Below are 111,465 nucleotides of genomic sequence, written 5' to 3' on the forward strand. Positions count from 1 at the left end.
CGGTCCCTATCTGCCGTGGACGTTTGAGATTTGAGAGGGGCTGCTCCTAGTACGAGAGGACCGGAGTGGACGAACCTCTGGTGTTCCGGTTGTCACGCCAGTGGCATTGCCGGGTAGCTATGTTCGGGAAAGATAACCGCTGAAAGCATCTAAGCGGGAAACTTGCCTCAAGATGAGATCTCACTGGAACCTTGAGTTCCCTGAAGGGCCGTCGAAGACTACGACGTTGATAGGTTGGGTGTGTAAGCGCTGTGAGGCGTTGAGCTAACCAATACTAATTGCCCGTGAGGCTTGACCATATAACACCCAAGCAATCTGAATGCTCGAAAGAGACCAGATTGCGGTGTGTGAAGACGCAATGAACCGAAAGTTCGCGATGCTCACAAACACCTGTATCACATACCCGATTTGCTGAAGCGAGGCCAACGTGCCACGAGTCAGTACCCGAATTTCTTGACGACCATAGAGCGTTGGAACCACCTGATCCCATCCCGAACTCAGAAGTGAAACGATGCATCGCCGATGGTAGTGTGGGGTTTCCCCATGTGAGAGTAGGTCATCGTCAAGATTAAATTCCGAAACCCCAATTGCGAAAGCAGTTGGGGTTTTGTTTTGCCTGCAGGAAAGTATTTTTACTTAGGCAACGAACAATTTTGCACAGTTATTTTCGAATCAGAACACTAGAATAGCCCCATCTTTTTCGGAGCCAGAGCCTTTATGTCAAATCCGGTTGACGCCCAGGGGCTGTCAGATTTACCGCTGGAAGACTTGGTGGCCTGTCATGAGTGCGACCTGCTGATGCGCAAGCCCAAGCTTGCCCATGGCGAGAAAGCACTCTGCCCGCGCTGCGGTTACGAGTTGTACGCGCATCGCCATAATGTGGTGCAGCGCAGCCTTGCCTTGGTGATCGCAGCATTATTGCTGTATATCCCGGCAAACTTTTTACCCATCATGCAACTCAATATCCTCGGACAATCTTCGCAGGATACGGTCTGGAGCGGCGTGCTCGGCTTGTTCAATACGGACATGCAGGGCGTTTCGATCGTTGTATTTCTGTGCAGTATGGCTATTCCGTTGCTGAAGTTGCTGTGCCAGTTATTCGTTTTGCTGACGATTCGATTCAACGTCGGACGCAGTTACGGCTTATTGCTCTACCGCATTTATCACCACCTCAAAGACTGGGGCATGCTTGAGGTCTACCTCATGGGGGTCCTTGTGGCGATCGTCAAACTGGCGGACATGGCGGCCATCACCGTCGGCCTCGGTCTGGCATGTTTCATTGGTTTGTTGTTGGTTCAGGTCTGGCTGGAAGTGGTGATGTCACCGCATCAGATCTGGCAGGCGTTATCAGGAGAGGATGCCCATGCGGGCGATTGATGCGGGCATTCTGATCTGTACCGAATGCCATGAGTTGAACAGGCAGGATACGGACACCGATGTGCAAACCTGCACCCGCTGCGGTGCGCTGGTTCACGCTCGTCGCCCGAACAGTCTGGCCCGAACCTGGGCGCTGCTGATCACGGCCGCGATCATCTACATACCGGCCAATGTGTTGCCGATCATGACGGTCAGCTCGCTGGGGCAGGGCGATCCCAGCACCATCATGTCCGGCGTGATCCAGTTGGTGCAGCACGGCATGATCCCGATTGCCGCCGTGGTGTTCATCGCCAGTATTCTGGTGCCGACCTTCAAACTGGTCGGCATCGCACTGCTGCTGTTTTCGGTGCAGCGGCGTCAGCCGTTGTCCGCGCGGCAGCGGATCTGGATGTACCGCTTCATCGAGTTCATCGGTCGTTGGTCGATGCTCGACATATTTGTGATCGCCATTCTGGTGGCGGTCGTCAACTTCGGCCGGCTTGCCAGTGTCGAAGCCAACCTTGGCGCCATCGCCTTCGCCAGTGTGGTGATTCTGACGATGCTTGCCGCAGTAACTTTCGATCCCCGACTGATTTGGGATAACACGGAGTCGGACGACGACCATGACTGATTTGCCTGTAGCGAAAACCCGACCGGCCTCCAACTGGTCTGCCATTTGGGTACTGCCTCTGATTGCCCTGATCATTGGCGGCTGGCTCGGCTGGCGTGCCTATAACGAAACCGGCATCGAGATTCAGGTGCGTTTCGAAAGCGGTGAAGGCATCCAGGCCAACAAGACCGAAGTGGTCTACAAGGGCATGCCGGTGGGTAAGGTGAAGACGCTCAAACTTGATGACGAGGGCAACTCCAAAGGGGTGATTGCCACTGTCGAGATGAACAAGGACGTCGAGCAATACCTCAAGACCAGCACGCGTTTCTGGCTGGTGAAACCGAGCGTGACATTGGCCGGTATCACCGGTTTGGAAACCCTGGTTTCAGGTAACTACGTGGCCATCAGTCCCGGTGAAGGTGAACCGACCCGCAAGTTCAAGGCGCTGGCCGAGGAGCCGCCGCTGTCGGACTCCAAGCCTGGCCTGCACCTGACCATCAAGGCCGATCGCCTCGGCTCGCTTAACCGCGGCAGTCCGGTGTTCTACAAGCAGATCAAAGTCGGTCAGATCAAAAGCTACGTGCTGTCTGAAGACCAGAGCACCGTGGAGCTCAAAGTGTTCATCGAGCCGACCTACGCCAAACTGGTGCGCAAACACACACGTTTCTGGAATGCCAGCGGCATCAGCATCGACGCCAACCTGTCCGGGGTGAAAGTACGCAGCGAGTCTCTGGCAAGCATCGTCGCCGGCGGTATTGCCTTCGCTACTCCGGAGAATCGCAAGGACAGTCCGCCTACCGATCCAAGCCTGCCGTTCCGTCTCTATGAAGACTTCGACGCTGCCGCTGCCGGCATTCGGGTCAAAGTCAAACTCAGTGACTTCGAAGGCCTGCAGGCCGGTCGTACGCCGGTGATGTACAAGGGTATTCAAGTCGGCAACATGAAAGCGTTGAAAATCGATCCGGATCTGAACAGCGCCACGGCCGAGCTGACGCTGGATCCTCTGGCGGAAGACTATCTGGTGGAGGGCACGCAGTTCTGGGTGGTCAAGCCGTCGATTTCCCTGGCCGGTATCACCGGGCTCGAAGCGTTGGTGAAAGGTAACTACATCGCTGTGCGTCCGGGCGACAAAGGTGCCGCACCGAAACGCGAATTCGAGGCGCGGCCAAAAGCGCCGCCGTTGGACCTGCGCGCACCGGGTCTGCACCTGGTGCTGTTCACCGACGTTCTTGGTTCGATCGACGTCGGCAGCCCGATTTTGTACAAGCAGGTCAAGGTCGGTTCGGTACAGAGCTATCAGTTCTCCAAGACCAAAAAACAAATCGTCATCGGCGTGCATATCGAGAAGGAGTACGAGAACCTGGTCAACGCTTCTACGCGCTTCTGGAATGTCAGTGGTATCACCCTCACCGGTGGTCTGACCGGCGGGATTCAGGTCAAGAGCGAGTCGTTGCAAACGTTGATGGCTGGCGGTATCGCTTTCGAAACGCCGCAAGCCAAGGCGCCGCTGCAAAAGCGTATTCCACGCTTCCGTCTGTTCGCCAACCATGATGAAGCCAACCAGAAAGGCACTGTGGTGACGATCAAGGTTGATCGCGCCGATGGTCTGCGCCCGGGTACACCAATTCGATTCAAAGGGCTGGATGTCGGCAAGATTGAAGACGTCGATCTCACCGATGATCTGCAATCGGTAATGATCACCGCACGAATCACTGAAGTGCCGGAGAAGATCGCCCGGGTCGGCAGTCAGTTCTGGGTGGTCAAGCCGGAGTTGGGGCTGATCAAGACCCAGAATCTGGAAACCCTGGTCACCGGGCAATATGTGGAAGTGCAGCCGGCGGCGAAAAACCTCGGCCCGCAGAAGAACTTCGTTGCGCTGGCCAATCCGCCGGAAGCGAGCAAACAAGAGGCCGGTTTGAGTCTGGTGCTGAGCGCCGCGCGCCGTGGCTCGCTGAAACCGGGCGTACCCGTGACCTATCGCGAAATTACCGTGGGCAAGGTCACCGGTTATGAACTGGGCCAGACGGCCGACCGGGTGCTGGTGCACATTTTGATCGAGCCGAAATACGCGCCGTTGGTGCGCAGTGGCAGCCGATTCTGGAACACCAGCGGCGTCGGTTTCGACATCGGCTTGTTCAACGGCCTGACGGTACGCACGGAGTCGCTGGAGACGGCGATTCAGGGTGGTATCGCCTTCGCCACGCCAGACGGTGAACGCATGGGCAACCCGGCACGGCCTGAGCAAACGTTCCCGCTGTTCGACAAGTTCGAGGATGAGTGGCTGACCTGGGCGCCGAAGATTTCGCTCGGTAAGTAATTCTGTGGTGTCTGAAGTGGCGCCATCGCGAGCAGGCTCACTCCTACAGGGGAACGCGTTCCAAATTGTAGGAGTGAGCCTGCTCGCGATAGGGCACTAAAAGTCAGCACAAATCCCCAGCCATAAAAAAGGGCCGCGATCCCAACAGATCGCGGCCCTTTTTTTGCCTTCAGCTAAAGCCGGTCAAACCTCATCCAGCTCCGGCTCATCGGCTTGCACATTGATGGTGGCCTTCACCACATCATGCCGGCGGATGTACTTCCAGTCCGCCTCATCGATGTAGATCCCCGCCGGGCCGCTGCCGCCTTCCAGGTCGATGGCGACACTGGCGCAGACCTGCGGCTTCACACTCGCCAGAATCGGCACGAAGCCCAGTTGCAGGCTGGTTTCCAGCAGCGCTGCCTGGTTCTTCTCGTCGATGTCCGCTGCCTCGTCGAGGTAATACGGCAGGCGCACACGACCGGCCAGGTCGCGATCCATCAAGTGCAGCAACAAGTACATGTTGGTCAGCGCCTTGATGGTCATGGTGGTGCCGTTGGAGGCCGCGCCGTCGATGTCGGTGTGGATCACCGGCTGACCGTTGACCTTGGTGATCTCGAACGCCAGTTCGAACAAGTCTTTGAGGCCGAGCTGGTTGTGGTTCGCCGCCACCAGCCGTGCGAGGTATTCCTTGGCCTCTTCGTTCTTGTTGTCCTGCTCCGCGCTTTGGCTCAGATCGAACACCGACAGGGTTTCGCCTTCTTCGTACTGGCCGGCGCTGTGGATGATCTGGTCGATGTGCTTGAGCGCTTCCTTGTTCGGCGCCAGGACGATGCGGAAGCTCTGCAGGTTGGACACCTGACGTTTGTTGATCTCGCGGTTGAACAGCGCCAGTTGGTGCTCGAGGCTGTCGTAGTCGCTGCGGATGTTGCGCAGGGTCCGGGCGATGTCGGTGACCGCCGCACGCCGCGCCTTGCCCAACGTCAGGGCTTCGTCGGTACGGTGTGCGTAAGCGTTGATCAGTAGCGATAGACGACGCTCCATGTCGTCTTCGCTGTCGAACTTGGCCACGCCTTTGAGGCGCACCTGCGCGTACAACGCTTCGATCTGACCGTCGGCGCGCAGCAGGCCTTGCCAGCTGTCCTGATAGTCGTTGAGCAGCGGCAGCAGGTTGTCCATCGAATCGTCGACCGGATCCATGAACGGCGTACCGAACGGCAGATCTGCCGGCAGCAGCTGACGGCGGCGCAGGGCGTCGTCGAGGGTGCGCTGCTTGGCTTCCATGTCGGCTATCTGCCGGCCGACCAGTTGCAGCTTGGCCGACAGTTGCTGGACGCGCTCGGTGAACGCATCGCTGGAGCGCTTGAGTTCGTCCTGCGCGGCTTCCATCTGCGCCAGTTGCTCAAGCTTGTCGCCTTCTTCGGCGCTCAGGGTCTGGGTGCGACGGAAATCTTCCAGGGCTTTCTGCGCATCCAGCACTTGCTGGTACAGCGCTTCGGTCTGGGTCTTGCTCGCGGCGCGGTCGGCGGCCACGGCTTGCTGGGTCTTGAGCTGCTTGAGCTCTTTTTCCAGACGCTCTTTCTGGTCACGCAGCGCAGCGCGGTCGGCCAGCGCTTGCAGCGCCGGCGGCTCGATGTGCGAGATGTCGATCGACAGGCCCGGCACTTCGAAGCGCTCGCCCTTGAAGCCATCGAGGATCAGCTCGACCGATTTGACCCACTCGCCATCCTCGTCGAGGGTGATGCCGTGTTCGCCCAGCGGCAGGCTGAACAGCGCGCTATTGAACAGGCGCATCAGGCGCTCGACGTCCTGCTGCGAGAACTCCTCACGCAGGCGCGCGTAGCTGTTGTTGTCGGCGTGATCGAGTTGCTGCTTCACCGACTTCAGACGTTTTTCCAGATCGCGCAGACGCTCTTCCAGATCTTCGGCGCTGAACTGCCGGGACTGTGCCAGCGCACCGGCCAATTCGTCGTGCGCGTCCTTGGCCGCGAGCAGCTGCTGCTCCAGCACTTTGACGTCATCGACCAGCGCGAAGCGGTTCTTCAGTACCGACAACTCGCCAAGCCAGCGCTGAATGCCGGAGATCTCCCGCTCCAGCCGCATCAGCTCCTGCGTGCCACCGCGCTGATCGTTTTGCAGATCATCCTGCTCGCGACGGTAGTGCTCGGCCTGAATCGTCAGCTCTTCCTTGCGTGCCGTGGCGTAGTCCGACCAGGTGCCGAGCAACGAGTCGAGCAGCGGCGACAGGCGATGCAGCTTGCCGCGCAGCACGTCGCGCTGTTTCACGCCGTTGGCCAAGGCTTCGACCAGCGGTCCGGCAGCGACCAGCGAGTTGTAGTCCTGCTCCATCCGGCGCACATCGCGGAAGGCTTCTTCGCACGCGGCGATGTAGTCGACGCTGCCGGAGCGCAGGCTGTGTTCGAAGGCATCGAGGAACAACTGCTTGAGCTTGGCCGCGGTGATTTCGCGCATGTGCAGCAGGTTGATGAACAGTGCGCGGAAGGTTTTCAGGCTCTGCTCGCTGGTGGAGCGCAGCGGGATCAGGGTCAGGTCCAGCGGGATAGAGGTGTGCCCGCCAACCAGCAGACGACGCAATTCATCAGGCTTGAGTTCGTAGGCTTTCAGGCCTTCTTTCTCAAGGTTGCTGAACAGCTCTTTCTGCCGCAGGCAGGTGTCGTTCTTCTGGTAATGCGCCAGGTCGAGCTTGCCGGCGTAAGCGAAGAACTGGTGACCGAAACCACCACCCGGGCCGCGACCGACCACGCCGATCACGTGCGGGCCGTGCGGCAGATTGACTTCGACAAGGATGTAACTGGTGTCGGAGGCGAAGTAGAAACGTCGCGATTGTTCCAGGCTGTACTTGCCGAAACTCATGTCCGACATGCGCGCCAGAATCGGGAACTGCAGAGCGTTGATCGAGGCGGATTTACCGAGGTTGTTCGCGCCGTAGACCGACAGCGGTTCTTCCAGCGGGAACAGACCGAGGCTGTAACCGGCGGTGTTCAAAAGGGCAAAGCGGCGGATGCCGTAGCGTTCCTGGCTCATGCGTCGGACTCCTGTTCTTCGGCAATGGCTCTAGCCAGTGCGTCTTCTTCGCTTTCTTCGTCAAATTCGGAAAGATCGAGCGGATCGTCGGTTTCGAGGAATTTGGCTTCGGCGGCTTCGTCGATCAGCACCGGTGCCGGCAGCGGCAGCACGCTGTGTACGCTGGCTGCCAGATCGCGGTCCTGCTGCACCGACAGGCAAACGTCGAGGAAACGGTGCATCGGTGGCAGGAAGCGGTACACGCCGTTTTCTTCACCGGCGAAACCGAGCTGAGTCATGCGGCGCATGATTTTTTCTTCGAGTTCTTCGACGGTCTGCACTTCGGCCTGGATGAACAGGTCGCGGTATTTATCCAGCAACGACGGCAGTTCTTCACGGCCGAGGCTGCCACCGTCGAGCACGGCGATCGGATCGCGGCCCTGATCGGCCAGATGCTCGACGAGAATGAAGGTGAACAGCGCCAGACGCTGAGCGGTCTTGTTCACCGCCGCAGCGGCCATGTCCGGCACGAAGTAGTAGAAACCACGGGTGTCGCAGACCAGCTCGAAGCCCAGCGCCTTGAACAGCGTGCGGTATTGATCCTGGAAGTTTGACAGTTGCGCGTACAGTTCCGGGTCGCGGCGGCTGACATGATAGCCCTTGAACAGCTCGCGGAAGATCGGCGCCAGTTGGGACAGTTCGGATAGATCAAGATGCATTGGGGATGCTCGCAGAATCCTCGGCGGCGGAGTCGCGGGCCGAGAGCAGGGCGAAGGAGCGCAGGCTGACCTGGTGCTCGTGAGTGTGGTATTCGCGGCGTTCCAGACGCTCGCGCTTGAAGCGTTTTTCCCGCGACAGGCGCGAGAACCAGTAAAGCAATTCGTCAGTGGCGCCGTCCGGTTCCTGCTCCAGCAGCCAGGTCATCAGATCCGGCATTGGCAGGGACTCTTCGCAACGCTCGACCATCTCGCGCACGGTGCGCGGTGCACGCGGGGCATCGCCGGATTTCTGGGTCTTGTGCGCCTTGGGGAAACGCGCCGGTTTCGGCTCGAAACGCGCCAGGGCATAGACGTAGGCTTCGACCTGACTGGCGCTGCCGAGGAAGGTGCTTTGCGGCCGGGTGAACAGCGGCATCGCCGCTTGCGGCACGGCATCGATACCTTTGCGGCGAATCGCCGCCAGCGCCAGCGCAGCACCACGGGTCACGGCGTTGTGGCGACGCGCTTCTTCACGCAGCGGCAGCAGCAGTTCGCGGGCGTGACGCAGGGTCAACTGGGCGCTGGTCTGCATTTCGAGGATGCGCGCGTGGGTGCGCAGCAGCATGTCGTCATCGACCAGATGGCCGAGGCGTTGCTGTTCGCTGAGCATCTTCAGCAGCACGGTTTCGACCTTGCGCACGCCTTGTTCGAAGGCGCCGTCGGCGTTCACCAGATCGATCATCGGCTCAACGTATTCGTCCCAGGTCGCCAGTACTTCGGCGTAACGCTGACGCAGCGGAATCTGCCGGTCGCTGGTCTTGGCCCGTTCGGCCACGGCTACCAGTGCCTGTTCGTCGTTGTCGAGTTTTTTCAGCACATCGCGCACGCGCATGTCGAGCAAACGCAGTTGACGGGCGAGGTCGTTGCCGTCGCGCACATCGAACGCGTCCTGAATGTAGCCGGCCAGACGTTCGAGGTGACGCAAGTAGGCTTCGATCTCCAGGCACAGGCCCAGACGGTGCTCACGGCGCAGGTAGGCGAGGAAGTCGTGGATCTGCGCGTTGAGCTCGAAACGGTTCGGGCTTTTCGCCACGGGAACCAGAATGTCCAGGCGAATCCACACGTCGAGCAGGCTGGTGATGTCCTGAGGCGTGCTGTCCAGTTGTCGGGCGGCCAGTTGCGTGCGCAGTTCGTTGAGGCTCAGGGTGCCCTGGTCGAAGTGCTCGCACAGTGGCTCCAGAAGTGCCCAGTGTTCAGCGAGGGCGCGCAAGACGCGCTTGGGTTCGATCATCGGAATGGCCGGCTGGTTGGCGATTAAAAGCGGCGATTGTACTGCATCAGGAGGGATGCGATTCACTCTCGGGACGGGCTGTCGCATTTTCTAAAGGAGCGAGCCCAGGTAAAGGCTATCGATCAACAGCAAGCGATCTTGAACGAAGGGCTGTAGAATCAGCCCACTTCAGTTATCCACAAGTGGCCGACCCTTTGCTTATCGAGTCCCGCCGCCGCGCCTATTTGAACGCCATGCAGGTGGTCAACTGGCTGCCGCGCACCGAATTGCCTTTCGCCGCCCCGTCGCGGCCCGAACTGCTGGAGATGCCCGAGCCTGAACCAGAGGTCGTGGTGATGCCGGTTGTGCAGGCCGAAGCTCCGGTGCAGCCTGCCGCCCGTCCGGTCGAACGGCCGAAGATCGAAGTACCGCGCCCGTCGCTCGCCAGTACCCGCAATGGCGCCAAACCGGTAGAAGAGGTCGAAGAGGCGCCGGTTGTCGCCAAGCCCGCGCCCGTGCCGCCACCGCGTTTTGCCCTGCAATTGCTGCGCGCCGGGGCTTGTCTGCTGCTGGTCGAGTTACCCACAGGCGAAGCGTTCCAGAGCCGCGATCCGGCCTATCTGCTGCTTAAAGACATGTTGCGCGCCGCCGGTTTGCCGGATGCGCCACAAATCGTCGGCGAGCCGGTGCGCTGGCCGTGGCTGAATCGCGGCACTATGGATCAGGGCCCGGAAGCCGCGCGCGACTTTGTTCAGGGCTTCCTCTCGGTACAAATGGAAGCGGCACCCTGCGCCTGCCTGTGGCTGATCGGCCTGCCAGCGGTGCGCTTTGCCGGTGAAGCGGACGCCGAAGCGTTCAACAGTGAATTGCAGATTGAAGGCCTGGGCCTGGCCTGGGCCATTCCGGGTCTGGAATTGTTAATGGAAGAGCCACAGCGCAAGGCCGCTGTGTGGCAAGCCATGCGTCGGCTGATGGCGCGCTGGAAACCATCGAATGAGTGAAGCTGTATCGTTCCGCCCGATGACCGAGGCGGACCTGGACGCGGTATTGAAGATCGAATACGCGGCGTACAGCCATCCCTGGACGCGCGGGATTTTTCTCGACGGGCTGGGCAAATACCAGATCTGGCTGATGTTCGAAGGCCAGCAGCAGGTCGGCCACGGGGTCGTGCAGATCATTCTCGACGAGGCGCATCTGCTGAATATCACGGTCAAATCGGAGAATCAGGGGCGTGGGCTGGGGCTGACGCTGCTAGAGCATCTGATGTCGCGGGCATACGCGGCCTCTGCCCGGGAATGCTTCCTGGAAGTGCGGGACAGCAATAAGGCTGCGTTCAGGTTGTACGAGCGTTATGGCTTCAACGAGATTGGCCGGCGGCGGGATTATTATCCGGCGGTGGGTGGACGCGAGGATGCTGTGGTCATGGCCTGCACGTTGGTTGACTGATCTTGTTTAAAAGCTTCGCGAGCAAGCCCGCTACCACGTTGGTTTTGAGTCGTGCCTCAAATCCCTGTGGGAGCGGGCTTGCTCGCGAAGGCGTCCTTACAGGCAATACAGATCAGCGATTGCCATCCAGCGGATCACGCCGCGCCAGCTCCGCCTCATCCAGCCCATTACCCCCGCCGATGTCATCTTCGTCGACAATGCTCAGGTCCCAATCGGCCTGATTGCCTTCGCCTGCTTCTGCAGCATCCCGCGCGCCATCTTCATGAATCAGCGTTTCCGGGCTCAAGTCATCGTCGGTCGGTTCGTGGTCTGCAGTCGATGCGCCGGTAAGCCCGGCCTCACGCACTCGTTCAGCGGGCATCAGTTGCTCGCGTTCACGTTCCGGAATCTCGTCGCCGATTTTCGCGCTGGGTTCGTCTTCGTCGAAATCCAGCTCGTGCACCGAGCCCATGCGGTCTTCGTTGTCATCAATGGGTTCCGGTTGCACCGCATCGTACGGACGTCGTGAATCAGTCATGGCAAATCCTCATACTGTGGGCCTTACTGAGTGGACTCACCGGGCACCCGAGAATTCCAAAGAAAAACACCTGCGGTTCTTGCGTGACCCCGATGGGCGGTCGTCTGTCATACCAGCGCATCTTTCTTGAGGCCTTAACCATGCACGACTTACAAGACCTGATTGATAACAACGAGCGTTGGGCTGACGCGATCACCAAGGAAGACCCGGATTTCTTCGCCAAACTCGCGCGCCAGCAGACCCCGGAATATCTGTGGATCGGCTGCTCCGACGCACGTGTACCGGCCAACGAGATCGTCGGCATGCTGCCGGGCGATCTGTTCGTACACCGCAACGTCGCCAACGTGGTGCTGCACACCGACCTCAATTGCCTGTCGGTGATCCAGTACGCGGTTGATGTGCTCAAGGTCAAACACATCCTCGTGACCGGCCACTATGGCTGCGGCGGTGTGCGCGCTGCGATGCAGGATCGCCAGTTCGGCCTGATCGATGGCTGGCTGCGCTCGATCCGTGACCTGTACTACGAAAAACGTGACGAACTGGCCAAGCTGCCGACCGAGGAAGAACAGGTCGACCGGCTGTGCGAGCTCAACGTCGTCCAGCAAGTGGCCAACGTCGCCCACACCAGCATCATCCAGAACGCCTGGCATCGCGGCCAGAGCCTGTCGATTCACGGCTGCATCTACGGCATCAAGGACGGCCGCTGGAAAAGCCTGAACACCACCATCAGCGGTTTCGAGCAACTGCCGCCGCAATACCGTCTGCGTCCGGTCGGGGCGGTGTAATCCCGATCAGTGTGGATGCCGCCAGCGTTGCAAAAACTGCTGGCCCTCAATCGTGGGTGGTTCATCGTATCCGGTGATCCAGCCACGACAGCGTGGCGAACCGCAGTTGCAGGCGAACTGCTGCAACAAGCGGTCTTCGGTGGCGGCGAAGTCGATGGTCAGGCGTTCACCCGGTTGAATGTCGCGTAGTGCCCACAGCCACAGCTCACTCATGTCCAGAAATACATTCGGATCGCAGGCGTGTTCGAGTAACCCGCAAAAGCGCGGGTCGTAGAGATGGATGCCGGCCAGTAACTGGCGCGTCTGTCGACAACGATAGGGCAGCAGTTGCCCGGACACCCGACACATCCGGGTTATGCGCAAGAACGCCCGGCGCGCCACCACTGCCGCGTGACCATGGTGGTCCTGCACGATTTCGAAATCCTCGGTGGATGGGAAACCCAGACGCACCGGCAATCCGGCAAACGGGTAGATGCCGGGCGCGTCGCGTGGGATGTTGTGTTGATGGGCGTGATTATTCATAACGGTCCCTGTCGGCAAAATGCTGCGACTTCCCTGGTCTGACGTCCTGTCAGCGCTGCAACATGTTTGGATCCAATCCTCCCGCGTATACCGCTTACCGTCTACTGTCAGATCTGACAGGGGTAATTGGCTGCTCCCCGCGTCAGCATTGACTGAAACGGGAAGCTTTTTCAGCGGATCAGAGGTGTGGTGCAGGAACGGCGGTGTCCGGCAATTCGCCCTGAAGCTGTTGCAACTGGGCTTTGACCGGGGTGGTCGAGCACTTGGCGGAAGCCTGGGCCGGGGTCAGGTTGCGGATTGAGGTGTAGAACAATTCGCAGGTCTTGACCTTTTGCGTCACTTGCCAGGTTTGCGTGCAGCTATCAAGCAGGGTTTTCGCGTCGGTGCCGGGTTTGCTGCCCATCCCGGCCTGCCAGCAGGCGGCACTCAAGTCCTGGCCCATGACTTTCAGTCCGGCGGCATCGGCTTTTGCTTCATCGCCGTTGTAGCTATCCGGGTCGGCGGCGTACCAGATGTAGCTCGGATGGTTCGATCCCAACACCGGTAGGTTCACTCCAGCACTCGGGCTGATGGTCGCCAGACCCAAAACGCCCACCGTCGGCCCGTATTGCTGCTTGATCCAGTTACGCACCGGCGCACCGAACGCGACCATCGGCAGGGTGGTGCCGGCGCTGGTCTGGCTGAACTGCTTGACCAGCGTGGTCTGGTAATCCTTGAAGTAGTCGTAGACACCCTCCAGATCACTGCCGGCGTTGGACGGCGCGGCGATTGGCGCGATGTCGATGATGGTCTGATAGGCCGGCGTCTGGTCGGCCGGGATGCCGTTGGCGGTCAACAGCGTGGCCCAGCGGTCGGTGGTGTTCGAGCGCAGGTAATCCTGTGCCTGAGTCAGTGAATAGTCCGGCGGGAAGTGCAGCAGTTCGACGCTCTTGCGGTTTTCCAGGGCCATGCCCAATGGCAGGAACAGATACCAGCTGTACGCCCATTTGCCATCGGCATTGAGCTTGCTGGCGCCGGTATAGGCCAGATCACCGGCGTCCAGCAGCGCCGACAGCGGCTTGTCGTAGCCTTCGGGAACGCCGCTGATCTCGGCGTAAATCTGCCCGTTATCGTTCTTCACCAACACCTTGGCATTGCTGTAGCCATCGCGCTGCACGCTCTGGCTCAGGTAATGCGCGACGGTCTGCTCCAGCGACCAGTTGCGATAGCAGATCACGCTGCAGTTGTTGGGGTAGGCGAAGAGGCGGGTGACGCGCTCGGCGCTGCCCAGCTTCAGATCCACATCGGCGTGGGCAGCCGCGCTCAGGGTGAGCGCGGCGAGGGTAAGTGCTGCGGGGGTAAATCCTGCGAGTTTGAACATGCTCAGATCCTTTTCAGCGTGGGTTCCCCGGGGTTTTGGGGCGCTTCATATTGGATCAGCCGTGTTGCACAGAGAAGCGGTCATTCACGGATTTTTGCGTCAGCCCGCAGGACGGGGTTTTCAGGCCTGAAAATGCAGGGCGTTGGTCAGATCGCCCATCGGTTTCTGGCCACGGGCGATCATTGCCTCATCGCGCTGCCTGAGGCCGTCGAGGGTTTCCAGTTGGAACACCCGGGTGATCAGGCGCAGGATCGACGCCGTGTCGTAGACCGTGTGATCCACCGTGCCCTTGCGTGCGAATGGCGACACCACCAGCGCCGGCACCCGCGACCCCGGCCCCCAGCGATCACCCTTGGGCGGCGCCACGTGATCCCACCAGCCGCCGTTTTCATCGACCGTCACGACCACCACCATGTTTTTCCACTGCGGACTTTCGCGCAGCACCTTCAGGGCGCGGACGATGTGCCGGTCGCCGGAAGCCACGTCGGCATACCCGGCGTGCATGTTCAGGTTGCCTTGCGGTTTATAGAAACTCACCGCCGGCAGCTTGCCGGCCTCGGCATCGGCGAAGAACTTGTTGCTGCTCGACTCGTCACCCAAACCGGCATCGCGCAGGCGTTTGCTGCGCTCTTGCGGGTTCTCCGGGCCTTGCTGCTTGAAGTAGTTGAACGGCTGGTGGTGATACTGGAAGTTGGGGATCTTCGGAATGCCGTCCGAGTCCTTGTACTGCTCCAGCGTCGCTTGCCAGGCGCCGGCGTACCAGGCCCAGTCGACGTTCTTTTTCGACAGCTTGTCGCCGATGTGCTCATGGGTCTGCGGCACCATCACGTTGGGCAGATCCGGTTTGGAGTACGCCGGACGCTCCGGGTCGCGAATCCATGTCGGCCAGTACGGCGGGGCGAGGGTGTTCACACCGTAGCCGTCCGGGGTCAGCGCACTCGGGCCGAACTGCGGCGGGCCGGTCATGGCGCTGGTCGGTGACTGCTCCAGCGGCTTGAGGCGCGGATCGGTCGGATCATTGCTTTGCAGCGCGGCAATCTGCGACTTGGCCACCGAATTGGCCGCATCCGGATAGAACGGCGCGGTGGCGCTGATCAGGTATTGGTGATTAAGGAACGAGCCACCGAAAGCGCCCTGGAAGAAGTTGTCGCACAGTACGAATTCCCGGGCCACGTCCCACAGACGCAGGGAATAACGGCTCTGGGCGTAATGGCCCATGGTCAGCCCACCAGAATCCGCCCAGGCGACGAAGCCATCGTTTTTGCCGCCATTGATCTGCATCTGGTTCTGATAGAACACGTGCCACAAGTCGCGGGTGACCAGTCCGAACGGCAGGTCTTCGCCGTTCGGGCCTTTGAGGGCGAACAGTGCGTTGGGCAGGTTTTCCTGAAACTGCGTGGCGCTGGGATAGGTCACGCCATCGAGGGTTTGCGGGCCGATCTGCAACACGCCGCCCCAGACGGGCGGCAGCGCCTGCAACAGGCTGCCGTCGCGATCACGTTGCTGGTAATCGGCAGGCTTGAGCGCTGACAGTGGTTTCTCGACACCGGGGAAATCACCGAACAGATTGTTGAAGCTGCGGTTCTCGGCGTAGATCACCACCACGGTTTTCACCTGCTCGCGCAGGGCCTTGTCCAGCTCGGCTGGCGTCAGCGGGCGCTCGACCGGTTTGCCCGGCGGGTTGCTGGCGTTACCGCAGCCGGCGAGCGTGGCCCCCACGCCGAGGACGGCAACACCGCCGAGGAAGCGGCGGCGGCTGGTGTCGGTGGGGTTGTCGGATTCAGGTGCGTCAGTGCCGTCTGTTTCGTCTTTCATCTGTCAGCCCGCTCAGCTTAATTGTTTCAGTTTGTTTCGGGCGGACGCTAACAATTGAATGTGACGGTTGGGTTACAAAATGGTGCGGTGTCTACGGTCCCTCGGCACTGCTAGACTGCTGCGATATAGAAACTGGCCTGAGTGAACCATGAAGCCTTCCATTGCTCTTGATCTGCAACGAGCTGCCGTTCGTGAGGTTGTCGGCAGATTCCGTGTGACCAATCCGCGCGTGTTCGGCTCAACGGTGCTGGGTACCGATATGGAAGGCAGTGACCTTGATCTGTTGGTCGATCCATTGCCCGGTGCCACCTTGTTTGATCTCGGCGGGCTTCAGGTTGAGCTTGAAGATTTGCTGGGCGTTACCGTCGACCTGTTGACGCCGGGAGACCTTCCGCTGAAATTTCGTCAGCAGGTTCTTGAACAGGCCCGTCCCGTATGATCGAGAACCGGCTCGGCGATTACCTTGAACATATGCGTCAAGCTGCGAGCGATGCGCTGGTCTTCGTCGAAGGTCTGAGCAAGGAAGAATTCGTCGACGACAAACGGACGCAACAAGCGGTCATCATGAGCCTGGTTATCATTGGCGAGGCGGCAACCAAAATAATGGATCGGTTTCCGGAATTCGCGGCTCAGAACACTCAAACTCCCTGGCGCAGCATGCGCGGGATGCGTAACCGAATCGCTCATGGCTACTTCGACATTAATCTGGATGTCGTCTGGGACACGGTTCAGGTTGCTTTGCCTGAGCTGTTGAGATTCCTGCCCTGCGAGCAACATTGATTGCACCTGCCATGAGGCAGGTGCAACCTCGTCAATCTACGGCATCACCGGCGGCGTATATGCCAATGTCGTCCCCAGCACCCACAGCAAGAACAGCACCAACGGCGTGTGCACCAGCAATTGCACGAACGAGAAGCCGATCAGGTCTCGCGCCTTCAACCCGAGCACACCCAGCAGCGGCAACATGTAGAACGGGTTGATCAGGTTCGGCAGCGCTTCGGCGGCGTTATAGATCTGCACCGCCCAGCCGAGGTGGTATTGCAGATCGTTGGCGACTTGCATCACGTATGGCGCTTCGATGATCCACTTGCCGCCGCCGGACGGGATGAAGAAGCCGAGAATCGCCGAGTACACCCCCATCAGCAACGCGTAGGTGTCGTGGGACGCGATGCTGACGAAGAACGTTGAGATGTGATGCGCCAGCGTCTGCGCATCGGCGCCTTTGACCGTGGTCAGCAGCGCGGCGATCGAGCCGTATAACGGGAACTGGATCAGCACGCCAGTGGTGGTCGGCACCGCGCGGGCCACCGCATCAAGGAAGCTGCGCGGGCGCCAGTGCAGCAGGGCGCCGAGCATGATGAACAGGAAGTTATAGGTGTTGAGCCCGGAAATCGCGGTGATCGCCGGTTTGCTCGAGAACTCGTGGAACAGCCAGCCGGCCGCCAGCAACACCAGCAGAATGATCAGCAGCGGACTGTGCTCCAGCCATTCGCCGGGCCGGGTGCGCGGTTGCAGCGGTGGCAGGTTGAACGCCGGGTCAATGCCGCAATCCTTGGCGTCGCGCGCAGAGTTCGGTCCGGGCGCGGTGGCGTAAGCAACGATGATCGAAATCACGATCAGCGCCAGCAGCATGGCGCCGGACTGCCAGAGGAAGATGGTCTGGGTGAACGGAATCACCCCGGTGATCGACAGGATCGCCGGCGGCAGGCTGGCCGGGTTGGCCTGCAATTGCGCCGCCGATGACGACAGGCCCAGCGCCCAGACCGCGCCGAGGCCCAGATACGCCGCAGCGCCGGCTGCGCGGTAATCCATTTTCAGCTCGGTGCGGCGGGCGAGGGCGCGCACCAGCAAACCGCCGAACACCAGCGACAGGCCCCAGTTCAACAGCGAGGCGACCATCGAGATCAGCGCGACCCAGGCCACGGCGGAGCGGCCGTTTTTCGGGATGCGCGCCAGTTTGTCGATCAGTTTGACCGCAGGTGGCGAACTGGCGACCACGTACCCGCCAATCACCACGAAGGCCATTTGCATGGTGAACGGGATCAGGCTCCAGAACCCGTCGCCGAACGCCATCGCGGCATCGGTGGGCTTGGCGCCCATGGCCAGCGTGGCCAGCGCGACAATGATCACCGCCAACGCAGCGAACACCCAGGAGTCGGGGAACCAGCGTTCGGCAAAGCTTGAACAGCGCAAGGCAAAGCGCGCGGAGCGGCTATCTTCGATATCAACGGCCACAGGGAGTACCTCGGATTTTTATGGTTATTTTTGATACAGCAGGCGAAACACACATCTCCTGTAGGAGTGAGCCTGCTCGCGATAGCGTCGGCACTCTCAACATAAAGGTGACAGACATACCGCTATCGCGAGCAGGCTCACTCCTACAAGGTTCCCGGCCCGGCTCGCCGGCGGAGGGGCTCACCTAGCAGGACAGGCTTAAACAGTAAATCAAGCCAGGCTGTTTTGTGAGCAGGTTTTGCCAAACCGGGACTATGGTCTAACGGGTTGTCCATCCGCGCATTTGCGTAGACCATGGGCGCCTTGGTTTTTTGCCTGCCAGAGTTCTTTGCCATGACTGCCCAATCCACAGCCCGACCGGCGCCGTTCAGCCGCTCCGACTACAAGACCCTCGGTCTTGCGGCCCTCGGCGGGGCGCTGGAGATCTACGATTTCATCATTTTCGTGTTCTTCGCCCTGACCCTCAGCCAGTTGTTCTTCCCGCCGGAAATGCCCGAGTGGCTGCGTCTGCTGCAGAGCTTCGGGATCTTCGTCACCGGTTATCTGGCGCGTCCGCTGGGCGGGATCCTGATGGCGCATTTCGCCGATCGCCTGGGCCGGAAAAAGGTCTTCAGCCTGAGCATCCTGATGATGGCGCTGCCGTGCCTGCTGATCGGGATCATGCCGACTTATGCACAGATCGGTTACTTCGCGCCGCTGCTGTTGCTGGCGCTGCGCATCCTGCAAGGCGCGGCGGTCGGCGGCGAAGTGCCGAGCGCCTGGGTGTTCGTTGCCGAACACGCGCCTGCCGGCCATCGCGGTTATGCGCTGGGCTTTTTGCAGGCCGGGCTGACCTTCGGTTACTTGATTGGCGCGTTGACCGCGACCTTCCTCGCCCAGATGTTCACCCCCGCAGAAATTCTCGATTACGCCTGGCGTTATCCGTTCCTGCTCGGTGGTGTGTTCGGCGTGATCGGTGTGTACCTGCGCCGCTGGTTGAGCGAAACCCCGGTGTTCATGGCCATGGAAGCCCAGCGTGAAGCGCGGGTCGAACTGCCGTTGCGCACGGTGCTGCGCGAACATCGTCTGGCGATGTTGCCGGCGATGCTGCTGACCTGTGTGCTGACCTCGGCGGTGGTGGTGTTCGTGGTCATCACCCCGACCATGATGCAGAAAACCTTCGGCATGACCGCCAGCCACACCTTCGCCCTGAGTGCATTGGGCATTGTCTTTCTCAACATCGGTTGTGTGATTGCCGGATTGCTGGTCGATCGCATCGGTGCCTGGCGCACGGTCATGCTGTATAGCCTGCTGTTGCCCTTGGGCATCGGTGTGCTTTATAGCTGCTTGATTATGGGCGGCAACTGGGTGGGGCTGGCGTATGCCATCGCCGGTCTGGCCTGCGGTGTGGTCGGCGCGGTGCCATCGGTGATGGTCGGATTGTTTCCGGCGCGGATTCGCGTGTCCGGCATCTCCTTCACCTACAACATTGCCTACGCCGCGTGGGCCAGCATCACTCCGCTGTTGCTGATCGGTCTGATGCCTTGGAGTCCGTGGATCTGCGTGATGTTCTGTGCGGTGATGGGGGCGGTCGGCATCGTCAGTGCGGCGTACTTCGGTGTGCGCATGCCCGGTGTCGGGCGCCGTTCGGTGGCGCCCTGTTCCTGAAGGCTGATCAGGTCAACCAGTGCCACCACAATAACGTCCCCACCAGTCCCACCACCGAGACAATGGTTTGCAGAATCGACCAGACCCAGATCGTCTGTTTGAGCTGCAAGCCAAAGTACTCGCGAACCATCCAGAAGCCGGCGTCGTTCACGTGGCAGAAGAACACGGAGCCGGCGCCAATCGCCAGCGCCACCAGTGAGCTTTGCGTCGCGGCGAGGCCCGCCATCATCGGCGCCAGAATCCCCGCCGTCGTCGTGGTCGCGACTGTCGCCGAACCTGTAGCCTGACGCAGTGCCACGGCAATCAGCCAGGCCAGCAGCAGGTACGGCATGTGCGCGCCTTCGGCGACTTTGCTGATGGTCTGGCTGACCCCGGCGTCCAGCAAGGTCTGCTTCAAGCCGCCGCCAGCGCCGATGGTCAGAAGCAACACGGCGATCGGCGCGAGGCTTTTGCGCAGAGTGCCGCCGACCTGTTCGCGCGGCATGCCGTTGGCCCAGCCGAGGCAGATCACCGCCGCCATCACCGCAATGCCCAGCGCCACCAACGGTTCGCCGAGAAACTTCAGGGTCAGGGCGACGCTGCTTTGCGCAGGCATCGCGACTTTTGCCAGAGTGCTGCCGAGCATCAGCAGCACCGGCAACAGAATGATCAGCAGCGACATGCCGAAGCTCGGCTGGCGCGGCGCTTTCGGCGGGGCGCTGAACAGTGCGCCGAGCTCTGCCGGCTCATCGATGTGCATGCGTTTCGACAGCCAGTTGCCGTAAATCGGACCCGCCAGAATCACCGCCGGAATCGCAATGCTGAAGCCCAGCAACATGGTCAGCCCGAGGTCGGCATGCAATGCGCTGACCGCGATCAACGGCCCGGGATGCGGCGGCATCAAGGCATGCAACGTGGTCATCCCGGCCAGTGCCGGAATCGCGATTTTCAACAGTGGCTGCCCCGAACGACGGGCCATGACGAAGATGATCGGCACCATCATCACCAGCCCCACTTCGAAGAACAGCGGCAGGCCGATCACCATCGCCACCAGCGCCATCACCCACGGCAGGGACTTGCCTTTGCCCAGCCCAAGCAAGGTCGAGGCGATGCGGTCGGCGGCGCCGGACTCGGCCATCAGTGCGCCGAGCATCGAGCCCAGGGCAATGATGATCCCGGCCTCACCGAGGATCGCCCCGGCGCCTTTGCTGAACGCCTTGGCCACGTCTTCTGGCGGCAAACCGGCACCGACACCGGCAATGAAGGTGCCGATCAGGATCGAGAGAAAGGGCGGCAGTTTAGTGGCGCTGATCAACACGATAATCATCGCGATCGCCAGCAGGCAGCAAAGAATCAGGCGGGTGTCATGCACCATCCAGGCAGCGGTCGATAAATCCAAAACGGCACTCCTTATCGGGCGAATACCTGCAACATGTTGTTGCAATTTTCCCGGAGAATACCTGAAGTGGCCGGGCCAGAGCGGCGGCTTTTGTAACCGGCCTGCGCGGTGATAGTCAGAGCAATGGCCTATTGAGATTATTTTTGACTGACCGGTCTCAAACGCTCTTCAGAAAAGTTTTCCAAGGCCGATGGTTAGGCTGCATCCCGCTTTCTACCTGCCTATCGGTACTTTCCCATGTTCAACAAACGCCTCAAGCAAGAGCTGGCCACTCTTCGTGAAGAACTCTCCAGCCTGCTGCAGGTGAAGGAAAGCCTGGAAAGCGAGATGCTGGTGCTGACCCTGGAACCTGATGGCCGGATTCAGTCGGTCAACCAGAACTTCCTTGGCGAGATGCTCTACAAGAGCCAGGATCTGGTGGGGCGCGCCATAGAAGACATCGTCCCGGCGCACGTGAAGGCCGACGACTTTCATCACCGTTTCAAGACCGCACTGACCCGTGGCGAGCATTTCGCTGGCGCAGTCCGCCTGCTGCGCGGTAACGGCGAAGAAGCGTGGCTGCGCTCGATCGTACAGCCGGTGCGCTCTTCGGACGGGCGGATCAAGCATTTCTCGATTTTCTCCAGCGACCTGACCCGCACCATCGAAGCCTCTCGCGAACACGAAAACCTGATCGGTGCGCTGGTGCGTTCGACGGCTGTGATCGAGTTCGACCTCAATGGCAACGTGCTCAATGCCAACGAGCGCTTTCTGCATGGCATGGGTTACAGCCTGGCGCAGATCAAAGGCAAACATCACCGGATGTTCTGTACTCCCGAGGAGTACAACAGCGCCGAATACCAGAATTTCTGGCGTCGCCTGAACAACGGCGAGTTTGTCGCCAACCGTTTCAAGCGCGTCGATAGCCATGGTCGTACGGTGTGGCTGGAGGCGTCCTACAACCCGGTGGTCGATGCCAACAACAAACTGTACAAAGTGGTGAAGTTCGCCACGGTGATTACCGATCAGGTCAACCGCGAACAAGCGGTTGCCGACGCGGCCAGCATTGCCTACAGCACTTCGCAGCAAACCGACAGCACCGCGCAACGTGGCACCACAGTGGTTACCGAGGCAGTGAATGTGATGCGTGATCTGTCGCGCCACATGCAGGCGGCTGGTGAGGGCATCGAGGCACTGAACGAGCAGTCGCAGGTGATCGGTACCATCGTCAAAACCATCAGCGGCATTGCCGAACAGACCAACCTGCTGGCGCTCAACGCGGCCATCGAGGCGGCCCGTGCCGGCGAACAGGGCCGGGGCTTTGCGGTGGTGGCCGACGAAGTGCGACAACTGGCCTCGCGCACCAGCCAGGCGACCGAAGAGATCGTCACCGTGGTGCGGCAGAATCAGGAAATGGCGCGCAACGCCGTGGCCCTGATGACCGATGGCAAGTTGCAGGCCGAGCAGGGCCTGGCGCTGGCGGCGGAGGCGGGCACGGTGATCGTCGAGATCCAGGACGGCGCGCAGAAAGTGGTGGATGCGGTTGGGCAGTTTGCCAATCAACTCTCTAACTGACCTGTACTGAACCCTGTAGGAGTGAGCCTGCTCGCGATATCGGTCTGACATTCAACCTCCATGTTGATTGAACTACTGCGATCGCGAGCAGGCTCACTCCTACAGTTGCAGGTGGCGCTACAATCTTCTCCTTTTTCCCCGGAGCAGATCCCCATGAGCGCCTCCCACCGCCGCCTGGTGCCCTTGAACAAAGCCTACCGTCTGCTCAATCACGGGCCGACCGTGCTGGTCAGCGCTGCCCATGACGGCCAGCGCAACATCATGGCGGCCGCCTGGGCGATGCCGCTGGATTTCGAACCGCCGAAAGTCGCGGTCGTCCTCGACAAGTCCACCTGGACACGCCAGTTACTCGAAGCCTCCGGCACTTTTGTGCTCAACGTGCCGTGCGTCAATCAGGCTGACATCGTGCAAACCGTCGGCAATACCTCGGGGCTGGAAATCCGGCAGAATCAGGGGCAGGACAAGTTTCAGGCTTACGGCTTGCAAACCTTTACCGGTGAAACCGTCGAAGCGCCGTTGCTTGAAGGCTGCGTGGCCTGGCTCGAATGCCGCTTGCTGCCCGAACCGCGCAACCACGAGCAATACGACCTGTTCCTCGCCGAAGTCATCGCCGCTCAGGCTGATGATCGGGTGTTCAGCGATGGGCGTTGGCATTTCGACGGGCACGACGGCTTGCGCACGCTGCACCATGTGGCCGGCGGGCATTTCCTGACGATTGGCGATGCGGTGGACGGCAAAACCCTGCCGCAGTGACATTCGCCTGATGGAAAACCTGCGCCGGATGTAGCAAGGTGTGGGGCATTGTCGAACCAATCAGGCGCCCGCCCATGGACCTTTCCCCTTCGAGTTATCTCGCCCCGTTGCTGTCGCTGGCGCTGTTGTGGACGGTCGCGGTGGTTACGCCCGGGCCGAACTTCTTCAACATCGCCCAACTGGCCGTCAGTCGCTCACGCCGTCATGGCGTAGTCGCGGCGCTCGGCGTCGCCAGCGGAACCGTGTTGTGGGGGCTGGCCGGCGGCTTGGGGATTCAGACCCTGTTCAGCGCGGTGCCGACGCTGTACCTGAGCTTCAAGATCGCCGGCGGCTGCTACCTGATCTACCTCGGCCTCAAGCAGTTCAAACGCAAAGCGCCGATTGCCGCCGGTACGCTGGATGAGTCGCAGCAAACCTTGCTCGGGGCCTACGGGCGAGGCTTCTTGGGCAACATGACCAATCCCAAATCGGCACTGTTCGTCGCCACCATCTTCGCCACCGCGATGCCGGCCCATGTACCGCCGCTGTTATTGGCGCTGGCGGTGCTGACCATGGCCACGCTGTCGTTCAGCTGGTATTGCAGCGTCGCGCTGTTCTTCGCCAGCCGCCGGATCGCGAGCGTTTACGAACGGTCGCGGCAATGGCTGGATCGTTTGGCTGGTGGTTGTTATCTGCTGTTTGGGGCGCATTTGGTGGCTAATCGCTGAGCCGTAGTCCAGGCTGAGTTGATCACATTTGCTTCATTGGCTTGATCAGGCTTTCTGCAGGAATTCCAAACAATTCGTGAAGTTTCCAGATCATCGGCAAGGTCAGTGCCCGTTTGCCGTTCAACACCTCATAAACGCGGTTTGTACGACCGATTGCCGGTGCGAGGTCTGCCGCTGAGAGACCTGACTGTTCCATTCGGAATTTGATGGCATCGATCGGGTTCGGCAAATCAAGCGGAAATTGCTTTGCTTCATAGGCTTCGATGAGGGTGATCATGATGTCGAAATAATCACCCTCAGGAGTCCCGGGTTCTGGCTCATTGTCAAAGAGTGCAGACACGTTTTTGAGCGCCGCACGGTAGTCTTCTTCGCTATGAATCGGACGTATGTTCATGGGTTACTCCATTTCGACGGTATCAGCGTCGATTGCATCGTACTGCTTGTGGGTGCCGACAAATTTTATGTACAGGGCACCGAAGCGATAGGCCACGGCTACGATCAGGCGAAAGTCATTGCCCTTGATGTTGAACACCACTCTGCGGCTTTTCAGAATGCTCGCAGAAGCGAAATGCGCCTTGATGTCCGACGGAGTTGACCAGCTTGCTTTTCTTGCTTCATCAATCCACGCCAACAGCGATTGCTCTGACTCGGGATACCGTTCCCAAAAGTTTTTCAGCTGACTGACAGCAATAATTCTCATGACGCGATCCTAGTCCCGCTATGGGACTGATGCAAGACTGTTGGCGTTTGATGGACATACGGTTCGAACATTTGTGTGGTCATAAATGCCAGCAGATCCCGATAGTATTGTTTGCTGAACGGTTACTTACTCTAGCCATGGCATCTGATTTTCGGGGTAGGAAAAGGCGACGGGGAATAGATGAATAGAGCCTATCGGCAACAAAAAAGGCCTACCTCGCGGTAAGCCTTTTGTTTTCCCTGCGTGGCCTCAATCCCCCAACGCTTCCCCTTCACGCCGCGGATCCGCGCCACCTTCCAGCGAGGCTTTACCCTGTGCATCCTTGACCCGCACGATCGCCTGCGTGCCGCTGGTCATGTCGATTTCATTCACAACATGTCCCTTGTCCTTCAGCGCCTGAATCAACGCCGGGCTGAACTGGCCTTGTTCCAGTTCGGTCGGGCCGTTGCGGCTGCCGAAGTTGGGCAGGCTGATGGCGCTTTGCGGGTCGAGGTTCCAGTCGAGCAGGCCGACGGTGGTCTTGGCCACGTATTCGATGATCTGCGAACCGCCCGGCGAGCCGACGCTGGCGAGGAATTCGCCGCTGTTGCGATCGAAGATCAGCGTCGGCGCCATCGACGAGCGTGGGCGTTTGCCGGGTTCGACGCGGTTGGCGACTTTCTGCCCGTTCTCTTCGGGGATGAACGAGAAGTCGGTCATCTGGTTGTTCAGCAGAAAGCCCTGAACCATCAGGTGCGAGCCGAACGCCGCTTCGATGGTGGTGGTCATCGACACCGCGCCACCGAGGTCATCTACCGCCACGACTTGCGAGGTGGAGATGCGCAGCGGCGAGCGATCCGGGGCGTAGGCCACTTGTACGCCCGGCGGTGTGCCCGGTTGGGCGCTGCCCATGCTGCGCTCGCCGATCAGGCTGGCGCGGCTGGCGAGGTAACCCGGGTCGACCAGGCCTTTGACCGGCACCGGGACGAAGTCGGTATCGGCCACGTATTGCGCGCGGTCGGCGTAGGCCAGGCGTTCGGCTTCGGCGATCAGGTGCACGGCTTTTGGATCGGGTTCGATACCGGCCGGTTTGTTGGTTTTCACTGGTTTGAGCGGCGTCAGCGACAGGCGCGGATCGCGGGTTTCCAGCGCCTGCAAAGTGCCGAGAATCTGCGCCACGGCGATCCCGCCCGACGACGGTGGCGGCATGCCGCAGACCTGCCAGCGTTTGTAATCGGTGCACAGCGGCGCGCGCTCTTTGGCCTTGTAGCCTTGCAGATCATTCAGCGACAGGCTGCCGGGATTGGCGTGGCCCTGCACCTTGGCGACGATCTCTTCGGCAATCGGGCCTTTGTACAATGCGTCAGGACCTTCGTTGGCGATGCGCTTGAATACGGCGGCCAATGCCGGATTCTGCAGACGCGTGCCGACGGCTTTGACGCTGCCGTCGCGGTTGAGGAAGTAGGCAGCCATGTCTGGTGACTTGCGGATCACCGGGTCGGATTCCAGCAGCGAATGCAGGCGCGGCGAAATCGCAAAGCCCTGCTCGGCGAGTTTGATCGCCGGCTCAAACAGCGTGGCCCACGGCAGCCGCCCGTGTTGTTTGTGTGCCATTTCCAGCGCACGCAACACGCCCGGAGTGCCCACCGAGCGCCCACCGATCTGCGCCTGCGGGAACGGCATCGGTTTGCCGTCGGCCTGCAGGAACAGCTTCTCGGTCGCGCCGGCCGGCGCGGTTTCGCGCCCGTCATAGGTGCGCACCTGTTTGCCGTCCCACAACACGATCATCGCACCGCCACCGATCCCGGAGGATTGCGGCTCGACCAGGGTCAGCACTGCCTGCATGGCAATCGCCGCATCAATCGCCGAACCACCTTTGCGCAGCATCTCGCGCCCGGCCTCGGCGGCAAGCGGATTGGCGGCAGCGGCCATGTGTTTACTGGCGTGGCGGGTCTGCAGATCGGTGCGGTAACCGGAAGCGGCTTCCGGCGCCAGCGGCAAGGTCGAGGAGGGCGGGGCGTTGCACGCGGCGAGGGTCAGGGCGCTGATGATCAGTGTCAGGGCAGGCAGGCGAAAGCGGCTCAGGGGCAGGGCTGGAAACACGTGGGGCTCTCCGTCCGTGGGGTGAAAGGTCTGACGGACTTTATCGACCGCTCGGTCGCGACGCAAACCGGTGGGCATTTTTGCCTTTCTTTTCCGGGCGGATATTCGCTAGGGTCAACCTCAATCGAACGACCGCAAACATCCCCCTGTAGGAGTGAGCCTGCTCGCGATAGCGTCATCACATTCAACATCAATGTTGACTGACCCACCGCTATCGCGAGCAGGCTCACTCCTACATAGGTCAAGCCATAGAAATCACAAGAGGCCGACATGCACAGCGAGTTTCCCACCGAGTCCAGTTACCGCGATCAACGCGAACAGTTTCTGACCGCCGCCCAAACTGCCGGAGCCACGCTCACCTCCTACGCCCATCCGCGTTGCGGCCCTTTCGGCGAACCGCTGAGCACTGATGTCGCTGTGCTCGGTGATCCACAGGCAAAGCGCCGGCTGGTCACACTCAGCGGCACTCACGGAGTCGAGGGCTATTACGGCTCGGATTGCCAGATCGACTGGCTGAAGACCTTCGTGCCCGGCTCGCCGCCCAACGATGTCGCGGTAGTGATGATTCACCTGATCAACCCGTGGGGTACGGCGTGGCTGCGGCGGGTCAACGAAGACAATATCGACCTCAACCGCAATCACCTGGATTTCACCGCCCCGCTACCGGACAACCGCGCCTACGCCACGCTGCACGAGATCTACGCCTGCACCGATTTGCACGGCCCGGAGCGCGCGCGGGCCGATGCCTTGCTCGACGCGCAGATTGCCGAGCACGGCTGGCCGGCGGTGATGTCGATTGTCGAGGGCGGTCAGCATAGCCATCCCGATGGACTGTTCTATGGCGGCCGCGCGCCGAGCTGGTCGAATCGCACCTTGCACCAGATCATCGATGCGCATCTGACCGGTGCGGAAACCGTGATGTGTTTCGACCTGCACACCGGCGCCGGCGGATACGGCCATCCGATGTTGCTGACCATCACCCAGGCGCCTTACCCGGCGTTGGCGCAAGCACAGTCGATCTACGGCCCATGGTTGTACACCTTGCACACCGGCGCCGAAGCATTGAGCGAAACCGGAGTCGCAGCGACGGCTACCGGCTACACCTCACAGGCATTGCTCAATGCGTTGCCGGGCGTGCAATTGATGCCATTCGTGATCGAATGCGGAACGTATCCGGGGCCCGACGTGCACCGTTATTTGCGCGATGATCACTGGCTGCATCTGCATGGCGATCCGCTGGATGCGACGGGGCGGGCGATCAAGTTGAAACTGCTGGAGCAGTTTTATCCGGCGGATCCTGACTGGCGGGCGATGGTCGGGTTGCGCACTCGGCAAATCTGGGCGAAGGGGCTGATGGCCCTGTCGGCAGAGCAGTCTGAATAGGGCAGTCCTGGCATTGTGGCGAGGAAATAAATCCCCTCACCACAGATGATGTTTTTTCGAGGCATAAAAAAACGGCCTACCTTTCGGTAAGCCGTTTTTAGTACTTGGTGGCTACACAGGGACTTGAACCCCGGACCCCAGCATTATGAATGCTATGCTCTAACCAACTGAGCTATGTAGCCAAGTGGCGCGCATTATTCCCCTGAAATGGAAAAGCGTCAAGCGTAAATTTAAAATATTTCTTCTTATTTTCAACCGCTTATCCTCCAACCCCGGAAATCGGGGCCGGGCAGGGCGTCAACGCAGCTGGAATCTCGCGGTATTGGCGCTCAACGCATGGCTGCCCTGGCTCAAGGTGTCCGCCGCCAGGTTCACCGCCCGCGCACCTTCAAGCAATCGCATCGCCGCCTGATCGACCTGCTGGATATTGCCGCTGACCTCATCGGCGGTGCTCGCCTGTTCCTCAACAGCGGTGGCGATTTGCGCCAGGGTGTCAGTGACACTCTGCACCGCGCTGGCGATTTCGCCGAGGCGTTCACCGAGACCGGTTACAGCTTCGGCATCCGATTGCGCCTGGCCGCATGCGGCTTCCATCAGGCTCACTGCTTCGTTGACCGTGGCGCGCAAGCTGTCGACGGTGCCGGCGATCTGCGCGGTCGATGACTGAGTGCGCTGCGACAGGCTGCGCACTTCATCGGCGACCACGGCAAACCCGCGCCCTTGTTCGCCGGCGCGTGCCGCCTCGATCGCAGCGTTGAGCGCCAGCAGGTTGGTCTGCTCGGCGACGCCGCGAATGGTGTCGACCACCAGTTGAATCTGCTGCCCCTGTTCGCTGACTCGACCCAGTGCCGCTGCGGTGTCGTTCAGGCGTTGATTGAGCTGCTGAATGCTCGCCGTGGTGCGCTGACTGTCGCGGCTGCTGTCGGCGGCGATGCGTCGGGTGTGCTGGGCGCTGCCGGAGGCCTGTTCGCAACTCTGCGCCACACCTTGCGAAGTGGCGGCCAGTTGCGTGGCAGCGGCGGCGATCTGGCTGATCTGCAACTGCTGCGCTTCGACCTCGTTGAGCGCGCCGCTGGAGTGATCGTTGAGGCTGCGCACCGCGTGACTCAGTTGCGAGGTTTCGTGATCGACCCCGAGCATGCTGGCGCGCAGTTGCACCACGGCAACGTTGAGCGCGGTACTGATCGCCGCCAGCTCATCGCGGCCCACCACCGGCGCTTGCAGGCTGAGATTGCCGTCGCGCAGCGCTTCGGCGAGCAGGGTGATGCCGCTGGCGCTGCGGCGGATCGAGGCCTGCAGGCAGACAAACAGGTACAGCGCCGCCAGCAGCAGGCAACCGAACACGGCGGCGACCACGATGAACTGGCGAATCGCCGAAGCGTGGTAAGCGTCCAGACGCTGATCCAGCGACAGCAGCGATTGCTGGCGCAACGAGGCGAGATCGCTCAGCAGAGCGTCGAGGCTGCGTTCGAAGTCTTCAGGTTTGAGGGTAATGCTGCCGCCGAACACGCCGTCATCCAGCACCTTCAGCCCGGCATCGAGACGCTTGAGGCTGTCGTGGTATTGACCGGCCCAGGTTTGCAGATCGCTCGGCAGACGCGCTTCGAGCAGACCTGCCGTTTTGACAAGCTGTTCGCGGGCGTCGCCGATGCGGCCACGCAGATCGCGCAGCTGCAAACGACTCTGCAAAGTGAATTGGCCCGAGACCACCGAAGCCTGACCGACGGCGGCGAGGCGGCCCACACGCTCGATCAGGTCCGGTGCGTGCTGCGTGGAGATCTGCGTCAGCAGATAGGTTTCCAGCCATGGCGCCAGCGTCAGGCGGTTGTCCATGACGATCTGCTCTCGCAAGGCTTGCAGGGCGCTGAGGGCGTTGGTGAAACGGTCGTAACCGTCCGGCCACCAACCGACGCTGCTCAGGCTTCTCGAATCCAGACCGCCGAGCGCGGTTTGCAGGGCTTGATAGCGAGCGAGGGTTTCGCCTTCGGCACCCTCATTTTTCAGCGCGTTACCCAAATCACTGGTGGCTTGCTGGACGGCTGGTTGCACCGCGTCAAACGCCGCCATGGCGGCGAGGGTCGCCGGGGTCGGCTGGCGATTGGTTTCGGTGGCGCGCCAACGGGCGGCGCGGTCACGCTGGGCGGCGAGCAGGTTGTCCAGCGCATCGAGGCTGAGCAACTGGCGCACGCCTGCACGCTCGCCGGAAATCAGATTGAGCTTGTTGCGGTAGTCCTGGCCAATCATTAACAGGCTGCCGGCCAACGGCAGAATGAACAGCAGAAACAACAACTGGAATTTACGCGCGAATCCAAACCGCCCCAGCAATTTGATCCCCGGTGACAAGAAAGCCTGCATGCCTCATGACTCCTCTGGACACCACGCACCATTGGCGTGCATCGCGCTCGTTCCGATCGCGACCTGTGCCCTCTAAAAGGCCTCGAAAGTTCACTCTCGCCCGCTCTGTAGGCCGGCTCTGTAGCGAAACTTCCCATTCTCGGTGACCTTTGTAAGGCCGCCGCGTTCGAGGGGAGAAGCAAGGCAAGATTCAGACCATGGCGTTGCGCTATCACCTGAGCAATCGCATATCCCACGTAGGAGCTGCCGCAGGCTGCGATCTTTTGATCTTGCCCCTTAAAAACAAAATCAGAAGACGCAGCCTGCGGCAGCTCCTACAGGGTTTGATGAGTTATGGAGTAGGACGTTAGTTAGCTGGCTAAGGGGATGGCGCTGGCGCACCGAAAAATGGCACATTGACGCACCTGCCTGCGTGCACCCATCTGCTGTACGGAAACTTTCATGGCTATCAGCAACGCTCAGACCGCCGCTGCCTCGGCGTCCGCTCCCCCGCAAAGCAGCCCACTGGTGATGCGTATCATCGGCGCGGTGGCGCTGGCGCATTTGATCAACGACCTGATTCAGTCGGTGCTGCCGTCGATTTATCCGATGCTCAAAGCCAATTACGGCCTGACGTTTACTCAGGTCGGCCTGATCACGCTGACCTTCCAATTGACCGCGTCGCTGTTGCAGCCGTGGGTCGGTTATCACACTGACCGGCATCCGAAACCGTGGCTGTTGCCGGCGGGTTCGATCTGCACGCTGATCGGCATCGTGATGATGTCGGTGGTCGGCAGTTTTCCATTGATTCTGCTGGCGGCGGCGCTGATCGGTATCGGTTCCTCGACTTTTCATCCCGAGGCTTCGCGGATCGCGCGTTTGGCCTCCGGCGGACGCTTCGGTTTGGCGCAATCGACCTTCCAGGTCGGTGGTAACGCCGGTTCCGCGTTCGGCCCGTTGCTGGCGGCGGCGATCATCATTCCATTCGGTCAGGGCAACGTGGCGTGGTTTGGTTTATTCGCGGTGTTTGCGCTGTTCGTGCTGTATCGCATCAGCCGCTGGTACGCCCATCACCTCAACCTGTTCAAACTCAAGGCCGGTCAGGCGGCGACTCACGGGCTGTCGAAGGGCAGGGTGATCAGTGCGCTGGTGGTGCTCGGTCTGCTGGTGTTCTCCAAGTATTTCTACATGGCCAGCCTCACCAGTTACTTCACCTTCTACTTGATCGAGAAATTCGACCTGTCGGTGGCCAGTTCGCAACTGCACCTGTTCCTGTTTCTCGGTGCAGTGGCGGCGGGGACGTTCTTCGGCGGGCCGATCGGCGACAAGATCGGGCGTAAGGCGGTGATCTGGTTTTCGATCCTCGGTGTGGCGCCGTTCACATTGCTGATGCCGCACGTCGATCTGTTCTGGACCACTGTCCTCAGCGTGGTGATCGGCTTCATCCTCGCCTCGGCGTTCTCGGCGATCGTGGTTTACGCGCAGGAACTGGTGCCGGGCAATGTCGGTATGATTGCCGGAGTGTTCTTCGGTTTGATGTTTGGTTTCGGCGGGATTGGTGCGGCGCTGCTGGGGCACTTGGCGGATGTGCACGGGATTGAGTACGTGTACTTCCTGTGTTCGTTTTTGCCGTTGTTTGGCGTGCTGGCGATCTTCCTGCCGCGCACCAAAAAGGCCTGACCTACACAATTCCAACTGTGGGAGCGGGCTTGCTCGCGAATGCGGTATATCAGTCGATATTAATGTGGCTGACCCACCGCATTCGCGAGCAAGCCCGCTCCCACAGGGGGGTTGGTGGTGTTGCAAACAAACCTGTAAGGCACAAAAAAGCCGCGTATCAAACGCGGCTTTTTCTTGGGCGTGTCGCTTACACGTTGAAGCGGAAGTGCATCACGTCGCCGTCTTTGACGATGTAGTCCTTGCCTTCCAGGCGCCATTTACCGGCTTCCTTGGTACCGGCTTCGCCCTTGTACTGGATGAAGTCGTTGTAGGCGATGACTTCGGCGCGGATGAAGCCTTTCTCGAAGTCGGTGTGGATCACGCCAGCAGCTTGTGGTGCAGTGGCACCGACTTTGACGGTCCAGGCGCGGACTTCTTCGACACCGGCGGTGAAGTAGGTCTGCAGGTGCAGCATTTCGTAGCCGGCGCGGATCACGCGGTTCAGGCCAGGCTCTTCCAGGCCCAGGGCCTCGAGGAACATGTCTTTCTCTTCGCCGTCGTCGAGCTCGGCGATTTCCGCTTCGATCTTGTTGCACACCGGAACAACCATGGCGCCTTCTTCTTCGGCGATGGCCTTGACCACGTCCAGGTGCGGGTTGTTCTCGAAACCGTCTTCAGCGACGTTGGCGATGTACATGACCGGTTTGGTGGTCAGCAGGTGGAAGCCCTTGATCACCGACTTTTCGTCAGCGCTCATGTTCTTCATCAGGCTGCGCGCAGGCTTGGCCTCGGTGAAGTGCGCGATCAGTTGCTCAAGCAGAGCCTTCTGAACCACGGCGTCCTTGTCACCGCCCTTGGCGTTGCGCGCGACTTTCTGCAGTTGCTTCTCGCAGCTGTCGAGGTCGGCGAAGATCAGTTCCAGGTCGATGATTTCGATGTCGCGCTTCGGATCGACGCTGTTGGAAACGTGGATCACGTTGTCGTCTTCGAAGCAGCGCACCACGTGAGCGATGGCGTCGGTTTCGCGGATGTTGGCCAGGAACTTGTTGCCCAGACCTTCACCTTTCGAGGCGCCGGCCACCAGGCCAGCAATGTCGACGAATTCCATGGTGGTCGGCAGGATGCGCTTCGGATTGACGATGGCCGCCAGGGCTTCCAGACGCGGATCCGGCATCGGCACGATGCCGCTGTTCGGCTCGATGGTGCAGAAGGGGAAGTTCTCGGCCGCGATACCGGATTTGGTCAGGGCGTTGAACAGGGTGGACTTGCCGACGTTAGGCAGGCCGACGATGCCGCAATTGAATCCCATGGTGTTTCCCCTCGGATTAGAGTCAGGCCTTCTGGCTGTGCAGGTTTTTCATCGCGCGGTTCCATTCACCGGCGAGGATATCCGGCAGCACGCCGAGGGCAAAGTCGATGCTGGCATCGAGTTTTTCCTGTTCGGCGCGTGGCGCACGACCCAGGACGAAATTTGAAACCATACTGGCGACGCCCGGGTGGCCGATGCCAAGCCGCAGGCGGTAGAAAGTATTCTGATTGCCCAGTTGCGCGATGATGTCGCGCAACCCGTTGTGACCGCCATGGCCGCCGCCCTGCTTGAGCTTGGCGACGCCCGGAGGCAGGTCGAGTTCGTCGTGCGCCACCAGGATTTCTTCAGGCTTGATGCGGAAGAAACCGGCGAGTGCCGCCACGGCCTGGCCGCTGCGGTTCATGTAGGTGGTGGGAATCAGCAGACGAACATCCTGACCCTGATGCGAATAGCGCCCGGTCAGGCCGAAATATTTGCGATCGGCCACAAGGCTCACACCTTGCGCGGCGGCGATGCGCTCAACAAAAAGGGCCCCTGCGTTATGCCGGGTCTGTTCGTATTCGGCGCCTGGATTACCCAGGCCAACGATCAGTTTGATGGCAGTCACGATAGGGGCCCTTCCTTGGAGTGGTGGTTAACATCGCCGCGATCAGTGAAGGCGGCGAAAGTGGACGAAAATTGCTCATTTACCATGAATGTAAACTCCGCGTTCTCGCCCGCTTTCTCGCTACGTTCCAGTCCGCGATGTTTCACTCACTCCGACGAACAGAGTGAAATTACTCTGCTGCGCCTTCTTCGGTAGCTTCTGGAGCAACACGTGGAGCGTGGACGTTGGCTACTGCCTTGTCATCGCCGTGTGCCAGAGCAACGAACTCGACACCTTTAGGAGCTTTGAGGTCCGACAGGTGAACGATGGTGCCGATTTCAGCGTCAGCCAGGTCGACTTCGATGAACTCAGGCAGGTCTTTTGGCAGGCAGGAAACTTCGATCTCGGCAACAACGTGCGAGATTTCGCCGCCTTTCTTCACTGGAGCAGCTTCGTTGATGAAGTGCACAGGAACGATAGCGGTCAGTTTCTGGCCAGCTACAACGCGTACGAAGTCAGCGTGCATCACGTGGCCTTTGGCCGGGTGACGTTGCAGAGCTTTGATGACGACGTTTTGTTTCTTGCCACCAACGTTCAGCTCGATGATGTGGCTGTAAGCCGCTTCGTTTTCGAGCAGTTTGGCAACTTCTTTGGCCAGCATGCTGATGGATTCAGGGGCTTTGTCGCCACCGTAAACAACAGCTGGAACCAGAGCGGCGAGACGACGCAGGCGGCGGCTCGCACCTTTCCCCAGGTCGGAACGCACTTCAGCATTCAGAGTAAAATCGTTCATTTTGTATCTCCAAAATAGCCATGACCGAGTGGCGTTTGCGACCAGCGCCAAACACGGTATGGGCAAAAAAGCCCCGCCCCGACAGGAATGCCGGGGCGGGGCGCTTTTCGTCAACGAGACATTTCGAGAAGGGCAGGGCCCTTAACGGAACATCGCGCTGATCGATTCTTCATTGCTGATGCGGCGAACCGCTTCGGCAACAACCGGTGCGATATCCAGTTGACGGATACGTGCACAGGCTTGTGCTGCAGCGGACAGCGGGATGGTGTTAGTCACCACCAGCTCGTCCAGCACGGAATTTTCGATATTCTCGATGGCCCGACCCGACAGCACAGGGTGTGTGCAGTAGGCAAAGACCTTGGCTGCGCCATGCTCTTTCAGGGCCTTGGCCGCGTGGCACAGAGTGCCGGCGGTATCGACCATGTCATCGACCAGAATGCAGGTACGCCCTTCGACATCACCGATGATATGCATCACTTCAGAGTGATTGGCTTTCTCACGGCGTTTGTCGATGATCCCGAGATCCACGCCCAGGGATTTGGCAACAGCCCGTGCACGCACGACGCCACCAATGTCCGGGGACACGATCATCAGGTTTTCGAAGCGCTGATCTTCAATGTCATCCACCAGAACCGGGGAGCCGTAGATGTTATCTACCGGAATATCGAAGAAGCCCTGAATCTGGTCAGCATGCAGATCAACCGTGAGAACACGGTCGATGCCGACTACGGTGAGCATGTCAGCAACGACTTTCGCGCTGATAGCCACACGTGCGGAACGCGGACGGCGATCCTGACGGGCATAACCAAAATAAGGAATAACAGCAGTAATACGAGTAGCCGAGGAGCGGCGGAAGGCATCAGCCATCACTACCAGTTCCATCAGGTTATCGTTGGTCGGAGCGCAAGTCGGCTGAATAATGAAAACGTCTTTACCGCGAACGTTTTCATTGATCTCGGCAGTAATTTCGCCGTCGGAGAATTTACCGACAGAGATGTCACCGAGAGGGATATGCAGCTGACGTACAACACGCCGAGCCAGATCGGGGTTAGCATTCCCCGTAAAGACCATCATCTTGGACACGCGCAGTACCTAGAGGCTGAGGGTAACCTGGATGAGTATAGAAAATGGCAGGGGCGGCTGGATTCGAACCAACGCATGGCAGGATCAAAACCTGCTGCCTTACCGCTTGGCGACGCCCCTGTATCTGTTGCTTCAAGTGCCTGGCACTTGATTCCTTTTAGAGCAGACTTTGCAGCTTGCGATGCAACATCGAAACGTTGCTTCCTTTCGCTACAAACCCTGTAAGGGTCTCTGTCAGAAGGGCCGAGACTTTATCAGCTTCAGCTTTGCTTGGGAAGCCCCCAAACACACAACTTCCAGTTCCGGTGAGTTTTGCTTCGGTAAATTTACCTAACAAATCCAATGCGTTACGTACTTCTGGATAACGCCTTGCAACCACCGGCAAGCAGTCATTTCGACTGTTTCCCTCGGGAACGGGGCGCACTTTAATGGGCGGCGTGTTACGTGTCAACAAAGGATCGGAAAAAATTTCTGCCGTACTTACAGAGACTTGCGGCACGAGCACCAGATACCACGGTTCTTCGGGGTCGACCGGGGTCAGTTTCTCGCCCACGCCTTCGGCAAATGCCGCGTGACCACGGACGAAAACCGGCACGTCAGCGCCGAGCGACAGGCCCAGTGCGGCGAGGCGATCTTCATCCCAGCCCAGTTGCCACAAGTGATTGAGGCCGAGCAGGGTGGTCGCCGCGTTGGAGCTGCCGCCACCGATGCCGCCGCCCATGGGCAGCACTTTGTCGATCCAGATGTCGATGCCGAGTGTGCAGCCGGACTGTTGCTGCAGCATTTTTGCCGCGCGCACGATCAGGTTGCTGTCGTGGGGCACGCCAGCGAATTCGGTGTGCAGCTGAATCACGCCATCATCGCGCACGGCGAAGGTGATTTCGTCGCCGTAATCGACAAACTGAAACAGCGTCTGCAGTTCGTGGTAGCCATCTGCACGGCGCCCGAGAATGTGCAGCATCAGGTTGAGCTTGGCCGGCGACGGCAGCGTAAGACGTGGAGCGGTCATGCTTTATTGCCCCAATTTACGCGGTTGCCAGGTCTTGATCACCAGCGTTACGTCCAGATCGGTGCCGTGCAGTTTGATCCGCTCGGGCAGCCAGTAACCGTTTTGCTCGGCGTAGCTGAGGTACTCGACCTTCCAGCCATCCTGTTCCAGATTGGCCAGGCGACTGTCGTTATCGAGGGTCAGACGACTTTTGCTGCTGGGTGCCGGCAGGCCACGGACCCACCAGGCCAGATTCGACACCGGCAGCTTCCAGCCGAGTTGCTCTTCGAGCAGCGCTTCCGGCGACTCGGAGTCATAGCGGCCCTGATTGGCGACTTCCAGCGAGACCTTGCCCGGGCGCCCGGTCAGACGCGCCGCGCCACGACCCAGCGGGCCGGACAGGCGAATGTCGTAGTAGTCCTGGCGTTGCAGCCAGAACAGCGTGCCGCTGCCGGAATCTTTCGGTGCACGGATGCCGATCTTGCCGTCGATCTGCCAGCCGTCGAGGCCGGTCAGCTGTTGTTTGTTCGCGGCCCACTGAGCCGGACTGCCGTGGCCCTCGACCGATTCGCGAGCGCCGAAGCCCGCGCAACCGGCGAGCAGGGCGATGAAACTGAAAACAATAACGTGGCGCAAAAACATGAGTTAAAGAGTCTCGGATCCGGTCAGGCGCTTGATGGTGCTGCGCAGGATGGTGCTGTCGGGCTGATCTTTGAGGTATTTGCCCCAGACTTGTTTGGCTTCGCGCTGATTGCCCTTGACCCACAGGACTTCGCCCAGGTGCGCGGCGACTTCGTGGTCCGGGAAACGCTCGAGGGCCTGACGCAGGTATTTCTCGGCGTCGTCCAGATTGCCCATGCGGTAATTCACCCAACCGAGGCTGTCGAGTACCGCCGGGTCTTCCGGATTGATCTGGTGCGCCTGTTCGATCAGGGTCTTGGCTTCAGCGTAACGGGTAGTGCGATCGGACAGGGTGTAGCCCAGCGCATTGAGCGCCATGGCGTTGTCCGGGTCGCGCTTGATGATCAGGCGCAGGTCTTTTTCCATCTGCGCCAGGTCATTGCGTTTTTCCGCCTGCATCGCGCGGGTATAGAGCAGATTCAGATCGTCCGGGTATTGCTGCAAGGCTTTATCCAGCGTTTTCCAGGCCTTGTCGTCCTGCTTGTTGGCCGACAGGGTTTCGGATTCGATCAGATACAACTGGATCGCATAATCCGGCTGGGCATCGCGCTCGGCGGCCAGTTTGCTCTGGGCTTCGGCGGTCTTGCCGTTGTTCATCAGAATATCGGCCTGACGCAGTTGCGCCGGCAGGTAGTCGTTGCCGGGGCCAACCTGCGCGTATTCGATCAGCGCACCCTGCGGGTCGTTGCGTTCTTCAGCGATGCGACCGAGGTTCAGATGCGCCGAATCGACATGGCTTTCACGGGCGATCAGGTCTTCCAGATAACCCTTGGCCTCGTCCCAGGCCTTGGCCTCCAGGCACACCAGCGCCAGCGAGTAACGCAGTTCATCGTCTTCCGGATATTGCTGAACCAGAGTGGAAAACTCGACCTTGGCGTCTTCCATCCGGTCCTGTTCGACCAGCGTGCGCGCATAGGTCAGGCGCAGGCGTTTGTCGTCCGGGTATTTCTTGATGCTTTTCTGCAACAGCGGCAGGGCTTCGTCGCCACGATTCATGGTTTGCAGCAGGCGCGCACGCAGCAGGATCGGAGCAATCTCGCCTTCTTCCGGCGGGTTGTCTTCGAGCAGAGTCAGTGCGGCTTTATTGTCGCCGTCCTGTTGCAGCAGCAGGGCCTTGCCGAAAATCAGCTGGCTGTTTTTCGGGTGGCGCTGCAGCAGGCGGTCGAAACTTTTCATCAGGCCGTTGCGGGTTTCCTGATCGGTATCGGCGGCCGACAGCGCGAGGAAGTCGAAATGGGTGTCGCCCTTGCCCTGCAGGACTTTCTCCATGTAGACCATGGAGTCGTCGTAACGCCCGGCGCGCGCCAGTTGCACGGCGGCGGCGCGTTGCGCTTCGAGGTCGTCCGGAGCGTTTCTCGCCCAGATCAGCGCAGTATCCAGCGCAGGCTGGTCGGCACCGAGGTATTCGGCGATGCGGAACGCGCGCTCGGAAACCCCCGGGTCCTGGGTATTGATTGCCTGGGTCACGTAGTTGTCCAGGGCAATGTCGAAACGATTGCGCTGGCCAGCCAGTTCGGCGCTCAACAGGCTGAAAACCGTTTCCTCGCTGAACGAGCTGTAAACCTTGGGTTTTTCAGGTGTGGACGCGGTGTCTTCGACCGGCGGGGTAGCGTCCGGCGAAACGGGGGCCATGGCCTGGCAGCCGCTGAGGAAGACAAAAGCGAGGAGCAACGCGGAAGATCTATTCATATAGGAAGAGGACGACTAACCTGCGGTCGGATCATCATGACACAAGCCTTCGGCCAAACATAACCGAGTCTCGAATGTGGCCTTTATAGTGGCCGACAATTGGGACAATAGTCAGCGGTAGTTGTTCTGAATCTGACGAAGTAGGACAATTGCCGGCTTCACGTCACCATCAGCGACCTTGAATGGCCTTCCTTGCACTCGGTATTAACCACAAGACTGCTTCAGTAGACGTCCGCGAGCGCGTGGCCTTTACCCCTGAGCAGCTGGTTGAGGCCTTGCAGCAGCTCTGCCGACTCACCGACAGCCGCGAAGCTGCGATCCTCTCCACCTGCAATCGCAGTGAGCTTTATATAGAACAGGATCAGCTGTCTGCTGATCTGGTTCTGCGCTGGCTGGCCGATTATCACCATTTAAGCCTCGATGAGCTGCGCGCGAGTGCTTATGTGCATGAAGATGATGCGGCAGTTCGTCACATGATGCGCGTCGCCTCCGGGCTCGACTCGCTGGTGTTGGGTGAACCGCAGATTCTCGGCCAGATGAAATCGGCCTACGCCGTGGCCCGCGAGGCCGGGACCATCGGCCCGTTGCTGGGGCGGCTGTTTCAAGCGACCTTCAATGCCGCCAAGCAAGTGCGCACCGACACCGCCATCGGCGAAAACCCGGTGTCCGTGGCGTTTGCCGCCGTCAGCCTGGCCAAACAGATTTTCAGCGACCTGCAACGCAGCCAGGCCCTGCTGATCGGTGCCGGCGAGACCATCACTCTGGTCGCCCGCCATTTGCATGAGCTGGGGGTCAAGCGCATCGTGGTTGCCAACCGTACGCTGGAGCGCGCCAGCCTGCTGGCCGAGCAGTTCGGCGCGCACGCGGTGCTGCTCTCGGACATTCCGGCGGAACTGGTGCGCAGCGATATCGTGATCAGTTCGACCGCCAGCCAGTTGCCGATTCTCGGCAAGGGCGCGGTCGAAAGTGCGCTGAAGCAGCGCAAGCACAAACCGATCTTCATGGTCGACATCGCCGTACCGCGCGACATCGAGCCGGAAGTCGGCGAACTCGACGACGTTTACCTTTACAGCGTGGATGATCTGCACGAAGTGGTCGCCGAGAACCTCAAGAGTCGTCAGGGTGCAGCCCAGGCGGCGGAAGAGATGGTCTCGGTCGGCGCCGACGATTTCATGGTACGCCTGCGTGAGCTGGCGGCGGTCGATGTGCTCAAGGCCTATCGGCAACAGAGCGAACGCCTGCGCGACGAGGAGCTGCAAAAAGCCCTGCGTCTGCTGGCCAACGGCGGCAACGCCGAAGACGTGCTCGGGCAACTGGCCCGGGGCCTGACCAACAAACTGCTGCATGCTCCAAGCGTGCAGCTGAAAAAGCTTTCTGCCGAAGGCCGCCTCGATGCGCTGGCCATGGCCCAGGAACTCTTTGCCCTTGAGGGCTCACCGGATAGTTTTTCGGATAAAAAACCGCAATGAAAGCGTCACTGCTCAACAAGCTGGACACCCTCCAGGACCGTTTCGAGGAACTGACCGCGCTGCTCGGCGACGGCGAAGTCATTGCCGATCAGGCCAAATTCCGCGCTTATTCCAAGGAATACGCCGAACTTGAGCCGGTGGTACAAGGCTATAAAAAGCTGCTCGGCGTACAAAGTGATCTTGAAGGCGCCCAGGCGCTGCTCAAGGACAGCGACCCGGACATGCGTGAAATGGCCGTGGAAGAAGTCCGCGAAGCCAAGGAATTGCTGATCAGGCTGGAAGATGATCTGCAGCGCATGTTGCTGCCCAAGGATCCCAATGACGGTCGTAACGTCTTTCTCGAAATTCGCGCCGGTACCGGTGGCGACGAGGCGGCGATCTTCTCTGGCGATCTGTTTCGCATGTACTCGCGTTACGCCGAACGACGTGGCTGGCGCGTGGAGATACTTTCGGAAAACGAAGGCGAGCACGGTGGCTATAAAGAAGTCATCGCCCGCATTGAAGGCGACAACGTTTACGGCAAGCTGAAGTTCGAATCCGGCGCGCACCGCGTACAGCGTGTACCCGCTACCGAATCCCAGGGCCGTATCCACACCTCGGCCTGCACCGTGGCGGTGTTGCCCGAACCGGACGAGCGCGAAGCCATCGAGATCAACCCGGCGGATCTGCGTGTCGACACTTACCGTTCCTCCGGGGCCGGTGGTCAGCACGTCAACACCACCGACTCGGCGATCCGCATCACGCACATTCCGACCGGCACCGTCGTCGAGTGTCAGGAAGAGCGTTCCCAGCACAAGAACCGCGCGCGGGCGATGGCCTGGCTGTCGGCCAAGCTCAACGATCAGCAAACCGCAGCGGCGGCGAATGCCATCGCCAGCGAGCGTAAGTTGCTCGTGGGTTCCGGTGACCGTTCCGAGCGCATTCGCACGTACAACTTTGCCCAGGGCCGGGTCACTGACCATCGCGTCAACCTGACCCTGTACTCCCTTGATGAAATCCTCGCCGGTGGCGTTGAAGCGGTGATCGAGCCATTGCTGGCCGAATACCAGGCCGACCAACTTGCAGCGATAGGTGAATAAATGACCATCATTGCCAGTCTGTTGCGCGCTGCCGAATTGCCGGACTCGCCCACGGCGCGCCTGGATGCCGAATTGCTCCTGGCGGCGGCACTGGGCAAATCGCGCAGCTTCCTGCACACCTGGCCCGAGCGCATCGTACCTAGCGAAGCGGTGCTGATTTTTACCGAGTACCTGCAACGGCGTCGAAGTGGCGAGCCGGTGGCCTACATCCTCGGTCAGCAGGGGTTCTGGAAGCTCGATCTGGAGGTAGCGCCGCATACGCTGATCCCGCGTCCGGACACCGAATTGCTGGTCGAGGCCGCGCTGGAACTGTTGGCGGCAACGCCGGCGAAAGTCCTCGATCTGGGCACCGGCAGCGGCGCGATTGCGTTGGCCCTGGCCAGCGAGCGTCCGGCGTGGAAAGTCACGGCGGTGGATCGCGTGCTGGAAGCCGTGGCCCTGGCCGAACGCAACCGCCAGCGCTTGAACCTGAACAACGTCACGGTGCTGAGCAGCCACTGGTTCAGTGCTCTTGAAGGTCAGCGCTTCAATCTGATCATCAGCAACCCGCCGTATATCGCCGCCGCCGACCCGCACCTGGTCGAGGGCGACGTGCGCTTCGAACCGGCCAGTGCGCTGGTGGCCGGTGTCGACGGGCTCGACGATCTGCGCCTGATCGTTGCCCAGGCCCCGGATCATCTGGAAGCCGGCGGCTGGCTGATGCTCGAACACGGCTATGATCAAGCCGAAGCCGTGCGTGATCTGTTGCTCACCCGTGGTTTTGAGGAAGTCCACAGCCGCACCGATCTGGGCGGCCATCAACGGATCAGCCTGGGGCGCCTGCCGTGCTGAATGATCAGGAATTGCTGCGCTACAGCCGGCAGATTCTGCTGCAACACATCGATATTGATGGGCAACTGAAGCTGAAAGACAGCCGCGTGCTGATCGTCGGCCTCGGCGGTCTCGGTGCGCCGGTGGCGCTGTATCTGGCGGCGGCGGGTGTCGGTGAGTTGCATCTGGCGGATTTCGACACGGTCGACCTGACCAACCTGCAACGCCAGATCATTCATGACACCGACAGCGTCGGCATGAGCAAGGTCGACTCGGCGCTCAAGCGCCTGGGCGCGATCAATCCCGAGATTCAACTGATTGCCCATCGTCAGGCGCTGGACGAGGATTCCCTTGCCGCCGCCGTGGCGGCGGTGGATCTGGTGCTCGACTGCTCCGATAACTTCTCCACTCGCGAGGCGGTCAACGCCGCGTGTGTGGCCGCGTGCAAGCCGCTGGTCAGCGGCGCGGCGATTCGTCTGGAAGGGCAGTTGTCGGTGTTCGACCCGCGCCGCCCGGAAAGTCCGTGCTACCACTGCCTGTACGGGCATGGCAGCGAAGCCGAACTGACGTGCAGCGAAGCCGGTGTGGTCGGGCCGCTGGTGGGGCTGGTCGGCAGCCTGCAGGCGCTTGAAGCGTTGAAAGTGCTGGTCGGTTTTGGTGAACCACTGGTGGGGCGTCTGCTGTTGATCGATGCGCTGGGTTCGCGCTTCCGTGAGCTGCGGGTCAAGCGCGATCCGGGCTGCAGCGTCTGTGGTTCGCAGCATGCGTGAGGCACCGATCGCGGTGTTCGACTCCGGGGTCGGCGGTTTGTCGGTACTGGCTGAAATCCAGCGTTTGCTGCCTCAGGAATCACTGCTGTATTTCGCCGATTGCGGGCACATTCCCTACGGCGAGAAAACCCCGGAGTTCATCCGTCAGCGCTGCAACGTGATGGCCAGGTTTTTCCGCGAGCAGGGCGCCAAGGCCCTGGTGATCGCCTGCAACACCGCGACGGTGGCCGCTGTCGCCGATCTGCGCCGGGATTTCCCCCAGTGGCCGATTGTCGGCATGGAGCCGGCGGTCAAACCCGCCGCCGCCGCGACCCGCAGTGGTGTAGTGGGCGTGCTCGCTACCACCGGCACCTTGCAGAGCGCCAAGTTCGCTGCGTTGCTCGACCGTTTCGCCACCGATGTGCGGGTCATTACCCAGCCGTGTCCCGGACTGGTCGAGCTGATCGAAAGCGGCGATCTGCACAGCGCCGAGTTGCGCACATTGTTGCAGCACTATGTCGAGCCGCTGCTGGCCAACGGTTGCGACACAATCATTCTCGGCTGCACCCACTATCCGTTTCTCAAGCCGCTGCTCAAGACCATGCTCCCCGAGAGCATCAGTCTGATCGACACTGGCGCAGCCGTAGCGCGGCAACTGCAAAGGTTGCTGGCTGAACGTGACCTGCTGGCCGATGGCCCGAACCGTCCGGTCAGATTCTGGACCAGTGCCGACCCCGAGTTCTTCCGCAAGACCCTGCCCCTGCTGGGGCAAGTTGTCGGCAACGTCGAAAAATTCAGCTTGTAAAAAAAATGTGAAATAACTAAAAAAACAGCTGAACTTCTAATCAAGCGCTAGCTTCTATAGCGATGAGTTATCTAGAAAACCAAACGATCGTTCCGGAAAAGGAAGTTTCAAAGTGAAGCGACTATTCTGCTTGGCCGCGATTGCGGCTGCACTGATGGGGCAAAGTATTACCGCACAAGCGGCAGGCGTTGAGTTTGCAGTGGGTGCGACCAGCGATTCGACCATGACTTATCGTCTGGGCATGAATTTCGATTGGGACAAGAGCTGGCTGCAAAGTGACGTCGGTCGCCTGACCGGTTACTGGAGCGGCGCTTACACTTACTGGGAAGGTGACAAGACTTCCAGCAACAACAGCCTGTCGTTCTCCCCGGTATTCGTTTACGAGTTTGCCGGTCAGTCGGTCAAACCGTATGTTGAAGCGGGTATTGGTGTGGCAGCGTTCTCCAACACCAAGTATGAAAGCAACAACATTGGCGGCTCTTTCCAGTTCGAAGACCGTATCGGTTTTGGTCTGCGCTTCAATGGCGGGCATGAAGTGGGGATTCGTGCGACTCACTATTCCAACGCCGGCCTGGCCAGCAGCAACGACGGTGTAGAAAGCTACGCGCTGCATTACACGATGCCGCTGTAAGCGCTACACATAACCTCTGTAGGAGTGAGCCTGCTCGCGATTGCGGAGTGTCAGCCAACATTTGTTTGACTGGTACTCCGTAATCGCGAGCAGGCTCACTCCTACATTTGTTTCAGTGGTGTTTTTCGGAATCAACGGTAGGCAGTGGCAATCCCTTTGCGTTCTTCAATGCACTCCGGTGCGCCCATCTCGAACTCGCGACAGATCAGCGGGCGTCTTTCGTAGATCGTGCACATCATGCTGTCGCGATCCAGCGCCGCGCACCAGCCGTCGTCCAGCCGCAGCATCACTTCACCTCCCCACTCATCGGTATCGATAAAGCGCTCGGGCACGCCAGTGTCGGTGATCAGCATTACTTCGAGCTGGCAACAGCACGCTGCGCAGGTCGAACACGTGACCGCTGGCTCGGTGATTTGCTGGTGGGGAATGGTTTTCATGCTGCGCAGTGTAAGGCAGCCGCCGTTTTTCGTGTGAAAGGTCTGACAGACGCTCAGTGGGCCAGCCGCCGAGCCATCGCATGCAACAACGGAAACAGCAGCGCCCACAGCAGGCCAATGCCGATCAGAGTCGGCAATTCACCGTAAGGAAATCGCACCCCGGCCAGCTGTCCGCCGCCGTAATAGGACACGGCGCCGCCCACGGCACCGAGTCCGCTGGCCAGCCACCACGGGCGGGCGCTCCATTGCAGGCAGTGACGCAGCGTGGTGGCCAGCAAGGCCCAGAGCAGCATCAGCCACAGCGGAATCAGTGGCGACTGATCCTGGAATTCGAACACCCCGGCAGCGCGCAACAGACTGTCTACGGCTGTGCCGACAAGTACCACGCTGAGGATCAAACGGCCTTCCGCCGCCCAACTGCTGATCCAGCCCAGATGAATCACCAGCACCGCCAGCGCCAGCAGCAGCCACAGACTGTCGCCGCCGATGACACACGCCAGCCAGCCGACCTGAAACAGCACGGCATTGGCCAGTCGCTCAAGCATTGAAGCGTCCGAGCAACGGCGCCGGCATGGCCGCCGGTTTGGCCAGCAGCAGTTGCGCGGTGCCGATGGTGCGCTCCAGAAACCCGCCTTCGCAGTAGCACAGGTAAAACTCCCACAGTCGCAGGAAGTAATCGTCGTAACCCAATTCGCTCAAGCGGCCATGGGCACGGCGAAAGTTTTCGTGCCACAGGCGCAGGGTTCGGGCGTAGTGCAGACCGAAGTCTTCCATGTGCAGCAGGTTCATGTCGGTCTCGCGGCTGACTACTTCAAGCATTTTCTGCACGCTGGGCAGGGCGCCGCCAGGGAAGATGTAGCGCTGGATGAAATCGACGCCGCGCTTGGCCTGCTCGTAGCGCTGCTCGCGAATGGTGATCGCCTGCAACAGCATCAGGCCGTTGCTCTTGAGCAGGTGCGCGCACTGTTTGAAGTAGGTTGGCAGGAAGCGATGGCCGACCGCTTCGATCATCTCGATCGACACCAGTTTGTCGTATTCGCCGGTAAGGTCGCGGTAGTCCGTGAGCAGCAGCGTTACCCGATCCTGCAAGTCCAGAGCTTCAATGCGCTTGGCGGTAAACGCGTACTGCTCTTTCGACAGCGTTGTGGTGGTGACACGGCAACCGTAATGCTGCGCGGCGTAGAGCGCCATGCTGCCCCAGCCGGTGCCGATCTCCAGCAAATGGTCCTCGGGTTTGAGTGCGAGCTTCTGGCAGATCCGTTCCAGCTTGTTCAACTGGGCCTGTTCCAGGCTGTCTTCCGGGCTGAGGAACTGCGCGGCCGAATACATCATGGTCGGGTCGAGAAACTGTTCGAACAGGTCATTGCCGAGGTCATAGTGCGCGGCGATGTTTTTCTGCGAGCCCTTGCGCGTGTTGCGGTTGAGCCAGTGCAGGCCTTGCACCAGCGGCCGGCTGAGGCGAGCCAGGCCGCGCTCCATGGCGTCGAGCACGTCGAGGTTGCTGACGAACACGCGCACGACCGCCGTCAGGTCCGGTGAACTCCAGTAACCGTGGATAAACGCTTCGCCGGCGCCGATCGATCCGTTGCCGGCAACCATGCCCCAGACCGCCGCGTCCTGCACATGGATTTCGCCGAGCAGGTGGCTGCCCGGCGTACCGAACATCAGGCGTTCGCCATCCTCGACCACCAGCAATTGCCCGTTTTTGAGTTGGCTCAGTTGCCGCAATACACCGCGGCGCAGCAGCGAGCCGGTCAAGCCGTTGGTGCTGAAGCGACTGACAGACAGGCTAGAGGATTTCATGGCGGTGCTCCTTGGGAGGCACGGTGGCGGTTTGGAAGCTGCCGTCGGCAGCCTGATGAGCAAAAATCGGGGCGCGTTTGAGCAACAGGCGCAGGGCTTGCCAATAGATCGCCAGACAGGTTTTCGCGGTCATCCACGGAAAACGTCGCAAGTAGCGGTGCAGGCTATGGCGGCTCAGATTCTCGCGCTGCAGATTGAGTGTGGCGTCGAACAGCTTGTGCTCACCCTGCCAGTCGGCCATGTGCACGCCGAGGGTTTGCGCGGCCGGGCTGAAACTCATGCGGTACTCAAGATCACGCGGCAGAAACGGCGAGACATGGAAGGCCTTGGCCACCGCGAAATGCTGATGAAAGTCATGCAGACTGGTCGGTGCACTGGCCGGCAACACGTAGTGATAACGCTCGCGCCATGGCGTGTTGGTCACTTCGCAGAGGATCGCCGCCAGTTGCCCGTCAGCCTCGTGGCAATAAAAAAAGCTCACCGGATTGAATGCCAGACCCCAACTGCGCGGTTGAGTCAGCAGGCAGATCGAACCTTGCGGTTGGTGGCCGATGGCGGCGCCAACCTGCTGCCGCACCGCGTCGATCAGGCGCATGCCGCTGCCGGTGAAGGTTTTCAGGTAATCGGTTTCGCGAAATGAAAAGGGTGCGAAGCGGCTGCGACTGGCAAACGGCGACAGCCCGAACACGGCATCCTGTTCGGCCAGATCGAGGTACAACAGGCCGATCCGGTAACGGAATTCGTGGCGTCTTGGCGAAAACCGCCGATGGCCGATCCAGCCACTGTACAGGGCGCTGTTCATAAGCTTTCCCCGAACGCGGCGGCCACGCGCAACGCGCTGACCACACCGTCCTCATGAAAGCCGTTGGCCCAATAGGCGCCGCAGTAGTGGGTGTGCTGCTGACCGTCGAGTTCGGCCCAGCGGTTCTGCGCCGCCACGGCCGCGAGGCTGAATTGCGGGTGGGCGTAGGTGTATTTGGCGAGCACCTTGAACGGGCTGATCCCGGCGCTCTGATTGAGGCTGACGCAGAACGTGGTGTCGCTCTGAATGCCCTGCAGGATATTCATGTCGTAAGTGACAGCGGCATGCGTATGGCCGGCGCCGCTCAAGCGATAGTTCCAGCTGGCCCACGCCAGTTTGCGGGTCGGCAGCAGACGGGTATCGGTATGCAGCACGACTTCGTTATCGGCATAGGGCAGGGCGCCGAGGATCGACCGTTCCGCCTGGCTTGGCGTGCCCAGCAGTTGCAGGGCCTGGTCGCTGTGGCAGGCGAGCACGACTTTATCGAAGCGCTCGATGCCGGCCGGGCTGTGGATAACCACGCCGTGTTCGTCGCGATCGATGCGGGTCACCGGACAACTGAGGCGAATCTTGTCGCTGAACGCCGCGGTCAACGGCGCAATGTAGGCGCTGGAGCCACCCTCGATCACCTGCCATTGCGGGCGATCGCTGACTGACAGCAGGCCATGGTTCTTGAAGAATCGCACGAAGAACTGCAACGGAAAATTGAGCATTTCGGCCATTGGCATCGACCAGATCGCCGAGCCCATCGGCACGATGTAATGCAGGATGAAACGTTCGCCATAACCGCCAGCCTTGAGGTAATCGTCGAGCGTGGTGTCGGCGGCGATCCGCTGTTCGGCGAGGTCGCGCTGAGCTTCTTTATTGAAGCGCAGGATGTCGCGCAACATGCCCCAGAACCCCGGGGACAGCAGGTTGCTGCGTTGGGCGAAGAGGCTGTTGAGGTTGTTGCCGTTGTATTCCAGGCCGGAGTCCGGGTCGGTAACCGAGAAGCTCATTTCGGTCGGTTTGAACGACACGCCGAGCTGGCCGAGCAAGCGAATGAAGTTCGGATAGGTCCAGTCGTTGAACACGATAAAGCCGGTGTCCACCGCATATTCGTGGCCATCGACGGTCACTTTCACGGTGTGCGTGTGACCGCCGACCCAGTCGCTGGCCTCGAACACCGTGATGTCGTGTCGGCGATTGAGCAGGTGGGCGCAGGTCAGGCCGGCGATTCCGCTGCCGACAATGGCGATCTTCATATCGGGTCTCGCAGCGGTGGGTTGCTGCGCACCATGCGCTTGCCGATTGCCAGTTGCAGGCGCGCTGGCAGCTTCGACAATGGCCATAGCGCCGCCATGAACAGCGCCGGAAAGGCGATCTCCAGCGGACGATCCTTGAGTTTGGCGAAAATATGCCGCGCGGCTTTATCTACAGGCCAGCTCAACGGCATCGGGAAGTCGTTTTTGGCAGTCAGTGGCGTTTCGACAAAACCCGGGCTGATGATCGTGACATCGATGCCCTCGACGGCCAGATCGATCCGCAGCGATTCGAAGAGATAGCGCAGCCCGGCCTTCGACGCGCCATAGGCTTCGGCCCGAGGCAGCGGCAGGTAGGTGACTGAGCTGGCCATGCCGATCAGATGCGGTGCTGTGCCTTTGCGCAGCAATGGCAGGGCCGCTTCGATGCAGTAACTGCTGGCGAGCAGGTTGGTGCGCACCACATGTTCGATGATCGAGGCATCGAACTGTCGCGCATCGACGTACTCGCAGGTGCCGGCATTGAGAATCACGCTGTCCAGTGAGCCCCAGGCCTGTTCGATCTGCTGGCCGATTTCGCGCACGGTCTGACTGTTGGTCAGATCGCCGGCCACCACCAGCACTTGCCCCGGATAACGTTGCGACAGCACTTTGAGCGGTGCCACCTGACGCGAGCTCACAGCCAGATGCGCGCCGCTTTTCAGAATGTCTTCAGCCAGTGCTGCGCCGATGCCACTGCTGGCACCGGTCAGCCAATAACGCCGTGGAGGTGTACGACTCATCCCATTCTCCTTTTCAACCAGGCGATCACCCGGCCCAATACGGGTAAATGTTCATACAGCATGGCCCCGGCATCGAAATAATCCCGGTGGCGATAAACCTTGTCGCGCCAGAGCAGGTGCGAACACCCGGCGACGCGAATCAATTGACCACCGGCCAGGCGCGGGTGGCGGTAACTCATGACCCAGCGCAGGTAACCTTCACCGTCAGCGACCTGGTCGAAGCCGTGGAAATCGAAGCGCAGCTCGCTGACGTTGGCGTACAGCTCGCTGAAGTAATGCTGCAGTTGCTTCAGCCCCTGTACTTCATGCAGTGGATCGGTGAAATGAATGTCATCGCTGTACAGCTCGCCCAGACGTTGCAAGTTGTCTTTGTTCAACTCGGCGAACTGGCGGGCGAAGCGGCGCAGGAATTCACTCATGGACTTCTTCCATAGACGAGCGCGACGGCAGGTTCTTGAAAGCTGCCAGCGCGCGTTCGCGCGAGGCTCCCAGATTGACGATCGGAGCCGGATAATCCGCGACGCCGAACAGTCCGCCGGCGCTGGCCGGATTGTGTACTTCCTTCTTGTTCAGGCCAGCCAGCTCAGGCAGCCAGTGCTTGATGAACAGGCCTTCGCTGTCGAATTTTTCCGATTGGCTGATCGGGTTGAAAATACGGAAGTACGGCGCCGAATCGGTGCCGGTCGAGGCGCTCCACTGCCAGCCGCCATTGTTCGCCGCCAGGTCGCCGTCGATCAGGTGGCGCATGAAAAAGCGCTCGCCTTCGCGCCAGTCGATCAACAGGTTTTTGGTCAGAAACATCGCCACCACCATCCGCAGACGGTTATGCATCCAGCCGGTTTCCAGCAGTTGGCGCATGGCTGCATCAATGATCGGCAAACCGGTGCGCGCCTCTTGCCAGGCGGCCAACTCGTCTGGCGCATCACGCCAGGCCAAGGCTTCGGTTTCCGGGCGAAACGCGCGGTGGCGTGAAACCCGTGGATAGCCGACCAGAATGTGTTTGTAGAACTCGCGCCACAGCAGCTCGTTGATCCAGGTCACCGCGCCGACCTTGCCGCTGTCGAACTCGCCCTGATTGCTTTGCAGGGCCGCATGCAGGCATTGGCGCGGCGAGATCACTCCGGCGGCCAGATAGGCCGAGAGTTGACTGGTGCCGGGTTTGGCCGGGAAGTCGCGTTCGCTCTGGTAGTAGTCGATCTGCGCGTCGGCGAAGGTGTCGAGACGGCGTCTGGCTTCCTGTTCGCCGGCCGGCCACAGGGCGCGCAATGTCTCATTCGGCGTTGCAAAACCGGCGACGGATGCCGGTACCGGATCACTGTCGATATTCAGCTTTGCCTGTTTGCCGGGCGCTTTTACCAGCGCCGGCATCGAGCGGTGCAGGCGTTCATAGCAGACCTTGCGGAACTGGCTGAACACCTGAAAGTAGGTTTCGGTTTTGGTCAGTACCGTGCCGGGTTTGAACAGCAGTTGATCAAGGTAGCTGTGAAAAGTAATGCCTTTGGCTTTCAGGGCCGCGGCGACTGCGGCATCGCGACGGCTTTCGTGGACGCCGTATTCTTCGTTGACGTGCACGGCCTCGATGTTCAGTTGCCGACACAGCTCAAGCAGCACCGCCGGGGCCTGATCCCAATGGTCGGCGGTACGCAGCAACAACGGGATGTTCAACGCGCCGAGACTGGCATTCAATTCACGCAGGTTGCGCAACCAGAAGTCGATCTTGCACGCCGCGTCGTCATGTTCCAGCCATTGCTGCGGACTCAACAGATACACGGCAACCGTCGGGCCGCGCGCAGCGGCGGCAGCGAGAGCGGTGTTGTCATGTTGGCGCAGGTCGCTGCGCAGCCAGATCAATTGCATCGCGGTTTCCATTAAATCAGCCCACGCTGAACCAGTTCCTGATGTGCCGAGAGCGGGTCTTCGGCCAGGATCAAATCAGCGATCTCAGGGGTTCTTACGGACAACTCGGTCTGGTGGATGCATACCGTTGGTCCGACGAGCATTTTTGCAGTGCCGATGCCATTCAGCAGTTTTGGCAACTGCGCCAGATTCATCGCCTTGCTGGAATACAGCAGCACTCCCCGCGCTTGCAGATGATCGACCGCCAGCGCCAGTTCTCCGGCCGGTAACGGCCAGTCGAACACTTGCACCGGGCAGTCGGCGCTGCTGATCAGCCACGCGCATAGCCACAGGTGAGGTTCCAGTGCCAGGTCCGAGTGATTGATCAGCAGCAACGGCGCAGCGTGTAACTGCCGATTGTTATGGTAGATGCGCGCGCCGAATTTGCTGCGTAACCAGGAATAAAAGAACACACGCTCCATCTGCGCGCCGAACTGGCCTTGCCAGCGCTGCTCGAGTTCGGCCAGCAGCGGCAGGAGCAATTGCTCGCACAGGGTGCGTGGCGGGTACAGGGCCATGGCCTGGTTGATGCTGTCGTCGAGGTTGCGCTCATTGAGCTGGATGACGGCGCCGAGCAAAGACTGGCGCTGCCGTTGCCAGTCGTTCTCCACCGTCTCGGTAAAGGCTTGCGGAGCGTCGAGCAACGGTTTGACCTGACTGACGGCCACGCCTCGGTTGAGCCAGGTCAGGATGGTCAGGATTCGTTGCACATGTTCGCTGGAATACAGGCGATGCCCCTTGGGCGTGCGCTGCGGCACGATCAACCCGTAACGGCGCTCCCAGGCGCGCAGGGTGATGGCATTGACTCCAGTCTGTCGCGCGACTTCGCGGATAGGTAGCCAGCCCTCGTCGAGGGCTTTCTTGAAGTCCGCGCCGAGGTCTTCCTGGGCGCTGCTGTCGAGTTTATCGTTCATCAAATGGCGTTTCGCAGGCTGAGGTTTTCCGGATGCGGCTGCAAGTAAACCTGCCGCGCAATGTACGGATCCGGGTGTTGGCGAAAGTGGTGTTTGAGCAGAGTCAACGGCACCACCAGCGGCACGATGCCGTGGCGGTACTGGCCGATCACATGCTGCATTTCCTGTTTGTCTTCCGGGCTGATCGCCTGCTTCAGGTAGCCGCTGATGTGCTGCAGCACGTTGCTGTGGGTGCGGCGGGTAGCGCATTTCTTCAACGCGCTCATCAACTCGCTGAAATAGCGCGGGCCGAGTTCGACCGGGTCGGTCTGGGCCATGTTGCCCAGCAGTTTGCCCAGGGCTTTGTACTGCTCAGGGTTGTGCGCCATCAGCAGATACTTGTAGCGCGAGTGGAATTCGGTCAGCGCGCGGCGGCTCAGGCCTTGTTCGAGCACCTGTTGCCAGGCGCTGTAGGCGAGCACGCGGGTGATGAAGTTTTCTCGCAACACCGGATCGTTCAGGCGCCCGGCTTCTTCCACCGGCAGGTCAGGGTGCTGCGCGCAGAATGCCTGGGCATAAATGCCACGGCCACCGCCGTTCACCGGCGCGCCGTTGGCGTGATAGACCTTGACCCGCTCCAGACCGCACGAAGGCGATTGCTGCATGAAGATGTAGCCGCAGATGTCATTGAGCTCGCCGGCCATTTTCTGCCCGTAGGCCGCCAGCGGTTCGGTGACATTGATTTGCGGGTTGACGGTGCCGACGGCTTCGGGATTTTCCGTATCCCCGACGAGCCGGATCGGCTCGCGAGGAATGCCTAGGCCAATCGCGACTTCGGGGCACACCGGAACGAATTCGAAATACTCGGCAAGGGTGCGGCTGCACAACCGCGATTCCTTGTGCCCGCCGTTGTAGCGCACTTCGGCGCCCATCAGGCAGGCGCTGATGGCGATTTTGGGCCGGGAAGCAGAAAGATCGGACATGCACACCTCGAATCTATTCCTGTACAGACGCTTATTTCTGTACAACTTTTCCTCAGCATAGATTCATGCGTGTACAAGTCAACTCATTTGTATAAGTTTTTCCGGATTCCCCAATCCCCTGTAGGAGTGAGCCTGCTCGCGATAGCGGTATGTCGGCAGCATTGATGTTGAATGATGCGACGCCATCGCGAGCAGGCTCACTCCTACAGGATCTTTATTGCCAGCCCAGTAACCAGTGATCGTTGTTCTTCAACGTCTGCCAGTCGAGGCGTTCTGCGCGCTTGGTCAACACCGCCTGCAACTCGATCTCCAGCACCGTGCCTTCCTCATCACGGAACAGTTCGGTCACCAGAAAATGCTTTTCGCGGTTTTGCGGGTGAGCTGCTGTCCACTTCGACAGCAGCAGCTTTTGCGGATTGATGCGATTCATTGCAGGTGTTCGTGCAAGCGGCGTGCAGCTTCCTGGCCACTGAGCCAGGCGCCTTCGACGCGCCCCGACAGGCACCAGTCGCCGCAGGCGTACAAGCCCAGATCGGCATCGGCCAGCGTGCCCCATTCGTGGCCGCTAGCAGGGCGTGCGTAGAGCCAGCGATGGGCGAGGCTGAAAGTCGGTGCGGGCATGGCGCTGTGCAGCAGTTCGGCGAAAGCACCGTGCAGTTGCTCGATGACGGCTTCCTTGGACAGGTCAATGTGTTGCCGGCTCCAGGCGCTGCTGGCGTGTAGCACCCAGGTGTCGCACGTGGTGTCGCGCCCCGGTTTGCTGCGGTTGCGCGCCAGCCAGTCGATGGGGCTGTCCTGCACGAAGCAACCTTCGATCGGTGTATCCAGTGGCGTATCGAAGGCGAGGGCGACGGCCCAGGTCGGGTCCATTTTTACCCCGGCGGCGGCGCCAGCGAGTTTTGGTGCGGCAGCCAGCAGTGCGGTGGCTTGCGGCGCCGGGGTGGCGATCACCACATGGCTGAAGGGACCATGAGTGAAGCCTTCGGCGTCCTGCAGGTGCCAGTGCTCTTCCCCGCGAAACACCTCGGTGATGCGGCAGGCGAAGTGCACTTCCAGACCGTCGAGCAAGCCCCGGGTGATCGCACTCATGCGTGGCGTGCCGACCCAACGGGTCTGCTCGTCCGGCGACAGGTTCAGTTGCCCGCCGTGAAAGGTGTAGAGCTGCGGCGTCCATTCGGCGACCCAGCCCAGGTTTTGCCAGCGTTGCACCTCGGTGACGAAACGCCGGTCGCGGGCGGTGAAGTATTGCGCGCCCATGTCCAGAGAACCGGCGTCGCTGCGTTTGCTCGACATGCGTCCGCCACTGCCGCGGCTTTTGTCGAAGAGCTGGACGGTGTGTCCGGTCTCTGTGAGCGCCTGGGCGGCGGAGAGTCCGGCGATGCCGGTGCCGATGATTGCGATAGGTACAGTCATAGGGGCCTCGTTTACCTTTCTGTACAGACTACGCCGTGAATGAAACCTGTACAATTTTGTTTTTTGGTATAACTTCTAGCGTTCTCGTTCTGACAGCTTGGCCTATGGTTAAACAATAGAGCCTGCCCGATAGAAAAGATCCCTGCTTATAAAAATAGACTAGTGATCCGGGTAAAACGCCACGCGAGGAAGATGTCATGCACATATTGCTGACCGGCGGTACTGGTTTGATAGGCCGTCAGCTCTGCCGACACTGGTCGGGGCAGGGCCATCAATTGACGGTATGGAGTCGACGTCCGGAAAAGGTCGCGAAAATCTGTGGCGCGCAGGTGCGCGCGATTGCGCGTCTGGAAGACTTCGGCAACCAGCCGCTGGACGCGGTGGTCAATCTGGCCGGTGCACCGATCGCGGATCGGCCATGGACCCATCGGCGCAAGGCGTTGTTGTGGAGCAGCCGCATCACCCTCACCGAAACCCTGCTGGCCTGGCTGGAAACACGTCAGCAGAAACCGGCGTTGCTGATCTCCGGTTCTGCTGTCGGCTGGTATGGCGACGGCGGTGAACGCGAGCTGACAGAAGAGTCGCCGCCAGTGATCGACGATTTCGCCAGCCAGTTGTGCATTGCCTGGGAGGAAACCGCCCAGCGCGCCGAAGCGTTGGGCGTCCGCGTGGTGCTGGTGCGTACCGGGCTGGTGCTGTCGGCCGAGGGCGGCTTTTTGTCGCGGCTGTTGCTGCCGTTCAAACTCGGGCTGGGCGGGCCTTTGGGCAATGGCCGGCAGTGGATGCCGTGGATTCATATTGATGATCAAATCGCCCTGATTGATTTTCTTCTGCACCGCGATCAGGCGAGTGGTCCTTATAATGCGTGCGCACCGAAACCGGTGCGCAATCGCGAGTTTGCCAAGACGCTGGGCAGCGTGCTGCACCGTCCGGCGTTCATGCCGATGCCGGCCCTGGCGCTGAAGGTCGGGCTTGGCGAAATGTCATTGCTGTTGCTGGGCGGCCAACGGGCCGTGCCGGCACGCTTGCTGGAAGCGGGTTTCACTTTCCAGTTCACGGATTTGCGCGCGGCTCTGGATGATCTCTCCGGCCGCCTTTGAAATAGGACGATGCATGACCGATCACGCCTTGCTTCTGGTCAACCTGGGTTCCCCGGCCTCCACCTCGGTGGCCGATGTGCGCAGCTACCTCAATCAATTTCTGATGGATCCGTACGTGATCGACCTGCCGTGGCCGGTGCGGCGGCTGTTGGTGTCGCTGATCCTGATCAAGCGCCCCGAGCAATCGGCCCATGCCTACGCTTCGATCTGGTGGGAGGAGGGCTCGCCGCTGGTAGTGCTCAGCCGTCGTCTGCAGCAGCAGATGACCACCCAGTGGACCCACGGCCCGGTGGAACTGGCCATGCGTTACGGCGAGCCTTCGATTGAAACCAAATTGTTGCAACTGGTGGCTGCGGGGCAAAAGCGCATCACGCTGGCGCCGCTTTATCCACAGTTCGCCGACAGCACCACCACCACGGTGATCGAAGAAGCCAAGCGGGTGATACGCGAGAACAAACTTGACGTGCAGCTTTCAGTGCTGCAACCGTTTTACGACCAACCGGAATATATCGACGCGCTGGTCGCCAGCGCCACCCCGCATTTGCAGCAGGACTACGATCACTTGCTGCTGAGCTTCCATGGCTTGCCGGAGCGGCACCTGACCAAGCTCGATCCGACCGGCAATCACTGCTTGAAAAACGAGGATTGCTGCAAGAACGCTTCGCCGGCAGTCCTGGCCACCTGTTACCGCGCCCAGTGCATGCGCACCGCCTCCGAGTTTGCCAAGCGCGCGGGCATTGCCGATGGCAAATGGTCGGTGTCGTTTCAGTCGCGGCTGGGGCGAGCCAAGTGGATCGAACCTTACACCGAAGCGCGGCTGGACGAGTTGGCGCAAAGCGGGGTGAAGAAGATTCTGGTGATGTGCCCGGCGTTTGTCGCCGATTGCATCGAGACGCTGGAAGAGATCGGTGATCGCGGCAAGGACCAGTTCCGCGAAGCGGGGGGCGAGGAGCTGGTGCTGGTGCCGTGCCTGAATGACGACCCGCAATGGGCGAAGGCGTTGGCAACCCTGTGTGAACGAGCGCCGCTGGCGCTTTAAAGCCAAAAGCTTCGCGAGCAAGCCCGCTCCCACATTTGATCTTCGGTGCGCTGAAGATCCCCTGTGGGAGCGGGCTTGCTCGCGAAAGCTATCTGTCAGACAACAAGCATCCAGACCCTTAGATCAGCGGCTCATCCGCCTTCTTGTTCTTCCAGCCATCATTGCCCGGCAGAATCAGGTTCAGCGCAATCGCCACCACCGCGCACAGCGCGATGCCTTTGAGGCCGAAGTCGTCCGGGCCAGTACCGGTGCCGACCAGCACACCGCCGATACCGAACACCAGAGTCACCGAAACGATCACCAGATTGCGCGCTTCGCCGAGGTCGATCTTGTGACGGATCAAAGTGTTCATCCCCACTGCCGCGATCGAGCCGAACAGCAGGCACAGAATCCCGCCCATCACCGGCACCGGAATGCTTTGCAGCAGCGCGCCGAACTTGCCGATGAACGCCAGGGTGATGGCGAAGATCGCCGCCCAGGTCATGATTTTCGGGTTGTAGTTCTTGGTCAGCATCACCGCGCCGGTCACTTCGGCGTAGGTGGTGTTCGGCGGGCCGCCAAACAGACCGGCAGCGGTGGTGGCGATGCCGTCACCGAGCAGGGTGCGATGCAGGCCAGGCTTTTTCAGGTAGTCACGACCGGTCACGCTGCCGACTGCGATCACGCCACCGATGTGCTCAATGGCCGGAGCCAGCGCCACGGGAACGATGAACAGGATCGCCTGCCAGTTGAACTCCGGCGCGGTGAAATGCGGCAGGGCGAACCATGGCGCCGCCGCAATCTTCGCGGTATCGACCACGCCGAAATAGAACGACATGGCAAAACCGACCAGCACCCCGGAAATGATCGGCACCAGACGGAAGATGCCTTTACCGAACACCGCCACGATCAACGTGGTCAGCAGCGCCGGCATCGAGATCATCATCGCGGTCTGGTAGTGGATCAGCTCGGTACCATCCCCAGCCTTGCCCATCGCCATGTTCGCGGCAATCGGCGCCATGGCCAGACCGATCGAGATGATCACCGGACCAATCACCACCGGCGGCAGCAGCCGGTCGATGAAACCGGTGCCTTTGATCTTCACGGCCAGGCCGAGGAAGGTGTAGACGAAACCGGCCGCCATCACGCCGCCCATGGTCGCGGCGAGGCCGAACTGGCCCTTGGCGAGAATGATCGGGGTGATGAAGGCAAAGCTCGACGCGAGGAACACCGGCACCTGACGCCCGGTGACGATCTGGAACAGAATCGTCCCCAGACCCGCAGTGAACAGTGCCACGTTTGGGTCAAGGCCGGTGATCAGCGGCATCAGCACCAGGGCGCCGAAAGCCACGAACAGCATCTGGGCGCCGGACAGCACCGTGCGCCAGAGCGGATCGTTGAACTCTTGCTGCATGCTCACGCGTCCTTCTGCTTGGTACCGAAGATCTTGTCACCGGCATCGCCAAGCCCTGGGATGATGTAACCGTGTTCGTTCAGACGTTCATCGATGGAAGCGGTGTAGATGGTCACGTCCGGGTGAGCCTGTTCCACAGCGGCAATGCCTTCCGGCGCGGCAACCAGCACCATCGCACGGATGTCTTTGCAGCCGGCTTTCTTCAGCAGGTCGATGGTCGCGACCATGGAGCTGCCGGTGGCGAGCATCGGGTCGATGATCATCGCCAGCCGTTCGTCGATTTCCGGAACCAGTTTTTCCAGATAAGTGTGTGCTTGCAGGGTTTCTTCATTGCGGGCAACGCCCACGGCGGAAACCTTGGCACCCGGGATCAGGCTCAGCACGCCTTCGAGCATGCCGATGCCGGCGCGCAGGATCGGCACGACGGTGATCTTCTTGCCGGCGATTTTCTCCACCGACACAGTGCCGCACCAACCTGCGATATCGTAGGATTCGAGCGGCAAATCTTTTGTAGCTTCATAGGTCAACAGGGCGCCGACTTCCTGAGCAAGCTCACGGAAATTCTTGGTGCTGATATCGGCGCGGCGCATCAGGCCGAGTTTATGGCGGATCAGCGGGTGGCGGATCTCGAGGATGGGCATGGAAAAACTCCGGCGGCGGGCAAAAAAACCGGCCTAGATTAATCTATCCGAGGGTGATGTCCTATAGGACATTGAGTACGTTAGTCCATTAAGGCTTGATTCGACCTCACGGGATGCGTACCTTTGCCCGCTTTTCCGAAAACATCCCCCCTGGAGAGCGCCATGTCCGCTGATCTCGAGCATATCCGTCAAATCATGCGAGAGGCTGACTGCCTGTACACCGAAGCTGAAGTCGAGGCGGCCATCGCCCGCGTCGGTGCACAAATCAACGAACAACTGGCCGATAGCAACCCGGTGGTGTTCTGCGTGATGAACGGCGGCCTGATCTTCTCCGGAAAACTGCTGACTCACCTGCAATTCCCGCTGGAAGCGTCCTACCTGCACGCGACCCGTTATCGCAACGAAACCAGCGGCGGCGACCTGTTCTGGAAAGCCAAGCCGGAAGTCTCGTTCATCGACCGCGACGTACTGATCATCGACGATATCCTCGACGAAGGTCACACCCTGGGCGCGATCATCGACTTCTGCAAACACGCCGGCGCGCGCAAAGTGCACACCGCCGTGCTGATCGACAAGGATCACGACCGCAAGGCGCGTCCTGACCTGAAAGCCGATTTCGTCGGCCTGCCGTGCATTGACCGCTACATCTTCGGTTACGGCATGGACTACAAAGGCTACTGGCGCAACGCCAACGGGATCTTTGCTGTTAAGGGAATGTAATCAATGAACACACCGGGCTTTCTTGATCAAACGCTATTCGCTGAATTGGCCGAGAAAGCTGCGGCCAGTCCCCGTGGGCGCCAGCACCACAATTTTCACCAGATGGAAGAGGCCTGTCATCGCATGGCGGTGGGCCTGCAACCGAGCACTTATATTCCTCCGCACCGGCATTTGGGTGAGAACAAGGCGGAAACATTGCTGGTGCTCAAGGGGCGACTGGGGCTGCTGATTTTTGACGAAACCGGTGTCGTGGTGAAAAAACAGATTCTTCAGGCCGGTGGCGAGTGTGTCGGTGTGGATCTGCCGACGGGCATCTTCCATGGCCTGGTGGTTCTGGAAGCCGACAGTCTGATGTTCGAGTGCAAGGCCGGCCCTTATCGTCCAGTCGGAGAGGGCGAACTTGCTCACTGGGCCCCGCGAGAAGGCGCGCCCGGTGTGGCCGAATACCAGGCCTGGATGCGCGCACAGTTCGATTGATCCGGGGCTGGATCAAAAAAGGTGCAGGTTGCTGACAACGCGACCTGCGCCTTTTTTGCTTTGCAGGACTGCGTGAAACCCGGCTAGAGTGCTCGGCCCCGCCCCCCGGAGCCTGTCATGAGCCTTCTGTTGCGCAGCCTTGCCGCCCTGTTGCTGACCCTCAGCCTGCCCCTGGCCGCCGCTCCGGCGCCGATGCACAGTCAATTTCTGCCGCCGGACGACCTGACCCTGCGCGATGCCGAACCCGAGCAGCAACAACTGCTGCAGGTCACCGATTATTCGGTGGTGGTCGGCGCACAACGCCAGTCCAACCAGCAGCCGATTCCGGTGACTTCTGCGTTGATGATCCGCCTCAAGGGCAAGTCGTTGAACAAAGGAGCGACCATCACTCAGGTGCTGGTCAATTTCGATGGCGAAAGCAAAAGCCTGAAAAAACCGGTTTATGACGACAAGAGCAAAACACTGACCCTGTTTTATCCGCTGGCCCAATACCGGGTGGTGATCGATCTGCTGCGCAACGACACCGTGTATGTGCAGTTCCTCAGTTACGCCAACGGACACATCTGGGCCGATCTGCACACCGGAGCCGTTCGTTCGCGTTGAGCCTGGTGGCAGGGCAGGGGTAAACTGCCCGCCCCGTGTAATGTCTGCGAGCTGGAGTCGGCAATGCGTAAAGATAAGAAACAGGTGATTGGTGACGAGATTGGCGATGAGCAGATCAAGCTGTTCCTCGATTTTGAACCGGTCGACGCCACTTCGCCGTCGCTGCACAAACTGATCAAGGCCTACCGTGGCCTGCGCATCGACGATTTCGAGCGCTTCCTGACGTTCTTCGTCGCGGCCGGTTACGACGTGGATGGCAAGGATGAGCACGGCAAGACCTTCGTTGACCTGATCGCCGATCAGCGCAACGCTCCGGACTACATCGAACTGATCGAAAAAGCTCGCGCCTAACACCATCCCTGTGGCGAGGGAGCTTGCTCCCGCCGGGCTGCGCAGCGGCCCCAAACTCTTGTGAGCGCTGCGCACTCAAGCGGGAGCAAGCTCCCTCGCCACAGAGGTCAGTGTTTCAAATACTGGCCATAAAAAAACGCCCCGCACTCAATGAGTACGGGGCGTTTTTTATGCCGCAAGATCAAGCGAAGCTTGGGGTCTCGCTGCTTTCTTCAACCAGTTCCAGCGCGATGTTGTTCTGCGTGTTGATCTTGCGATACAGCGCAGCATCGGTTTCCAGAACCTTCTCGCGGGCCGGGAAGATCTCCGCCAGTTTGGCCGCCCACTCACCCTTGGCCTTGGCCGGGAAGCATTTCTCGATCAGTTCCAGCATGATCGAAACGGTCACCGACGCACCTGGGGAAGCGCCGAGCAGGGCGGCGAGGGAGCCGTCTTTCGCCGCGACCAGTTCGGTACCGAATTGCAGGATGCCGCCTTTTTTCGGGTCTTTCTTGATGATCTGTACCCGCTGACCGGCCACTTCCAGACGCCAGTCTTCGGCTTTCGCCTCCGGGTAGAAACGGCGCAGGGAATCCAGGCGCTGCTCCATCGATTGCATCACTTCGCTGACCAGGTACTTGGTCAGGTCCATGTTGTTTTTCGCCACCGCCAGCATCGGCCCGATGTTGCCGGCGCGCACCGACAGCGGCAGGTCCATGAAGGAACCGTGCTTGAGGAACTTGGTGGTGAAACCGGCGTATGGCCCGAACAGCAGGGATTTCTTGCCGTCGACTACACGGGTGTCCAGGTGCGGCACGGACATCGGTGGCGAACCCACTGCTGCCTGGCTGTAGACCTTGGCCTGGTGGTGCTTGACCACTTCCGGGTTGTCGCAACGCAGCCACTGGCCACTGATCGGGAAGCCGCCGAAGCCTTTGCTTTCTTCGATGCCCGAAGCCTGCAGCAGCGGCAGGGCCGCGCCGCCGGCGCCGAGGAAGACGAACTTGGCGTCGACTTCACGGCTGGCGCCGCTGTTGACGTCCTTGATGCTGACGGTCCAGCCGGCGCCGTTACGCTTGAGGCCGGTGACGCGCTTGCAGTATTTGACCTGGGTGTCCGGTGCGCTCGTCAGGTGCTTGAGCAACTGATTGGTCAGGGCGCCGAAGTTGACGTCGGTGCCATTCATCACGCGGGTCGCGGCCAGGACTTCGTCCGGCGAACGGCCCGGCATCATCAGCGGCATCCACTCGGCCATCTTCGCCTTGTCTTCGGTGTACTCCATGTCGGAGAAGGCGTGATGCTTGCTCAGTACGTTAAAGCGTGACTTGAGGAAGGACACGCCGCTGTCGCCCTGGACGAAGCTCAGGTGCGGCACCGGGCTGATGAAGGATTTGCACGAGCCGAATGTGCCTTTCTTGGTCAGGTACGACCAGAACTGCTTGGACACTTCGAACTGGGTGTTGATGTGCACGGCTTTCTTGATGTCGACGCTGCCATCAGCGGCTTGCGGCGTGTAGTTCAGCTCGCACAGGCCGGCGTGGCCTGTACCGGCGTTGTTCCACGGGTTGGAACTCTCCGCAGCACCGGAATCCATCAGCTCGACGACTTCCAGCTTGATCGCCGGGTCGAGCTCTTTGAGCAGTACTGCCAGGGTGGCACTCATGATGCCGGCCCCAACCAGAACTACGTCGACTGCTTCGTTATGCGCCATTTAACGCGTCTCCAAAATCTGCAGCACCAAATTGTCGGCATGGCTGCCAGGCGTTCCGGGACAGGTCAGTGATGTCCAGGCTATCCATGGTCAGGTTCGCCATGTCCGAATCTTCGCAATTTTTCGCAACTTCGACGGATGTATGCGGCTTGGCTTTCAAGAGCTCCATGAACTCATTTCAGCACGCAGCTGGCAATTCGACTTATGGTCGAGACAATCCGTTTTGTGCAACCAAATCCGTAGCGGACAGGCTTCAGGCTCCGATGTTCGAGGTATCCCCGGTCCTGTGTCGTTGGGCTGTTTCAGACGCTAATGGTGCATGTTCAGACGCAAAACTTTTCATTTGCTCGCCACACTCTTGTGAAGTTGTGAAAACCCGTTTTTTTCACGCTCTTTTGAAGACGTGAACCTCAAAAAGGGCTGTCCAGGCCTGGCACCTTGCCCGCAAAGGCAAAACAACGCGGTGGCCGAGCGTCATGACAGCTCTGCAGATTCGCGAAAAGCGGGGTTTTGCCGGAAGAACAGGCAAGCGCGCCAACTTCACTCGATCTGTGTGGGCGGCTCTCTGTGGGCGATTTTGATGGCTAATGCTGGGCATTGCCGGTGTTGCGGGGCCCGATCAGGAGACGTCCTTATAATCGGGGGGAGATTGTATCGAAGAAATGCGGGCAGTTGGTCGTGTTTAATGACTTTTATTAGGCATCCGGTCAGATGCTCAACATCGCTTGCACGCGTGCGCGGGGCTGCGACGGTATGACGCGGGCGCTGGCGGGCAGTGGCTGGTGCAGCCAGTTGAGACGGATTTCTTCGATTTCCACCCAGCCATCGCCCATCGGTTGCAGGCTGCACTGCTTGAATGCCTGGCAATGACCGTTGCGGTCGAGCAGGGCAAAGCTGCGGTGCAGCGGACGTGGGGCGAACAACGAGATCAGATAGCGCATGGCGAGTACCTTGTTGGGGACTGGTTTGAAGGTTGCCAGGCGGCCGTGACGCCAACGTGTATGGGCGGTGAATAATCTGTGACAGGAACCGCATTCCCACGGCCGGGTCAGACATTTGAGTATTCACTGTCGGGTGCTGGTGACCCGCAGTGGCCCACCGCTATACTGCCGGCCTGTTTGTGCCTGATTCTGGAGAAAAGAGCATGTTGCAACGCCTGTTGTTCGGTTTGATCACTGTGACCAGTTTGACCCTGGTTGGCTGCGCCCACAGCCCGCAACAACTGAGCCCGGAACCGAAGCTGACCACGCAGTTGGCCCCGGTCGGCCATGGCCAGCAAGTGGTGGTACGCGTGGTTGACGGTCGTCCGTCGCCAACCCTCGGCACCCGCGGCGGCCTGTACCCGGAAACCAGCGCGATCACCGTGCAGCGCGAGCAGATCCTGCCCAAGTTGCAGGCTCAGGCTGAAGCCGCCGTGCGTCTGCTTGGCTTCACCCCGACCAGCAACGGGATGACCGCGCCGCAGCTGACCGTGACCCTGACCGAGCTGAAGTACCAGTCGCCGAAAGAAGGCATGTACGTGACCGAAGCCACCATCGGCGCAACCTTCCGCTCCGACGTGCAGAGCGGCAACCGTCGCTACAGCGGCCGTTACGGCGCTTCGCTGGACCAGCGCTTCGGCATGGCGCCGAACCAGGAAACCAACACCAAGCTGGTCAGCGACGTGTTGAGCGACGCGTTGACTCGCCTGTTCAAGGACCCGACCGTGGGTCAGGTGCTCGCCGAGTAAGCTGTCCGGCTGATGTGAAAAAGCCCGGCGCCAGTGATGGCTCCGGGCTTTTTTGTGGCCACACAATTTGTCTGAATACTCATACAACTGTGGGAGGGGGCTTGCTCCCGAAAGCGGTGGATCAGTCAACTCAGAAGTCGACTGACACTCAGTCTTCGGGAGCAAGCCCCCTATCACAGGGACAGGCGGGTGTCAGGCGGCCTGGGAGTAGAAGTCGAGCACGCTCACGCCCGTCAGCAGGTCAGTCTCCGGCAAATCCGCATGCTGATGCCCGCCGAGGGCGCAATACACCAGCCAGTGGCGGTCCTGAACATTGAAGGCAAGGCTGCCGACGAGGCTCTGTTGTTCGTCGGTCGGGGTGATGAGGTACAGACGATCCTGGTTTTCGGCGTGAAGCATGTCGCGTTCCATGTGTGTTTCGAGGCGCGCATGGTGGCCGATGTAAATGACGATGCCGTGACACAGGACAGCCATCGGTCGATTGTCAGGTTATTTGTCGCAAAGGGTAGGGCAGTGGCGGAGTGTTTCGGTAGAATCCGCGCCGCGGTCGTCGATCCGGCGGCTGCCACACCGATTCAGTTCCGAGGTCTGTGATGTCGCTGCACTTGATGACGCTGTTTACCGCCCATCCCGCCAAATTGATCAACCTGCTGGCGCTGGCCCTGGCCTTCCCGGGCAGTTGGTTGCTGCACGCGACCCGCCGCCGTGAACAGCGCGCGATGGCCAGCATCGCCGCGCAGCGTCAGGCTCAACCGAATGCCGAGCCGATTCTGGATTGGGCGACGTTGCGCATGAACCGCTTTTTCTACCGCTTCGGTTTTGCCTGCCTTGGTCTGGCCCTGATCGTTTCCTGGATCAGCACCCGCTTCTAAAAGCAAAAGATCGCAGCCTGCGGCAGCTCCTACAGGGTGTACATCATTCCCCTGTAGGAGCTGCCGCAGGTTCGGGCCGCGTTCGGACGATCTTTTGATCTTGCCGTTACAACGGCAATCCAGCCTTCACGCGGTACTGATTACGCACCGGCGTCGCATATTGCAGCACCAGATACGGACGGTGCTCCTCAGGGCAGGCGTCCAGGCGGCGCTGCCATTCTTCCTGCGCCTTGGCCAGTTCGTCGGCCGGGAACACCTCGGCTGCCTTCGGCACGTTCAGTTGCGGATCGGCATCGGCCCACATCGCATACGCCAGGTAATGCACCGGGAACAGGCGATAACCGCCGAGAATCTGCTTGTCCATTTCGACCGCCAATTGCTTGGTGTCTTCGAACAGCTCGGTGATCGGCGCGGCAAAGTTCACGTGCACCCGGCCCTTGTAGCCGGTGATGCCCTTGGCGATGCTCACGTCATCCTCGCCTGGCGCCTTGGCGTAGGTGCCGGTGGTGGCGCGGATGTACAACTCGCGGGCCTTGGCCTGGTCGCACGGGTCGTATTCGTAGCTGATCGACACCGGGGTCAGGTTCAGCGACTGGATGACCTCGCCGAACGGTTCGTCCTTGCGGCTCATGTGGAACATCTTGAGGATCGCCGACTCGGTACGGTCGTCGCCGTCCTTGGCCCGGCCCTCGGCCTGAGCGATCCAGATCGAGGCGCAATCGTTGCGGATCGAGTGGTTGATGTACGCCGACAGTAATTGATACGCCGCCATCTTCTCGCGACGCCCGGTGATCGAGCGGTGCACGATGAAGCTCTTGTTCAGGCGCATCAGGTCGCTGACGAAAGGCTTCTGCAGCAAGTTGTCGCCGATCGCGATGCGCGGGGTCGGCAGGCCGGCGTGGTACACCGCGTAGTTGACGAAGGCCGGGTCCATCACGATGTCGCGGTGGTTGGCGATGAACAGGTAGGCGCTGCCGGACTTGAATTGCTCGACACCGGTGTAGGTCACGCCATCAGTGGCGCGCTCGATGGTGTGGTCGACGTAGAACTCGACTTTGTCCTGCAAAGTGGCCACGGAGGTCACGTCGGCAAACTCACGACGCAGCCGATGGGCTATAAGTGGTTTGAGCATCCAGCCGAAGGCACCGGCAAAACGCGGGAAGCGGAAGTGGGTGAGGATATCTAGAAACGCCTTGTCGCCGAGCAGTCTTGCCAGTACCGCAGGTACTTCGCTGTCGTCGTAAGGTCGGATGGCATCGAATTCGCCCATCATGCTCTCTTGTTGGAAACGGCTAGGGTAAGTAAAGGTTTTGATCGAAAACCAACGGGGCACGGTCTGAAAAGGTAGCCAGACAAAAATAGCCCTGCAAATAGACCGGCGATTATACGCACAAGTCACCTGGGAGACCGCGATGCTGGAAAGCGCTGAATACGAATGTCCTTATTGTGGGGAAACGGTCGAGACGACAGTGGATCTGTCTGGCGGCGATCAGACCTACATCGAGGACTGTCAGGTGTGTTGTCGACCGATCACGTTTGTCTTGCAGGTGCATGGCAAGGACTGGTTTCTGGAAGTGTTCAGCGAAAACGAATGAGGGGCGCTCATGCAGCGAATCTACGAACCGGAAAACCTGATGGAAGGCGAGATGCTCAAGGGCATGCTCGCCAGTGAAGGCATCGAGGCGCATCTGGTGGGCCGGGATCTGCTCGGCGGTACCGGTGAATTGCCGATCTTCGGCCTGCTCGGCCTGTCGGTCGATAACGATCAGGCCGAATACGCCCGCGAACTGATCACCGCGTACAATGCCGCGCTGCCGCTGCCAGGCGATGAACCGGAGAGCTTCCCCGGGACGCTGGTCTGTTAGGCTGACGTTCGTTTTATTTCTGAGTCGTGTTGCCCCATGTGTGGACGTTATGCCCTGTTTCGCTGGAACCGCGACTTCGCGGCCCTGCCCGGATTTCCCGCCGATCAGCAGGCGCAGTGGAACATTTCCCCCAATGATTCGGTGTTGATGCTGCGTGCCGAGGCCGACGGCCAACGCACGCTGGCCCGCGCCCGTTGGGGCCTGACACCGCCGTGGCTGACCGATCTGTCGAAAACACCAGCGCATGCCCGGGCGGAAACGGTGGCCGAGCAACCGATGTTCCGCGAAGCGCTGCGCCTGCGTCGCTGCCTGCTGCCGGCCAACGGTTTTTACGAATGGCGCGGCAACCTGCGCAAGCGCCCGTACTGGCTGACGCCGGGGGAGGGTTCGTCGCTGTTCTTCGCGGCGATCTGGGAGGCCTATCCGGTGCAAGAGCAGGTGTGGCTGAGTACGGCGGTGATCACCCAACCGGCGGCCAGTCAGCGCCGACCGTTGATTCTCGATGAGGCGGGGCAGGCGGCCTGGCTCGATCCCGCGACGCCGCTGCATGTGCTGCAGGGCTTGCTCGCCAGTGAGCCGGCGGGGTTGCGCGAGCGGGTGCTGGCGAATCTGGTCAATGATCCGAAGCTCAATGGGCCGGAGTGTCTGACCCCGGGTTGATGTGAAAAGCGAAAAGATCGCAGCCTGCGGCAGCTCCTACAGGATCGGTGCAGGAGCTGCCGCAGGCTGCGATCTTTTGATCTTGCTCTAAACCTTGAACTGATTGATCAGCCGCCGCTGCTGCTCCGCCAATTTAGTCAGGCCGGCACTGGCCGAACTCGACTCATCCGCACCACCAGCCACTTCATTGGCCACCTGGCCGATATTGATCACGTTGCGGTTGATGTCATCCGCCACCGCACTCTGTTCTTCCGCCGCACTGGCAATCTGCGTGTTCATGTCGTTGATCACCGATACTGCCTGGGTAATCGTCTCCAGCGCCTCGGCCGCTTTCGCCGCGTGCTGCACGCTTTCGTCAGTGCGGTGCTGGCTGTCTTCCATGACCCGCACCACATCGCGGGTGCCTTGTTGCAGTTGCTGGATCATGCTCTGGATTTCTTCGGTGGCTTTCTGGGTTTTCTGCGCCAGATTGCGTACCTCGTCCGCCACCACCGCAAAGCCGCGACCTTGTTCGCCGGCCCGCGCCGCTTCGATCGCCGCGTTCAGCGCCAGCAGGTTGGTCTGCTCGGCGATTCCGCGAATCGCGGTGAGGATCGCGTTGATGTTTTCACTGTCCTTGGCCAGCGTCTGCACCACCTCCACCGCTTTGCCGATTTCCACCGCCAGCACGCCAATCGAATTCGAGGTATCACGAACGATCTGCATGCCCTGGCCTGCGGCCTGATCCGCATGGCTGGCGGCTTGCGCCGCCTGGGTGGCGTTGCGCGCCACGTCCTGGGCAGTGGCGGTCATTTCCTGCACGGCGGTGGCAACCTGATCGATCTCGGCCATTTGTTTCTGAATGCCGATGTTGGTGCGAATCGCGATGTCGGCAGTGTGTTCCGAGGAATCGCTGACGCTCTGCACCGACGTCACCACCTGGGTGATCATCGCCTGCAACTTGGCGAGGAAGGTGTTGAAGCCCTTGGCAATCGAGCCCAGTTCATCGCTGCGATCACTGCTCAAGCGACGGGTCAGATCGCCCTCACCTTTGGCAATGTCATCGAGCATGGCGACCATCTGCTTCAGCGGTCGGGCGATGCCGTGGCCCACCAGCCAGATCACCAGCAGACCGATGGCGGCAATGATCAGGCCGACCATGGCCATGCCGAAGGTGTCGGACTTGCGTTGCGCATCAAGGTCGGCCTGAAGTTTTTGCAGATCCGCCATCACCGCGTTCAACGGCAGTTGCAGCATCAGCGTCCAGCGCGCGTCGGTCTGGCCGATGCCGAACGGCAGGTACAGCTCGATGCGGCCCTTGTCCTTGTTGACCGAGTAGGTGACTTCGCCGCGTTTGAGATTGGCCATGTTGGCGATCTGCTCGGCGTCGAGAATGTCGCTGACCTTTTCCCCGAATTTGCTGGTGTCCTTGGTGTAGGCGACGATCCGGCCGTTGCCGCCGATCAGGGTCATTTGCCCGGCGCCGCCGTACAGCTTCTGGTTGGCGCCGAGGAGCATTTCCTGAATGAAGTTCACCGACAGGTCGGCGCCGACGATGCCCTGGAATGCGCCGTTGAGCATGATCGGCTCAATGAACGAGGCGAGCATCACGATCTTGTCGCCGACCTTGTACGGCGCCGGATCGATCACGCAGGGCTTTTTCGTTTCCTTGGAGCACAGGTAGTACTCACTGGCGCGCACCCCGGTGGACAGGGTTTTCTGATCGTCGACATCGGCCAGTTTGTCCACGCCCAGACTGCCGTCGGTATTGCGGAACCACCACGGCAGGAAGCGTCCGTTGGCGGGATCGATACCGATCACGGCGCTGCCGATGTAGGCCGCGTCATTGTGGTCCAGTGCGTTTTTTTCCCAGCCGATGTAGGTGCCGAGAATCTTCGGATTCTTTTCGACGTTTTCCTTGATCAGGCTGATCAGTTGCTCGCGGCTCATGCTCAGTCGCGGCTGGCCATCGGCACCCGGTGTGCCGAGCAGCGCGTTGACCCGCACCAGTCCGCCGGCAATCAGCAACGGCGCTTCGAGTTCGCGCTGGATCTGGCTGACCTGGGTCTGCGCCAGCGAGGTCAGGCGTTGTTCGATGACTTGCTCGAACTGCGCCTGGGTGCGCTGTTGCACCATTTCCTGGGTGCGGGCGCCGGAGAACAGCGCGTACAGCACCAGCGCAGCGACCACGCTGAGGACGATGGCGCCAGCCAGGGCGGCGACGGAAAACTGGATCGACTTGAACTTCATGGGAGCTCCGCACGCAAGAGGACGTCTGCGCTGTTGTATCGGCAGCAGGCATGGCGCCATGAGCGTTGAGCGAAACAAACGGCGGAGGATGTCGCAAATGGATCGGTGCGCGACGCAGCGGCAGCAGGCTTGCCGGTTGCTGTGAATTTTTTACGACAGCAGCGGTGGGAAATTTCCGAAAGACCCTGCAACACGTCTGTTGTATCTGGCGCCGATACAATTACCCGCCTAGGATACGCGGCAGGTTTTCAGGGAGCTTTTGAATGAACAAGACATTGGTTGTAAGTGCACTGAGCGCAGCACTGTTGCTGGCCGGTTGTCAGTCGGTCAACACCACCAGCGGCGGAGCCGTGGGGGTGGAGCGCAAGCAGTACATGTTCAGCATGCTGTCCTCGCAAGAGGTCGACCAGATGTATGCCCAGTCCTATCAGAAGACCGTCGGCGAAGCGTCGAGCAAAGGCGTACTGGACAAGACCAGCCCGGAGGCCAAGCGGGTTCAGGCAATCGCCAACCGGCTGATTGCCCAGGCACCGAACTTCCGTCCGGATGCGGCGCAATGGCAGTGGGAAGTCAATCTGATCAAGAGCGACGAGCTCAACGCCAACTGCGGGCCTGGCGGCAAGATCATTTTTTACACCGGACTGATCGACAGCCTGAAGCTGACCGACGATGAAATCGCTGCGGTCATGGGCCATGAAATCGCCCACGCCCTGCGCGAGCACGGTCGTGAAGCGATGTCCAAGGCTTATGGCATTGAAATGGCCAAGCAGGGTGCCGGTGCGTTGTTCGGTCTGGGTCAGGACAGTCTGGCGCTGGCCGACACCGTGGCCAACTACGGCATGACCTTGCCCAACAGCCGTGCCAACGAAAACGAAGCCGACCTGATCGGTCTCGAACTGGCCGCTCGTGCCGGGTACAATCCGAATGCCGCGATCACCTTGTGGAACAAGATGAGCAAGGCGTCAGAAGGTTCGCCACCGGAGTTCATGAGTACTCACCCGGCATCGACCAGCCGAATCGCCTCGCTGCAGGCGGCGATTCCGAAAGTCATGCCGCTGTACGAGAAAGCCCCGAAGTCCTGATCAGAACCCTGGCAAGGCGAACTTGATTTTGTGGCGAGGGAGCTTGCTCCCGCTGGGCAGCGAAGCGGCCCCAAACCCTGCAATCGCGGATTAACAGTTAAACCGCATTGGCAGGGTTTGCGACGGCTGCGCCGCCGAGCGGGACGGTGCGACGATTCGACAAGCTCCCTCGCCAGAATGATGTGAAAGGCTCAGGGGTTAAACCCAGCCACTGCTCTGCATCGCCTTGTACACCGCCACGATCGCCAGAATCAGGAACGCCGAAGCCGCCAGGCGACGGATCAAGGTCAGTGGCAATTTCTCCGCCGCAAAGTTACCCGCCAATACCACCGGCACGTTGGCAATCAACATGCCCAGGGTGGTGCCGATAATCACCAGCCACAGCTCAGGGTATTGCGCCGCCAGCATCACGGTGGCGATCTGCGTCTTGTCACCGATTTCCGCGAGGAAGAAGGCGATCAGCGTGGTCAGGAAGGGGCCGAACTTGCGTGCGGTGCTGGCTTCATCGTCGTCCATCTTGTCCGGAACCAGCGTCCAGAGCGCCGTGGCAGCGAAGCTTGCGGCAAGAATCCAGTGCAACACCGAATCGGAGAAGAAGCTGCCGAACCAGGCACCTACCGCACCGGCTGCCGCGTGGTTGGCCAGGGTCGCAGCAACGATACCGGCAATGATCGGCCAGGGTTTGCGAAAGCGAGCGGCGAGAATCAGCGCGAGCAGTTGCGTCTTGTCGCCGATTTCGGCCAAGGCAACGATTGCGGTGGGAACGAGTAACGAGTCCAGCATCAGGATTTTCCTAAGGGGCGGGTCGACACGGCTATGACACGTACAGCCTTCCCGCCCCGGGTAAGGTGTGCGTGTCATAGGTCTTGTCAAACCCTGCGATCCGTCTGGTGCGGACGCTTGGGTCGCATACGCCATGATCTGAGGATCAAGTATGTTGACGTATGCCGGACGAGCTTGGCGCTCGTGGGAGACTACTCCCCTAGGACGGAGCGGATTCTGCCTTCGCAAAACCGATAGAGCAAGAACAAATTTTCAGCCGCGCTTGGCCCGGTAAATCCGGAAACCATTGCCTTCGGCCTTGATCGCGCACACGCCCAGATGCTCTTCGATCAGTGGCTGATACTTCAGGAAGCTGTTCGCAACAAGGCGCAGTTCGCCGCCGTTTTTCAGATGTTTGGCCGCTTTTCGCAGCAAGTTTTCGGTGGCGAAATAATCGGTGTGCACGCCGACATGGAACGGCGGGTTGCTCAGAATCGCGTTCAGACCCATCGGTGCAGCGTCGATGCCGTCACCGGTCAGCACTTCGGCTTCCAGACCGTTGGCCGCCAACGTCAGGCGACTGCTGGCGGCGGCGAAGGCATCGACGTCGAGCAAGGTCACCTGATTGTGCGGATAACGACGTTTGACCGCCGCGCCCAAAACTCCGGCGCCACAGCCGAAATCCAGCAGATGACCGCTCGGCAGTTTGTCCAGATGCTCCAGCAGCAGGGCGCTGCCGCGATCCAGTCGGCCATGGCTGAATACGCCCGGCAGGCTGATAACTTTAAGCGGGCCTTCGGCCAGCGGCAGCTCATAAGTCTGCGCCAGGCTTTCCAGCGATTTTGCTTGCGGCGCGTTGGCCACGGTGACTTGCCACAGCTGGCAATGGCGCGCGCTGTCGAGCTTGCGCGGCTTGCCGAACGGATTGAGCTGCTTGGACGCACCCTCGATGCCGCTGCGTTTTTCCCCGACCAGAAACACCTCACGCCCGGCCAGACGTGCGGCCACCGCGTTGAGGATGTAATCGGTCAGATCCTTGGACTTGGGCAAAAACACCACGGCGCTGTCGAACTCGCGCTCCGGCACGTTTACGCCGAAATGGCTACGACCTTCGAAGCGCGCATCGAGAGCGGCTTGATCGCCGGCATGCCAGCACCAGCCGAACGCATTGGGCAGGCGCCCGAGCAGATCGTCGGCAGGCAAACCGGCCAACAACAGCGAACCCTGGAATAACTCGGCCTGACGAAGCAGTACTTCACTGCGCGGATCCATAACTGCTCCTTGGAAAAAAAGTGCCGCAGTTTATCAACTGACGACCCGCAGCGCTGTACCGCTGAAGAATGCCTGAGCGTTTTCGGTCAATTGGCCGACGATGCGTTGCCGCGCTTCGCGACTGCCCCAGGCGTTGTGCGGAGTGACGATCAGCCGCGGAATATCGGCGGCCAGCAGGGGATTGCCGTTGACCGGCGGTTCGACACTGAGCACATCGGTGGCGGCGCCGCCGAGGTGACCATTGCGCAACGCGTCGGCCAAGGCTTGCTCGTCGATCAAGCCGCCACGAGCGGTGTTGACCACAAAGGCGCCGGGTTTCATCGACGCCAGCTCGCGGGAGCCGATGAAGTGCCGGGTGTGTTCGTTGAGCGGGCAGTGCAGGGTCAGGGCGTCGATCTGCGGCAGCAGTTCGTTCAGTGGCAGGCGATCCGGGCGGGCGGGGCGGCCGGGAATCTGCCCGAGCAATACGCGCATGCCAAACGCTTCGGCCAGTCGCGCGACCGCACCGCCGAGTTCGCCATGACCGAGCAGGCCGAGGGTTTTGCCCTCCAGTTCGACAATCGGGTAGTCGAGCAGGCAGAACTGTCTGGCTTGCTGCCAGCGACCTTCGCCGACCGCTTTTTGATAATCCGCGAGGCGGGTGGCGAGGTTGAGCAGCAACATGATTGTGTGTTGCGCCACCGACGGCGTGCCGTAACCCTGACAGTTGCACACGGTAATGCCGTGGGCGCGGGCCGCGTCCAGATCGACGTTGTTGGTGCCGGTGGCGGTAATCAGGATCAGTTGCAGATCCGGGTTGGCGGCCATCGCGGCGGCATCGATGCGGATCTTGTTGGTGATCGCCACGTTGGCACCGTGCAGGCGTTCGGCGACTTGTTCCGGTGCGGTCTGGGCGAACAGTTGCAGGTCGCTGAAGCAGGCGCGCAACGGGCTGAGGTCGAGATCGCCGAGATCCAAAGACGGGTGATCGAGGAATACGGCGCGGCGCGGGTTCGTCATCAACTGTACCTTTTGTGCTTGGAACGGAAGGCGTAATCTGCCGAGCCTACCAGATGAAACAAAACGTTACGCAGTGTCCGAGGTGCTTACAAAACCTGTGGGAGCGGGCTTGCTCGCGAAGAGGGCGTGTCAGAACCACAAAGGTTGCCTGACACAACGCCATTCGCGAGCAAGCCCGCTCCCACAGGGGAAAAGCATTCGGGCGATGTATTCAAGCTGATGTTCACCCCAAGAGGAGCCCCCATGTACTGGACCGAGTTCTTGACCGTTGCACTGATCCACCTGCTGGCCGTCGCCAGCCCCGGCCCGGACTTTGCCGTGGTGGTGCGCGAGAGCGTGACCCATGGTCGTCGCGCCGGCACCTGGACCGCGCTGGGTGTGGGCACGGCGATTTTCCTGCATGTGGGTTATTCGCTGCTGGGCATCGGCCTGATCGTGTCGCAGTCGATCGTGCTGTTTAACGCCTTGAAATGGGCCGCCGCCGCTTACCTGCTGTACATTGGCTTCAAGGCGTTGCGCGCGCAGCCGGCGAAAGTCGTGGCCGATGATCTGCACAAAGAGGCCGGCGTACGCACGGCGCGCGGCGCGTTCACCTCGGGCTTCGTCACCAACGGCCTGAACCCGAAAGCCACGCTGTTCTTCCTGTCGCTGTTCACTGTGGTGATCAACCCGCACACGCCGCTGGCGGTGCAGGCGGGTTATGGGGTTTACCTGGCCGTTGCGACCGCTTTCTGGTTCTGTCTGGTGGCGATGCTGTTCAGTCAGCAACGTGTACGTGCCGGTTTTGCCCGCATGGGCCATTGGTTCGACCGCACCATGGGCGCGGTGCTGATCGCTCTCGGCGTGAAAATCGCGTTTACCGAGATGCATTGATCAACACTCACTGTAGGAGCTGCCGCAGGCTGCGATCTTTTGATCTTCTAAAAGCAGAATCAAAAGATCGCAGCCTCGTTTCACTCGACAGCTCCTACACGAGTTCGCTCAGCTTGCTCAGGGTCTGCAGATAATCCCGGGGATTTTCCCCGAGCAAACGGCGAAACATCGCGCTGAACGCCCGCGCGCTGCCGTACCCCAGATCCCGCGCCACGCTCTGCACGCTGTCCCCGGCGAGCAGGCGCGGCAGTGCTTCCATCAGGCGCAGTTGCTGGCGCCAGGCGTTGAAACTCATCTTCAGTTGTCGCTGGAACAGCCGCGCCAGAGTGCGTGAGCTGGCGCCGACCTGCTGTGCCCAGTCTTCCAGGGTGTTGGGGTGATCCGGAGTGTGCAGCAACGCCAGACAGATGTTCTGCAGGCGTCGGTCGGTGGGCATCGGAATGTGCAGCGGCAGGTTTTCCAGACTGGCGAGCTCTTCCAGCATCAACTGCTGGATCAGCGGATTGTCCGCGTGCGGCGGGCCTTGTACGGCGCGCAGGATCAACTCGCGCAGCAGCGGCGTCACCGCCAGCACGCAGCACTGTTGCAGACTGGCCGGTGATAGCTCGGGGGCGATGAACAGTGAGCGCATCTGCACATCGCCGGACATGAATATCTCGTGCGCGACTTGCGGCGCAATCCACACTGCGCGGCTTGGCGGAATCACCCAGGCACCGAGGTCGGTGACCACCCGCATGATCCCTCGGACGGCATACAGCAACTGCGCCTCGCGGTGCAGGTGCAGCGGCTGGTGCTCACCGTCCAGATAATCCCGGGGATAGGCACTCACCGGGCCGTGTTCGAAGTGGCTGATCAACATGTCTGATTTGATGACCTGGTTGGCAGGTATGCGCTTTTTCGCCAACTTAGCATAAAGCCGCTGACAACAATCCGCCCATAACAAACACAAGCGTGCCGCCATGAACCAATCCCGAAACGTGATCCGCTACGTCAATGCTGCCCATGTGATCGACCACATGTTCATGCTGATTTTCCCCGCCGCCGTGCTCGGCATGACCCAGGCCTTCGGCCTCGACTACGCCGCGCTGATCGGCCTTTCGCTGGGTGGCTTCATTGCCTTTGGCGCCTGTTCGTTACCGGCCGGCTGGCTGGGTGATCACTGGAGCCGGCGGCAGATGATGCTGGTGTTCTTCTTCGGCATCGGCGCTTCGGCAATCTTCACCGGGCTGAGCACCAGCCCCACGATGCTGGTGATCGGGTTGACCCTGATCGGCATTTTCGCCGCGATCTACCACCCGGTGGGCACCGCGATGCTGGTGGCCTACGCGCAGAATCGCGGTCGGGAGATTGGCATCAATGGCATGTGGGGCAACCTCGGCGTGGCGTTCTCGGCGCTGATCACCGGGTTGCTCGTGGCGCAGTTCGGCTGGCGGTCGGCCTTTGTGTTACCGGGCGTGGTGGCGATCTTGCTGGGAATCGGCTTTGCCGTGCAGGTGCGTGAAGAGCCAATCCCGCTGCGTCCGCATACCGCACTGAAGGGCGCTGCCGGGCAGCGGATTTCGATGCTCATGGTGTTCGGTGTGCTGGCACTGGCGACGGCCACCGGCGGTATAGTGTTCAACGCCACCACCATGACCTACCCGAAGCTGTTTGAGGAACGTCTGCATGACTTGTTCGCCTCGCCGCAAACCCTCGGCGTGGTGGTCAGCCTGGCGTATGCCTTTGGTGCGGTGGCGCAGTTGAGCATTGGCCAGGTGCTGCACCGGGTCAGCCTGAAATGGCCGTTTATGGTGTTGACGCTGTTTCAGGCGCCGCTGTTGTACGCCATGGCGTATGTCGATGGCTGGGCAGTGATCGTGCTCGGTGCGGCGTTCATGTTCGTGGTGTTCGGTCAGGTGACGGTGAACGACTCGATGGTCGCCAATTTCGTCGCGCCGCAGTGGCAGTCACGGGTCTTCGCCCTGCGTTACTGCCTGTCGTTCGGCGCCAGTGCGACGGCGATTCCGCTCATTGCCTACGTCGAACCGCGCCATGGGTTTGTCGGGCTTTACTTGATTCTGGCGGGTTTTGGCGCGTTGACCTTCCTCGCGGCTGTGGTTTTCCCACGCACACCTTCCGAAGCAGCTGTCGGGCAAACAGCCTGACCGACGCTGAATACCGGCAAATGCTGGCGCAAAGCTAGCATTTGTACGGCTGTGCAAATCATTCCTTCGGCTGATTTTACTGGGGTATAACGGCTCTAGAGTAATGCGCTCTACGCCAACACCGTGCAGCCAGAAAAGGGATTCATATGTTGCAGACTCGCGTCATTCCCCCGGCCGATGGGGCCTACCAGTATCCATTGCTGATCAAACGGCTGCTGATGTCTGGCGCCCGTTACGAGAAAACCCGCGAGATCATCTACCGAGACCAGTTGCGTTACAGCTATCCGACCTTGATCGAGCGGGTGGCGCGGCTGGCCAACGTGTTGACGGCGGCCGGGGTGAAGGCGGGTGACACCGTAGCAGTGATGGACTGGGACAGCCATCGCTACCTCGAATGCATGTTTGCCATTCCGATGATCGGCGCGGTGATCCACACCATCAACGTGCGTCTGTCGCCAGAGCAGATCCTCTACACCATGAACCATGCCGAGGACCGCTTCGTGCTGGTCAACAGCGAGTTCGTCGGGCTGTACCAGGCCATCGCGCCGCACTTGACCACGGTGGGGAAAACCCTGCTGCTCACCGATTTGCCGGAGAAGACTGCCGAGCTGCCGAACCTGGTTGGCGAATACGAGCAACTGCTGGCCGCCGCCAGCCCGCAGTACGACTTTCAGGATTTCGACGAGAACTCGGTCGCCACCACCTTCTACACCACCGGCACCACCGGCAACCCGAAAGGTGTGTACTTCACCCATCGGCAACTGGTGCTGCACACCATGGGCGTGTCGACGATCATGGGCGCGATCGACAGCGTGCGCCTGCTCGGCACCAACGACGTGTACATGCCGATCACCCCGATGTTCCATGTGCATGCCTGGGGCTTGCCGTACGTGGCGACCATGCTCGGGCTCAAGCAGGTTTATCCGGGGCGTTACGACCCGGAATTTCTGGTCGAGCTGTGGCGCAAGGAGAAGGTCACGTTCTCCCACTGTGTGCCGACCATCCTGCAGATGCTGCTCAACGCCAAAGGCGCGCAGGGTAATGATTTTGGCGGCTGGAAAATCGTCATCGGCGGCAGTGCGCTGAACCGGACACTGTATGAAACCGCCAAGGCCCGGGGCATTCAGCTGACGGCGGCGTACGGCATGTCGGAGACCGGACCACTGGTTTCCTGTGCCCACCTGAACGACGAGCTGATGGCCGGCACCGAAGACGAGCGCACCACTTATCGGATCAAGGCTGGTGTGCCGGGGCCGCTGGTGGAAGCGGCAATCGTCGACGCCGAGGGCAACTTCCTGCCCGCCGACGGCGAAACCCAGGGCGAATTGGTGCTGCGTGCGCCGTGGCTCACCGAAGGCTACTTCAACGAGCCGCAGAAGGGCGCCGAACTCTGGGCCGGCGGCTGGCTGCACACCGGCGACGTGGCGACGCTCGACAGCATGGGCGTGATCGACATCCGCGACCGCATCAAGGATGTGATCAAGACCGGCGGCGAATGGATCTCCTCGCTGGACCTCGAAGACCTGATCAGCCGTCACGTCGCGGTACGTGAAGTAGCAGTGGTGGGCATTGCTGATCCGCAGTGGGGCGAGCGGCCGTTTGCGCTGCTGGTGATCCGCGAAGGGCACGAGATCGGTGCGCGCGAGCTCAAGGAGCACCTCAAGCCCTTCGTGGAACTGGGACACCTGAGCAAGTGGGCGATTCCGAGTCAGATCGCCCTTGTTACGGAAATTCCCAAGACCAGTGTCGGCAAGCTCGACAAGAAGCGCATTCGCCTCGACATCACCGAATGGCAGGCCAATAACAGCACCTTCCTCTCGACACTTTAAGTGTCTGTGGCGCGCCGAAAACGGCGCGCCAGACCCACCAAGCAAGCGCTTGGCTTGTGAAATCGAAAAAATCAGCCATCCTTGCCGTGCCGACATGTGTCGGACTGGCGAAAGGACTGTTCCAGAGTGGCCGGCAGCTGCAAATCACACTTTAGAGGGATCAAGCAGTACCACCTGCTGGCTATAGTCCGCTCAAGGATTTTTAAGAACGGGGCACACGCACGAACAGGGGCGATGCAATTTTGGAGTGACGTCGGGTGGCTACTGGCTCCCGGTCTTCCAGGCGTTTTTAAAAGTACTCACTGCCATAACAATAATGCACATGGAGTAGCGTCGATGACCTCAGTAAACCAGTTCTGGCGCCGGGCGAAACTGCCTCTGGCGGTCAGTCTTGCCTCTTCGCTCGCCGGGCCCGCATTCGGCGTCAGTTTCAACGTCGGTGAAATCGAAGGACAGTTCGACTCGTCCCTGTCGATCGGTGCCAGTTGGTCTACTCAGAGCCCGAACAAGAACCTCATCGGCGTCAACAATGGTGGCCATGGCCTGTCGCAGACCTCCGATGACGGTCACGCCAACTTCAAGAGCGGCGAAACCTTCTCGAAGATTTTCAAGGGCATCCATGACCTTGAATTGAAATACGGCGACACCGGGGTGTTCGTCCGTGGCAAATACTGGTACGACTTCGAACTCAAGGACGAGAGCCGCCAGTTCAAGGACATCAGCGACAGCAACCGCAAAGAGGGCGCCAAATCCGCTGGCGGGCAGATCCTCGACGCCTTTGTCTACCACAACTACGCGATTGCCGATCAGCCGGGCTCCGTGCGTCTGGGCAAGCAGGTGGTGAGCTGGGGTGAAAGTACCTTCATCGGCGGCGGCATCAACTCGATCAACCCGATCGACGTCTCCGCTTTCCGTCGTCCGGGCGCCGAGATCAAGGAAGGCCTGATTCCGGTCAACATGTTCTACGTGTCCCAGAGCCTCACCGATAACCTCTCGGCCGAAGCGTTCTATCAACTGGAATGGGACCAGACCGTCGTCGACAACTGCGGCACCTTCTTCTCCCAGCCGGACATCGTTGCCGACGGTTGCGACAGCAATCTGCGCGTGCTGAACAAACGTTCGCAAATCCCGGCTATCGCCTTGGGGCCATTGGCGGCCAACGGCGTCAACGTCAACGAAGAAGGCGTTCTGGTACGCCGTGGTCCGGACCGCGATGCCCGTGACAGCGGTCAGTGGGGCGCGTCCTTCAAGTACATGTACGAACCGCTCGACACCGAGTTCGGTGCCTACTTCATGAACTACCACAGCCGTGCGCCGATCTTCAGCGCCACCGGCGCACCACAATCGGTCTATAACACCGCGCGCGCACTGCCGGGGCCTTTTGCGGCACTCGCACCGTTGCTGGTCGCGGGCAACTCGAACTACTTCATTGAATATCCTGAAGACATTCGCCTCTACGGTCTGAGCTTCTCCACCACCCTGCCTACCGGTACGGCGTGGAGCGGTGAGATCAGCTACCGTCCGAACGCCCCGGTGCAACTGAACTCCACCGACATCCTGTTCGCAGGTGTGCGCCCGATCGGCGGCGCACTGACCAACGCTTCCATACTCAATGGCGTTCCTGGCCAGGATCTGCATGGCTATGAGCGCAAGGAAATCACCCAGATCCAGACCACGTTCACGCACTTCTTCGATCAGGTCATGGGTGCCAGCCGTCTGACCCTCGTCGGTGAAGTCGGTGCGACCTACGTCGGCGGGCTGGAGAGCCGGTCCGACAAGCGTTATGGCCGCGATCCGGTGTATGGCCCTGGCGAGTTGCCGGCCACTGGCGGTGTGAATACCTGCGCCAACATTCTCAACGCCAGCACCATCAATGGTGCAGGGCCGGGTTCACCGCAGAACAACCGCAGCCGTAATTGCGACAACGACGGCTTCACCACCTCGATGTCGTGGGGTTACCGTGGTCGTGCGATCTGGGAATACAACGACGTGTTCGCCGGCGTGAACCTCAAGCCGAACGTGGCCTGGTCCCACGACGTCAGCGGTTACTCGCCAGGCCCTGGCGGCAACTTCGAGGAAGGTCGCAAAGCGGTCAGCCTGGGCGTCGATGCCGAATACCAGAACACCTACACCGCGAGTCTGGCCTACACCAATTTCTTCGACGGCAAGTACACCACCGTGGATGACCGCGACTTCGTGGCGCTCAGCTTCGGCGTGAACTTCTAAGCACTGCATTTCAGGACGAACGAATTTATGAAAATAACAAAGAGTCTGTTCCACGCCGGTGTTCTGGGTCTGTCGCTGCTGGCGACCAGCGTCATGGCGGCGGTGCCTGCTGCCGAAGCGGATAAACTGGGCAAGAGCCTGACGCCGATGGGCGCGGAAATGGCCGGTAACGCCGACGGTTCGATCCCGGCCTGGAAGCCGCTGCCGAAAAACGCCGGCAGCGTCGACAGCAAGGGCTTCCTGTCCAACCCTTACGCCAGTGAGCAGCCGCTGTTCACCATCACCGCCAAGGATGCCGACAAGTACAAGGACAAGCTCGCCCCGGGCCAGTACGCGATGTTCAAGCGCTACCCGGAAACCTTCAAGATGACGGTCTACCCGTCCCATCGCGGCGCCACCGTGCCGGATGAAGTGTTTGCCGCGATCAAGAAGAATGCCACCAGCACCAATCTGGTCTCCGGCGGCAACGGTCTGGAAAACTTCGATACCGCCGTGCCGTTCCCGATTCCGAAAACCGGCGTGGAAGTGATCTGGAACCACATCACCCGCTATCGCGGCGGCAGCGTGACCCGTCTGGTGACGCAGGCCACGCCGCAACCGAACGGCTCGTACAGTTTGGTGTACTTCCAGGATCAGTTCGTGTTCCGCGACAAGATGAAGGACTACGATCCGGCGAACCCGGGCAACATCCTGTTCTACTTCAAGCAGAAAGTGACCGCGCCGGCGCGTCTGGCCGGTGGCGTACTGCTGGTGCACGAGACTCTCGACCAGGTCAAGGAACCGCGTTCGGCTTGGGTCTACAACGCCGGACAGCGTCGGGTGCGTCGTGCACCGCAAGTGTCGTATGACGGCCCGGGTACTGCTGCCGACGGCCTGCGTACCTCCGACAACCTCGACATGTACAACGGTGCTCCGGATCGTTACGACTGGAAGCTCGAAGGCAAGAAAGAGATGTACATCGCCTCCGACAGCTACAAGCTCGACGATCCGAAGCTGAAGTACTCGGACATCATCAAGGCCGGCCATATCAACCAGGATCTGGCACGTTACGAGCTGCGCCGCGTCTGGCACGTCGTTGCGACGCTGAAGGAAGGTCAGCGCCACATCTACGCCAAGCGTGACTTCTACATCGATGAAGACACCTGGCAGGCAGCGGTAATCGATCACTACGACGGTCGTGGTCAACTGTGGCGCGTGGCTGAAGCGCACGCCGAGAACTACTACGACAAGCAAGTGCCGTGGTACGCGCTGGAAACCCTCTACGACTTGCAGTCCGGGCGTTATCTGGCGCTGGGCATGAAGAACGAAGAGAAGCAGGCGTATGACTTCGGCTTCACCGCCACCACCAGCGATTTCACCCCGGCCGCACTGCGTCAGGATGGTGTTCGCTAACCCGCTGCAACCCGAGGCCGCATCCTCGTGAAAAACGCCCCGACTGGTTCGGGGCGTTTTTTTGTTTGAGTAGGAGCTGCCGAAGGCTGCGATCTTTTGACTTTGACTTTTCAGCGGCAAAAGCCAGATCAAAAGATCGCAGCCTTCGGCAGCTCCTACAGGGGTGGGGCCACAGGAGGGTGTAGCCTTTTTGTAGCCATTTGTAGCAGCAACCTTCATAACCGGTTCGTTTAAGGCTAGTCTGCGGACATCTGCAACGCCGCCAACAGCAATTCGAACAAGAGCCGGCCATGACTGATCTGTCCCCACTTCCGGGTCCCGCAAGCGTTACCGTCGCGTCATTGGACGGGCGTTTTTTCCGCCCGCCGTTGCCCGACGGCTACGTCTTGCGACCACGTCTTTGCGAGCGCCTGCAGGCCGGGCTCGGAGGGCGCCTGTTGCTGGTCAGCGCCCCCGCCGGGTTCGGCAAGAGTTCGCTGGCGGTGGAGTTTTGTCAGAGCCTGCCGGCGCACTGGCAAAGTCTCTGGCTGGGATTGAGTCCGCGTGATAACGATCCAGGGCGCTTTCTCGAGCGCTTGCTGGAGGGGCTGCAGGACTACTTTCCGCAACTGGGCAGCCGTGCACTCGGCCTGTTGAAGATGCGCCAGCGCCATCAGCCGTTCGCGTTCGAAGAATGGCTCGACGGCTTGCTCGATGAACTGGCGCTGCAACTGCATCCAACCACGCCCTTATTGCTGGTGCTCGACGATTACCATCTCGCCCAAGGGCCGGTGCTCGATCGTTGCCTACAGTTTTTCCTCAATCATTTGCCTGACGGCTTGCTGGTCATGGTCACCAGCCGGCAGCGCCCGGACTGGCATCTGGCGCGTCTGCGCCTGTCGCGCCAGTTGCTCGAACTGCATGAGCAGGACTTGCGCCTGACCCACGATGAAGCCCTGACGCTGCTCGATCGACACAGCAGTTCATTGCGCGGCGAAGCCCTGGAAAACCTGATCCAGCGCAGCGAAGGCTGGGTGGCCGGACTGCGTTTCTGGTTGCTCGCGGCATCCGAAGCCGGCAGCGAGGCCGCGTTACCGCAAGCGCTGAATGGCGGGGAAGGGCTGATCCGCGACTATCTGCTGGAAGAAGTGATCGATTGCCTGCCCGCCGAGGTGCAGGCGTTTCTTTACGACACCGCACCGCAGGAGCGCTTTTGCAGCGAACTTTGCGACGCGGTGCGCGAAGCCCACGACAGCGCCGAAATCCTGCGGTTTCTGTTGGCGCACCAGGTGTTTCTGGTGCCCCTGGACGAACACGGTCACTGGTATCGCTATCACCATTTGTTTTCCGATCTGCTGCGCAGCCGTCCCGTGACCCAGACGCTGGTGCCAGCGGCGACCCTGCACCTGCGCGCCTGCCGCTGGTTCAATGCTCAAGGGCTGCTCGACGAGGCGGTGGAGCAGGCCTTGCGCGCCGGCCATCTGGATGTCGCAGCGAATCTGGTGCAGAACCTGTCCGAGGAACAACTGCTCGCCGAGCAGAACGTGGGCATGCTGTTGCGCTGGAAAATGGACTTGCCCGACAGTCTGCTGATCAGCACGCCACGCTTGATCGTGCTCTATAGCTGGGCGCTCGGGCTGGCCTGTCAACTGGATGCCGCTGAAGAGCTGGCCAGCCATCTGAGTCGTTTTCTGCCGGCGCCTTCGGCCTCTGCGCAAAAGTCGATGCTGGCGCAATGGCTGGCGCTCAGCGGGATTATCGCCCGTGGGCGCGGGCATCGTGAATTGACTCAACGCTTTTGCAGCGAGGCGCTGGAAAGTCTGCCAGTCAAACGTTATGGGCAACGCCTGATGTGCCTGTCGACCCTGTCCAATCTGGCGATTGCCGACGGCGACCTATGGCGCGCCCGGGGCTTGAATCGCGAATCCCTCGAGCTGGCGCAGCGGGTCGGCAATCCGCTGTTCGAAGCCTTGGCGCATTACGACCGGGCGCGGGTATTGCAGTCACGCGGGGAAATTCTGCGCGCCCTGGATGAGGTGCATCAGGGCCTTGATCGTCTGCGCGGGCTGTCGGCGCAACGTCTGTACGCGGTGCGTGCGCGGCTGACGCTGTATGAAGGTTTTCTGTTGTCCATGCGCTTGCAACCGCAGCAGGCCCGGGCCCGATTGCTGAGTGGCCTGGCCGAAGCGCGGGCCTGCCGCGATATCAGCGTGTTGATCGGCCACTGCGTGATCGCCCGTCTGGACGGCAGCGTTGGCGAGTTCGCCAAGGCCTTCGCCGAGCTCGCTGAAGCCGAGCGCCTGATGCACATCTGGGACGTGCCGCCGATCTACTACCTGGCAATGATCACCCTGGTCAAATGCGAACTGTGGCTGGTGCAAGGCCGTACCGATCTGGCTGAAGCCTGGCTGGCGCGCCTGGGCCAGACCTACACCGGCGAACGTGCAGCGGCGCCACCGGAATTTCATCCACAGCTGCCGTTGCACGTCGAACTGCAGCAGGCGTTGCTCGATGTGATCAAAGGACAGCCGATGCTCGCCGAAGGACGCTTGAATGTGTTGCTGGAAAACGGTCAGCAAACCGGACGCCAGTTGCTGTGTGTGATGGCGCTGGCGCAGAAAGTGAATTTGTTGCTGAGCAGTGGCCGCGAATCCGAGGCACGCAAAGCATTGAACCAGGCGCTGGAAGCGGCGGCGGGCGGTGTGATACAGCCATTTGAAGCACTGATCAGAGAGCATCCTGACTGGTTGCGCAGCCAATTGCACAACTCACCGACGTTGGCGGGACAACAGTTGCTGACGCATTTTCCGCAGGTGGCGACTCGTCCAGTGGTTGAGTGCGCCGCTGCCGAACAACTCAGCAGTCGCGAGCTGGCGGTGCTGCGTTTGATTGCCCAAGGCTGTTCCAATCAGGAAATCAGCGAGCAACTGTTCATTTCTCTGCATACGGTGAAAACCCATGCCAGCCATATCAACAGCAAGTTGGGGGTTGAGCGGCGTACGCAGGCGGTGGCCCGCGCCAAAGAACTAGGGTTGATGATTTAGCGACGGCAACTGATACCGGTTTGGTTTTACAGAAGAGGCTGCCATCTTTGGCCTGGTAATAGCCCTTGATGCCTGCCGAAAGCCGCGATCGGTTTGAGAATGGCAAGCAGCTTTCTAGAGAGCGGCCTACGCCAAGGCGATCAATGATTCAGCTTTCGAGGGGCCGAGGGAACACAAGGCATTGAAATCACTAGACTTGCATATTTTGCCGTAAAAAAATTACGGCATGACTCCCGGCCCTGAGATATGATTTAGCCTACTTTCATGCGTTTGGAATTTTTAATCATGTTGAGTAAATTCGAAGTCAGAGGCTTCAAAGGGTTCAGGGATACATTCGTTTTTGACTTGACTCAGAAGAATGAATATAAATTTAATGCTGAAGCAGTCAGTAATGGTGTTATCAGAAATAGCATCGTATATGGTCGAAATGGATGTGGTAAAACCAATCTGAGCTATGCATTGTTCGATATTGTTAATAATGTTGGGGGTAAATCAATTCGAAGTAAATTCTTTAATAAGAATTACCTGAATGCCGGAAGTGTCGATCGTAAAGCGGTTTTTTGCTATACCTTTAAGTTTGGTGATGATGAGCTTGTCTATAGCTACGAGAAGGAGTCTTCTGCGAAAATTCTCAAAGAAACGGTAGTGGTAAACGGTCGTATGTGTATTGTGGCTGATCGGAGCAGACCGGCAAGTATAATCGTTGACTTGCCAGGTGCAGACACCTTGAATAAGGATGTTGACGATCTCTTCGATATTTCAGGAGCGGCGGTTTCAATTGTTTCATATATTCGCTCCAATACGATACTTCCAGATGTTGGCGAGTCAGCGGTTTTCAATAAGTTCGTAAAGTTTGTTCATGGTATGTTATTGGTACGTTCTCTAGAGGGTAATTCATTTGTTGGTTTGAATGAGTCTGAGAAAAATGTGTGTGAAGATATTGTGGAGAATGGCAATATTGAAGATTTTGAGGGCTTTCTCAATAAGAACGGAATAAAGTGTAAGCTGGTTGAGATATCCGATAATGATGGAAAAAATATAGCGTTTGATTTCGATGGTAACTTGATTCCGTTTGCCGAGATTGCTTCAACGGGTACCCGGACCTTATGTCTCTTTTATTTTTGGTTGATGCGCATTCGAGAGGCAGAGCGAATCAGTCTGGTGTGCATTGACGAATTCGATGCATTTTACCATCACGAATTATCGTTAGCCGTAGTTGAGTTACTCAAGCATTCTGGTATCCAGGTGATTCTCACAACCCATAATACCGCCATCATGAGCAATGATGTGTTAAGGGCAGACTGCTATTTCATTATGGACGAAACTCGGATCGTTTCTCTGGCAGACACAACGGATAAGGAGATAAGGCAAGCTCACAATCTGGAGAAAATATATAAGGCTGGAGGATTTAGTCTGGAGAGAAAAGGAGAATGAATGGGGCGCAACATATTCTTTTTGTATTTGAAGGTGAGCGCACCGAGCAACTACTAAGTCGTAAATTTATTGAGTATTATTTTTCTGATGTTGTAACGACTGCGTTTTGCGGTGAAATTTACCAGTTGTTGGAAAAATTGAAGGATGACGAGTTTGGGCTTGGTAGTATTGATTTATTTCCGCTGTTGCAAGAAATACCACAGAATACGCCATTAAAAAATTATCGACGTGATCAGTTTTCCGAAATCTACCTGTTCTTTGATTATGATCCTCACGCTAGTAAGGCCTGCGATGCAAAAGTACAGGAGTTGCTAGAGTTTTTCACTGAGGAAACCGAGCACGGAAAAATTTTCATCAGTTATCCCATGGTCGAAGCTGTACGTTGTCTTCATGAAGGTTGTAGTGCAGATTGTTTTTCTAATTTGTCCGTCCCCTTGAATTATGGCAGTGCTTTCAAGGGTTTTTCGTCCAACTATGCCTCGCATTCTTTCGGAAAGGTTCATGCTTGGTCACGTCAGTATTGGGACGAAGTCGTACTAAGACACTGCGAGAAGGCCAATTTTATCGTTAATGGTGAGCCTGCGCTTCCCGGTACGTCTATCGAGTCGCATGAAATATTCGAAGGGCAGCTTCGTTATATTGGTGAAAGTGGTCGTGTCTACGTTCTCGGCTCTTTCCCGTTAATGCTTGCCGATTATTACGGTATGGAAAAGGTCAGAAATTTTGTGCGCAGCTTAACTTGCGGTAGCAACTGTCCGCATAGGGACTTGCTGGACGCTTTGTCCTAAATTTAAAAACTACGCTCCGATATCCAATTTTCAGGAAGCTTTCCCTTTGGCTATAAATGACCTCATTCGCGAAACCTTCCCCGTCGGCCCGCTCCAGTGCAACTGCACGATCATCGGCGACCCGATCAGCAAAAAAGCCATCGTCGTCGATCCGGGCGGCAATCCTGACCTGATCATGGCGCGCCTCGATGCTCACGGTCTGAAAGTGGTCAGTATCATCCACACCCACGCGCATCTCGATCATTTCCTCGCTTCCGGGCAGATGAAGGAAAAGACTGGCGCGACCCTGCATCTGCACAAGGAAGACCAGTTCCTGTGGGACAACCTTGAAATGCAATGCCAGATGTTCGGTGTGCCCTACACGCCGGTGCCGTCGCCGGATCGCTGGTTGAGCGACGATGAAGAGCTGGCCTGTGGCTGCGGCGTGGCGCTGCATACGCCGGGACATACACCCGGTTCCATGAGCTTTTGGTTTTCCGAGGCTAAGCTGTTGATTGCCGGCGACACGCTGTTTCGTCGCGGCGTAGGGCGCACGGATTTGTGGGGCGGCGATCAGGCGACCATCGTGCGATCGATCAAGCAGCGGCTGTACACCCTCGACGAAGACGCAATCGTGGTTGCCGGGCATGGTCCGGATACGCGTCTGGGGGATGAAATGCGCGAAAACCCGTTCGTGCGCGCCTAAATATTTTGTCATGAGTGTGCGGCGGAATTTTTCGGCATTGTCATGATCCAACGCCCGCACAGGTCTATTGCCTAGGGCCGCTGCCACACAGAATGCGAAAAAACCAGGAGCTCTTCATGTTCACCACGCCTCGTTTGATTATTGTTGCTACCGCTGTGGCCATGTTGGCCGGCTGCGCCTCTCCCAACCCGTATGACAATCAGGGGCAGGCCGACGGTGGCTCGCAAGGCATGAGCAAAACCGCCAAGTACGGCGGTCTCGGTGCGCTGGCTGGCGCCCTGGCGGGTGCCGCCATCGATCACAACAACCGTGGCAAGGGTGCCTTGATCGGCGCGGCGGTGGTGGGTGCCTCGGCGGCCGGTTACGGTTACTACGCCGACCAGCAAGAGAAAAAGCTGCGCGCCAGCATGGCCAACACCGGGGTTGAAGTGCAGCGTCAGGGCGATCAGATCAAGCTGATCATGCCGGGCAATATCACCTTCGCCACCGATTCGGCGAATATCGCTTCAAGTTTCTATCAGCCGCTGAACAACCTGGCGAACTCGCTGAAAGAGTTCAACCAGAACCAGATCGAAATCGTCGGCTACACCGACAGCACCGGCAGCCGCCAGCACAACATGGACCTGTCTCAGCGTCGTGCGCAGAGCGTGGCCACCTACCTGACCTCGCAGGGTGTCAGCGGTGCCAACCTGTCGGCCCGTGGCGCCGGCCCGGATAACCCGATTGCCAGCAACGGTGACGTCAATGGCCGCGCGCAGAACCGCCGCGTCGAGGTCAACCTGAAGGCGATCCCGGGTCAGCAGTATGGTGGTCAGCAGCAACAGCCGGGGACGGTTCAACAGTATCCGTAAGTGAATGCTTGAGTGAAGAAATGCCCGGTCTTGTGACCGGGTATTTTTTTGGGTTGCCCGTGCTGGCCCTTTCGCGAGCAAGCTCGCTCCCACAGGGTTATGTGGTGAACACAGATTTTGTGAACAACACCAAACCCTGTGGGAGCGGGCTTGCTCGCGAAGGGGCCGGACCAAGCACCCGCAATCATCAGATACAAAAAAAGCCCCCGGACAACCGAATTGTCCGGGGGCTTTTTGTTGGGCGCGAAACCCGATTACTTCTTCAAGCCGTAATGCTCATCGAGCATGCCCGGCGAGTTCGGGGCTTTCGGCGCGTAGTCGCGTGGTGGCTCCTGATCGCGCGGCGGCGTCAGGCGTTCGCGCGGTGCCTGCGCGGCATCGGCGTGCAAAGCGGCGATCAGGCGTTGACGGGTCTGCTCGTCCAGGGCCAGGCGGTTGGCACCCTCGGCGAGATGATCCTGCACTTCCTGATAGCTCTGGGTCAGCTTCTTGACCAGCATCGCGGTGCTGTTGAAGTGGGTGACCACCTCGTTTTGATAGCTGTCGAAACGCTCCTGGATATCATCCAGTTGACGCTGCGTGCGGCTCGGCGCGGCATTCGGTGCGACGCGAGCGATCAGGAATCCAATGGCGACACCCACAACCAGGGCAAGAGTCGGTAACAACCAAACTAAGAGCGAGTGTTCCACGAGTCCTTCCTCTATAAACGGCTTTGCTTTACGTTAACGGCTCGAACCTGCGCTGTATACCGCGATTCACTCGCAATAGATTGGCACAGACAATTTGCTAGACGAGTCGACCCGATTCGAGGTCACGGAGTTCCTTCCTTGCTGATGCGTGAAACCCCTGTAGTCATTGCCGGCCCAGTCGGCCAAATCGAAGCGCTGTACCTCGATAACGAGCAGCCAATCGGCATCGCGCTGATCTGCCATCCGAACCCGGTGCAGGGCGGCACCATGCTCAACAAGGTCGTCTCGACCCTGCAGCGCACCGCGCGCGACGCAGGTTTGATTACCTTGCGCTTCAACTATCGCGGCGTCGGTGCCAGCGAAGGCTCCCACGACATGGGCAGCGGTGAAGTCGATGATGCTCAGGCTGCCGCAGCATGGCTACGGGAAAAACACCCGGATTTGCCGCTGACCCTGTTCGGTTTCTCCTTCGGCGGATTTGTTGCAGCAAGTCTCGGCGGTCGTCTTGAAGCGCAGGGCGTGCAGCTCAAGCAGTTGTTCATGGTCGCGCCGGCGGTGATGCGTCTGGGCGATCAGGATCAACTGCCACAGCACGGCGAGCTGACCGTGATCCAGCCGGAAACCGACGAAGTGATCGATCCGCAGCTGGTCTATGACTGGTCGGAAAAACTCCAGCGCCCCCATGAGCTGCTGAAAGTGGCAGAATGCGGACACTTTTTTCATGGCAAGCTGACCGATCTCAAGGATCTGATCCTGCCGCGTCTCTCGAATTGATTGCAGTCTGACAAGCGATTACCCATGACGAACCGTACCCGTATCCTCACCGGCATCACCACCACCGGCACGCCGCACCTGGGCAACTACGCCGGTGCCATCCGCCCGGCGATCCTCGCCAGCCGCGACAGCAATGCCGATTCGTTCTACTTCCTGGCCGACTACCACGCCTTGATCAAATGCGATGACCCGCTGCGCATTCAGCGCTCGCGTCTGGAAATCGCCGCGACCTGGCTGGCCGGTGGCCTCGATGTCGATCGCGTGACTTTCTATCGCCAGTCCGACATCCCGGAAATCCCTGAACTGACCTGGCTGCTGACCTGCGTCGCCGCCAAGGGCCTGCTCAACCGGGCGCACGCTTACAAGGCCTCGGTGGACAAGAATGTCGAGAGCGGCGAAGACCCGGATGCCGGGATCACCATGGGCCTCTACAGCTACCCGGTGCTGATGGCAGCGGACATTCTGATGTTCAACGCGCACAAGGTGCCGGTCGGTCGCGACCAGATCCAGCACGTGGAAATGGCCCGTGACATCGGTCAGCGCTTCAATCACCTGTTCGGCCAGGGCAAAGAGTTCTTCACCATGCCTGAAGCGCTGATCGAGGAGAGCGTGGCGACCTTGCCCGGCCTCGACGGGCGCAAGATGTCCAAGAGCTACGACAACACCATCCCGCTGTTCTCCAGCGCCAAAGAGATGAAGGACGCGATCTCGCGGATCGTCACCGACTCCAAAGCGCCGGGCGAAGCCAAAGATCCGGACAACTCGCACCTGTTCACTCTGTTTCAGGCGTTCGCCACACCAGCGCAGGCTGACGAATTCCGCAGCGAACTGCTCGGCGGTCTGGGCTGGGGCGAGGCGAAGAATCGTCTGTTCCAGTTGCTCGACAATGAACTGGGAGAGTCCCGCGAGCGCTATCACCAACTGATCGAGCGCCCGGCGGATCTGGAAGACATCCTGCAACACGGCGCGAAAAAGGCTCGTGCGGTGGCGACGCCGTTCCTCAACGAACTGCGGGAAGCGGTTGGCCTGCGTTCGTTCGTCAATCAGGTGCAAGTGGCGGCGACCACCAAAAAGAAAGCCGTGAAAGCTGCACGTTTCGTCAGCTTCCGTGAAGACGACGGCAGCTTCCGCTTCCGTTTGCTGGCGGCCGATGGCGAGCAACTGCTGCTGTCGCGCAACTTTGCCGACGGCAAAACCGCCGGCCAGGTGACCAAACAACTGCAAGCCGGTCAGGCGCTGGACATCCGCAATCAAGACCTGAGCTTCAGCGTGTGGCTGGAAGGTGATTGCGTTGGCGACAGCCCGGCGTTCGCCGATGCTGCTGCGCGAGACGCGGCCATCGAAGCTTTGCGCGTAGCACTGACCCCGGTTCAGGACTAATCCGCGGCGCGGCCCGACCAAGGGCTGATTGCCATTCCTACGGGCCGTCGCTACAGTGACGGCCCGTTTTTGTTGCCTTGCTAACGAATTATGACGCCCCTAGAACGATATCAAGCTGATCTGAAACGCCCGGACTTCTTCCATGATGCCGCGCAGGAAACGGCCGTGCGTCATCTGCAGCGCCTGTACGACGATCTGATCGCGGCCGAGCAGAACAAGCCGGGTTTGCTGGGCAAGCTGTTTGGCAAGAAGGATCAGACGCCGGTCAAGGGCCTGTACTTCTGGGGCGGCGTGGGTCGCGGCAAGACTTACCTGGTCGACACCTTCTTCGAAGCGCTGCCGTTCAAGGAAAAGACCCGCACCCACTTCCACCGCTTCATGAAGCGTGTGCACGAAGAGATGAAAACCCTCGGCGGCGAGAAAAACCCGCTGACCATCATCGCCAAGCGCTTTGCGACCGAGTCGCGAGTGATCTGCTTCGATGAATTCTTCGTCTCGGACATCACTGACGCGATGATCCTCGGCACGCTGATGGAAGAGCTGTTCAAGAACGGCGTGACCCTGGTTGCGACCTCTAACATCGTTCCGGACGGCCTGTACAAGGACGGCCTGCAACGCGCACGCTTCCTGCCGGCCATCGCGCTGATCAAGCAGAACACCGAAATCGTCAACGTCGACAGCGGTGTCGACTATCGTCTGCGCCACCTCGAACAAGCGGAGCTGTTCCACTATCCGCTGGACGAAGCCGCGCATGAAAGCCTGCGCAAGAGCTTCAAGGCACTGACACCGGAATGCACGGCGGCGGTGGAAAACGATGTGCTGATCATCGAGAACCGCGAAATCCGTACGCTGCGCACCTGCGACGACGTGGCCTGGTTCGACTTCCGCGAACTGTGCGACGGCCCGCGTAGCCAGAACGACTACATCGAACTGGGCAAGATCTTCCACGCGGTGCTGCTCAGCGGCGTCGAGCAAATGAGCGTCACCACCGACGACATCGCCCGGCGCTTCATCAACATGGTCGACGAGTTCTACGACCGTAACGTCAAGCTGATCATTTCTGCCGAAGTCGAGTTGAAAGACCTGTACACCGGCGGGCGCCTGAACTTCGAGTTCCAGCGTACGCTGAGCCGTCTGCTTGAAATGCAATCGCACGAGTTTCTGTCGCGGGCGCACAAGCCTTAAACAGATTCGGCATGCAAAAAAAAGGGCCTGCATTTGCAGGCCCTTTTTTGTACGACGCGGTACCCCTGTGGGAGCGGGCTTGCTCGCGAATGCGGTGTGTCAGCTAAATAGATGCCGACTGAAAGTACGCTTTCGCGAGCAAGCCCGCTCCCACAGGGGTTTTGTGCGTGGGCAGCGAGTTACGCGGCCTGTTGAAACTGCTGCCGATACTGGTTCGGCGACAGCTCGGTGTGCTGGCGGAACAGCCGAGCAAAGAAGCTCGCATCATCGTAGCCGACCTCATAACTGATGGTCTTGATGCTCTTGCGGCTGCCCGACAACAGACCCTTGGCGGTCTCGATGCGCAGGCGTTGCAGGTAGTGCAGCGGCTTGTCGCCGGTGGCGGTCTGGAAGCGGCGCATGAAGTTACGGATGCTCATGCCGTGCTCGCGGGCCACGTCTTCAAAGCGGAACTTGTCGGCGAAATGCTCTTCGAGCCAGTGCTGGATCTGCAGGATGATCACGTCCTGATGCAGCTTCTGCCCGCCGAAACCGATACGTCCCGGCGAATAGCTGCGTTGCACTTCATACAGAATGTCGCGGGCCACGGCCTGTGCCACGTTGGCGCCGCAGAAGCGTTCGATCAGGTAGATATAGAGGTCGCAGGCTGAAGTGGTGCCGCCGGCGCAATACAAATTGTCGGCGTCGGTCAGGTGCTTGTCCTGATTGAGGTACACCTTGGGGAAGCGTTCGGCGAAGGCATTGAAGAAACGCCAGTAGGTGGTCGCTTCCTTGCCGTTGAGCAGTCCGGCCTCGGCCAGCCAAAACACTCCGGTGGCTTCGCCGCAGAGGACGGCGCCGCGGGCATGCTGCTCGCGCAGCCACGGCAGGATCTGCGGGTAACGACCGCAAAGCGTTTCGAAGTCGTCCCAGAACGCCGGGAGGATGATGACGTCGGCGTTTTCCAGGCCGCCGTCCACCGGCATCATCACGTCACTGAAGCTGTTCACCGGTTTGCCGTCGGGGCTGACCAGGCGGGTTTCGAACGCCGGTGTCAGGCCGTGGCCCAGTTGTTTGCCGTAACGCAGACTGGCCAGATGGAAGAAGTCCTTGGCCTGCATGAGAGTGGATGCGAAAACCCGGTCGATTGCCAGGATGCTGACGCGCCGCAAGGGCGTAGAGACTTGCTTGGACATAATTCAACTTTTGTTTTGTTTTTATAAGGGAAAGTGGTCACCAGACGGCTGGATCGTCTTATTTTTTGTCGGATGTGTCCAGTGTCCTGTGTCGGAGGTGAGGCTTAGTCTCTGAAGGTCATATCCCTCCAACAAGAATGAAAGGTGCCGCATGATCTCCAGAACCTTGTTCAGCTCCGAGCACGAATTGTTCCGCGACAGCGTACGAACCTTCCTCGAAAAAGAGGCTGTGCCGTTCCATGCGCAATGGGAGAAACAAGGCCACATCGACCGCAAGCTGTGGAACAAGGCAGGGGAGGCGGGGATGCTCTGCTCGCACCTGCCGGAAGAATATGGCGGCCTGGGCGCGGACTTTCTGTACAGCGCGGTGGTGATTGAGGAGGTCGGTCGTCTCGGTCTGACCGGTATCGGTTTCTCGCTGCATTCGGACATCGTCGCGCCTTACATCCTGCATTACGGCAGCGAAGCGCTGAAGCAAAAATACCTGCCGAAACTGGTCTCTGGCGAGATGGTCAGTGCCATCGCGATGACCGAGCCGGGCGCCGGCTCCGACCTGCAAGGGGTCAAGACCACCGCCGTGCTGGACGGCGACGAGTACGTGATCAACGGCTCCAAGACCTTCATCACCAACGGTTTCCTCGCTGACTTGGTGATCGTCGTCGCCAAGACCGATCCGAAGGCCGGCGCCAAGGGCACCAGCCTGTTTGTAGTTGAGGCGAATACGCCGGGCTTCGAGAAGGGCAAACGCCTGGAGAAGGTCGGAATGAAGGCTCAGGACACGTCGGAATTGTTCTTCCAGGACGTACGCGTGCCGAAAGAAAACCTGTTGGGGCAGGCCGGGGCAGGGTTCGCTTATTTGATGCAGGAATTGCCACAGGAGCGGCTGACGGTAGCGATCGGCGGTCTGGCCTCAGCCGAAGCCGCGCTGAAATGGACGCTGGATTACACCCGTGATCGCAAGGCGTTTGGCAAGGCGATCGCCGACTTCCAGAACACGCGCTTCAAACTGGCGGAGATGGCTACCGAGATTCAGATCGGCCGGGTATTTGTCGACAAGTGCCTGGAACTGCACCTGCAAGGCAAGCTCGATGTTCCGACAGCAGCGATGGCCAAATACTGGGGCACCGACCTGCAATGCAAGGTGCTCGACGAGTGCGTGCAGTTGCATGGCGGCTACGGCTTCATGTGGGAATACCCGGTGGCCCGGGCGTGGGCGGATGCGCGCGTGCAGCGCATCTATGCCGGCACCAATGAAATCATGAAGGAGATCATTGCGCGGTCGCTTTGAAATTTGCAGTGAGTTGACTGGCCCCTTCGCGAGCAAGCTCGCTCCCACAAGGATCACGCTGTACCTGTGGGAGCGGGCTTGCTCGCGAAGCTTTTAGCGGTCGATCAAGGTGCCGGATTCGGATGATCCTTGTGAATCGCCTCGATCCCTGCCAGCACTTCATCGGAAAGTTTCAGATCAAAACTGGCAATGTTGCTGTCCAGTTGCGCAAGCGTCGTCGCACCAATGATGTTGCTGGTGACGAACGGTTGCTGGGTGACGAACGCCAGCGCCATTTGCGCCGGGTCCAGACCGTGCTCACGAGCCAGGGCCACGTAACGGCTGCAGGCAGCTTCCGATTGCGGATTGAAATACCGGCTGAAGCGGCTGTAGAGGCTCAGGCGGCCTTTCGGTGGGCGCGCGCCACCCTCGTACTTGCCCGACAGGAAACCGAACGCAAGCGGCGAATAGGCGAGCAGGCCGCACTGTTCGCGGATGGCGATTTCCGCCAGACCGATTTCGAAGCTGCGGTTGAGCAGGTTGTACGGGTTCTGGATCGACACCGCACGCGGCCAGCCACGGGCTTCGGCCAGAGCGAGGAAGCGCATGGTGCCCCACGGCGTCTCGTTGGACAGGCCGATATGGCGGATCTTGCCGGCCTTGACCTGCTCGTCGAGGGCTTCGAGCGTGTCTTCGAGCGGTGTCAGGTTGGCCTCGATCTTGTGCTTGTAGCCCAGCTGTCCGAAAAAGTTGGTGCTGCGCTCCGGCCAGTGCAATTGATACAGGTCGATGTAATCGGTCTGCAGGCGCTCGAGGCTGGCATCCACCGCGGCGGTGATGTGCTGGCGGTTGTGGCGCAGGTTTTTGTCGCGGATGTAGTCGATGGTGTTGCCGGGGCCGGCGATCTTGCTGGCAAGGATCCAGTCGGCGCGGTCGCCGCGACGCTTGAAGTAATTGCCGATGTAACGTTCGGTGGTGGCATAGGTTTCGGCTTTCGGCGGCACCGGGTACATCTCGGCGGTGTCGATGAAATTGATCCCGGCTTCCTTGGCCCGTTCGATCTGGGCGAAGGCTTCAGCTTCAGTGTTTTGCTCGCCCCAGGTCATGGTGCCGAGGCAGATTGCACTCACGTTCAGGTCGGTACGGCCTAGCTGGCGATAGTCCATCGGGTGCTCCTTGGGCAAAACAATCATAAAAGCAGGTTGAAAATTTTTTCGCAATCTGCATAATTGCCGACCTCTTTCTGCAGTGGAAGTGATGCGCCGCCGCCGAAGAATCTTGCCGTTGAACGGACGCGCCGACCCGAGCCCCCGAAAGCGTCTGTATCCGGCTGCCTTTGACTTGTCAAAGTACGCACTATTCAGTAAGATCCGCCGTCTTATTTACAGGCGGCCCCTGAGGCTATAAAGAATGAAAACTTTTACTGCTAAACCGGAAACAGTAAAGCGCGACTGGTTTGTCGTCGACGCTGCTGGTCAGACCCTGGGTCGTCTGGCCACCGAAATCGCGAGCCGTCTGCGTGGCAAGCACAAGCCTGAGTACACTCCTCACGTTGACACCGGCGACTACATCGTCGTAATCAACGCCGAGCAGATCCGTGTAACCGGCGCTAAAACCACTGACAAAATGTACTACTCCCACTCCGGTTTCCCGGGCGGCATCAAGTCGATCAACTTTGAAAAGCTGATCGCCAAAGCCCCTGAGCGCGTGATCGAGACCGCGGTTAAAGGCATGCTGCCTAAGAACCCGCTGGGTCGTGACATGTACCGTAAGCTGAAAGTCTATGCGGGCGCTGCACACCCTCATACTGCTCAGCAGCCCCAAGAACTGAAGATTTAACGGAATAGTTCATTATGTCGGCGACTCAAAATTACGGCACTGGCCGTCGCAAGACCGCAACCGCACGCGTTTTCCTGCGTCCGGGTACTGGTAACATCTCCATCAACAACCGCTCCCTGGACTCGTTCTTCGGCCGCGAAACTGCCCGCATGGTAGTTCGTCAGCCGCTGGAACTGACCGAGACTGTCGAGAAGTTCGACATCTACGTCACTGTCATCGGTGGTGGTGTAAGTGGTCAGGCTGGCGCAATCCGCCACGGCATCACTCGCGCTCTGATGGACTACGACGAAACCCTGCGTAGCGCTCTGCGCAAAGCTGGCTTCGTTACTCGCGACGCCCGTGAAGTTGAACGTAAGAAAGTTGGTCTGCGTAAAGCGCGTAAGCGTCCGCAGTACTCGAAGCGTTAATTCGTTTCCACGTTCAAAAAAGAACGCCCGATTCCTCACGGAACCGGGCGTTTTTTTATGCCTGCGATTTATCAAAAGAATTGCGCTGTGACAACTTGCCACATTCGTAGACCCCCTATACTGCAAGGCTTGAGGGTATGAGCTCCGGGTAATTCCCTTGTCAGAATTGGGGCTTTTCATTACCATCTCGGCAAAATTTTTATAAGTAACATTGATTTATTTAGTAGATGCCTGATTTAACAGGCCACAAAGCTGATGGGAGAGGACTGAATGAGCAATGACGGCGTGAATGCAGGCCGGCGTCGCTTCTTGGTAGCAGCCACATCCGTGGTGGGTGCTGCAGGAGCGGTGGGGGCTGCGGTCCCGTTCGTGGGGTCATGGTTTCCCAGTGCCAAGGCGAAAGCCGCCGGTGCACCGGTGAAAGTGAATGTCAGCAAGATCGAGCCAGGACAGCAGATGATTGCCGAGTGGCGCGGCCAGCCGGTGTTCATTGTCCGCCGTACTGCGGAAATCCTGGGGAATCTCAAGAAGATCGAGGGCCAGCTCTCCGATCCGACTTCCAAAAACTCCACGCAACCTACCTATGTCGACCCTGAAGTGCGTTCGATCAAGCCGGAAATTCTGCTGCTGATCGGGATCTGCACTCACCTGGGTTGCTCGCCAACCTTCCGTCCCGAAGTGGCGCCTGCGGATCTGGGTAAAGACTGGGTCGGTGGCTATTTCTGCCCGTGCCACGGCTCCCACTACGATCTGGCTGGCCGCGTCTACAAGTCGCAACCCGCGCCTTTGAACCTGCCAGTTCCCCCGCATTCCTATGAGACCGATGACCTGATTGTCATTGGCGTCGATACGGAGAAAGCGTGATGAGCAAGTTCATGGATTGGGTTGATGCACGCTTCCCCGCGACCAAAATGTGGGAAGACCATCTCAGCAAGTATTACGCGCCAAAAAACTTCAACTTCTTCTATTTCTTCGGCTCGCTGGCGCTGCTGGTGCTGGTCAATCAGATCGTCACCGGTGTCTGGCTGACGATGAGCTACACGCCGTCGGCAGAAGAGGCGTTCGCTTCCGTCGAATACATCATGCGCGACGTCGAGTACGGCTCGATCCTGCGTTTGCTGCACTCCACCGGCGCTTCGGCGTTCTTCATCGTGGTCTATCTGCACATGTTCCGTGGCCTGCTCTACGGTTCATACCAGAAACCACGTGAACTGGTCTGGGTGTTCGGCATGCTGATCTACCTGGCGCTGATGGCCGAGGCCTTCATGGGTTATCTGCTGCCGTGGGGCCAGATGTCCTACTGGGGGGCCCAGGTGATTATCTCGCTGTTCGGTGCTATCCCGGTCATCGGTAACGATCTGACCCAGTGGATTCGTGGTGACTACCTGATCTCGGGGATCACCCTGAACCGCTTCTTCGCCTTGCACGTGGTGGCCCTGCCGATCGTGATCCTCGGTCTGGTGGTGCTGCACATTCTGGCGTTGCACGAGGTGGGTTCGAACAACCCGGATGGCGTCGACATCAAGAAGCACAAAGACGAAAACGGCATCCCGCTGGACGGCATCGCCTTCCACCCGTACTACACCGTGAAAGACATCGTCGGCGTGGTGGTGTTCCTGTTCATCTTCTGCTTTATCGTGTTCTTCTTCCCGGAAATGGGTGGCTACTTCCTCGAAAAACCTAACTTCGAGCCAGCTAACCCGTTCAAGACGCCGGAGCACATTGCACCGGTCTGGTACTTCACGCCGTTCTACGCGATCTTGCGTGCGATCCCGGACAAACTCATGGGCGTTATCGCCATGGGCGCCTCGATTGCCTTGCTCTTTGTCCTGCCATGGCTGGATCGCAGTCCGGTCAAATCGATGCGCTACAAGGGCTGGATGAGCAAAATCTGGCTGGTGGTGTTCTGCATTTCCTTCGTGATCCTTGGCATTCTGGGCGTACTGGCTCCGACGCCGGAGCGCACGCTGGTGTCGCAGATCTGCACCTTCCTGTACTTCGCCTACTTCATTCTGATGCCGTTCTACACCAGGCTCGAGAAGACCAAACCGGTTCCGGAAAGGGTGACTGGCTGATGAAAAAGTTATTTTTTGCTCTGATTTTCGCTGCTCTGCCTGTGCTGTCTTTCGCCGCCGAACACGGCGGTCCGGAGCTGGAAAAAGTCGACATCGACGTATCCGACAAGGCTGCTCTGCAAGATGGTGCGCGAACCTTCGCCAACTATTGCATGGGGTGCCACAGTGCCAAGTTTCAGCGTTACGAGCGGGTGGCCGATGACCTCGGCATTCCCCACGAAATGATGCTCGAGAAGCTGGTGTTCACCGGCGCCAAGATCGGCGACCACATGAACATCGGCATGCAGCCGGCGGACGCCAAGACCTGGTTCGGTGCTGCACCGCCGGACCTGACCCTGGTGGCTCGCGTGCGTGGCACCGATTGGCTCTACGGTTACCTGCGCTCGTTCTACGAAGATCCGGCACGTCCTTGGGGCGTGAACAACAAGGTCTTCCCGAACGTCGGCATGCCTAACGTGCTGGTCGGCCTGCAAGGGCGTCAGGTGGTGGGCTGCAAGCAAGTGCAGATCGTCGAGGACGGCAAGAAGCAATACGATCCGCTGACCGGTACGCCGCTGACCCACGAAGCGTGCGATCAGTTGACCATCGTGCCGAAATCCGGTGCTCTGAACGAAGAGCAGTTCGATGAGAAGGTCAAGAATCTGGTAACCTTCCTGGCTTACTCGGCTAACCCGGTTAAGCTGCAACATCAGCGCATCGGTACTTACGTCTTGCTGTACTTGGCGTTCTTCTTTGTGTTCGCCTATCTGCTCAAGCGTGAATACTGGAAAGACGTGCACTGATACGCTTCAAGCATTGCTGTTAATCGCGCGCGCCCAAGGGCGCCTCCGATAACGCAACACCTGGTTCGCCAGGCATTGCGGGAGGCGCCCTCTGGGCGCGCGCGTTTTTCCGGTTCCGATAATTTCAACAAGCGAGGAGGATCGCCATGGGCGTGACCAATCGGTTGGCCTGTTACTCCGACCCCGCCGACCACTATTCCCACCGAGTGCGCATCGTGCTTGCAGAGAAGGGTGTCAGCGCCGAAATCATTTACGTGGAAGCTGGTCGCCAGCCGCCTAAACTGATTGAGGTGAACCCTTACGGCAGTCTCCCGACACTGGTCGATCGCGACCTGGCGTTGTGGGAGTCGACCGTGGTGATGGAATATCTGGATGAGCGTTACCCGCATCCGCCACTGATGCCGGTTTATCCGGTGGCGCGTGCCAACAGCCGTCTGCTGATTCACCGTATTCAGCGCGACTGGTGTGGTCTGGTGGATCTGATTCTTGATCCCAAGTCCAAGGAGGCCGCGCGTGTCGTGGCGCGTAAGGAATTGCGTGAAAGCCTGACAGGCGTGTCGCCGCTGTTTGCCGACAAGCCGTTTTTCCTCAGTGAGGAACAAAGTCTGGTGGATTGCTGCCTATTGCCAATACTCTGGCGTTTGCCGATTCTGGGTATTGAACTGCCGCGGCCGGCCAAGCCGCTGCTTGATTATATGGAGCGCCAGTTTGCGCGTGAGGCTTTCCAGGCGAGTCTGTCTGGCGTCGAACGCGATATGCGCTAAGGCTTAAGGAGCCGCTATGAACTCCAGTCGACCTTATCTGGTCCGCGCGCTCTACGAGTGGATTGTGGATAACGATTGCACCCCGCACATGCTGGTCAATTCCGAATACCCGGCGGTGCAGGTGCCACAGGGCTTCGCCAGTGACGGGCAAATTGTCCTGAACATTTCGCCCAGCGCCGTGCGGCACTTGCACATGGACAACGACGTGGTGACCTTCGAGGGTCGCTTCGGTGGCGTTCCGCACAGTCTGTATGTGCCGATCAGTGCAATCCTGGGTATTTACGCCCGGGAGAACGGGCAGGGCATGGTGTTCGATCTCGAGTCGCCGATGGATGACGAAGACGACATCGAGCCGGATGACGACTTGCCGCCACCGGGCAGCGAGCCGCCGCGACCAAGCGGCCGGCCAAGCCTGAAAGTGGTGAAGTAATAAAAAAGGCGACCCGAGAGGGTCGCCTTTTTTATTGCGTGGGTATCAGTCAGTCGATGTATTCGAACAGCTTCACGATTTTCTGCACACCGGAAACGCTCTGCACCAGATTGGTCGCCTGTTGGGCTTCCTGCTTGGTCAGCAGGCCCAGCAGATAGACGATGCCGTTCTCGGTCACGACCTTGATGCGCGAGCCGGGAATGCTGGCATCGGTCAGCATCTGGGTCTTGATCTTGGTGGTCAGCCAGGCGTCGTTCTGGCGGGCGAGGAAGCTTGAAGGAGCAATCACTTGCAGTTCGTTATGCACCTTCTTCACGCGCTGGACGTCGCTGGCGGCCTGTTCGGCCTTGGCCTTGAGGTCTTCACGCGGCGTCTGGCCGGCGAGCAGCACCACGCCGTTGAAGCTGGTGACGACGATATGCGAGTCCTTGTCCAGGCCAGGGTCGGCCTTGGCCACGTTGACGCCGACTTTGGTTTCGATCAGCGAGTCGTCGATCTTACTGCCGAAGGTTCGGGTGCCGCGGTCGTCTTCAATCGGCGCTTCACGGCTGGCGTTCACCACCGAGGTGCAGCCGCTGATGCCGAGGCACAGGGTCAAGGCCAAAAGGCCAAGGCGATTAGGGGTCATTCTTCACTCCCGAACAGTTGGCTGTCGATCAGATCGCAGAGGCAATGGATCGCCAGCAGATGGACTTCCTGAATACGTGCAGTGACATGGGCCGGTACGCGAATCTCGACGTCTTCAGGCAGTAGCAGCGAAGCCATGCCGCCGCCGTCGCGGCCAGTCAATGCTACGACAATCATTTCGCGATCATGTGCGGCCTGGATCGCCTGAATAATGTTTGCCGAGTTACCGCTGGTCGAAATCGCCAGCAATACGTCACCTGGTTGACCCAGTGCGCGGATTTGCTTGGAGAACACTTCGTTGTAGCTGTAGTCGTTGGCGATCGAGGTGATCGTCGAGCTGTCGGTGGTCAGGGCGATGGCCGGCAGGCTCGGGCGTTCGCGCTCGAAGCGGTTGAGCAGCTCCGAGGAGAAGTGCTGGGCGTCGCCGGCAGAGCCGCCGTTGCCGCACGAAAGCATTTTGCCTTCGTTGAGCAGGGCGTTGACCATGATCTGGCTGGCTTGCTCGATGTGCGGTGCAAGTACGTCCATCGCCTGTTGCTTGGTGTCGATACTGGCCTGGAAAAGCTGGCGAATTCGGGATTGCATGTCCATCTGTGTGACCTTAAGTGGCGCGGCTGTTCGGCACGTGAATGTGCAGCCCGCAAAGCAAAGAGCAAAAATTGTCGGTGAAAGTGTCCGGGGTGGTGTGCAGAGAATCAACCATCGAACGCATTCTGCAACCAGTTCAACTGATCGGGGTGCCTGTCGATGGCCACCACGTCGAAGCGGCAAGGGGAATCGGCCCAGCGTGACTCACGCTGAAGAAAATACTGTGCGGCGAAAATCAGTTTCTGCCGTTTGCGCTCATCGATGCTAGCGAGCGCGCCACCCCATTGAGTGTTTTTTCTGTAGCGGACTTCGACGAATACTACTGTATCGCCATCAAGCATGACCAGATCAAGCTCGCCCCGTTTGCATGACCAGTTCTGCGCCAGCAGGCGCAGACCCTGGTGTTGCAGATGCTCGAGCGCCTGGCGCTCGGCATCCTTTCCGCTTTGCAGGTGCGAGCCGTCGGGCATCAGCGCGGGGTGTCCGGCAGGCGCTGAACCTGACCGCTGACGAACTGCGCCCAAGGCAACTGACGCACAACACGCTGGGTCTGGGTCATGCCGAGGCTACCCGACTCACCGTCAATGCGGCTGTCGGGCAGGGCCTTGAGTTGACCCAGGCGCGGTGCCAGGCGGTAGGCATCCACACCCATCGCGTACAGGCGGCCGAGGCTCCCGGCAGCTTGCGGCCACTGCGCAACCACTTGCTGGCGCAGTGGATCGCTGTTGTCCAGCAACCATGGGGTTTCGCAGAAGCGCACGCCGTTCATGTCGTTGTATTGGTTCACATCGCCACTGGCGCTGTAGACGTGGGAAGTTGCGTACACCGGAACGTCACCCGCGTACTGGAAGTTCAGGGTCGGCTTGATCTGCTGCGCCTGTTGCGGCGTGGCTGCGAGGAAGATGAACTCGATGTCCTGACGACGCGACGGCTGCGCGGCTACGTTGGTGCCAGCGGCGTTCTGCAGGCTCTTGGCGCGGGCTTCGCTTTGACGCAGCTGGAACATGTCGGCGATCTGCTGGGCCAGTTGCACCGGCTGATCGACGCGTTCGGTGGCAACAATGCTGCCGCCATTGGCCTGCCAGTCCTGGCTGAAAGCGCGCAGTACGCGGTCGCCCCATTCGCCTTTCGGCACCATGATCGCCGCGCGATGCAGGCCGTCGGCGCGGGCACGACGCGAGACCTCGCGAGCTTCGTCCTCAGCGGCCAGGCCGAACTGGAACAGTTGCGCGGGGCCTTGATCGCCTTCGCTGTAGTTCAGCGCGAGGGTGGTGATCGGCAGTTGAGGGCGAGTGCTCAGTTGTTTGACCAGCGGTTTTTCCAGCGGGCCGACCACCAGTTGCACGCCATCAGCCTGAGCCTTGCGGTAGAACTCGTCCATCGAGGTCAGCTTGGAGCTGTCGTAGAACTCGATCGCAGGCGGTTTTTGTCCGGCCTGTTGAGCCTGATAGTGCGCCGCCATGAAGCCTTCGCGCAGTGCTTTACCGACCGCTGCCAGCTGACCGTCTTGCGGCAGCAGCAGGGCGATCTTGCTCAGGGGCTGGCTGGCCAGTTCCTTGAGTTTGGTCAGTGGCAACGGCAAGTTGATCGCCGCCGGGTGCTTTGGATTCTGCGCGCGCCAGGTATCGATCGCCGCTTGCTGCTGTTCCAGGGTGCCGGCGGATTTCACTGCCAGTGCCAGACTCATCCAGCCGCCGAGGTCGTCGGTAGTGTTGGGTTGCAGTTGGTCGGTCGGCAGCGAGCCAATCAGAGTCCAGATGGCTTCGTTGTTCTTGCTTGCGGCTTCGCCTTGCAGCATCGGCGCGATGAACACGCGCTCGCGAGCGGCTGCGAGTGTCTGACCGTCGGCTTCCAATGCGCGGGCATGCACGGTGCCGGTGCGCACTTGCTGATCTTCCGGCATTTCGCTCAGGTGCTGCAGGCTCGGATGGCTCAGAGCGGTCAGCGCAGCTTTCGGCTGATTGCGGGTCATCGCCAGTTCAGCGGACAGGGTGCTGGCGAAGATCTGCTGGCCTGGCTTCAACTGCTCCATCGGCACTTGTTGCAGGATCTGCGCGGACTGCCCGGCGTTGCCCTGGCGATAAGCCAGGTCTGCCGCGCTCAGGCGCAACAGGGCGGCTTTTTCCGGCGTCTTGGCCTGGGTCGCCTGTTCGAGCAGTTGCTCGATGCTGGCATCCGGAGTCCGTGGAAGTTCGCCAAGGCTGGAGGAGGGGGAGCTGGCGCAGGCCGCCAGCAAGGCAGCGAGGCAGAGGGCAGTGAACAGCCGCAGGCAAGCGATCATGTAAGTGTTCCTGATACTCGATCAAATTAGCGTGGAATTGTACCCAAGCACTGGCCGGGGCGCGATGTTACTGGCGTGAATCAATCAATTTAGCTGGAGTAAATGTTGCGGCGGCGCACAACTGCGTGCAAAACCGCGCTCGGCTCATACGGTTCGCAAGCCTCGTGACGCGTTACAATGCCGGCTTTTACCGAACACGAGGTGTGCGCTTTGACTGCTCCAGGTCCTTTGAATTCCGCTGCTGGCTCGCTTTATGTGGTGGCGACGCCCATCGGCAACCTGGACGACATCAGCGCCCGGGCCCTGAAGATCCTCCGCGAGGTTGCACTGATTGCCGCCGAAGACACGCGGCACTCGGCGCGACTGATGCAGCACTTCGGCATTGCCACGCCGTTGGCCGCCTGCCACGAACACAACGAACGTGATGAAGGTAGCCGCTTTATTACCCGTTTGCTGGCGGGCGATAACGTCGCGCTGATTTCCGATGCCGGGACGCCACTGATTTCCGATCCGGGTTACCACCTGGTGCGTCAGGCGCGGGCGGCGGGGATTAATGTGGTGCCGGTGCCGGGCGCCTGTGCGTTGATCGCGGCGTTGTCGGCGGCGGGTCTGCCCTCCGACCGCTTCATCTTCGAAGGCTTCCTGCCGGCCAAGTCGGTAGGGCGCAAGGCGCGCCTGGAAGCAGTAAAGGAGGAGTCGCGCACGTTGATTTTCTACGAGGCCCCGCATCGCATTCTCGAATGCCTGCAAGACATGGAAGCGGTGTTTGGTGGCGAGCGTCAGGCGTTGCTGGCCCGGGAAATCACCAAAACCTTCGAGACGCTCAAAGGCTTGCCGCTGGCTGAGTTGCGTGGATTTGTCGAGTCCGACAGCAATCAGCAGCGTGGCGAATGCGTGGTGCTGGTCGCGGGCTGGTCTGCGCCGGAGTCTGAAGATGCGGTCAGCAGCGAGGCGATGCGCGTGCTCAATCTGCTGCTCGAAGAGATGCCGCTCAAGCGCGCTGCCGCGCTGGCCGCGCAAATCACCGGCGAGCGCAAAAACGTCCTTTACCAGGTCGCACTCGATCAGCAGAAGGGCGAGTAACCCGTCGCGCAGACAGGTTTCACGGCTATTAGCGCTTGTTCTTCGGGCGCTCTGCCGTTAACCTGCGCGGCGGAGAGTCGATCGGACAGTCGCTGCCCTCTATGAAAATTAGGGGGGGGAGGAAAGTCCGGGCTCCATAGGGCGAAGTGCCAGGTAATGCCTGGGAGGCGTGAGCCTACGGAAAGTGCCACAGAAAATAACCGCCTAAGCGCTTCGGCGCCGGTAAGGGTGAAAAGGTGCGGTAAGAGCGCACCGCACGTCTGGCAACAGTTCGTGGCTAGGTAAACCCCACTTGGAGCAAGACCAAATAGGGTCCCAAGGCGTGGCCCGCGCTGGGACCGGGTAGGTTGCTAAAGATGTCCAGTGATGGCCATCGTAGACGAATGACTGTTCAAGACAGAACCCGGCTTACAGATCGACTCTCCACCTTTTTCTTTCCCTGCTTGAATCAATGGCGTCAGGGCTGGTTATTATCGGCAGGCCTGCGCTAAAGTCCGGCAGCGGCAAATGCGGTAATAGCCATTTCCCACCTTGCTTCAATCAACAGCAGAAGCGCTTTTGTAATACCGAAAAAATCTTACTCTTAACAAATTACTTTAACTTCCGAGCGCAGCTTTCAGTGCTGCATCAAGTTATTGGTCAAAAGTATCCGCCAAATTGTCGTTACCCCTCCTTTTAAGCTCCTAAATCTCCGTTCTGTAAGGGTTTTCCTTTAATCCGCGCCTTGACGGTGTGGTGGGCGCATTCCTATAGTGTGCGCAAGTGGCGGAAAGTGGCATGAAGTGGGTTTTTTGAGCTCAAAACGATAAAAATTGGAGAAACGCTGACGTGTTTCGCGGAGCTAACGCTATCAGTCTCGATGCAAAGGGCCGTCTCGCCATGCCGAGCCGGTACCGTGACGAGCTCGTTTCGCGTAGTTCCGGCCAATTGATCGTGACCATTGATGCTGTTGATCCGTGCCTGTGTGTCTATCCGCTCGACGAGTGGGAAATCATTGAAACCAAGTTGCGCGCACTCCCTTCGCTACGCGAAGAGAACCGTCGCCTGCAGCGCTTATTGATTGGTAATGCCGTCGACCTCGAACTCGACGGCAGTGGTCGTTTTCTGGTTCCACCGCGTCTGCGCGAATACGCCAAGCTTGATAAGAAAGCGATGCTGGTGGGCCAACTGAACAAGTTCCAACTGTGGGACGAGGATGCATGGAACGCGGTGTCTGCCGCTGACCTTGCTGCTATTCAACAACCGGGCGCCATGCCTGACGAACTGCGTGATTTGATCCTGTGACTATTGATAGCGGCTTTAACCACATCACCGTACTGCTTGACGAAGCCGTCGAGGCTCTCGCCGTACGTCCTGATGGCTGCTATCTGGACGGTACGTTCGGGCGCGGCGGGCACAGTCGGCTGATCCTCAGCCAGCTCGGGACGGACGGTCGACTCATCGGATTCGACAAGGATCCTCAAGCGATTGCCACCGGGCAAACGCTAGCGGCCGAAGACGGCCGCTTTGTCGTTGTGCAGCGCAGCTTTGCCGAACTGGGTTCGGTGGTTGCCGAGCAAGGTCTGAGCGGTAAGGTCAGCGGTATCCTGCTCGACCTCGGCGTGTCGTCGCCGCAGCTGGATGACGCCGAGCGCGGCTTCAGTTTCCTCAACGACGGTCCGCTGGACATGCGCATGGATCCGTCCCGTGGCATCAGCGCCGCCGAATTCGTCAACACCGCGCCGGTGGAAGAAATCGCCCGGGTGTTCAAGGAATACGGCGAAGAACGTTTCTCCGGGCGCATGGCCCGTGCCGTGGCCGAGCGCCGCGACATCAAGCCGTTCGAGCGCACCGCTGATCTTGCCGAAGTTCTGAAAGTCGCCAACCCGGCGTGGGAGAAGGGCAAGAACCCGGCGACCCGTGCGTTCCAGGGTTTGCGCATTCACGTCAACAACGAACTGGGCGATCTGGAAGCCGGCCTCGAAGCCGCACTGGATGCTCTGGAGATCGGTGGCCGTCTGGTGGTCATCAGTTTCCACTCGCTGGAAGACCGCATCGTCAAACTGTTCATGCGCAAGCTGGTGAAAGGCGAAGCCGACAACCTGCCGCGCAACCTGCCCGTGCGCCATGTGGCGTTCGAACCGAAAATCAAAATCCATGGCAAAGCGCAGACGGCCTCCGACGCCGAACTCAAAGCCAACCCACGTTCCCGTAGCGCTGTCATGCGCGTCGCGGAGAAGTTGCGGTGAGCAAGCTTTTCGCCAAGCCCCTGCCGGGCGGCAGCTTCTTCATGCTGCTGCTGTTTATCGGCGTGCTCGTGTCGGCCATCGGCGTGTCTTACAGCGCGCACTGGAACCGGCAGTTGCTCAACAATCTTTATAACGAACTCAGCGTGCGCGACAAGGCGCAGGCCGAGTGGGGGCGCCTGATTCTCGAGCAAAGCACCTGGACTGCGCACAGCCGCATCGAAGTGCTGGCCACCGAACAACTGAAAATGCACATCCCTGGCGCGGCTGACGTGAAGATGGTGGCGCCATGATGAAACTTGAAGGCGCACTCTTCCCGTGGCGCTTCCGCCTGATGGTGGCACTGCTCGGCGTGATGGTTGCGGCGATCTGCTGGCGCATCATCGACCTGCAGGTGGTTGACCGTGACTTCCTCAAAGGTCAGGGCGATGCGCGCAGTCTGCGTCATATCCCGATTCCTGCTCACCGTGGTCTGATCACCGACCGTAACGGCGAGCCTTTGGCCGTGAGTACCCCAGTGACCACGCTGTGGGCCAACGCCAAGGAAATGCAGACCGCCAAAGAGAAGTGGCCAGCACTGGCCGCCGCGCTGGGTCAGGACCCGAAAGCCCTGACTGAACGCCTCGAAGCGCAAGCCAACAAAGAATTCATTTATCTGGTGCGCGGGCTGACCCCCGAGCAGGGCCAGGCTGTGCTCGACCTGAAAGTGCCGGGCGTTTACGGCATCGAAGAATTCCGCCGCTTCTACCCGGCCGGTGAAGTCACCGCACACATGGTCGGCTTTACCGACATTGACGATCACGGGCGTGAAGGCGTCGAGCTGGCCTACGACGAGTGGCTGGCCGGGGTGCCGGGCAAACGGCAGGTCATCAAGGATCGGCGCGGTCGGCTGATCAAGGATGTCCAGGTCACCAAGAACGCCAAGGCCGGCAAGCCCTTGGCGTTGTCGATTGACCTGCGTCTGCAATACCTGGCCAACCGCGAGCTGCGCAACGCGATCATCGAGAACGGCGCCAAGGCCGGCAGCCTGGTGATCATGGACGTGAAGACCGGCGAGATTCTCGCCATGGTCAACCAGCCGACCTACAACCCGAACAACCGTCGCAACCTGCAGCCGGCGATGATGCGTAACCGCGCGATGATCGACGTGTTCGAACCGGGTTCGACCATGAAAGCGATCTCGATGAGTGCCGCGATCGAAACCGGCCGCTGGAAACCGAGCGACACCGTCGAGGTGTACCCGGGCTCCCTGCAGATCGGCAAGTACACCATCAAGGACGTGTCGAAGACCGAAGGCCCGGTACTCGACCTGACCGGCATCCTGATCAATTCCAGTAACGTCGGCATGAGTAAGGTCGCGTTCGATATTGGTGGCGAAACCATTTTCCGCCTCGCACAGAAAGTCGGCCTCGGTCAGGACACCGGCCTCGGCTTCCCGGGCGAGCGCGTCGGCAACCTGCCGAACTACCGCGAATGGCGCAAGGCTGAAACCGCGACGCTGTCGTATGGCTACGGTATTTCCGTGACCGCGATCCAGTTGGTGCACGCGTTCTCGGCACTGGCCAACAACGGTCGTCTGGCACCACTGACCCTGATCAAAACCGACAAACCGCCGCAGACCACCCAGGTACTGCCGGAAGCGGTCGCGAAAACCATGCAAGGCATGCTGCAGCAAGTGATCGAAGCACCGCGCGGCGTGTTCCGTGCGCAGGTGCCTGCGTATCACGTGGCCGGCAAGTCGGGTACTGCACGTAAAACGTCGGTGGGTACCAAGGGCTACGCCGAAAACTCCTACCGCTCGCTGTTCGCCGGTTTCGGCCCGATGAGCGATCCGCGTTACGCCATCGTGGTGGTGATCGATGAACCGTCCAAGGCCGGTTACTTCGGTGGTCTGGTTTCGGCGCCGGTGTTCAGCCGTGTGATGTCCGGCACCCTGCGTCTGATGAACGTGACCCCGGACAACCTGCCGACCACCCAACAGGCCAACGCTACCCCGGTCGTTCCGCTGAAAGCCAATGGAGGGCGCGGCTGATGTCATTAAGTCTGAACAAGATATTCCCCCACGCCGGCCACGATCTGCTGATCCGTGAGTTGGCGCTGGACAGCCGCAAC

At 59.8% G+C, this 111,465-nt stretch carries 108 protein-coding genes, 2 tRNA genes, 2 rRNA genes, 1 other RNA gene, 3 pseudogenes and 1 riboswitch (1 of these 117 only partly in view); of the genes and pseudogenes, 63 read left to right on the forward strand and 53 right to left on the reverse strand.

The genetic code is table 11. The features are described from left to right. The 5 genes from CKW11_RS05540 to CKW11_RS05560 form a co-directional block, all read left to right on the forward strand. Positions 1-299, forward strand: a 23S ribosomal RNA gene (locus CKW11_RS05540); the annotation flags it as partial. Positions 300-452: 153 nt separating this feature from the next. Further along, a 5S ribosomal RNA gene (gene rrf / locus CKW11_RS05545) occupies positions 453-568 on the forward strand. A 149-nt stretch (positions 569-717) separates the two neighbouring features. Further along, positions 718-1,377: a paraquat-inducible protein A gene (locus CKW11_RS05550; RefSeq protein WP_095136780.1), complete on the forward strand. Its 660-nt coding sequence runs from the start codon at positions 718-720 to the stop codon at positions 1,375-1,377. Further along, complete coding sequence (locus CKW11_RS05555; protein WP_047599125.1) at positions 1,364-1,987, forward strand: paraquat-inducible protein A; 624 nt, start codon at positions 1,364-1,366, stop codon at positions 1,985-1,987. The genes CKW11_RS05550 and CKW11_RS05555 overlap by 14 nt, the downstream gene beginning before the upstream one ends. Continuing rightward, a complete protein-coding gene (locus CKW11_RS05560; protein ID WP_095136781.1) occupies positions 1,980-4,283 on the forward strand; it encodes a PqiB family protein in 2,304 nt (767 codons plus the stop codon). Before CKW11_RS05555 ends, CKW11_RS05560 begins: the two co-directional genes overlap by 8 nt. Positions 4,284-4,466: 183 nt before the next feature. Here CKW11_RS05560 and mksF read toward each other — a convergent pair whose 3' ends face one another. Genes mksF through mksB form a run of 3 tightly spaced genes read right to left on the reverse strand, consistent with a single transcriptional unit; the run spans position 4,467 to position 9,275 of the window. Then, entirely contained in the window at positions 4,467-7,307 is a 2,841-nt protein-coding gene (mksF, locus tag CKW11_RS05565) for an Mks condensin complex protein MksF (protein ID WP_095136782.1), read from the reverse strand. Next, entirely contained in the window at positions 7,304-8,005 is a 702-nt protein-coding gene (gene mksE / locus CKW11_RS05570) for an Mks condensin complex protein MksE (protein WP_095136783.1), read from the reverse strand. Before mksE ends, mksF begins: the two co-directional genes overlap by 4 nt. Next, positions 7,995-9,275, reverse strand: coding sequence for an Mks condensin complex protein MksB (mksB, locus tag CKW11_RS05575; protein WP_177439982.1), 1,281 nt, complete (start codon positions 9,273-9,275; stop codon positions 7,995-7,997). Before mksB ends, mksE begins: the two co-directional genes overlap by 11 nt. Before the next feature lie 233 nt (positions 9,276-9,508). On the opposite strand from mksB, the gene CKW11_RS05580 reads away from it, so the two are divergent. After that, the gene (locus CKW11_RS05580; protein WP_095136785.1) at positions 9,509-10,255 is read left to right on the forward strand and encodes an energy transducer TonB; all 747 of its coding nucleotides are present in this window, start codon (positions 9,509-9,511) and stop codon (positions 10,253-10,255) included. Next, positions 10,248-10,700, forward strand: a complete 453-nt coding sequence (gene rimI / locus CKW11_RS05585; protein WP_095136786.1) for a ribosomal protein S18-alanine N-acetyltransferase — start codon at positions 10,248-10,250, stop codon at positions 10,698-10,700. Before CKW11_RS05580 ends, rimI begins: the two co-directional genes overlap by 8 nt. Positions 10,701-10,812: 112 nt before the next feature. Here the strand turns inward: rimI and CKW11_RS05590 are convergent, their stop codons facing one another. Beyond that, a complete protein-coding gene (locus CKW11_RS05590; protein WP_095136787.1) occupies positions 10,813-11,217 on the reverse strand; it encodes a serine kinase/phosphatase in 405 nt (134 codons plus the stop codon). Positions 11,218-11,357: 140 nt separating this feature from the next. Here CKW11_RS05590 and can point away from each other — a divergent pair, with 140 nt between their 5' ends. Continuing rightward, on the forward strand, positions 11,358-12,002 hold the full coding sequence (gene can, locus CKW11_RS05595; protein ID WP_095137378.1) for a carbonate dehydratase: 645 nt from the start codon (positions 11,358-11,360) through the stop codon (positions 12,000-12,002). A 6-nt stretch (positions 12,003-12,008) separates the two neighbouring features. On the opposite strand, the gene CKW11_RS05600 is transcribed toward can, so the two are convergent. From CKW11_RS05600 to acpA, 3 genes are all read right to left on the reverse strand, one after another. Further along, positions 12,009-12,524, reverse strand: coding sequence for an SET domain-containing protein-lysine N-methyltransferase (locus CKW11_RS05600; protein WP_095136788.1), 516 nt, complete (start codon positions 12,522-12,524; stop codon positions 12,009-12,011). Between the two features lie 178 nt (positions 12,525-12,702). Beyond that, positions 12,703-13,884 carry a hypothetical protein gene (locus CKW11_RS05605; protein ID WP_095136789.1) on the reverse strand — a complete coding sequence of 394 codons (1,182 nt, stop codon included), beginning with the start codon at positions 13,882-13,884 and terminating at the stop codon, positions 12,703-12,705. A gap of 120 nt (positions 13,885-14,004) precedes the next feature. Beyond that, a complete protein-coding gene (acpA, locus tag CKW11_RS05610) occupies positions 14,005-15,699 on the reverse strand; it encodes an acid phosphatase (RefSeq protein WP_095136790.1) in 1,695 nt (564 codons plus the stop codon). A gap of 148 nt (positions 15,700-15,847) precedes the next feature. Here acpA and CKW11_RS05615 point away from each other — a divergent pair, with 148 nt between their 5' ends. Then, a complete protein-coding gene (locus CKW11_RS05615) occupies positions 15,848-16,138 on the forward strand; it encodes a nucleotidyltransferase family protein (protein WP_095136791.1) in 291 nt (96 codons plus the stop codon). Beyond that, a complete protein-coding gene (locus CKW11_RS05620) occupies positions 16,135-16,479 on the forward strand; it encodes a DUF86 domain-containing protein (protein ID WP_095136792.1) in 345 nt (114 codons plus the stop codon). The genes CKW11_RS05615 and CKW11_RS05620 overlap by 4 nt, the downstream gene beginning before the upstream one ends. A gap of 36 nt (positions 16,480-16,515) precedes the next feature. On the opposite strand, the gene CKW11_RS05625 is transcribed toward CKW11_RS05620, so the two are convergent. Further along, positions 16,516-17,934, reverse strand: coding sequence for a short-chain fatty acid transporter (locus CKW11_RS05625; RefSeq protein ID WP_095136793.1), 1,419 nt, complete (start codon positions 17,932-17,934; stop codon positions 16,516-16,518). A 333-nt stretch (positions 17,935-18,267) separates the two neighbouring features. Between CKW11_RS05625 and CKW11_RS05630 the strand changes: the two genes are divergently transcribed. Further along, on the forward strand, positions 18,268-19,581 hold the full coding sequence (locus CKW11_RS05630) for an MFS transporter (protein WP_095136794.1): 1,314 nt from the start codon (positions 18,268-18,270) through the stop codon (positions 19,579-19,581). Between the two features lie 7 nt (positions 19,582-19,588). Here the strand turns inward: CKW11_RS05630 and CKW11_RS05635 are convergent, their stop codons facing one another. Further along, positions 19,589-20,959, reverse strand: a complete 1,371-nt coding sequence (locus tag CKW11_RS05635) for a gluconate:H+ symporter (RefSeq protein ID WP_095136795.1) — start codon at positions 20,957-20,959, stop codon at positions 19,589-19,591. A 327-nt stretch (positions 20,960-21,286) separates the two neighbouring features. Between CKW11_RS05635 and CKW11_RS29015 the strand changes: the two are divergent. From CKW11_RS29015 to CKW11_RS05650, 4 genes and pseudogenes are all read left to right on the forward strand, one after another. Further along, positions 21,287-21,925, forward strand: a pseudogene (locus tag CKW11_RS29015) (PAS domain-containing protein); the annotation flags it as partial. 150 nt (positions 21,926-22,075) lie between these two features. After that, positions 22,076-22,513, forward strand: a pseudogene (locus tag CKW11_RS29020) (methyl-accepting chemotaxis protein); the annotation flags it as partial. Positions 22,514-22,666: 153 nt separating this feature from the next. Further along, the gene (locus CKW11_RS05645) at positions 22,667-23,266 is read left to right on the forward strand and encodes a flavin reductase family protein (protein ID WP_095136797.1); all 600 of its coding nucleotides are present in this window, start codon (positions 22,667-22,669) and stop codon (positions 23,264-23,266) included. 74 nt (positions 23,267-23,340) lie between these two features. Continuing rightward, positions 23,341-23,973, forward strand: coding sequence for a LysE family translocator (locus CKW11_RS05650; protein WP_095136798.1), 633 nt, complete (start codon positions 23,341-23,343; stop codon positions 23,971-23,973). A 22-nt stretch (positions 23,974-23,995) separates the two neighbouring features. Here the strand turns inward: CKW11_RS05650 and CKW11_RS05655 are convergent, their stop codons facing one another. The 3 genes from CKW11_RS05655 to ggt all read right to left on the reverse strand — a co-directional run bounded on the left by CKW11_RS05655 (position 23,996) and on the right by ggt (position 26,755). Next, positions 23,996-24,367, reverse strand: a complete 372-nt coding sequence (locus CKW11_RS05655) for a type II toxin-antitoxin system HigA family antitoxin (RefSeq protein WP_095136799.1) — start codon at positions 24,365-24,367, stop codon at positions 23,996-23,998. Positions 24,368-24,370: 3 nt separating this feature from the next. After that, entirely contained in the window at positions 24,371-24,673 is a 303-nt protein-coding gene (locus CKW11_RS05660) for a type II toxin-antitoxin system HigB family toxin (RefSeq protein ID WP_095136800.1), read from the reverse strand. 249 nt (positions 24,674-24,922) lie between these two features. After that, positions 24,923-26,755, reverse strand: a complete 1,833-nt coding sequence (gene ggt / locus CKW11_RS05665) for a gamma-glutamyltransferase (RefSeq protein WP_095136801.1) — start codon at positions 26,753-26,755, stop codon at positions 24,923-24,925. A 270-nt stretch (positions 26,756-27,025) separates the two neighbouring features. On the opposite strand from ggt, the gene CKW11_RS05670 reads away from it, so the two are divergent. Further along, entirely contained in the window at positions 27,026-28,138 is a 1,113-nt protein-coding gene (locus tag CKW11_RS05670) for a DUF2817 domain-containing protein (RefSeq protein ID WP_095136802.1), read from the forward strand. Between the two features lie 105 nt (positions 28,139-28,243). On the opposite strand, the gene CKW11_RS05675 is transcribed toward CKW11_RS05670, so the two are convergent. Together CKW11_RS05675 and CKW11_RS05680 are read right to left on the reverse strand one after the other, a co-directional pair. Further along, a tRNA-Met gene (locus CKW11_RS05675) sits at positions 28,244-28,320 on the reverse strand. 115 nt (positions 28,321-28,435) lie between these two features. Further along, entirely contained in the window at positions 28,436-30,493 is a 2,058-nt protein-coding gene (locus tag CKW11_RS05680; RefSeq protein ID WP_095136803.1) for a methyl-accepting chemotaxis protein, read from the reverse strand. 441 nt (positions 30,494-30,934) lie between these two features. On the opposite strand from CKW11_RS05680, the gene CKW11_RS05685 reads away from it, so the two are divergent. After that, positions 30,935-32,152 (forward strand): MFS transporter, encoded by a 1,218-nt coding sequence (locus tag CKW11_RS05685; RefSeq protein ID WP_095136804.1) that lies wholly within the window; start codon positions 30,935-30,937, stop codon positions 32,150-32,152. Positions 32,153-32,339: 187 nt separating this feature from the next. On the opposite strand, the gene ychF is transcribed toward CKW11_RS05685, so the two are convergent. The 8 genes from ychF to CKW11_RS05725 all read right to left on the reverse strand — a co-directional run bounded on the left by ychF (position 32,340) and on the right by CKW11_RS05725 (position 39,260). Further along, on the reverse strand, positions 32,340-33,440 hold the full coding sequence (gene ychF, locus CKW11_RS05690) for a redox-regulated ATPase YchF (protein ID WP_007967645.1): 1,101 nt from the start codon (positions 33,438-33,440) through the stop codon (positions 32,340-32,342). Positions 33,441-33,462: 22 nt separating this feature from the next. Next, positions 33,463-34,047 carry an aminoacyl-tRNA hydrolase gene (pth, locus tag CKW11_RS05695; protein ID WP_095136805.1) on the reverse strand — a complete coding sequence of 195 codons (585 nt, stop codon included), beginning with the start codon at positions 34,045-34,047 and terminating at the stop codon, positions 33,463-33,465. A gap of 169 nt (positions 34,048-34,216) precedes the next feature. After that, positions 34,217-34,819: a 50S ribosomal protein L25/general stress protein Ctc gene (locus CKW11_RS05700; protein ID WP_095136806.1), complete on the reverse strand. Its 603-nt coding sequence runs from the start codon at positions 34,817-34,819 to the stop codon at positions 34,217-34,219. A 141-nt stretch (positions 34,820-34,960) separates the two neighbouring features. After that, positions 34,961-35,902 (reverse strand): ribose-phosphate pyrophosphokinase, encoded by a 942-nt coding sequence (locus tag CKW11_RS05705; RefSeq protein WP_003171603.1) that lies wholly within the window; start codon positions 35,900-35,902, stop codon positions 34,961-34,963. Positions 35,903-35,947: 45 nt separating this feature from the next. Further along, a tRNA-Gln gene (locus CKW11_RS05710) sits at positions 35,948-36,022 on the reverse strand. A gap of 37 nt (positions 36,023-36,059) precedes the next feature. Then, positions 36,060-36,911: a 4-(cytidine 5'-diphospho)-2-C-methyl-D-erythritol kinase gene (gene ispE / locus CKW11_RS05715; RefSeq protein WP_003228157.1), complete on the reverse strand. Its 852-nt coding sequence runs from the start codon at positions 36,909-36,911 to the stop codon at positions 36,060-36,062. A 3-nt stretch (positions 36,912-36,914) separates the two neighbouring features. Further along, entirely contained in the window at positions 36,915-37,532 is a 618-nt protein-coding gene (gene lolB / locus CKW11_RS05720) for a lipoprotein insertase outer membrane protein LolB (RefSeq protein ID WP_095136807.1), read from the reverse strand. 3 nt (positions 37,533-37,535) lie between these two features. Further along, positions 37,536-39,260 carry a tetratricopeptide repeat protein gene (locus CKW11_RS05725; RefSeq protein WP_095136808.1) on the reverse strand — a complete coding sequence of 575 codons (1,725 nt, stop codon included), beginning with the start codon at positions 39,258-39,260 and terminating at the stop codon, positions 37,536-37,538. Between the two features lie 182 nt (positions 39,261-39,442). Between CKW11_RS05725 and hemA the strand changes: the two genes are divergently transcribed. From hemA to CKW11_RS05755, 6 genes are all read left to right on the forward strand, one after another. Beyond that, the gene (gene hemA, locus CKW11_RS05730) at positions 39,443-40,729 is read left to right on the forward strand and encodes a glutamyl-tRNA reductase (protein ID WP_047599168.1); all 1,287 of its coding nucleotides are present in this window, start codon (positions 39,443-39,445) and stop codon (positions 40,727-40,729) included. After that, the gene (prfA, locus tag CKW11_RS05735) at positions 40,726-41,808 is read left to right on the forward strand and encodes a peptide chain release factor 1 (RefSeq protein ID WP_027612234.1); all 1,083 of its coding nucleotides are present in this window, start codon (positions 40,726-40,728) and stop codon (positions 41,806-41,808) included. The genes hemA and prfA overlap by 4 nt, the downstream gene beginning before the upstream one ends. Next, on the forward strand, positions 41,809-42,639 hold the full coding sequence (prmC, locus tag CKW11_RS05740) for a peptide chain release factor N(5)-glutamine methyltransferase (RefSeq protein WP_095136809.1): 831 nt from the start codon (positions 41,809-41,811) through the stop codon (positions 42,637-42,639). After that, positions 42,633-43,388 (forward strand): molybdopterin-synthase adenylyltransferase MoeB, encoded by a 756-nt coding sequence (locus CKW11_RS05745; RefSeq protein WP_095136810.1) that lies wholly within the window; start codon positions 42,633-42,635, stop codon positions 43,386-43,388. The genes prmC and CKW11_RS05745 overlap by 7 nt, the downstream gene beginning before the upstream one ends. Continuing rightward, entirely contained in the window at positions 43,381-44,172 is a 792-nt protein-coding gene (murI, locus tag CKW11_RS05750) for a glutamate racemase (RefSeq protein ID WP_095136811.1), read from the forward strand. The genes CKW11_RS05745 and murI overlap by 8 nt, the downstream gene beginning before the upstream one ends. Positions 44,173-44,284: 112 nt before the next feature. Then, the gene (locus tag CKW11_RS05755) at positions 44,285-44,803 is read left to right on the forward strand and encodes an acyloxyacyl hydrolase (protein ID WP_027612230.1); all 519 of its coding nucleotides are present in this window, start codon (positions 44,285-44,287) and stop codon (positions 44,801-44,803) included. Positions 44,804-44,934: 131 nt separating this feature from the next. On the opposite strand, the gene CKW11_RS05760 is transcribed toward CKW11_RS05755, so the two are convergent. The 12 genes from CKW11_RS05760 to CKW11_RS05815 form a co-directional block, all read right to left on the reverse strand. After that, positions 44,935-45,240 carry a YkgJ family cysteine cluster protein gene (locus tag CKW11_RS05760; RefSeq protein ID WP_041072462.1) on the reverse strand — a complete coding sequence of 102 codons (306 nt, stop codon included), beginning with the start codon at positions 45,238-45,240 and terminating at the stop codon, positions 44,935-44,937. Between the two features lie 53 nt (positions 45,241-45,293). Then, positions 45,294-45,785 carry a DUF2878 domain-containing protein gene (locus CKW11_RS05765; RefSeq protein ID WP_095136812.1) on the reverse strand — a complete coding sequence of 164 codons (492 nt, stop codon included), beginning with the start codon at positions 45,783-45,785 and terminating at the stop codon, positions 45,294-45,296. After that, the gene (locus tag CKW11_RS05770) at positions 45,778-47,043 is read right to left on the reverse strand and encodes a cyclopropane-fatty-acyl-phospholipid synthase family protein (RefSeq protein WP_095136813.1); all 1,266 of its coding nucleotides are present in this window, start codon (positions 47,041-47,043) and stop codon (positions 45,778-45,780) included. Before CKW11_RS05770 ends, CKW11_RS05765 begins: the two co-directional genes overlap by 8 nt. Next, positions 47,030-47,845 carry a DUF1365 domain-containing protein gene (locus CKW11_RS05775; protein ID WP_095136814.1) on the reverse strand — a complete coding sequence of 272 codons (816 nt, stop codon included), beginning with the start codon at positions 47,843-47,845 and terminating at the stop codon, positions 47,030-47,032. Before CKW11_RS05775 ends, CKW11_RS05770 begins: the two co-directional genes overlap by 14 nt. Further along, entirely contained in the window at positions 47,842-49,089 is a 1,248-nt protein-coding gene (locus CKW11_RS05780) for an NAD(P)/FAD-dependent oxidoreductase (protein ID WP_095136815.1), read from the reverse strand. Before CKW11_RS05780 ends, CKW11_RS05775 begins: the two co-directional genes overlap by 4 nt. Next, positions 49,086-49,868, reverse strand: a complete 783-nt coding sequence (locus CKW11_RS05785) for an SDR family oxidoreductase (protein WP_095136816.1) — start codon at positions 49,866-49,868, stop codon at positions 49,086-49,088. The genes CKW11_RS05780 and CKW11_RS05785 overlap by 4 nt, the downstream gene beginning before the upstream one ends. Continuing rightward, positions 49,865-50,287 (reverse strand): nuclear transport factor 2 family protein, encoded by a 423-nt coding sequence (locus CKW11_RS05790; RefSeq protein ID WP_095136817.1) that lies wholly within the window; start codon positions 50,285-50,287, stop codon positions 49,865-49,867. The genes CKW11_RS05785 and CKW11_RS05790 overlap by 4 nt, the downstream gene beginning before the upstream one ends. Beyond that, a complete protein-coding gene (gene phrB / locus CKW11_RS05795) occupies positions 50,280-51,725 on the reverse strand; it encodes a deoxyribodipyrimidine photo-lyase (RefSeq protein ID WP_095137379.1) in 1,446 nt (481 codons plus the stop codon). The genes CKW11_RS05790 and phrB overlap by 8 nt, the downstream gene beginning before the upstream one ends. Before the next feature lie 11 nt (positions 51,726-51,736). Continuing rightward, positions 51,737-52,678, reverse strand: a complete 942-nt coding sequence (locus tag CKW11_RS05800; RefSeq protein ID WP_095136818.1) for a MerR family transcriptional regulator — start codon at positions 52,676-52,678, stop codon at positions 51,737-51,739. After that, positions 52,678-53,640, reverse strand: coding sequence for a DUF523 and DUF1722 domain-containing protein (locus CKW11_RS05805; RefSeq protein ID WP_095136819.1), 963 nt, complete (start codon positions 53,638-53,640; stop codon positions 52,678-52,680). Before CKW11_RS05805 ends, CKW11_RS05800 begins: the two co-directional genes overlap by 1 nt. 214 nt (positions 53,641-53,854) lie before the next feature. Then, complete coding sequence (locus tag CKW11_RS05810) at positions 53,855-54,070, reverse strand: TIGR02450 family Trp-rich protein (RefSeq protein ID WP_027612220.1); 216 nt, start codon at positions 54,068-54,070, stop codon at positions 53,855-53,857. Then, positions 54,067-55,053: an NAD(P)/FAD-dependent oxidoreductase gene (locus CKW11_RS05815; RefSeq protein WP_095136820.1), complete on the reverse strand. Its 987-nt coding sequence runs from the start codon at positions 55,051-55,053 to the stop codon at positions 54,067-54,069. The genes CKW11_RS05810 and CKW11_RS05815 overlap by 4 nt, the downstream gene beginning before the upstream one ends. A 197-nt stretch (positions 55,054-55,250) precedes the next feature. Between CKW11_RS05815 and CKW11_RS05820 the strand changes: the two genes are divergently transcribed. Together CKW11_RS05820 and hemH are read left to right on the forward strand one after the other, a co-directional pair. Beyond that, positions 55,251-56,153 (forward strand): TIGR01777 family oxidoreductase, encoded by a 903-nt coding sequence (locus CKW11_RS05820; RefSeq protein WP_095136821.1) that lies wholly within the window; start codon positions 55,251-55,253, stop codon positions 56,151-56,153. Positions 56,154-56,166: 13 nt separating this feature from the next. Further along, positions 56,167-57,192, forward strand: a complete 1,026-nt coding sequence (gene hemH, locus CKW11_RS05825) for a ferrochelatase (RefSeq protein ID WP_095136822.1) — start codon at positions 56,167-56,169, stop codon at positions 57,190-57,192. Positions 57,193-57,310: 118 nt separating this feature from the next. Here the strand turns inward: hemH and CKW11_RS05830 are convergent, their stop codons facing one another. Further along, positions 57,311-58,585 (reverse strand): uracil-xanthine permease family protein, encoded by a 1,275-nt coding sequence (locus CKW11_RS05830; RefSeq protein ID WP_027612217.1) that lies wholly within the window; start codon positions 58,583-58,585, stop codon positions 57,311-57,313. Between the two features lie 2 nt (positions 58,586-58,587). Further along, positions 58,588-59,226, reverse strand: a complete 639-nt coding sequence (upp, locus tag CKW11_RS05835; protein WP_003228118.1) for a uracil phosphoribosyltransferase — start codon at positions 59,224-59,226, stop codon at positions 58,588-58,590. 162 nt (positions 59,227-59,388) lie between these two features. On the opposite strand from upp, the gene CKW11_RS05840 reads away from it, so the two are divergent. The 4 genes from CKW11_RS05840 (at position 59,389) to CKW11_RS05855 (ending at position 61,377) form a co-directional block, all read left to right on the forward strand. Continuing rightward, complete coding sequence (locus CKW11_RS05840) at positions 59,389-59,946, forward strand: hypoxanthine-guanine phosphoribosyltransferase (protein ID WP_008086142.1); 558 nt, start codon at positions 59,389-59,391, stop codon at positions 59,944-59,946. A gap of 3 nt (positions 59,947-59,949) precedes the next feature. Continuing rightward, positions 59,950-60,423 (forward strand): WbuC family cupin fold metalloprotein, encoded by a 474-nt coding sequence (locus CKW11_RS05845; protein WP_095136823.1) that lies wholly within the window; start codon positions 59,950-59,952, stop codon positions 60,421-60,423. Positions 60,424-60,540: 117 nt separating this feature from the next. Then, entirely contained in the window at positions 60,541-61,026 is a 486-nt protein-coding gene (locus tag CKW11_RS05850) for a hypothetical protein (RefSeq protein ID WP_095136824.1), read from the forward strand. Positions 61,027-61,089: 63 nt separating this feature from the next. Beyond that, positions 61,090-61,377, forward strand: coding sequence for a PA4642 family protein (locus CKW11_RS05855; RefSeq protein WP_095136825.1), 288 nt, complete (start codon positions 61,090-61,092; stop codon positions 61,375-61,377). A gap of 181 nt (positions 61,378-61,558) precedes the next feature. On the opposite strand, the gene mqo is transcribed toward CKW11_RS05855, so the two are convergent. Beyond that, the gene (mqo, locus tag CKW11_RS05860; RefSeq protein ID WP_095136826.1) at positions 61,559-63,067 is read right to left on the reverse strand and encodes a malate dehydrogenase (quinone); all 1,509 of its coding nucleotides are present in this window, start codon (positions 63,065-63,067) and stop codon (positions 61,559-61,561) included. 707 nt (positions 63,068-63,774) lie between these two features. Continuing rightward, complete coding sequence (locus CKW11_RS05870; protein WP_003228102.1) at positions 63,775-64,008, reverse strand: hypothetical protein; 234 nt, start codon at positions 64,006-64,008, stop codon at positions 63,775-63,777. 203 nt (positions 64,009-64,211) lie between these two features. On the opposite strand from CKW11_RS05870, the gene CKW11_RS05875 reads away from it, so the two are divergent. Next, positions 64,212-64,796: a YajG family lipoprotein gene (locus CKW11_RS05875; RefSeq protein WP_095136827.1), complete on the forward strand. Its 585-nt coding sequence runs from the start codon at positions 64,212-64,214 to the stop codon at positions 64,794-64,796. 192 nt (positions 64,797-64,988) lie between these two features. On the opposite strand, the gene CKW11_RS05880 is transcribed toward CKW11_RS05875, so the two are convergent. Continuing rightward, positions 64,989-65,195 (reverse strand): hypothetical protein, encoded by a 207-nt coding sequence (locus CKW11_RS05880; RefSeq protein ID WP_027612213.1) that lies wholly within the window; start codon positions 65,193-65,195, stop codon positions 64,989-64,991. A gap of 194 nt (positions 65,196-65,389) precedes the next feature. Between CKW11_RS05880 and CKW11_RS05885 the strand changes: the two genes are divergently transcribed. After that, positions 65,390-65,668 carry a hypothetical protein gene (locus CKW11_RS05885; protein WP_007967709.1) on the forward strand — a complete coding sequence of 93 codons (279 nt, stop codon included), beginning with the start codon at positions 65,390-65,392 and terminating at the stop codon, positions 65,666-65,668. Positions 65,669-65,774: 106 nt separating this feature from the next. Here CKW11_RS05885 and CKW11_RS05890 read toward each other — a convergent pair whose 3' ends face one another. Next, entirely contained in the window at positions 65,775-66,938 is a 1,164-nt protein-coding gene (locus tag CKW11_RS05890) for a 1-acyl-sn-glycerol-3-phosphate acyltransferase (RefSeq protein ID WP_177439983.1), read from the reverse strand. Between the two features lie 142 nt (positions 66,939-67,080). On the opposite strand from CKW11_RS05890, the gene CKW11_RS05895 reads away from it, so the two are divergent. Genes CKW11_RS05895 through CKW11_RS05905 form a run of 3 tightly spaced genes read left to right on the forward strand, consistent with a single transcriptional unit; the run spans position 67,081 to position 68,193 of the window. After that, positions 67,081-67,263: a CPXCG motif-containing cysteine-rich protein gene (locus CKW11_RS05895; RefSeq protein ID WP_095136829.1), complete on the forward strand. Its 183-nt coding sequence runs from the start codon at positions 67,081-67,083 to the stop codon at positions 67,261-67,263. A 9-nt stretch (positions 67,264-67,272) separates the two neighbouring features. Continuing rightward, entirely contained in the window at positions 67,273-67,533 is a 261-nt protein-coding gene (locus CKW11_RS05900) for a putative signal transducing protein (protein WP_025109321.1), read from the forward strand. A gap of 36 nt (positions 67,534-67,569) precedes the next feature. Continuing rightward, complete coding sequence (locus CKW11_RS05905; RefSeq protein WP_095136830.1) at positions 67,570-68,193, forward strand: SOS response-associated peptidase; 624 nt, start codon at positions 67,570-67,572, stop codon at positions 68,191-68,193. Between the two features lie 87 nt (positions 68,194-68,280). Here CKW11_RS05905 and CKW11_RS29025 read toward each other — a convergent pair whose 3' ends face one another. Both CKW11_RS29025 and CKW11_RS29030 read right to left on the reverse strand, forming a co-directional pair. Then, the gene (locus CKW11_RS29025; protein ID WP_371917864.1) at positions 68,281-69,123 is read right to left on the reverse strand and encodes a methyl-accepting chemotaxis protein; all 843 of its coding nucleotides are present in this window, start codon (positions 69,121-69,123) and stop codon (positions 68,281-68,283) included. Between the two features lie 12 nt (positions 69,124-69,135). Beyond that, positions 69,136-70,482 (reverse strand): annotated as a pseudogene (locus CKW11_RS29030) (HAMP domain-containing protein); the annotation flags it as partial. Between the two features lie 203 nt (positions 70,483-70,685). On the opposite strand from CKW11_RS29030, the gene CKW11_RS05915 reads away from it, so the two are divergent. Beyond that, positions 70,686-71,504, forward strand: coding sequence for a M48 family metallopeptidase (locus tag CKW11_RS05915; RefSeq protein ID WP_095136832.1), 819 nt, complete (start codon positions 70,686-70,688; stop codon positions 71,502-71,504). Positions 71,505-71,702: 198 nt separating this feature from the next. Here the strand turns inward: CKW11_RS05915 and CKW11_RS05920 are convergent, their stop codons facing one another. The 3 genes from CKW11_RS05920 to CKW11_RS05930 all read right to left on the reverse strand — a co-directional run bounded on the left by CKW11_RS05920 (position 71,703) and on the right by CKW11_RS05930 (position 74,537). Beyond that, a complete protein-coding gene (locus CKW11_RS05920; RefSeq protein WP_095136833.1) occupies positions 71,703-72,287 on the reverse strand; it encodes a TMEM165/GDT1 family protein in 585 nt (194 codons plus the stop codon). 89 nt (positions 72,288-72,376) lie between these two features. Continuing rightward, positions 72,377-72,499: riboswitch (yybP-ykoY riboswitch) on the reverse strand. 40 nt (positions 72,500-72,539) lie between these two features. After that, positions 72,540-73,538: a class I SAM-dependent methyltransferase gene (locus CKW11_RS05925; protein ID WP_095136834.1), complete on the reverse strand. Its 999-nt coding sequence runs from the start codon at positions 73,536-73,538 to the stop codon at positions 72,540-72,542. A 33-nt stretch (positions 73,539-73,571) separates the two neighbouring features. Continuing rightward, complete coding sequence (locus CKW11_RS05930; protein WP_095136835.1) at positions 73,572-74,537, reverse strand: 2-hydroxyacid dehydrogenase; 966 nt, start codon at positions 74,535-74,537, stop codon at positions 73,572-73,574. Positions 74,538-74,780: 243 nt separating this feature from the next. On the opposite strand from CKW11_RS05930, the gene CKW11_RS05935 reads away from it, so the two are divergent. Beyond that, on the forward strand, positions 74,781-75,410 hold the full coding sequence (locus tag CKW11_RS05935; protein WP_007967726.1) for a LysE family translocator: 630 nt from the start codon (positions 74,781-74,783) through the stop codon (positions 75,408-75,410). A gap of 94 nt (positions 75,411-75,504) precedes the next feature. Here CKW11_RS05935 and CKW11_RS05940 read toward each other — a convergent pair whose 3' ends face one another. Next, entirely contained in the window at positions 75,505-76,269 is a 765-nt protein-coding gene (locus CKW11_RS05940; protein ID WP_095136836.1) for a helix-turn-helix domain-containing protein, read from the reverse strand. A 100-nt stretch (positions 76,270-76,369) separates the two neighbouring features. Between CKW11_RS05940 and CKW11_RS05945 the strand changes: the two genes are divergently transcribed. The 9 genes from CKW11_RS05945 (at position 76,370) to CKW11_RS05985 (ending at position 89,782) form a co-directional block, all read left to right on the forward strand. Further along, positions 76,370-77,554 carry an MFS transporter gene (locus CKW11_RS05945; protein ID WP_095136837.1) on the forward strand — a complete coding sequence of 395 codons (1,185 nt, stop codon included), beginning with the start codon at positions 76,370-76,372 and terminating at the stop codon, positions 77,552-77,554. A 146-nt stretch (positions 77,555-77,700) separates the two neighbouring features. Continuing rightward, positions 77,701-79,383, forward strand: a complete 1,683-nt coding sequence (locus CKW11_RS05950) for a fatty acid--CoA ligase (RefSeq protein ID WP_095136838.1) — start codon at positions 77,701-77,703, stop codon at positions 79,381-79,383. A gap of 336 nt (positions 79,384-79,719) precedes the next feature. Next, positions 79,720-81,609 carry a DUF1302 domain-containing protein gene (locus CKW11_RS05955; protein ID WP_095136839.1) on the forward strand — a complete coding sequence of 630 codons (1,890 nt, stop codon included), beginning with the start codon at positions 79,720-79,722 and terminating at the stop codon, positions 81,607-81,609. Between the two features lie 27 nt (positions 81,610-81,636). Next, the gene (locus CKW11_RS05960; RefSeq protein WP_095136840.1) at positions 81,637-83,001 is read left to right on the forward strand and encodes a DUF1329 domain-containing protein; all 1,365 of its coding nucleotides are present in this window, start codon (positions 81,637-81,639) and stop codon (positions 82,999-83,001) included. 290 nt (positions 83,002-83,291) lie between these two features. After that, the gene (locus CKW11_RS05965) at positions 83,292-86,024 is read left to right on the forward strand and encodes a LuxR C-terminal-related transcriptional regulator (protein WP_095136841.1); all 2,733 of its coding nucleotides are present in this window, start codon (positions 83,292-83,294) and stop codon (positions 86,022-86,024) included. Positions 86,025-86,309: 285 nt separating this feature from the next. Further along, the gene (locus CKW11_RS05970) at positions 86,310-87,458 is read left to right on the forward strand and encodes an ATP/GTP-binding protein (protein ID WP_159974163.1); all 1,149 of its coding nucleotides are present in this window, start codon (positions 86,310-86,312) and stop codon (positions 87,456-87,458) included. After that, positions 87,455-88,246 (forward strand): hypothetical protein, encoded by a 792-nt coding sequence (locus tag CKW11_RS05975; protein WP_095136843.1) that lies wholly within the window; start codon positions 87,455-87,457, stop codon positions 88,244-88,246. Before CKW11_RS05970 ends, CKW11_RS05975 begins: the two co-directional genes overlap by 4 nt. A 46-nt stretch (positions 88,247-88,292) precedes the next feature. Then, complete coding sequence (locus tag CKW11_RS05980; protein ID WP_095136844.1) at positions 88,293-88,931, forward strand: MBL fold metallo-hydrolase; 639 nt, start codon at positions 88,293-88,295, stop codon at positions 88,929-88,931. A 116-nt stretch (positions 88,932-89,047) separates the two neighbouring features. Continuing rightward, positions 89,048-89,782 carry an OmpA family protein gene (locus CKW11_RS05985; RefSeq protein ID WP_095136845.1) on the forward strand — a complete coding sequence of 245 codons (735 nt, stop codon included), beginning with the start codon at positions 89,048-89,050 and terminating at the stop codon, positions 89,780-89,782. 254 nt (positions 89,783-90,036) lie between these two features. Here CKW11_RS05985 and CKW11_RS05990 read toward each other — a convergent pair whose 3' ends face one another. After that, on the reverse strand, positions 90,037-90,471 hold the full coding sequence (locus tag CKW11_RS05990) for a YhcB family protein (protein ID WP_007961596.1): 435 nt from the start codon (positions 90,469-90,471) through the stop codon (positions 90,037-90,039). Between the two features lie 144 nt (positions 90,472-90,615). Between CKW11_RS05990 and CKW11_RS05995 the strand changes: the two genes are divergently transcribed. The 3 genes from CKW11_RS05995 (at position 90,616) to zapE (ending at position 93,810) form a co-directional block, all read left to right on the forward strand. After that, a complete protein-coding gene (locus CKW11_RS05995; RefSeq protein WP_095137380.1) occupies positions 90,616-91,245 on the forward strand; it encodes an alpha/beta hydrolase in 630 nt (209 codons plus the stop codon). Positions 91,246-91,269: 24 nt separating this feature from the next. Continuing rightward, positions 91,270-92,625: a tryptophan--tRNA ligase gene (locus CKW11_RS06000; protein ID WP_095136846.1), complete on the forward strand. Its 1,356-nt coding sequence runs from the start codon at positions 91,270-91,272 to the stop codon at positions 92,623-92,625. A gap of 90 nt (positions 92,626-92,715) precedes the next feature. Beyond that, positions 92,716-93,810: a cell division protein ZapE gene (gene zapE, locus CKW11_RS06005; protein WP_095136847.1), complete on the forward strand. Its 1,095-nt coding sequence runs from the start codon at positions 92,716-92,718 to the stop codon at positions 93,808-93,810. 179 nt (positions 93,811-93,989) lie between these two features. Here the strand turns inward: zapE and CKW11_RS06010 are convergent, their stop codons facing one another. Continuing rightward, positions 93,990-94,886: a GlxA family transcriptional regulator gene (locus tag CKW11_RS06010; RefSeq protein WP_171061848.1), complete on the reverse strand. Its 897-nt coding sequence runs from the start codon at positions 94,884-94,886 to the stop codon at positions 93,990-93,992. A 250-nt stretch (positions 94,887-95,136) separates the two neighbouring features. Here CKW11_RS06010 and CKW11_RS06015 point away from each other — a divergent pair, with 250 nt between their 5' ends. Then, the gene (locus tag CKW11_RS06015) at positions 95,137-96,273 is read left to right on the forward strand and encodes an acyl-CoA dehydrogenase family protein (RefSeq protein WP_095136848.1); all 1,137 of its coding nucleotides are present in this window, start codon (positions 95,137-95,139) and stop codon (positions 96,271-96,273) included. 104 nt (positions 96,274-96,377) lie between these two features. On the opposite strand, the gene CKW11_RS06020 is transcribed toward CKW11_RS06015, so the two are convergent. Next, on the reverse strand, positions 96,378-97,418 hold the full coding sequence (locus CKW11_RS06020; RefSeq protein ID WP_095136849.1) for an NADP(H)-dependent aldo-keto reductase: 1,041 nt from the start codon (positions 97,416-97,418) through the stop codon (positions 96,378-96,380). 244 nt (positions 97,419-97,662) lie between these two features. Between CKW11_RS06020 and rplM the strand changes: the two genes are divergently transcribed. From rplM to CKW11_RS06055, 7 genes are all read left to right on the forward strand, one after another. Then, positions 97,663-98,091 carry a 50S ribosomal protein L13 gene (gene rplM / locus CKW11_RS06025; protein WP_003228062.1) on the forward strand — a complete coding sequence of 143 codons (429 nt, stop codon included), beginning with the start codon at positions 97,663-97,665 and terminating at the stop codon, positions 98,089-98,091. 14 nt (positions 98,092-98,105) lie between these two features. Further along, positions 98,106-98,498, forward strand: coding sequence for a 30S ribosomal protein S9 (gene rpsI, locus CKW11_RS06030; protein WP_007961615.1), 393 nt, complete (start codon positions 98,106-98,108; stop codon positions 98,496-98,498). 270 nt (positions 98,499-98,768) lie between these two features. Further along, positions 98,769-99,362, forward strand: coding sequence for a ubiquinol-cytochrome c reductase iron-sulfur subunit (gene petA, locus CKW11_RS06035; protein ID WP_003228055.1), 594 nt, complete (start codon positions 98,769-98,771; stop codon positions 99,360-99,362). Then, positions 99,362-100,573, forward strand: a complete 1,212-nt coding sequence (locus CKW11_RS06040; protein ID WP_095136850.1) for a cytochrome bc complex cytochrome b subunit — start codon at positions 99,362-99,364, stop codon at positions 100,571-100,573. Before petA ends, CKW11_RS06040 begins: the two co-directional genes overlap by 1 nt. Beyond that, the gene (locus CKW11_RS06045) at positions 100,573-101,355 is read left to right on the forward strand and encodes a cytochrome c1 (RefSeq protein ID WP_007917027.1); all 783 of its coding nucleotides are present in this window, start codon (positions 100,573-100,575) and stop codon (positions 101,353-101,355) included. The genes CKW11_RS06040 and CKW11_RS06045 overlap by 1 nt, the downstream gene beginning before the upstream one ends. Positions 101,356-101,501: 146 nt before the next feature. Next, positions 101,502-102,119, forward strand: coding sequence for a glutathione S-transferase N-terminal domain-containing protein (locus CKW11_RS06050; RefSeq protein ID WP_007961620.1), 618 nt, complete (start codon positions 101,502-101,504; stop codon positions 102,117-102,119). Between the two features lie 16 nt (positions 102,120-102,135). Next, positions 102,136-102,549, forward strand: a complete 414-nt coding sequence (locus CKW11_RS06055) for a ClpXP protease specificity-enhancing factor (RefSeq protein WP_027612189.1) — start codon at positions 102,136-102,138, stop codon at positions 102,547-102,549. A gap of 49 nt (positions 102,550-102,598) precedes the next feature. On the opposite strand, the gene CKW11_RS06060 is transcribed toward CKW11_RS06055, so the two are convergent. The 4 genes from CKW11_RS06060 to CKW11_RS06075 form a co-directional block, all read right to left on the reverse strand. After that, on the reverse strand, positions 102,599-103,177 hold the full coding sequence (locus CKW11_RS06060) for a BON domain-containing protein (protein ID WP_095136851.1): 579 nt from the start codon (positions 103,175-103,177) through the stop codon (positions 102,599-102,601). Beyond that, positions 103,174-103,767 (reverse strand): phosphoheptose isomerase, encoded by a 594-nt coding sequence (locus CKW11_RS06065; protein WP_007961622.1) that lies wholly within the window; start codon positions 103,765-103,767, stop codon positions 103,174-103,176. Before CKW11_RS06065 ends, CKW11_RS06060 begins: the two co-directional genes overlap by 4 nt. 104 nt (positions 103,768-103,871) lie before the next feature. Then, a complete protein-coding gene (locus CKW11_RS06070) occupies positions 103,872-104,234 on the reverse strand; it encodes a YraN family protein (RefSeq protein WP_007961623.1) in 363 nt (120 codons plus the stop codon). Next, positions 104,234-106,045, reverse strand: coding sequence for a penicillin-binding protein activator (locus tag CKW11_RS06075; protein WP_095136852.1), 1,812 nt, complete (start codon positions 106,043-106,045; stop codon positions 104,234-104,236). The genes CKW11_RS06070 and CKW11_RS06075 overlap by 1 nt, the downstream gene beginning before the upstream one ends. 177 nt (positions 106,046-106,222) lie before the next feature. Between CKW11_RS06075 and rsmI the strand changes: the two genes are divergently transcribed. The 7 genes from rsmI to CKW11_RS06110 all read left to right on the forward strand — a co-directional run. Further along, positions 106,223-107,128: a 16S rRNA (cytidine(1402)-2'-O)-methyltransferase gene (gene rsmI / locus CKW11_RS06080; RefSeq protein ID WP_095136853.1), complete on the forward strand. Its 906-nt coding sequence runs from the start codon at positions 106,223-106,225 to the stop codon at positions 107,126-107,128. Positions 107,129-107,201: 73 nt separating this feature from the next. Further along, an RNA gene (rnpB, locus tag CKW11_RS06085) (RNase P RNA component class A) lies at positions 107,202-107,555 on the forward strand. A 401-nt stretch (positions 107,556-107,956) separates the two neighbouring features. Beyond that, positions 107,957-108,412, forward strand: a complete 456-nt coding sequence (gene mraZ, locus CKW11_RS06090; protein WP_003228026.1) for a division/cell wall cluster transcriptional repressor MraZ — start codon at positions 107,957-107,959, stop codon at positions 108,410-108,412. Next, positions 108,409-109,356: a 16S rRNA (cytosine(1402)-N(4))-methyltransferase RsmH gene (gene rsmH / locus CKW11_RS06095; RefSeq protein WP_007961626.1), complete on the forward strand. Its 948-nt coding sequence runs from the start codon at positions 108,409-108,411 to the stop codon at positions 109,354-109,356. The genes mraZ and rsmH overlap by 4 nt, the downstream gene beginning before the upstream one ends. Beyond that, on the forward strand, positions 109,353-109,646 hold the full coding sequence (ftsL, locus tag CKW11_RS06100) for a cell division protein FtsL (protein ID WP_095136854.1): 294 nt from the start codon (positions 109,353-109,355) through the stop codon (positions 109,644-109,646). Before rsmH ends, ftsL begins: the two co-directional genes overlap by 4 nt. Next, a complete protein-coding gene (locus CKW11_RS06105; protein WP_177325626.1) occupies positions 109,646-111,385 on the forward strand; it encodes a penicillin-binding protein 2 in 1,740 nt (579 codons plus the stop codon). The genes ftsL and CKW11_RS06105 overlap by 1 nt, the downstream gene beginning before the upstream one ends. After that, positions 111,385-111,465, forward strand: the start of a protein-coding gene (locus CKW11_RS06110; protein WP_095136855.1) for a UDP-N-acetylmuramoyl-L-alanyl-D-glutamate--2,6-diaminopimelate ligase. It continues 1,383 nt past the right edge of the window; 81 of the gene's 1,464 nt are visible here — the first part of the coding sequence; it begins with the start codon at positions 111,385-111,387; its stop codon lies off the right edge, out of view. Before CKW11_RS06105 ends, CKW11_RS06110 begins: the two co-directional genes overlap by 1 nt.

The sequence above is a fragment of the Pseudomonas sp. Irchel s3a10 genome, from assembly GCF_900187525.1.
GTDB lineage: Bacteria > Pseudomonadota > Gammaproteobacteria > Pseudomonadales > Pseudomonadaceae > Aquipseudomonas > Aquipseudomonas koreensis_G.

What these genes read in the sequence shown, in the direction of transcription:
- CKW11_RS05550 (WP_095136780.1), top strand. Translation starts at nt 718, where the DNA reads ATGTCAAATCCGGTTGACGCCCAGGGGCTGTCAGATTTACCGCTGGAA.
- CKW11_RS05555 (WP_047599125.1), top strand. Translation starts at nt 1,364, where the DNA reads ATGCGGGCGATTGATGCGGGCATTCTGATCTGTACCGAATGCCATGAG.
- CKW11_RS05560 (WP_095136781.1), top strand. Translation starts at nt 1,980, where the DNA reads ATGACTGATTTGCCTGTAGCGAAAACCCGACCGGCCTCCAACTGGTCT.
- mksF (WP_095136782.1), bottom strand. Translation starts at nt 7,307, where the DNA reads ATGAGCCAGGAACGCTACGGCATCCGCCGCTTTGCCCTTTTGAACACC.
- mksE (WP_095136783.1), bottom strand. Translation starts at nt 8,005, where the DNA reads ATGCATCTTGATCTATCCGAACTGTCCCAACTGGCGCCGATCTTCCGC.
- mksB (WP_177439982.1), bottom strand. Translation starts at nt 9,275, where the DNA reads ATGATCGAACCCAAGCGCGTCTTGCGCGCCCTCGCTGAACACTGGGCA.
- CKW11_RS05580 (WP_095136785.1), top strand. Translation starts at nt 9,509, where the DNA reads ATGCAGGTGGTCAACTGGCTGCCGCGCACCGAATTGCCTTTCGCCGCC.
- rimI (WP_095136786.1), top strand. Translation starts at nt 10,248, where the DNA reads ATGAGTGAAGCTGTATCGTTCCGCCCGATGACCGAGGCGGACCTGGAC.
- CKW11_RS05590 (WP_095136787.1), bottom strand. Translation starts at nt 11,217, where the DNA reads ATGACTGATTCACGACGTCCGTACGATGCGGTGCAACCGGAACCCATT.
- can (WP_095137378.1), top strand. Translation starts at nt 11,358, where the DNA reads ATGCACGACTTACAAGACCTGATTGATAACAACGAGCGTTGGGCTGAC.
- CKW11_RS05600 (WP_095136788.1), bottom strand. Translation starts at nt 12,524, where the DNA reads ATGAATAATCACGCCCATCAACACAACATCCCACGCGACGCGCCCGGC.
- CKW11_RS05605 (WP_095136789.1), bottom strand. Translation starts at nt 13,884, where the DNA reads ATGTTCAAACTCGCAGGATTTACCCCCGCAGCACTTACCCTCGCCGCG.
- acpA (WP_095136790.1), bottom strand. Translation starts at nt 15,699, where the DNA reads ATGAAAGACGAAACAGACGGCACTGACGCACCTGAATCCGACAACCCC.
- CKW11_RS05615 (WP_095136791.1), top strand. Translation starts at nt 15,848, where the DNA reads ATGAAGCCTTCCATTGCTCTTGATCTGCAACGAGCTGCCGTTCGTGAG.
- CKW11_RS05620 (WP_095136792.1), top strand. Translation starts at nt 16,135, where the DNA reads ATGATCGAGAACCGGCTCGGCGATTACCTTGAACATATGCGTCAAGCT.
- CKW11_RS05630 (WP_095136794.1), top strand. Translation starts at nt 18,268, where the DNA reads ATGACTGCCCAATCCACAGCCCGACCGGCGCCGTTCAGCCGCTCCGAC.
- CKW11_RS05645 (WP_095136797.1), top strand. Translation starts at nt 22,667, where the DNA reads ATGAGCGCCTCCCACCGCCGCCTGGTGCCCTTGAACAAAGCCTACCGT.
- CKW11_RS05650 (WP_095136798.1), top strand. Translation starts at nt 23,341, where the DNA reads ATGGACCTTTCCCCTTCGAGTTATCTCGCCCCGTTGCTGTCGCTGGCG.
- CKW11_RS05655 (WP_095136799.1), bottom strand. Translation starts at nt 24,367, where the DNA reads ATGAACATACGTCCGATTCATAGCGAAGAAGACTACCGTGCGGCGCTC.
- CKW11_RS05660 (WP_095136800.1), bottom strand. Translation starts at nt 24,673, where the DNA reads ATGAGAATTATTGCTGTCAGTCAGCTGAAAAACTTTTGGGAACGGTAT.
- CKW11_RS05670 (WP_095136802.1), top strand. Translation starts at nt 27,026, where the DNA reads ATGCACAGCGAGTTTCCCACCGAGTCCAGTTACCGCGATCAACGCGAA.
- CKW11_RS05680 (WP_095136803.1), bottom strand. Translation starts at nt 30,493, where the DNA reads ATGCAGGCTTTCTTGTCACCGGGGATCAAATTGCTGGGGCGGTTTGGA.
- CKW11_RS05685 (WP_095136804.1), top strand. Translation starts at nt 30,935, where the DNA reads ATGGCTATCAGCAACGCTCAGACCGCCGCTGCCTCGGCGTCCGCTCCC.
- ychF (WP_007967645.1), bottom strand. Translation starts at nt 33,440, where the DNA reads ATGGGATTCAATTGCGGCATCGTCGGCCTGCCTAACGTCGGCAAGTCC.
- CKW11_RS05700 (WP_095136806.1), bottom strand. Translation starts at nt 34,819, where the DNA reads ATGAACGATTTTACTCTGAATGCTGAAGTGCGTTCCGACCTGGGGAAA.
- ispE (WP_003228157.1), bottom strand. Translation starts at nt 36,911, where the DNA reads ATGACCGCTCCACGTCTTACGCTGCCGTCGCCGGCCAAGCTCAACCTG.
- lolB (WP_095136807.1), bottom strand. Translation starts at nt 37,532, where the DNA reads ATGTTTTTGCGCCACGTTATTGTTTTCAGTTTCATCGCCCTGCTCGCC.
- CKW11_RS05725 (WP_095136808.1), bottom strand. Translation starts at nt 39,260, where the DNA reads ATGAATAGATCTTCCGCGTTGCTCCTCGCTTTTGTCTTCCTCAGCGGC.
- hemA (WP_047599168.1), top strand. Translation starts at nt 39,443, where the DNA reads ATGGCCTTCCTTGCACTCGGTATTAACCACAAGACTGCTTCAGTAGAC.
- prfA (WP_027612234.1), top strand. Translation starts at nt 40,726, where the DNA reads ATGAAAGCGTCACTGCTCAACAAGCTGGACACCCTCCAGGACCGTTTC.
- prmC (WP_095136809.1), top strand. Translation starts at nt 41,809, where the DNA reads ATGACCATCATTGCCAGTCTGTTGCGCGCTGCCGAATTGCCGGACTCG.
- murI (WP_095136811.1), top strand. Translation starts at nt 43,381, where the DNA reads ATGCGTGAGGCACCGATCGCGGTGTTCGACTCCGGGGTCGGCGGTTTG.
- CKW11_RS05760 (WP_041072462.1), bottom strand. Translation starts at nt 45,240, where the DNA reads ATGAAAACCATTCCCCACCAGCAAATCACCGAGCCAGCGGTCACGTGT.
- CKW11_RS05765 (WP_095136812.1), bottom strand. Translation starts at nt 45,785, where the DNA reads ATGCTTGAGCGACTGGCCAATGCCGTGCTGTTTCAGGTCGGCTGGCTG.
- CKW11_RS05770 (WP_095136813.1), bottom strand. Translation starts at nt 47,043, where the DNA reads ATGAAATCCTCTAGCCTGTCTGTCAGTCGCTTCAGCACCAACGGCTTG.
- CKW11_RS05775 (WP_095136814.1), bottom strand. Translation starts at nt 47,845, where the DNA reads ATGAACAGCGCCCTGTACAGTGGCTGGATCGGCCATCGGCGGTTTTCG.
- CKW11_RS05780 (WP_095136815.1), bottom strand. Translation starts at nt 49,089, where the DNA reads ATGAAGATCGCCATTGTCGGCAGCGGAATCGCCGGCCTGACCTGCGCC.
- CKW11_RS05785 (WP_095136816.1), bottom strand. Translation starts at nt 49,868, where the DNA reads ATGAGTCGTACACCTCCACGGCGTTATTGGCTGACCGGTGCCAGCAGT.
- CKW11_RS05790 (WP_095136817.1), bottom strand. Translation starts at nt 50,287, where the DNA reads ATGAGTGAATTCCTGCGCCGCTTCGCCCGCCAGTTCGCCGAGTTGAAC.
- phrB (WP_095137379.1), bottom strand. Translation starts at nt 51,725, where the DNA reads ATGCAATTGATCTGGCTGCGCAGCGACCTGCGCCAACATGACAACACC.
- CKW11_RS05800 (WP_095136818.1), bottom strand. Translation starts at nt 52,678, where the DNA reads ATGAACGATAAACTCGACAGCAGCGCCCAGGAAGACCTCGGCGCGGAC.
- CKW11_RS05805 (WP_095136819.1), bottom strand. Translation starts at nt 53,640, where the DNA reads ATGTCCGATCTTTCTGCTTCCCGGCCCAAAATCGCCATCAGCGCCTGC.
- CKW11_RS05810 (WP_027612220.1), bottom strand. Translation starts at nt 54,070, where the DNA reads ATGAATCGCATCAATCCGCAAAAGCTGCTGCTGTCGAAGTGGACAGCA.
- CKW11_RS05815 (WP_095136820.1), bottom strand. Translation starts at nt 55,053, where the DNA reads ATGACTGTACCTATCGCAATCATCGGCACCGGCATCGCCGGACTCTCC.
- CKW11_RS05820 (WP_095136821.1), top strand. Translation starts at nt 55,251, where the DNA reads ATGCACATATTGCTGACCGGCGGTACTGGTTTGATAGGCCGTCAGCTC.
- hemH (WP_095136822.1), top strand. Translation starts at nt 56,167, where the DNA reads ATGACCGATCACGCCTTGCTTCTGGTCAACCTGGGTTCCCCGGCCTCC.
- CKW11_RS05830 (WP_027612217.1), bottom strand. Translation starts at nt 58,585, where the DNA reads ATGCAGCAAGAGTTCAACGATCCGCTCTGGCGCACGGTGCTGTCCGGC.
- upp (WP_003228118.1), bottom strand. Translation starts at nt 59,226, where the DNA reads ATGCCCATCCTCGAGATCCGCCACCCGCTGATCCGCCATAAACTCGGC.
- CKW11_RS05840 (WP_008086142.1), top strand. Translation starts at nt 59,389, where the DNA reads ATGTCCGCTGATCTCGAGCATATCCGTCAAATCATGCGAGAGGCTGAC.
- CKW11_RS05845 (WP_095136823.1), top strand. Translation starts at nt 59,950, where the DNA reads ATGAACACACCGGGCTTTCTTGATCAAACGCTATTCGCTGAATTGGCC.
- CKW11_RS05850 (WP_095136824.1), top strand. Translation starts at nt 60,541, where the DNA reads ATGAGCCTTCTGTTGCGCAGCCTTGCCGCCCTGTTGCTGACCCTCAGC.
- CKW11_RS05855 (WP_095136825.1), top strand. Translation starts at nt 61,090, where the DNA reads ATGCGTAAAGATAAGAAACAGGTGATTGGTGACGAGATTGGCGATGAG.
- mqo (WP_095136826.1), bottom strand. Translation starts at nt 63,067, where the DNA reads ATGGCGCATAACGAAGCAGTCGACGTAGTTCTGGTTGGGGCCGGCATC.
- CKW11_RS05870 (WP_003228102.1), bottom strand. Translation starts at nt 64,008, where the DNA reads ATGCGCTATCTGATCTCGTTGTTCGCCCCACGTCCGCTGCACCGCAGC.
- CKW11_RS05875 (WP_095136827.1), top strand. Translation starts at nt 64,212, where the DNA reads ATGTTGCAACGCCTGTTGTTCGGTTTGATCACTGTGACCAGTTTGACC.
- CKW11_RS05880 (WP_027612213.1), bottom strand. Translation starts at nt 65,195, where the DNA reads ATGCTTCACGCCGAAAACCAGGATCGTCTGTACCTCATCACCCCGACC.
- CKW11_RS05885 (WP_007967709.1), top strand. Translation starts at nt 65,390, where the DNA reads ATGTCGCTGCACTTGATGACGCTGTTTACCGCCCATCCCGCCAAATTG.
- CKW11_RS05890 (WP_177439983.1), bottom strand. Translation starts at nt 66,938, where the DNA reads ATGGGCGAATTCGATGCCATCCGACCTTACGACGACAGCGAAGTACCT.
- CKW11_RS05895 (WP_095136829.1), top strand. Translation starts at nt 67,081, where the DNA reads ATGCTGGAAAGCGCTGAATACGAATGTCCTTATTGTGGGGAAACGGTC.
- CKW11_RS05900 (WP_025109321.1), top strand. Translation starts at nt 67,273, where the DNA reads ATGCAGCGAATCTACGAACCGGAAAACCTGATGGAAGGCGAGATGCTC.
- CKW11_RS05905 (WP_095136830.1), top strand. Translation starts at nt 67,570, where the DNA reads ATGTGTGGACGTTATGCCCTGTTTCGCTGGAACCGCGACTTCGCGGCC.
- CKW11_RS29025 (WP_371917864.1), bottom strand. Translation starts at nt 69,123, where the DNA reads ATGATCACCCAGGTGGTGACGTCGGTGCAGAGCGTCAGCGATTCCTCG.
- CKW11_RS05915 (WP_095136832.1), top strand. Translation starts at nt 70,686, where the DNA reads ATGAACAAGACATTGGTTGTAAGTGCACTGAGCGCAGCACTGTTGCTG.
- CKW11_RS05920 (WP_095136833.1), bottom strand. Translation starts at nt 72,287, where the DNA reads ATGCTGGACTCGTTACTCGTTCCCACCGCAATCGTTGCCTTGGCCGAA.
- CKW11_RS05925 (WP_095136834.1), bottom strand. Translation starts at nt 73,538, where the DNA reads ATGGATCCGCGCAGTGAAGTACTGCTTCGTCAGGCCGAGTTATTCCAG.
- CKW11_RS05930 (WP_095136835.1), bottom strand. Translation starts at nt 74,537, where the DNA reads ATGACGAACCCGCGCCGCGCCGTATTCCTCGATCACCCGTCTTTGGAT.
- CKW11_RS05935 (WP_007967726.1), top strand. Translation starts at nt 74,781, where the DNA reads ATGTACTGGACCGAGTTCTTGACCGTTGCACTGATCCACCTGCTGGCC.
- CKW11_RS05940 (WP_095136836.1), bottom strand. Translation starts at nt 76,269, where the DNA reads ATGTTGATCAGCCACTTCGAACACGGCCCGGTGAGTGCCTATCCCCGG.
- CKW11_RS05945 (WP_095136837.1), top strand. Translation starts at nt 76,370, where the DNA reads ATGAACCAATCCCGAAACGTGATCCGCTACGTCAATGCTGCCCATGTG.
- CKW11_RS05950 (WP_095136838.1), top strand. Translation starts at nt 77,701, where the DNA reads ATGTTGCAGACTCGCGTCATTCCCCCGGCCGATGGGGCCTACCAGTAT.
- CKW11_RS05955 (WP_095136839.1), top strand. Translation starts at nt 79,720, where the DNA reads ATGACCTCAGTAAACCAGTTCTGGCGCCGGGCGAAACTGCCTCTGGCG.
- CKW11_RS05960 (WP_095136840.1), top strand. Translation starts at nt 81,637, where the DNA reads ATGAAAATAACAAAGAGTCTGTTCCACGCCGGTGTTCTGGGTCTGTCG.
- CKW11_RS05965 (WP_095136841.1), top strand. Translation starts at nt 83,292, where the DNA reads ATGACTGATCTGTCCCCACTTCCGGGTCCCGCAAGCGTTACCGTCGCG.
- CKW11_RS05970 (WP_159974163.1), top strand. Translation starts at nt 86,310, where the DNA reads ATGTTGAGTAAATTCGAAGTCAGAGGCTTCAAAGGGTTCAGGGATACA.
- CKW11_RS05975 (WP_095136843.1), top strand. Translation starts at nt 87,455, where the DNA reads ATGAATGGGGCGCAACATATTCTTTTTGTATTTGAAGGTGAGCGCACC.
- CKW11_RS05985 (WP_095136845.1), top strand. Translation starts at nt 89,048, where the DNA reads ATGTTCACCACGCCTCGTTTGATTATTGTTGCTACCGCTGTGGCCATG.
- CKW11_RS05995 (WP_095137380.1), top strand. Translation starts at nt 90,616, where the DNA reads ATGCGTGAAACCCCTGTAGTCATTGCCGGCCCAGTCGGCCAAATCGAA.
- CKW11_RS06000 (WP_095136846.1), top strand. Translation starts at nt 91,270, where the DNA reads ATGACGAACCGTACCCGTATCCTCACCGGCATCACCACCACCGGCACG.
- zapE (WP_095136847.1), top strand. Translation starts at nt 92,716, where the DNA reads ATGACGCCCCTAGAACGATATCAAGCTGATCTGAAACGCCCGGACTTC.
- CKW11_RS06015 (WP_095136848.1), top strand. Translation starts at nt 95,137, where the DNA reads ATGATCTCCAGAACCTTGTTCAGCTCCGAGCACGAATTGTTCCGCGAC.
- CKW11_RS06020 (WP_095136849.1), bottom strand. Translation starts at nt 97,418, where the DNA reads ATGGACTATCGCCAGCTAGGCCGTACCGACCTGAACGTGAGTGCAATC.
- rplM (WP_003228062.1), top strand. Translation starts at nt 97,663, where the DNA reads ATGAAAACTTTTACTGCTAAACCGGAAACAGTAAAGCGCGACTGGTTT.
- rpsI (WP_007961615.1), top strand. Translation starts at nt 98,106, where the DNA reads ATGTCGGCGACTCAAAATTACGGCACTGGCCGTCGCAAGACCGCAACC.
- petA (WP_003228055.1), top strand. Translation starts at nt 98,769, where the DNA reads ATGAGCAATGACGGCGTGAATGCAGGCCGGCGTCGCTTCTTGGTAGCA.
- CKW11_RS06040 (WP_095136850.1), top strand. Translation starts at nt 99,362, where the DNA reads ATGAGCAAGTTCATGGATTGGGTTGATGCACGCTTCCCCGCGACCAAA.
- CKW11_RS06045 (WP_007917027.1), top strand. Translation starts at nt 100,573, where the DNA reads ATGAAAAAGTTATTTTTTGCTCTGATTTTCGCTGCTCTGCCTGTGCTG.
- CKW11_RS06050 (WP_007961620.1), top strand. Translation starts at nt 101,502, where the DNA reads ATGGGCGTGACCAATCGGTTGGCCTGTTACTCCGACCCCGCCGACCAC.
- CKW11_RS06055 (WP_027612189.1), top strand. Translation starts at nt 102,136, where the DNA reads ATGAACTCCAGTCGACCTTATCTGGTCCGCGCGCTCTACGAGTGGATT.
- CKW11_RS06060 (WP_095136851.1), bottom strand. Translation starts at nt 103,177, where the DNA reads ATGACCCCTAATCGCCTTGGCCTTTTGGCCTTGACCCTGTGCCTCGGC.
- CKW11_RS06065 (WP_007961622.1), bottom strand. Translation starts at nt 103,767, where the DNA reads ATGGACATGCAATCCCGAATTCGCCAGCTTTTCCAGGCCAGTATCGAC.
- CKW11_RS06070 (WP_007961623.1), bottom strand. Translation starts at nt 104,234, where the DNA reads ATGCCCGACGGCTCGCACCTGCAAAGCGGAAAGGATGCCGAGCGCCAG.
- CKW11_RS06075 (WP_095136852.1), bottom strand. Translation starts at nt 106,045, where the DNA reads ATGATCGCTTGCCTGCGGCTGTTCACTGCCCTCTGCCTCGCTGCCTTG.
- rsmI (WP_095136853.1), top strand. Translation starts at nt 106,223, where the DNA reads ATGCCGGCTTTTACCGAACACGAGGTGTGCGCTTTGACTGCTCCAGGT.
- CKW11_RS06105 (WP_177325626.1), top strand. Translation starts at nt 109,646, where the DNA reads ATGAAACTTGAAGGCGCACTCTTCCCGTGGCGCTTCCGCCTGATGGTG.